99 protein-coding genes, 2 tRNA genes, 6 pseudogenes and 2 riboswitches (2 of these 109 cut by a window edge) are annotated in these 115,343 nt (G+C 59.4%); of the genes and pseudogenes, 35 read left to right on the forward strand and 72 right to left on the reverse strand.

Annotated features, from left to right (window positions below; genetic code table 11):
- From A0U92_RS14040 to A0U92_RS14055, 3 genes are all read left to right on the forward strand, one after another.
- A protein-coding gene (locus A0U92_RS14040) for a glycoside hydrolase family 1 protein (RefSeq protein ID WP_077813735.1) crosses the window boundary here: on the forward strand, positions 1-1,166 show its 3' portion. Its footprint begins 151 nt before the window's first position; only the last 1,166 of its 1,317 coding nucleotides appear in the window; its start codon lies off the left edge, out of view; its stop codon occupies positions 1,164-1,166.
- A 438-nt stretch (positions 1,167-1,604) separates the two neighbouring features.
- The gene (locus A0U92_RS14050) at positions 1,605-4,016 is read left to right on the forward strand and encodes a TonB-dependent receptor (protein WP_187668777.1); all 2,412 of its coding nucleotides are present in this window, start codon (positions 1,605-1,607) and stop codon (positions 4,014-4,016) included.
- Between the two features lie 78 nt (positions 4,017-4,094).
- The gene (locus A0U92_RS14055) at positions 4,095-5,096 is read left to right on the forward strand and encodes an MBL fold metallo-hydrolase (protein ID WP_077813738.1); all 1,002 of its coding nucleotides are present in this window, start codon (positions 4,095-4,097) and stop codon (positions 5,094-5,096) included.
- Between the two features lie 144 nt (positions 5,097-5,240).
- Here A0U92_RS14055 and A0U92_RS14060 read toward each other — a convergent pair.
- A pseudogene (locus A0U92_RS14060) lies at positions 5,241-5,503 on the reverse strand (IS5/IS1182 family transposase); the annotation flags it as partial.
- Between the two features lie 206 nt (positions 5,504-5,709).
- Positions 5,710-6,096, reverse strand: a complete 387-nt coding sequence (locus A0U92_RS14065) for a hypothetical protein (RefSeq protein WP_077813739.1) — start codon at positions 6,094-6,096, stop codon at positions 5,710-5,712.
- 120 nt (positions 6,097-6,216) lie between these two features.
- Here A0U92_RS14065 and A0U92_RS14070 point away from each other — a divergent pair, with 120 nt between their 5' ends.
- From A0U92_RS14070 to A0U92_RS14080, 3 genes are read left to right on the forward strand one after another with little or no spacing between them, the layout of a single operon-like run.
- Positions 6,217-7,770 carry a recombinase family protein gene (locus A0U92_RS14070; protein WP_236748158.1) on the forward strand — a complete coding sequence of 518 codons (1,554 nt, stop codon included), beginning with the start codon at positions 6,217-6,219 and terminating at the stop codon, positions 7,768-7,770.
- Complete coding sequence (locus A0U92_RS14075) at positions 7,770-8,645, forward strand: plasmid partitioning protein RepB C-terminal domain-containing protein (RefSeq protein ID WP_077813741.1); 876 nt, start codon at positions 7,770-7,772, stop codon at positions 8,643-8,645. Before A0U92_RS14070 ends, A0U92_RS14075 begins: the two co-directional genes overlap by 1 nt.
- The gene (locus tag A0U92_RS14080; protein ID WP_236748159.1) at positions 8,642-9,526 is read left to right on the forward strand and encodes a plasmid partitioning protein RepB C-terminal domain-containing protein; all 885 of its coding nucleotides are present in this window, start codon (positions 8,642-8,644) and stop codon (positions 9,524-9,526) included. Before A0U92_RS14075 ends, A0U92_RS14080 begins: the two co-directional genes overlap by 4 nt.
- Positions 9,527-9,867: 341 nt before the next feature.
- On the opposite strand, the gene A0U92_RS14085 is transcribed toward A0U92_RS14080, so the two are convergent.
- The 6 genes and pseudogenes from A0U92_RS14085 to A0U92_RS14115 form a co-directional block, all read right to left on the reverse strand.
- Positions 9,868-11,175 carry a c-type cytochrome gene (locus A0U92_RS14085; protein ID WP_077813742.1) on the reverse strand — a complete coding sequence of 436 codons (1,308 nt, stop codon included), beginning with the start codon at positions 11,173-11,175 and terminating at the stop codon, positions 9,868-9,870.
- On the reverse strand, positions 11,172-12,950 hold the full coding sequence (locus A0U92_RS14090) for a GMC family oxidoreductase (RefSeq protein ID WP_077813743.1): 1,779 nt from the start codon (positions 12,948-12,950) through the stop codon (positions 11,172-11,174). Before A0U92_RS14090 ends, A0U92_RS14085 begins: the two co-directional genes overlap by 4 nt.
- 64 nt (positions 12,951-13,014) lie before the next feature.
- Positions 13,015-13,698 (reverse strand): gluconate 2-dehydrogenase subunit 3 family protein, encoded by a 684-nt coding sequence (locus A0U92_RS14095; protein ID WP_077813744.1) that lies wholly within the window; start codon positions 13,696-13,698, stop codon positions 13,015-13,017.
- A gap of 165 nt (positions 13,699-13,863) precedes the next feature.
- A pseudogene (locus tag A0U92_RS18360) lies at positions 13,864-14,460 on the reverse strand (alkaline phosphatase family protein).
- A 191-nt stretch (positions 14,461-14,651) separates the two neighbouring features.
- Positions 14,652-16,697 carry a phosphatidylglycerol lysyltransferase domain-containing protein gene (locus A0U92_RS14110; protein ID WP_408736126.1) on the reverse strand — a complete coding sequence of 682 codons (2,046 nt, stop codon included), beginning with the start codon at positions 16,695-16,697 and terminating at the stop codon, positions 14,652-14,654.
- 73 nt (positions 16,698-16,770) lie between these two features.
- Entirely contained in the window at positions 16,771-18,426 is a 1,656-nt protein-coding gene (locus A0U92_RS14115; protein ID WP_077813747.1) for a lysine--tRNA ligase, read from the reverse strand.
- A 142-nt stretch (positions 18,427-18,568) separates the two neighbouring features.
- Here A0U92_RS14115 and A0U92_RS14120 point away from each other — a divergent pair, with 142 nt between their 5' ends.
- The 5 genes from A0U92_RS14120 to bfr all read left to right on the forward strand — a co-directional run bounded on the left by A0U92_RS14120 (position 18,569) and on the right by bfr (position 25,252).
- Entirely contained in the window at positions 18,569-20,122 is a 1,554-nt protein-coding gene (locus A0U92_RS14120) for a DegQ family serine endoprotease (protein WP_077814483.1), read from the forward strand.
- Between the two features lie 153 nt (positions 20,123-20,275).
- Positions 20,276-20,638: a winged helix-turn-helix domain-containing protein gene (locus A0U92_RS14125; protein ID WP_187668962.1), complete on the forward strand. Its 363-nt coding sequence runs from the start codon at positions 20,276-20,278 to the stop codon at positions 20,636-20,638.
- Positions 20,639-20,711: 73 nt separating this feature from the next.
- Positions 20,712-22,268, forward strand: coding sequence for an OpgD/OpgG family glucan biosynthesis protein (locus tag A0U92_RS14130; protein WP_077813749.1), 1,557 nt, complete (start codon positions 20,712-20,714; stop codon positions 22,266-22,268).
- The gene (gene mdoH, locus A0U92_RS14135) at positions 22,265-24,409 is read left to right on the forward strand and encodes a glucans biosynthesis glucosyltransferase MdoH (protein ID WP_077813750.1); all 2,145 of its coding nucleotides are present in this window, start codon (positions 22,265-22,267) and stop codon (positions 24,407-24,409) included. The genes A0U92_RS14130 and mdoH overlap by 4 nt, the downstream gene beginning before the upstream one ends.
- Before the next feature lie 357 nt (positions 24,410-24,766).
- Positions 24,767-25,252: a bacterioferritin gene (bfr, locus tag A0U92_RS14140; protein ID WP_077813751.1), complete on the forward strand. Its 486-nt coding sequence runs from the start codon at positions 24,767-24,769 to the stop codon at positions 25,250-25,252.
- Between the two features lie 115 nt (positions 25,253-25,367).
- Here bfr and A0U92_RS14145 read toward each other — a convergent pair whose 3' ends face one another.
- The 3 genes from A0U92_RS14145 to A0U92_RS14155 form a co-directional block, all read right to left on the reverse strand.
- Positions 25,368-26,003, reverse strand: a complete 636-nt coding sequence (locus A0U92_RS14145) for a hypothetical protein (protein ID WP_077813752.1) — start codon at positions 26,001-26,003, stop codon at positions 25,368-25,370.
- 451 nt (positions 26,004-26,454) lie between these two features.
- Positions 26,455-28,626 carry a ComEC/Rec2 family competence protein gene (locus A0U92_RS14150; protein ID WP_077813753.1) on the reverse strand — a complete coding sequence of 724 codons (2,172 nt, stop codon included), beginning with the start codon at positions 28,624-28,626 and terminating at the stop codon, positions 26,455-26,457.
- Between the two features lie 136 nt (positions 28,627-28,762).
- A complete protein-coding gene (locus A0U92_RS14155) occupies positions 28,763-29,197 on the reverse strand; it encodes a hypothetical protein (RefSeq protein ID WP_236748160.1) in 435 nt (144 codons plus the stop codon).
- Positions 29,198-29,361: 164 nt separating this feature from the next.
- Here A0U92_RS14155 and radA point away from each other — a divergent pair, with 164 nt between their 5' ends.
- Positions 29,362-30,759 carry a DNA repair protein RadA gene (radA, locus tag A0U92_RS14160; RefSeq protein WP_077813755.1) on the forward strand — a complete coding sequence of 466 codons (1,398 nt, stop codon included), beginning with the start codon at positions 29,362-29,364 and terminating at the stop codon, positions 30,757-30,759.
- Positions 30,760-31,125: 366 nt separating this feature from the next.
- Here the strand turns inward: radA and A0U92_RS14165 are convergent, their stop codons facing one another.
- The 10 genes and pseudogenes from A0U92_RS14165 to A0U92_RS14210 form a co-directional block, all read right to left on the reverse strand.
- The gene (locus A0U92_RS14165) at positions 31,126-31,947 is read right to left on the reverse strand and encodes an OmpA family protein (protein ID WP_077813756.1); all 822 of its coding nucleotides are present in this window, start codon (positions 31,945-31,947) and stop codon (positions 31,126-31,128) included.
- Between the two features lie 111 nt (positions 31,948-32,058).
- Positions 32,059-32,886 (reverse strand): inositol monophosphatase family protein, encoded by an 828-nt coding sequence (locus A0U92_RS14170; RefSeq protein ID WP_187668963.1) that lies wholly within the window; start codon positions 32,884-32,886, stop codon positions 32,059-32,061.
- 95 nt (positions 32,887-32,981) lie between these two features.
- A complete protein-coding gene (efp, locus tag A0U92_RS14175) occupies positions 32,982-33,548 on the reverse strand; it encodes an elongation factor P (RefSeq protein ID WP_077813758.1) in 567 nt (188 codons plus the stop codon).
- A gap of 209 nt (positions 33,549-33,757) precedes the next feature.
- Positions 33,758-33,831 (reverse strand) — tRNA-Pro (locus A0U92_RS14180).
- A gap of 356 nt (positions 33,832-34,187) precedes the next feature.
- Positions 34,188-34,413, reverse strand: a pseudogene (locus tag A0U92_RS18710) (MerR family transcriptional regulator); the annotation flags it as partial.
- 56 nt (positions 34,414-34,469) lie between these two features.
- Positions 34,470-34,763: an integration host factor subunit alpha gene (locus A0U92_RS14190; protein ID WP_077813760.1), complete on the reverse strand. Its 294-nt coding sequence runs from the start codon at positions 34,761-34,763 to the stop codon at positions 34,470-34,472.
- A gap of 93 nt (positions 34,764-34,856) precedes the next feature.
- Positions 34,857-35,822 (reverse strand): beta-ketoacyl-ACP synthase III, encoded by a 966-nt coding sequence (locus A0U92_RS14195; RefSeq protein WP_187668779.1) that lies wholly within the window; start codon positions 35,820-35,822, stop codon positions 34,857-34,859.
- Positions 35,823-35,935: 113 nt separating this feature from the next.
- Complete coding sequence (gene plsX / locus A0U92_RS14200; RefSeq protein ID WP_077813762.1) at positions 35,936-37,036, reverse strand: phosphate acyltransferase PlsX; 1,101 nt, start codon at positions 37,034-37,036, stop codon at positions 35,936-35,938.
- Positions 37,037-37,114: 78 nt separating this feature from the next.
- On the reverse strand, positions 37,115-37,318 hold the full coding sequence (rpmF, locus tag A0U92_RS14205; RefSeq protein WP_077813763.1) for a 50S ribosomal protein L32: 204 nt from the start codon (positions 37,316-37,318) through the stop codon (positions 37,115-37,117).
- 152 nt (positions 37,319-37,470) lie between these two features.
- Positions 37,471-38,046: a YceD family protein gene (locus A0U92_RS14210; RefSeq protein WP_077813764.1), complete on the reverse strand. Its 576-nt coding sequence runs from the start codon at positions 38,044-38,046 to the stop codon at positions 37,471-37,473.
- A 213-nt stretch (positions 38,047-38,259) separates the two neighbouring features.
- Between A0U92_RS14210 and A0U92_RS14215 the strand changes: the two genes are divergently transcribed.
- A complete protein-coding gene (locus A0U92_RS14215; RefSeq protein WP_077814484.1) occupies positions 38,260-38,787 on the forward strand; it encodes an outer membrane protein assembly factor BamE in 528 nt (175 codons plus the stop codon).
- A 69-nt stretch (positions 38,788-38,856) separates the two neighbouring features.
- Here the strand turns inward: A0U92_RS14215 and A0U92_RS14220 are convergent, their stop codons facing one another.
- Genes A0U92_RS14220 through def form a run of 5 tightly spaced genes read right to left on the reverse strand, consistent with a single transcriptional unit; the run spans position 38,857 to position 42,742 of the window.
- On the reverse strand, positions 38,857-40,221 hold the full coding sequence (locus A0U92_RS14220; protein WP_077813765.1) for an ATP-binding protein: 1,365 nt from the start codon (positions 40,219-40,221) through the stop codon (positions 38,857-38,859).
- Between the two features lie 8 nt (positions 40,222-40,229).
- Complete coding sequence (locus A0U92_RS14225) at positions 40,230-40,940, reverse strand: response regulator (RefSeq protein WP_077814485.1); 711 nt, start codon at positions 40,938-40,940, stop codon at positions 40,230-40,232.
- Positions 40,941-40,974: 34 nt separating this feature from the next.
- Positions 40,975-41,532 (reverse strand): MarR family transcriptional regulator, encoded by a 558-nt coding sequence (locus tag A0U92_RS14230; RefSeq protein ID WP_077813766.1) that lies wholly within the window; start codon positions 41,530-41,532, stop codon positions 40,975-40,977.
- A complete protein-coding gene (locus tag A0U92_RS14235) occupies positions 41,529-42,191 on the reverse strand; it encodes a ubiquinone biosynthesis protein COQ9 (protein WP_077813767.1) in 663 nt (220 codons plus the stop codon). The genes A0U92_RS14230 and A0U92_RS14235 overlap by 4 nt, the downstream gene beginning before the upstream one ends.
- The gene (gene def, locus A0U92_RS14240; RefSeq protein WP_077813768.1) at positions 42,188-42,742 is read right to left on the reverse strand and encodes a peptide deformylase; all 555 of its coding nucleotides are present in this window, start codon (positions 42,740-42,742) and stop codon (positions 42,188-42,190) included. Before def ends, A0U92_RS14235 begins: the two co-directional genes overlap by 4 nt.
- A gap of 234 nt (positions 42,743-42,976) precedes the next feature.
- Between def and rpsU the strand changes: the two genes are divergently transcribed.
- The 3 genes from rpsU to trxA all read left to right on the forward strand — a co-directional run bounded on the left by rpsU (position 42,977) and on the right by trxA (position 44,265).
- Positions 42,977-43,180 (forward strand): 30S ribosomal protein S21, encoded by a 204-nt coding sequence (gene rpsU, locus A0U92_RS14245; protein ID WP_010666215.1) that lies wholly within the window; start codon positions 42,977-42,979, stop codon positions 43,178-43,180.
- 190 nt (positions 43,181-43,370) lie between these two features.
- Positions 43,371-43,571 (forward strand): hypothetical protein, encoded by a 201-nt coding sequence (locus A0U92_RS14250; RefSeq protein WP_077813769.1) that lies wholly within the window; start codon positions 43,371-43,373, stop codon positions 43,569-43,571.
- 367 nt (positions 43,572-43,938) lie between these two features.
- On the forward strand, positions 43,939-44,265 hold the full coding sequence (gene trxA / locus A0U92_RS14255; protein ID WP_077813770.1) for a thioredoxin TrxA: 327 nt from the start codon (positions 43,939-43,941) through the stop codon (positions 44,263-44,265).
- A gap of 258 nt (positions 44,266-44,523) precedes the next feature.
- Here trxA and A0U92_RS14260 read toward each other — a convergent pair whose 3' ends face one another.
- The 7 genes from A0U92_RS14260 to A0U92_RS14290 form a co-directional block, all read right to left on the reverse strand.
- Positions 44,524-45,900, reverse strand: coding sequence for a glycosyltransferase family 4 protein (locus tag A0U92_RS14260; protein ID WP_077813771.1), 1,377 nt, complete (start codon positions 45,898-45,900; stop codon positions 44,524-44,526).
- A 165-nt stretch (positions 45,901-46,065) separates the two neighbouring features.
- The gene (locus tag A0U92_RS14265; protein ID WP_077813772.1) at positions 46,066-47,223 is read right to left on the reverse strand and encodes a hypothetical protein; all 1,158 of its coding nucleotides are present in this window, start codon (positions 47,221-47,223) and stop codon (positions 46,066-46,068) included.
- 110 nt (positions 47,224-47,333) lie between these two features.
- A complete protein-coding gene (locus tag A0U92_RS14270; RefSeq protein WP_077813773.1) occupies positions 47,334-50,564 on the reverse strand; it encodes a glycosyltransferase in 3,231 nt (1,076 codons plus the stop codon).
- Positions 50,565-50,570: 6 nt separating this feature from the next.
- A complete protein-coding gene (locus A0U92_RS14275) occupies positions 50,571-52,388 on the reverse strand; it encodes a tetratricopeptide repeat protein (RefSeq protein ID WP_077813774.1) in 1,818 nt (605 codons plus the stop codon).
- A 150-nt stretch (positions 52,389-52,538) separates the two neighbouring features.
- Positions 52,539-53,993: an HlyD family type I secretion periplasmic adaptor subunit gene (locus tag A0U92_RS14280; RefSeq protein WP_077813775.1), complete on the reverse strand. Its 1,455-nt coding sequence runs from the start codon at positions 53,991-53,993 to the stop codon at positions 52,539-52,541.
- A 3-nt stretch (positions 53,994-53,996) separates the two neighbouring features.
- Positions 53,997-56,159, reverse strand: coding sequence for a peptidase domain-containing ABC transporter (locus tag A0U92_RS14285; RefSeq protein WP_187668964.1), 2,163 nt, complete (start codon positions 56,157-56,159; stop codon positions 53,997-53,999).
- 288 nt (positions 56,160-56,447) lie between these two features.
- Positions 56,448-56,996, reverse strand: coding sequence for a hypothetical protein (locus tag A0U92_RS14290; protein WP_236748161.1), 549 nt, complete (start codon positions 56,994-56,996; stop codon positions 56,448-56,450).
- Positions 56,997-57,119: 123 nt separating this feature from the next.
- On the opposite strand from A0U92_RS14290, the gene metH reads away from it, so the two are divergent.
- Together metH and A0U92_RS14300 are read left to right on the forward strand one after the other, a co-directional pair.
- A complete protein-coding gene (gene metH / locus A0U92_RS14295; protein ID WP_077813777.1) occupies positions 57,120-60,635 on the forward strand; it encodes a methionine synthase in 3,516 nt (1,171 codons plus the stop codon).
- A gap of 307 nt (positions 60,636-60,942) precedes the next feature.
- Positions 60,943-63,174: a multicopper oxidase family protein gene (locus A0U92_RS14300; RefSeq protein WP_236748162.1), complete on the forward strand. Its 2,232-nt coding sequence runs from the start codon at positions 60,943-60,945 to the stop codon at positions 63,172-63,174.
- Between the two features lie 245 nt (positions 63,175-63,419).
- Here A0U92_RS14300 and A0U92_RS14305 read toward each other — a convergent pair whose 3' ends face one another.
- The 5 genes from A0U92_RS14305 to A0U92_RS14325 form a co-directional block, all read right to left on the reverse strand.
- Complete coding sequence (locus A0U92_RS14305) at positions 63,420-64,955, reverse strand: amino acid permease (RefSeq protein WP_077813779.1); 1,536 nt, start codon at positions 64,953-64,955, stop codon at positions 63,420-63,422.
- Between the two features lie 99 nt (positions 64,956-65,054).
- Positions 65,055-66,494, reverse strand: a complete 1,440-nt coding sequence (locus A0U92_RS14310; protein ID WP_077813780.1) for an FGGY family carbohydrate kinase — start codon at positions 66,492-66,494, stop codon at positions 65,055-65,057.
- Entirely contained in the window at positions 66,491-67,699 is a 1,209-nt protein-coding gene (locus tag A0U92_RS14315) for an NAD(P)/FAD-dependent oxidoreductase (protein WP_236748163.1), read from the reverse strand. The genes A0U92_RS14310 and A0U92_RS14315 overlap by 4 nt, the downstream gene beginning before the upstream one ends.
- A complete protein-coding gene (locus A0U92_RS14320; protein WP_077813781.1) occupies positions 67,683-69,107 on the reverse strand; it encodes an NAD(P)/FAD-dependent oxidoreductase in 1,425 nt (474 codons plus the stop codon). The genes A0U92_RS14315 and A0U92_RS14320 overlap by 17 nt, the downstream gene beginning before the upstream one ends.
- A 314-nt stretch (positions 69,108-69,421) precedes the next feature.
- Positions 69,422-70,246, reverse strand: a complete 825-nt coding sequence (locus A0U92_RS14325) for a DsbA family protein (protein ID WP_236748164.1) — start codon at positions 70,244-70,246, stop codon at positions 69,422-69,424.
- 548 nt (positions 70,247-70,794) lie between these two features.
- Here A0U92_RS14325 and A0U92_RS14330 point away from each other — a divergent pair.
- Positions 70,795-72,135 (forward strand): MFS transporter, encoded by a 1,341-nt coding sequence (locus tag A0U92_RS14330; protein ID WP_077813782.1) that lies wholly within the window; start codon positions 70,795-70,797, stop codon positions 72,133-72,135.
- A 161-nt stretch (positions 72,136-72,296) separates the two neighbouring features.
- Here A0U92_RS14330 and A0U92_RS14335 read toward each other — a convergent pair whose 3' ends face one another.
- Complete coding sequence (locus tag A0U92_RS14335) at positions 72,297-74,603, reverse strand: phosphocholine-specific phospholipase C (RefSeq protein ID WP_236748165.1); 2,307 nt, start codon at positions 74,601-74,603, stop codon at positions 72,297-72,299.
- Between A0U92_RS14335 and A0U92_RS18460 the strand changes: the two genes are divergently transcribed.
- Positions 74,602-74,733 carry a hypothetical protein gene (locus A0U92_RS18460; protein ID WP_257788153.1) on the forward strand — a complete coding sequence of 44 codons (132 nt, stop codon included), beginning with the start codon at positions 74,602-74,604 and terminating at the stop codon, positions 74,731-74,733. The two genes, A0U92_RS14335 and A0U92_RS18460, sit on opposite strands and share 2 nt — an antisense overlap.
- A gap of 449 nt (positions 74,734-75,182) precedes the next feature.
- On the opposite strand, the gene A0U92_RS18365 is transcribed toward A0U92_RS18460, so the two are convergent.
- From A0U92_RS18365 to A0U92_RS14350, 3 genes are all read right to left on the reverse strand, one after another.
- Positions 75,183-75,350 carry a hypothetical protein gene (locus A0U92_RS18365; protein WP_236748166.1) on the reverse strand — a complete coding sequence of 56 codons (168 nt, stop codon included), beginning with the start codon at positions 75,348-75,350 and terminating at the stop codon, positions 75,183-75,185.
- 72 nt (positions 75,351-75,422) lie between these two features.
- Positions 75,423-75,836: a fluoride efflux transporter CrcB gene (crcB, locus tag A0U92_RS14345; protein ID WP_077813784.1), complete on the reverse strand. Its 414-nt coding sequence runs from the start codon at positions 75,834-75,836 to the stop codon at positions 75,423-75,425.
- A gap of 33 nt (positions 75,837-75,869) precedes the next feature.
- Positions 75,870-76,688, reverse strand: a complete 819-nt coding sequence (locus A0U92_RS14350) for a universal stress protein (protein ID WP_077813785.1) — start codon at positions 76,686-76,688, stop codon at positions 75,870-75,872.
- A 196-nt stretch (positions 76,689-76,884) separates the two neighbouring features.
- Positions 76,885-76,962, reverse strand: a riboswitch (Fluoride riboswitch).
- Between the two features lie 128 nt (positions 76,963-77,090).
- Positions 77,091-77,297: riboswitch (cobalamin riboswitch) on the forward strand.
- Between the two features lie 104 nt (positions 77,298-77,401).
- On the opposite strand from A0U92_RS14350, the gene A0U92_RS14355 reads away from it, so the two are divergent.
- Both A0U92_RS14355 and A0U92_RS14360 read left to right on the forward strand, forming a co-directional pair.
- On the forward strand, positions 77,402-77,932 hold the full coding sequence (locus tag A0U92_RS14355) for a TonB-dependent receptor domain-containing protein (protein ID WP_236748167.1): 531 nt from the start codon (positions 77,402-77,404) through the stop codon (positions 77,930-77,932).
- Positions 77,922-78,971 carry a HoxN/HupN/NixA family nickel/cobalt transporter gene (locus A0U92_RS14360; RefSeq protein WP_077813786.1) on the forward strand — a complete coding sequence of 350 codons (1,050 nt, stop codon included), beginning with the start codon at positions 77,922-77,924 and terminating at the stop codon, positions 78,969-78,971. The genes A0U92_RS14355 and A0U92_RS14360 overlap by 11 nt, the downstream gene beginning before the upstream one ends.
- 304 nt (positions 78,972-79,275) lie before the next feature.
- On the opposite strand, the gene rho is transcribed toward A0U92_RS14360, so the two are convergent.
- From rho to rfbB, 8 genes are all read right to left on the reverse strand, one after another.
- Positions 79,276-80,571: a transcription termination factor Rho gene (rho, locus tag A0U92_RS14365; protein ID WP_077813787.1), complete on the reverse strand. Its 1,296-nt coding sequence runs from the start codon at positions 80,569-80,571 to the stop codon at positions 79,276-79,278.
- Between the two features lie 181 nt (positions 80,572-80,752).
- On the reverse strand, positions 80,753-81,313 hold the full coding sequence (locus tag A0U92_RS14370) for a hypothetical protein (protein WP_077813788.1): 561 nt from the start codon (positions 81,311-81,313) through the stop codon (positions 80,753-80,755).
- Between the two features lie 17 nt (positions 81,314-81,330).
- Positions 81,331-82,308 carry a magnesium transporter CorA family protein gene (locus A0U92_RS14375; protein WP_077813789.1) on the reverse strand — a complete coding sequence of 326 codons (978 nt, stop codon included), beginning with the start codon at positions 82,306-82,308 and terminating at the stop codon, positions 81,331-81,333.
- Positions 82,309-82,472: 164 nt separating this feature from the next.
- Complete coding sequence (locus A0U92_RS14380; protein WP_077813790.1) at positions 82,473-83,468, reverse strand: glycosyltransferase; 996 nt, start codon at positions 83,466-83,468, stop codon at positions 82,473-82,475.
- A gap of 30 nt (positions 83,469-83,498) precedes the next feature.
- Positions 83,499-84,404 carry a dTDP-4-dehydrorhamnose reductase gene (rfbD, locus tag A0U92_RS14385; protein WP_077813791.1) on the reverse strand — a complete coding sequence of 302 codons (906 nt, stop codon included), beginning with the start codon at positions 84,402-84,404 and terminating at the stop codon, positions 83,499-83,501.
- Positions 84,401-84,961: a dTDP-4-dehydrorhamnose 3,5-epimerase gene (gene rfbC / locus A0U92_RS14390; RefSeq protein ID WP_077813792.1), complete on the reverse strand. Its 561-nt coding sequence runs from the start codon at positions 84,959-84,961 to the stop codon at positions 84,401-84,403. Before rfbC ends, rfbD begins: the two co-directional genes overlap by 4 nt.
- A gap of 113 nt (positions 84,962-85,074) precedes the next feature.
- Positions 85,075-85,953: a glucose-1-phosphate thymidylyltransferase RfbA gene (gene rfbA / locus A0U92_RS14395; protein WP_187668965.1), complete on the reverse strand. Its 879-nt coding sequence runs from the start codon at positions 85,951-85,953 to the stop codon at positions 85,075-85,077.
- Positions 85,954-86,004: 51 nt separating this feature from the next.
- Positions 86,005-87,063 carry a dTDP-glucose 4,6-dehydratase gene (gene rfbB / locus A0U92_RS14400; protein WP_077813794.1) on the reverse strand — a complete coding sequence of 353 codons (1,059 nt, stop codon included), beginning with the start codon at positions 87,061-87,063 and terminating at the stop codon, positions 86,005-86,007.
- Between the two features lie 179 nt (positions 87,064-87,242).
- On the opposite strand from rfbB, the gene A0U92_RS14405 reads away from it, so the two are divergent.
- From A0U92_RS14405 to A0U92_RS14415, 3 genes are all read left to right on the forward strand, one after another.
- Complete coding sequence (locus tag A0U92_RS14405) at positions 87,243-89,420, forward strand: hypothetical protein (RefSeq protein WP_077813795.1); 2,178 nt, start codon at positions 87,243-87,245, stop codon at positions 89,418-89,420.
- Positions 89,417-90,118, forward strand: a complete 702-nt coding sequence (locus A0U92_RS14410) for a histidine phosphatase family protein (protein WP_077813796.1) — start codon at positions 89,417-89,419, stop codon at positions 90,116-90,118. The genes A0U92_RS14405 and A0U92_RS14410 overlap by 4 nt, the downstream gene beginning before the upstream one ends.
- 120 nt (positions 90,119-90,238) lie before the next feature.
- Positions 90,239-90,313 (forward strand) — tRNA-Gly (locus A0U92_RS14415).
- 241 nt (positions 90,314-90,554) lie between these two features.
- On the opposite strand, the gene A0U92_RS14420 is transcribed toward A0U92_RS14415, so the two are convergent.
- Both A0U92_RS14420 and A0U92_RS14425 read right to left on the reverse strand, forming a co-directional pair.
- On the reverse strand, positions 90,555-91,187 hold the full coding sequence (locus A0U92_RS14420; protein WP_010516374.1) for a glutathione S-transferase family protein: 633 nt from the start codon (positions 91,185-91,187) through the stop codon (positions 90,555-90,557).
- On the reverse strand, positions 91,184-91,753 hold the full coding sequence (locus A0U92_RS14425; protein ID WP_010516376.1) for a hypothetical protein: 570 nt from the start codon (positions 91,751-91,753) through the stop codon (positions 91,184-91,186). Before A0U92_RS14425 ends, A0U92_RS14420 begins: the two co-directional genes overlap by 4 nt.
- Before the next feature lie 214 nt (positions 91,754-91,967).
- Here A0U92_RS14425 and A0U92_RS14430 point away from each other — a divergent pair, with 214 nt between their 5' ends.
- Positions 91,968-92,894 carry a LysR family transcriptional regulator gene (locus A0U92_RS14430; RefSeq protein ID WP_010516378.1) on the forward strand — a complete coding sequence of 309 codons (927 nt, stop codon included), beginning with the start codon at positions 91,968-91,970 and terminating at the stop codon, positions 92,892-92,894.
- Here the strand turns inward: A0U92_RS14430 and A0U92_RS14435 are convergent.
- The 12 genes and pseudogenes from A0U92_RS14435 to A0U92_RS14490 form a co-directional block, all read right to left on the reverse strand.
- Positions 92,857-93,117 (reverse strand): DUF2274 domain-containing protein, encoded by a 261-nt coding sequence (locus tag A0U92_RS14435; protein WP_010516380.1) that lies wholly within the window; start codon positions 93,115-93,117, stop codon positions 92,857-92,859. The genes A0U92_RS14430 and A0U92_RS14435 overlap by 38 nt on opposite strands.
- On the reverse strand, positions 93,114-94,316 hold the full coding sequence (locus A0U92_RS14440) for a TraB/TrbI/VirB10 family type IV secretion system protein (RefSeq protein ID WP_010516382.1): 1,203 nt from the start codon (positions 94,314-94,316) through the stop codon (positions 93,114-93,116). The genes A0U92_RS14435 and A0U92_RS14440 overlap by 4 nt, the downstream gene beginning before the upstream one ends.
- The gene (trbG, locus tag A0U92_RS14445; protein WP_077813797.1) at positions 94,313-95,314 is read right to left on the reverse strand and encodes a P-type conjugative transfer protein TrbG; all 1,002 of its coding nucleotides are present in this window, start codon (positions 95,312-95,314) and stop codon (positions 94,313-94,315) included. Before trbG ends, A0U92_RS14440 begins: the two co-directional genes overlap by 4 nt.
- Positions 95,311-95,994, reverse strand: coding sequence for a conjugal transfer protein TrbF (gene trbF / locus A0U92_RS14450; protein ID WP_010516386.1), 684 nt, complete (start codon positions 95,992-95,994; stop codon positions 95,311-95,313). The genes trbG and trbF overlap by 4 nt, the downstream gene beginning before the upstream one ends.
- Positions 95,994-97,418: a P-type conjugative transfer protein TrbL gene (gene trbL / locus A0U92_RS14455; RefSeq protein WP_077813798.1), complete on the reverse strand. Its 1,425-nt coding sequence runs from the start codon at positions 97,416-97,418 to the stop codon at positions 95,994-95,996. The genes trbF and trbL overlap by 1 nt, the downstream gene beginning before the upstream one ends.
- A 3-nt stretch (positions 97,419-97,421) precedes the next feature.
- Positions 97,422-98,129, reverse strand: a complete 708-nt coding sequence (gene trbJ, locus A0U92_RS14460) for a P-type conjugative transfer protein TrbJ (RefSeq protein WP_077814490.1) — start codon at positions 98,127-98,129, stop codon at positions 97,422-97,424.
- A gap of 23 nt (positions 98,130-98,152) precedes the next feature.
- Positions 98,153-99,568: pseudogene (locus A0U92_RS14465) on the reverse strand (TraG/VirB4 family ATPase); the annotation flags it as partial.
- 56 nt (positions 99,569-99,624) lie between these two features.
- A pseudogene (locus A0U92_RS18370) lies at positions 99,625-99,879 on the reverse strand (DNA methyltransferase); the annotation flags it as partial.
- Between the two features lie 99 nt (positions 99,880-99,978).
- Positions 99,979-100,242: a DNA -binding domain-containing protein gene (locus A0U92_RS14475; RefSeq protein ID WP_010518332.1), complete on the reverse strand. Its 264-nt coding sequence runs from the start codon at positions 100,240-100,242 to the stop codon at positions 99,979-99,981.
- A 130-nt stretch (positions 100,243-100,372) separates the two neighbouring features.
- A complete protein-coding gene (locus A0U92_RS14480; RefSeq protein ID WP_018308128.1) occupies positions 100,373-100,657 on the reverse strand; it encodes a helix-turn-helix domain-containing protein in 285 nt (94 codons plus the stop codon).
- Positions 100,658-100,837: 180 nt separating this feature from the next.
- Positions 100,838-100,990, reverse strand: coding sequence for a hypothetical protein (locus A0U92_RS17840; RefSeq protein ID WP_010518334.1), 153 nt, complete (start codon positions 100,988-100,990; stop codon positions 100,838-100,840).
- Positions 100,991-101,330: 340 nt separating this feature from the next.
- On the reverse strand, positions 101,331-101,657 hold the full coding sequence (locus A0U92_RS14490; protein ID WP_018308129.1) for a DUF736 domain-containing protein: 327 nt from the start codon (positions 101,655-101,657) through the stop codon (positions 101,331-101,333).
- Here A0U92_RS14490 and A0U92_RS14495 point away from each other — a divergent pair.
- Positions 101,656-101,886, forward strand: a complete 231-nt coding sequence (locus A0U92_RS14495; RefSeq protein ID WP_010517748.1) for a hypothetical protein — start codon at positions 101,656-101,658, stop codon at positions 101,884-101,886. The two genes, A0U92_RS14490 and A0U92_RS14495, sit on opposite strands and share 2 nt — an antisense overlap.
- A 1-nt stretch (position 101,887) precedes the next feature.
- Here A0U92_RS14495 and A0U92_RS18040 read toward each other — a convergent pair whose 3' ends face one another.
- From A0U92_RS18040 to A0U92_RS17845, 3 genes are all read right to left on the reverse strand, one after another.
- Positions 101,888-102,079, reverse strand: coding sequence for a hypothetical protein (locus A0U92_RS18040; protein ID WP_173574328.1), 192 nt, complete (start codon positions 102,077-102,079; stop codon positions 101,888-101,890).
- Between the two features lie 174 nt (positions 102,080-102,253).
- Positions 102,254-102,694: a hypothetical protein gene (locus A0U92_RS14505; protein ID WP_010517753.1), complete on the reverse strand. Its 441-nt coding sequence runs from the start codon at positions 102,692-102,694 to the stop codon at positions 102,254-102,256.
- A 116-nt stretch (positions 102,695-102,810) separates the two neighbouring features.
- Positions 102,811-102,963: a hypothetical protein gene (locus tag A0U92_RS17845; protein WP_010668868.1), complete on the reverse strand. Its 153-nt coding sequence runs from the start codon at positions 102,961-102,963 to the stop codon at positions 102,811-102,813.
- On the opposite strand from A0U92_RS17845, the gene A0U92_RS14510 reads away from it, so the two are divergent.
- The gene (locus tag A0U92_RS14510; protein ID WP_010517758.1) at positions 102,962-103,348 is read left to right on the forward strand and encodes a type II toxin-antitoxin system RelE/ParE family toxin; all 387 of its coding nucleotides are present in this window, start codon (positions 102,962-102,964) and stop codon (positions 103,346-103,348) included. The genes A0U92_RS17845 and A0U92_RS14510 overlap by 2 nt on opposite strands.
- Positions 103,326-103,655 carry a helix-turn-helix domain-containing protein gene (locus A0U92_RS14515; protein ID WP_018308131.1) on the forward strand — a complete coding sequence of 110 codons (330 nt, stop codon included), beginning with the start codon at positions 103,326-103,328 and terminating at the stop codon, positions 103,653-103,655. The genes A0U92_RS14510 and A0U92_RS14515 overlap by 23 nt, the downstream gene beginning before the upstream one ends.
- A gap of 30 nt (positions 103,656-103,685) precedes the next feature.
- Here A0U92_RS14515 and A0U92_RS14520 read toward each other — a convergent pair whose 3' ends face one another.
- From A0U92_RS14520 to A0U92_RS14540, 4 genes and pseudogenes are all read right to left on the reverse strand, one after another.
- The gene (locus A0U92_RS14520; RefSeq protein ID WP_010517762.1) at positions 103,686-104,615 is read right to left on the reverse strand and encodes a DUF2493 domain-containing protein; all 930 of its coding nucleotides are present in this window, start codon (positions 104,613-104,615) and stop codon (positions 103,686-103,688) included.
- A gap of 383 nt (positions 104,616-104,998) precedes the next feature.
- A pseudogene (locus A0U92_RS14530) lies at positions 104,999-105,721 on the reverse strand (DUF7146 domain-containing protein); the annotation flags it as partial.
- Positions 105,708-106,148, reverse strand: coding sequence for a hypothetical protein (locus A0U92_RS14535; RefSeq protein WP_010517766.1), 441 nt, complete (start codon positions 106,146-106,148; stop codon positions 105,708-105,710). The pseudogene A0U92_RS14530 and the gene A0U92_RS14535, both read right to left, overlap by 14 nt.
- A gap of 83 nt (positions 106,149-106,231) precedes the next feature.
- Positions 106,232-107,434 (reverse strand): hypothetical protein, encoded by a 1,203-nt coding sequence (locus A0U92_RS14540; RefSeq protein WP_029604267.1) that lies wholly within the window; start codon positions 107,432-107,434, stop codon positions 106,232-106,234.
- Between the two features lie 299 nt (positions 107,435-107,733).
- Between A0U92_RS14540 and A0U92_RS14545 the strand changes: the two genes are divergently transcribed.
- Positions 107,734-108,645 (forward strand): tyrosine-type recombinase/integrase, encoded by a 912-nt coding sequence (locus A0U92_RS14545; protein WP_077813801.1) that lies wholly within the window; start codon positions 107,734-107,736, stop codon positions 108,643-108,645.
- Between the two features lie 19 nt (positions 108,646-108,664).
- Complete coding sequence (locus tag A0U92_RS14550; protein WP_077813802.1) at positions 108,665-109,855, forward strand: IS91 family transposase; 1,191 nt, start codon at positions 108,665-108,667, stop codon at positions 109,853-109,855.
- A gap of 490 nt (positions 109,856-110,345) precedes the next feature.
- Here the strand turns inward: A0U92_RS14550 and A0U92_RS14555 are convergent, their stop codons facing one another.
- Positions 110,346-110,744, reverse strand: a complete 399-nt coding sequence (locus A0U92_RS14555) for a MerR family transcriptional regulator (RefSeq protein ID WP_003618791.1) — start codon at positions 110,742-110,744, stop codon at positions 110,346-110,348.
- 73 nt (positions 110,745-110,817) lie between these two features.
- On the opposite strand from A0U92_RS14555, the gene A0U92_RS14560 reads away from it, so the two are divergent.
- The 4 genes in view from A0U92_RS14560 to A0U92_RS14575 are tightly spaced (each overlapping or abutting the next) and all read left to right on the forward strand, a layout consistent with a single transcriptional unit that may run on beyond the window.
- Complete coding sequence (locus tag A0U92_RS14560; protein ID WP_010516881.1) at positions 110,818-111,468, forward strand: cation efflux transmembrane domain-containing protein; 651 nt, start codon at positions 110,818-110,820, stop codon at positions 111,466-111,468.
- Positions 111,461-112,903 (forward strand): TolC family protein, encoded by a 1,443-nt coding sequence (locus A0U92_RS14565; RefSeq protein ID WP_019088956.1) that lies wholly within the window; start codon positions 111,461-111,463, stop codon positions 112,901-112,903. The genes A0U92_RS14560 and A0U92_RS14565 overlap by 8 nt, the downstream gene beginning before the upstream one ends.
- A complete protein-coding gene (locus A0U92_RS14570; protein WP_011251445.1) occupies positions 112,900-113,934 on the forward strand; it encodes an efflux RND transporter periplasmic adaptor subunit in 1,035 nt (344 codons plus the stop codon). Before A0U92_RS14565 ends, A0U92_RS14570 begins: the two co-directional genes overlap by 4 nt.
- Positions 113,934-115,343 carry the start of an efflux RND transporter permease subunit gene (locus A0U92_RS14575; RefSeq protein ID WP_062247650.1) on the forward strand. The gene runs 1,725 nt beyond the window's last position, so only the first 1,410 of its 3,135 coding nucleotides appear in the window; its start codon is at positions 113,934-113,936; the stop codon falls past the right edge of the window. Before A0U92_RS14570 ends, A0U92_RS14575 begins: the two co-directional genes overlap by 1 nt.

Below are 115,343 nucleotides of genomic sequence, written 5' to 3' on the forward strand. Positions count from 1 at the left end.
ACAGCACCAATGCCGATATCTGGCTCCTTGAACGAATGGCGGGAACTGTTTTTAAAGAGCGGAGTGGCCGGGCTGATGATTTTTATACCCGTTATCATCAGGATATCGTCCTTCTGGCCTCACTTGGCCTGAACTCTTTCCGGTTCTCAGTGGAGTGGTCGCGCATTGAGCCTGAACCAGGCGTTATCTCTCATGAAGCCATCGCACATTACAGGGATATGCTGCGGGTGTGTCATGAGCATAATCTGATTCCCTGTGTTACATACAGTCACTTTGCCTGCCCCCTCTGGTTTTCTGCCCGCGGTGGATGGGAAGCTCCGGATGCAGCAGATCATTTTTTACGTTATTGCGAGCTTGCCTCACGGTCCTTCGGAGATCTGATCGGTACGGCTGCTGTTTTTAATGAGCCTGATCTGCACAAGCTCATTCTTCATGGTAGCCCTTTGAGTGATCGGAAGAAGGAGATCATGCTCGCACAGGCGGCAAAATCCTGTCATTCCCCGGTATTTGGCTATTATCTTTCGGGAGATGCGCAGTGCATAGAGGCGGCGATGATCAGCGCATATCTGCGGGCATATGATGTGATCAAAAGTGGTCCCGGTCTGTATCCTTTAGGCCTGACGCTTGCGATGACTGATGATCAGGCTGTTGGCGATCCGCTCATGCGCGACCGGAAACGCACTGAAATTTATGACGCGTGGCTGCATGCCTGTCGAGAAAAGGGGGATTTTATCGGTGTGCAGGTTTATACGCGTAGCCTGACGGGACCGAATGGTACTGTAGCGCCCCCTGCTGACTCACGCTTTACGACCATGGGATGGGAATTCTATCCGGAATGCGTCGAGGGTGCATGCCGGTATGCCGCGTCCGTTTCGCAGCGCCCTGTCATTGTGACAGAAAATGGCATTGCAACGGATGATGACACTGAAAGGCAGGATTATATTCGACGTGCAGTAGAGTCGCTTAACCGCGCGATCGCGGACGGAATCGACATCCGTGGTTACTATCATTGGTCATTTCTGGATAGTTTCGAATGGGCATCTGGGTATAAACCGCGGATGGGGCTGGTCGCGGTCAACAGGGAGACGGAAGAGCGGACAGCAAAACAATCTGCATTTCTGCTTGGCAATATGCGTCCAGACAGGTTTGTATCCTGGAAACTTTGATGCGATATAACGCAATCTCAGTAAATATCATTTAAAATCGTTTTTCTCTGCCTCCCTGAATTTTCAGAAGAATATTTTTTATTCTGAAATATATTTTTGATTACGTATTATGTGTTTTTCCATCGCTTTTTGAACACAAAACAAAAACAGTCATTGAGCTGTATGCCGGGACTGACTTTCGAAAACAGATGGTATTTCTTTGTCAGGATAAGATCTTTGTCGTTTTTGAGGTTTTCCTGACTGGAGGATTTGTAACAATATCGTCGGAAAATACGTCGAGGATACGACATTTCGTTGACAGAACGTTTTATTCAAATCTATCCTGTTATGGACATATGATCCATATGTGAACAACAGGTACTTCACATCATATTTGACGAGGCGATGATGACATTCCGCACACTGCCACGCCGCTCCCTGTTATCCCTGACAACAGGAGTGTCTCTCATCCTGGCCGGTGCCTGCTTCGCCAGACCAGTCATGGGGCATGCTGCATCAGCAGGAAAGCACCGCACAACAAAAGCTGTTTCCAAACCCGGCTCTCAGGCGAGCGCAGCAGTTCGGCCTGCTGCACATCCACGGAAAACGTCCATGGAAGCACGGGGGGAGGAACAGATTGTCGTGAAATCAAATGTGCACCGTACACCGAGTGGCGTTACTGGCCGGGATGTTGGAGGAGGTCTGATGAAAAAGCAGACTTCAACCGTTGCGGTCAGTACGGTTACGCGCGATTTTATTGCAGCTCAATCACCCGCTTCATCATCCTATGAACTGTTGCGGATGGTTCCAGGTACGAATGTTGCAATGTCAGATCCCTACAACATGCAGTCAGGGAATTTCATTGTTCGTGGATTGAATGGTGATGAAATTGGCTTTCTGATGGAAGGCGCACCGCTCAATAATGTGGGAACCTATGTGACGCTTCCATCCCAGTATCCGGATGGTGACAATATCGATTCTGAAACTCTTCAGCCTACAACGGTTGATCTGACAGCTCCCATGATTGGTGCGGCTGGTGGTCTTACAAGTATGACGCTTCGTACGCCCTCCGATAAATTCGGTGGTCAGGTCAGCGCAACATTTGGTTCATATAACACGTACAGGCAATCGGTTCGTATTGATAGCGGTCTGATCGGTAATTCTGGTGTAAAATTCTACGTCGGATACTCACATCTCCTTGGTGATAACTGGAGAGGTCCGTCATCACCATACCACAGAGACCATATTGATTTTAAATTACAGAAAGACTGGGGTAAAATAGGAACATCAAAGCTTGTTGTTTCCTATACCGATTATCAGCTTGACATGCTGACCACTCCAACGCTGGCACAATACAGAGCTGACGGAAAAAATTATAATTATAGCAATAAATTTACTGGAACTAATCCTTCATATTATAAACTCCATGGAGAAGAGGCTGGAACAATTATCGTCAGTGCTCCAACCAATCTGAATTTGTTGAACAATTCTCTCAAAATTGATATCACGCCATACCTTTATCATTCGTGGGGCGGATTTGCTTACGGAAGCGTATTGCCCAATTCAGGAAATGCGTTCTATGGCAACACCCCCGTCTCACTGGATATGTCCGGTGTTCCCTCTCATGGCGCTTCAACGGTGGTCAATGTCCCGACAGTTTTCGATATTGAACATCCAGGCATCAACACTGTTGTCTCATGGAGGAAAGGGATCAACACTTTAAAAGCAGGTTACTGGTTTGACTATACGCGGCAGACCTATGAAACGACGTACGGTGGTGTGAGCGCTTCTGGAGCGCCGCTTTCGCTTCTGGGAAGTTACAGCACCAATGCTCGACTGAAGAATGGCACTGAATATAAGTCTACTGACTGGCTGACCACGACCTATACTCATGGCCTTTACCTTGGCGATGAAATCAGGGCTTTTAATGACAGGTTGCTAGCAGAAGCTGGTGTTAAACTTGTGTGGATCCATCGCCCGGGAGAAAATTACCTTCCAGGTCCGCAATCTGATGTCGGTCAGAATGCATTTCAGGTTACGCCTCAGGTTGGATTCCGTTATCAGTTCACGCCCGAACATCAGATATTTCTCAGCGGAAACACGGCTTTTCGTATGCCTACAGCGAATTCCATGTTCAACAGCTACAACGGTGCGACAGGTAACCTGCTGATCGCTGGTAACAATCAGCAGAAAAACGAGTTTTCCATATCAGAAGAAATTGGCTATCGTTATACAGGAAAAGAGCTCATGGCGACTGTCTCTTTCTTTAACTATAATTTCACAAATAGACAGATTTCTACGGCTGCGATCATCAATGGCGGTTCCGTGAATACCTTTATCAATGCCGGTGGCGAAACTGGTCGTGGCGTTGATGTCGAGATCGGAACCCGTCCCTGGCATCATTTCCGTCCATATCTGTCAGGAGAATATCTCCGTGTAACGACAGACAACAATCTGCAGGTAGGCAATGACTATCTGCCAACAGCCGGAAAAATTGCGGTCCGGGCCCCGAAATGGAGTGCGTCATTGGGTCTGAATTATGATGACGGATCTCTATTTGGTAACGTCAATCTGAAATATATTGATAGTCAGTATTCAACATTCATGGATGATCAGTCTCTGCCTGCCCATACCAATGTCGATCTTGCTGTCGGATATCGTTTCCGCTCTTTTTCTCATTTGAAGCAGCCTGAGCTTCGCCTGAACATTCAGAATCTGGCCGGTTCCACTTATCTTAGCGGTAGTAACTCGGTAACTGGTGCAGCCCATGCCACGCGCGGTATTCATGGCACCATGATCGCCGGTTCTGATCCAACTTATTATCTCGGAGCAGGTCGAGCATTTATTGGTACATTTACCGTAGGATTCTGAATTTCATCTAGAATTTCAAGGCTTTTAAGACAATTTGTGGCTACGCCTGATCTGCGATAGAGAACAGGAATCTATGAAATGAGATGGCAAAAAAAGCTTCTATTCTGCACCGCTCTTGCGTTGGGTCTTTTCCCGGTTAGGGGTGAAGGTCATTGCCTTCCACCTCTTGACCCGATGGAGCCAACAATTGTCACGCTCGGCACTGGAGGTGGACCTATCGCCAGAAGTGAGCGTGCAGAAACATCGACAGCGATTTTAGTCGATCATCGTACCTATCTTGTTGATGCCGGAGCAGGGACATTACTGCGACTGGCGGCGGCGCATATTCCACTGTCATCCATCGCAGGGATTTTTATTACGCATTATCATATCGACCATACAGGCGATTTGCCGGCTCTGATCGGCACGCGATGGGTGAATCGTATTTATGCTCCACTCCCCATTGTTGGTCCCCCGGGCGTAGAAGATATTACCTCCGGAATCTGCCGTTTTCTTGAGCCGACCAGACAGGCGCGTACAGGTAAAATCGATGCAGCGCCAACGCCTTGCAGTACGCTCGTTCCTGTGACACTGAAGGGACCACTAAGAGAATTTGATGGAAAAGATTTTCGATTAACAGCAGTGTTGAACACACATTATCATGGAGAGACTGCTCGGGCAGCAGAATCGCTTTCATTTCGTTTTGAGTTTCCTCATAAAACGCTTTATTTTACCGGCGATACAGGCCCATCTTCAGCTATCATCAGTCATGCCAACGGATCAGATACTCTTATCTCTGAGGTAATTGATGAAGAGAAAATGAGAATTTATCTGAAAGCTCATTATCCCAATATGAATTCTTCTGAAATGAAAGCGCTGCTGGTTCATATGACTTCAGAGCACCTGACCCCTTTACAGGTTGGCGAACTCGCAAAACAGACGCACGTAAATTCTGTTATTCTGACTCATATTGTACCTGGACTTGATGCTGAGACTGATGATAGCCAATATACGTCTGGAGTAAAAAGTCAATTTACTGGCCCAGTTTATTTATCCCATGATCTTATGTGTTTTGGGTCAGGCTCTGATCATAAAATATGATTTGTATATCAACAACATGTCGTTAGGGCGAATCGACATTCAGTATCCCGATAATCTGATCCTGCGAGAAACGTACTTTCTTCATCATCTGTCTCCAGTGGACAGACCTTACTTCAAGTCGAGGGCATTTCAGGGGCAAGGTCACAGTCCATAGCGCCGATCAATGCCCACATGGTTCTTGTAGCCGAACGCGGGCACAGCAAAATCAACCCGTTTTGTCCCGTTTTTGCTTTGGAATATTTGATCGTCCAGCGTGCCTCTCGATCTTTCTGCGCAGGTGTTTTCGGTTTGTCCTTCCAGTCCTGAGGGAGCTCACCCGCCTTCAGAATGGCCTTTTCTGCATCCGTGTTGCGCTGTCTGGAGGCAGCAGCGACCGTGGTATCAATGATCTCCCCACTCATGGCCATTGTAAATTGCCCATGGCGGTGATGGCCGAAAGCGTATCTGCCTCGCGTTCGTCAATGCAATCACTGGAATGTTGCGAGGGCAATAACAGAGCAGGAATTTTCATCCGGAACGGAGAAGAAATCAGGCTGATCTCTCAGATAGAAGATCAGCTTGATCATGACCGGTAACACAGAAACATCCCAAACAACGGAATGACAGGACACCCTCAGTCAGGTGGAAGGTGTTTCAGAGCTGCTGTTATCGCGCTCCGAAGTTCCTTCAGGCTTTTCTTTTCCGATACGGCACATTGAAGATCCTCACGTTCAGAGAGTTTCAATACGGCCATCGTGATTTCATCGGAATGCCGCATCAGGACGACAAGACTTGATCCGTTTGGCCCGTTCTTCGCGCTCAACCAGTTCCCGACCGTTCGCATATTGGCGCCCGTTAACCGGGCAATGTGTTTCACATGCGCCGGTGTGCTCCCGAAGTCACGCCTGAGCGCGTCTGCAATGACGGTCGCGAACGTAGCTTCGGTATCGGCGGATGGGTCGACAGGAAATTTATTTCCGTCCTTCGCGTGAATTTTTCGGTCTTTGTTTGAAAACGACATTCCGCTCTTCCTTGAAGTAGAAAGGAGAGTGTCGGGGCAGGACGGATGCAGGCCGAATGCGACTGGATCGTGGATCAAAATTTGAGCGGACGGAATTCCGTCCGAAGCGTAGAGCCGGGGATGACAGTGGAAGCATCTGGAGGAATACCCCCGGTACGCGCCGCCCAATATGTGCGGATGTCAACGGATCATCAGAAATACTCGACGGAGAATCAGGCCGAGATCATCGCCGCCTATGCCGCACGCCGAAATTTTCAGATCGTAAGGAATTACGCTGATGAAGGGCGAAGCGGTCTCAATATCGCCGGACGCGACGCGCTCCGGCGTCTGATCGGGGATGTGCAAAGCGGAGCCGCCGATTTCGAGGCCGTTCTCGTGTACGATATCAGTCGCTGGGGACGTTTTCAGGACGCCGACGAGAGCGCCTATTACGAGTTCATCTGCCGCGAGCGCGGCATTAATGTCCATTATTGCGCAGAGCAATTCGACAATGACGGAAGCCTCCCGTCGAACGTCATGAAAAGCATCAAGCGCGTGATGGCCGGCGAATATAGCCGTGAGTTGTCCAGCAAGGTCTTCACGGGGCAATGCCGCCTGATAACGCTCGGCTATCGTCAGGGCGGCCCCGCCGGTTATGGATTGCGCCGTTTCCTCGTGAACGAGAACAATGAGCGAAAGGCCGCTCTCGCGCGTGGAGAGCATAAAAGCCTCCAGACTGACCGTGTCATCCTCGTCCCCGGTCCCCAAGAGGAGATCGAGACAGTGTGCCGGATCTATCGGCTGTTCGTCCTGGAGCGCCGATCAGAGCGGGAGATCGTCACCATCCTGAACAGCGAAGGACGGATGACCGATCTGGGAAAACCCTGGACGCATGCGATTGTCCGTCAGATTTTGACGAACGAAAAATATATTGGAAACAATGTCTACAATCGCATTTCCTTCAAGCTCAAGAAGAAGCGCGTGGTCAACGACGCCGATATGTGGGTCCGTGGCGACGGTGTCTTCGAGGCGGTCGTCGATCCCGCGTTATTCGAGGCAGCGCAGACAGTTTTCGCCGAACGGGCGCACCGTTTCTCTAACGACGAATTGCTCCGGATGCTGTCCGATCTCCTGTCCTTGCGGGGAACCCTCTCGGGCATGATCATCGACGAGGTCGAGGATATGCCCTCTTCGGCCGCCTATCGACACCGCTTCGGCAGTCTGCTGCGCGCCTATGCGCTGATCGGCTTTCAGCCAGCCCGCGACTATCGGTATATCGAGACGAACCGCCAGCTTCGACTGATGCATCCTGAGGTCGTCGCCAGCACCGTCGCGGGTATCGAGACTATCGGCGGGAGCGTCACTGTCGACCCGCGTAACGATCTGCTTTTGGTCAATCAGGAGGTAACCCTGGCGCTGGTCATTGTCCGGTGCCAGACGACCACCGCAGGGTCTCTTCGCTGGAAAGTCCGCCTGGACGCAAGCCTTCGTCCTGATGTGACGGTCGTGGTCCGGCTCAACCCGGACAACAAAACCGTGAAAGATTATTACCTTCTGCCGTGGCTGGATGTCGGCGGCAGACCACGGCTGGGAATGGCCGAGAAGAACGGGATCGATCTGGATTCCTATCGAACGGACGATCTGTCCCCTCTTTTTCACATGCTGCGTCGTCATACGCTGGAAGGCCCGCTTTGATGTCCGAGATCGTCATGATTCCCATTGCCTCGATCGAGGTTCTGAATCCGCGCGCCCGAAACCGGAAGATCTTCGACGAACTGGTGGAGAACATCCGCAGGGTCGGTCTCAAGCGACCGGTTACAGTCCGGCGATCAGCGGACGGGACGCGCTACGAGCTGATCTGCGGACAGGGCCGGATGGAGGCGTTGCTGAAGCTCGATCAGACGGAGATACCGGCTATGATCATCGAAGCCACGCGCGACGAATGTTTCGTGATGAGTCTCGTCGAGAATCTGGCCCGGCGGAACCTTACGTCGCTCGAGCTGATCCGTGAGGTCGGCTCCCTTCGCGAGCGGGGATACAGCAACGCCGAAATTGCCGAGAAGATCGGTTTCAGCACCGAGTATGTCTATTCGATCAACGCTCTTTTGGAAAAGGGCGAGGAGAGATTGCTTGATGCCGTTGAGCGCGGGATCGTCCCTCATACGATTGCAGCGGAGATCGCCCGCGCGACGGATGCCGAGGTCCAGAAAGCGCTCACCGAGGCCTATGAAGCCGGTGAACTTCCCGGCGACCAGATCCTGGCCATCCGCCGGATCGTGGATGACCGGAATGCTCTGGGCAAAGGGATAAGGTCAATCCGAGTGGGCAGCAAAAGGACACAGCCGACGACTGCGGCCGCACTCGTGCGGGCCTATCAGAAGGAAGTCGAGCGACAGAAGATGCTGGTGAAGAAGGCGCATCTCACACAAGGTCGCCTCACGTTCATCGTTGGTGCGATGGGCAAACTGCTCGCCGAGGATCATTTCGTCCAGCTACTCCGGGCCGAAGGGCTCGCAACCCTGCCACAGCCGATTGCCGCGCGTCTTGGCGTTGAAGGGGCTCAGCCATGAGCAAACCGATCCGCATTTCTTTCGAGCGCAAGGTGTATGAACTACCCCTCGGCGCGATCCTTCCGCTCCGGCCGATGACGAAGCGGATTATCGCGCTCAAGCGTTATGAACGAATCGCGACCTCCATCGGTGTCGTAGGCATCATCGAGCCGCTTGCCGTTGCCAAGGCGGATCGGGAAGGACGGCATCTGCTTCTCGACGGGCATCTGCGACTCCATGCGTTGCAGGAACAGCGCGTGGAAAGCGCGCCCTGCATCATCTCGGATGACGATGAAGCCTTCACTTACAACAAGCGGGTCAATCGTCTGGCGACAGTACAGGAACATTACATGATTTCCCGGGCAATCGATCGGGGAGTGCCCCCAGCCATGATTGCCGTCGCCCTCGGGATCGAGGAGAAAATGGTGATGCGTCGGCGCAGCCTGCTTGACAGTATCGCCCCCGGTGCGGTGGAGATTCTCAAGGATCGGCCGGTTAACATGCAGGTGTTCGATATCCTCCGTAAGATGAAGCCATATAAGCAGGTCGAGACGGCTGAATTGATGGTCGCGATGAACAATCTCACCGCCGCCTATGCAAGGGCAATCCTGGCGGCGACAAGGCAAACCGATCTTGTGAAACCCGACCGGCCCAAAGCTGCGACCGGCATAACACCGGATCAGATGGCCAGAATGGAACGCGAGATGGAAAATCTCGTCAAGGATTACCGCGCGATTGAGGCGACGTTCGGCGACGATGTCCTCCAGCTTGTCCTCGCGGGCCGTTATCTTGAGCGGCTGATGGAGAATACAAAAATCATCAGCTATCTTGAGGCGCGCTATCCGGAAATTATAAGTGAACTCCGAATCATTGTGTCTGCAACATCGCTTGATGCAGGCTGATTTGTTTGGAATACCTGAAGAAACCTTCAATTATTTTCATATCAAATCATGAAACCAAACATGTAATAAACAAGATTCTCAAACATGCAGCCGTTGCAGCAGAAGCCGTTCATCAGCTTAAATCAAAGATCCTATCGTCAACGTGCTACAAAGCTGACCATTACCTGAAAAGCGTAGTTTGGATCACGTCCATTTTTGGGAAATGCCAATTACGCCCGTCACAGAAAAATGCAGGCGCAATCCCGTATATCGCTTTCGAAACATTTGTATAATTTACAAATACAGACAAAACGGCCTTTCAAAATCAGGTCCTGCCGCCTGTTTACAGAGCGAATTCCCCCTCAATTAAGCGGCATCCCCTCCCCATCCGCTCCCTTTCCTTTCGGCGCCGACTTCCGCACATCCCCCACCTCCACCGCCGATGCACCGTTCCCCCACGCGCCCCGAATAAAGCTCAGCACATCCGCCATCTGCTGCCCGGACAGCACATGCGCAAAAGACGGCATCACGAATGCCGAAGGGGCGTTACGTGTGGCAGGAACAGTCGCCCCCTTGAAGAGCAGCGTGATCAGAGCGTCTGGCTGCTCGTCCATCACCACCGGATTTCCGGCAAGTGGCGGGAAAACGGAGGGATAGCCGCGTCCATCATCACGATGACAGGCCGCGCAGTGATCGACATAGACCCGCGCCCCGCGAGCGCTGACATCCCCGCTCCGCAGCGCGGTTTCCGTAGCCGCGTCATATTTCCATACTGGATCAGGTGTTTTCCGTGCCGGTAACGAGCGCAGATAACGGGCGATCGCGTGCAGATCATCGTCGGTCAGATACTGCGTGCCATGCTCGACGGCGTCCGCCATCCCTCCGAAAGCCGATCCTTCCGAAGCTCGGGCATCACGCAGGAACGCGACGATGTCGTCCTCCGACCATCGCCCCAGACCGGTCCGGTTTTCCTGACGCAGCGAGGGCGGATGCCAGCCATCCACCGAACCACCGCCCGACAGATAGAGATCGCCATCCGCTGCGGTGAGCGCCTTTTCCTGCAAAGTCAGGGCTCGCGGCGTATGACACGCGCCGCAATGTCCCGCCCCCTCCACAAGATAGGCGCCACGCGCCAGAACCGGGTCAGGGAAGGAGCGCTGTGTCGCCCTCCGCGCGCTCTGTGGCGAAGGTGCGAACATCCCGCGCCACAGGGTCAGCGGCCAGCGCATGGACAGCGGCCAGACAATCGTGCTGGCGGGCGGCGTCGTGGCCACCGGCTTCACGCCATAGCGAAAATAGACGAACAGAGCATGGACATCCGCATCCGTCATGCGTGCGTAAGACGGAAACGGCATGGCCGGATACATCGACGCCCCATCCTTCCGTACGCCTTCGCGGACCGCACGAGCGAACTGCTCTTCCGTGTCGCCCCCGACGCCATGATCCGGATCAGGCGTGATGTTGGGGCTGTAGATACGGCCCATCGGCAGGTCGAATGGCACGCCACCCGCAAACGGAGCCTGCCCTCTGACGGAATGGCAGGCCGCGCAGTCCGCCGCACGGGCGACATATTCGCCCTGCCGGATCAGGTCTTCAGACGGCGTAGCGGCACGGGCTGACGCAACGAGTGGAAAGACAGCCAGACAGAACGCGAAACGAAAGCCTCTCATACCGGCACCAGCGGACCGGGAGATTTCAGATAGGTCGTGCGGATATGGTGCGCCGACCAGTAGGCAAGCGCCGCGACCATCCCGGTCGGATTGTAGCCCATCCCTTGAGGGAAGGCGTTGGAGCCGATGACGAACACGTTCGGCACGTCCCAGCTCTGGAGATAGCGGTTGATCGCGCTGGTGTGGGGATCGTCGCCCATCACCGCGCCGCCGCCCAGATGGGTCGTCTGATAGATCCGCGTGTCGAACGACTTGCCGGGTTCCAGCATGCCGAGTTCGTACTTGGTGGCTCCGAGCGCCTTCATGATCGGCTCGATCTGGCTGACCACATAGCGGTTCATGCGGATATCGTTGTCCTGCCAGTCGAACGTCATACGCAGCAGCGGCTGGCCGTAGGTGTTCTTCCACGTCGGGTCGAGATCGAGAAACACATCGCGATAGGCCATGTTGCTGCCATGCGCGTCGATCGCCATCGCATGCCTGTAGGTCTCGACCAGCGCCTTCTTGTAGCCCGAACCCCAGCGCGGCGCGTCCTTGCCGCCACCGATTGTGGACGCGGCAATCGCTTTGACGCCCGCCTGATTGACCCAGACCGGCGAGCCGCCGACAAAGCCATGCGGCCCGTGATCAAAATTCATGCTGTTGAAATTGTCGATGGCGACCCCTCCGCCGCCCGTGCCGATGAACTGATTGGTGAATGTGTTCTCCGGCAGCCAGGCGCGGGACGTGGTGATGGTCTGGTAGACAAAATTCCGCCCGACCACGCCTTCGTTCTTCTGCGCGTCATAGGGTTTGCCGATGCCAGACAGCAGCATCAGATGCACATTGTGAAACTGGAAAGCCCCAAGCACGACAAGGTCCGCCGTGATTGAGACCTCCTTGTCCGAATCGAGATCGAGATACGTCACCCCCGTCGCCCGTGTCTTCGTGCTGTCGAGATCAACCCGCATGACATGCGCCCGCGTGATCAGCGTGAAATTCGGATCTTTCCGCAGAACGGGAAGAATATTCACGTTCGGCGAGGCCTTGGAATACATGTAGCAGTCATAGCCGCTGCAATAACCGCAGAAATTGCACGGCCCCATCTGCGCGCCATATGGATTGGTATATTGCCGCGACGCATTGGCGGCTGGCAGCGAGTAGGGATGATACCCTGCCTCACCAGCCGCCTTGCGGAAAAGGTTGGCCGTATAAACGTCTTTCAACGGTGGCAGGGGGAAATCGTCGGAGCGTGAGGGTGCGAACACGTTGCCGTTGCCGACGATCTTGCCGTTGATCTTGTAGGCCTCACCGGACGTGCCGAAGACTTTTTCTGCTTTATCGAAAAACGGCTCCAGTTCGTCATAAGTGACGCCATAATCCTGAAGATTCATCCCTTCCGGAATGAATTTCTGACCATAGCGGGCAATAACACTGCTGCGCAGCGCAAGATCGTCGGGAGCGGCGCGGAAATGCACGCCTGACCAGTGCAGCCCCGCGCCACCCACACCCTCACCCGGTAGAAACGCCGCAAGCTGGCGGTAAGGTAAAGCAGTCTGCCCGATCCTGTTGCGGATGGTGACGGTCGTGCGTGACAGATCCTGAAACAGCCGATGACGGATTGCGCCGCGCAACTCGTCGATAGAGTCCGGATACGCGCCCTCCACCGCTGTCGCGCGATCCGGGCCGCGTTCCAGCATGATGACCTTCAGTCCCGCTTCCGTCAGTTCCTTGGCCAGAATCGATCCGGCCCATCCCGCACCAACCACAATGGCATCGGCATTCATCGTGCTCATTGTGTCACGGGCTCCGTTTTGTCTGGCGGGGAATGGTCAGGGGAAGAAACACGGAAGACACGGATCAGGCTGTCTCGCCGCTGATCGACACGCTGCCCAGCGGATAGGCCGGGCCATACTGGTCCACCCAGTCCATGAAATCAGCACGTGCGCCGGGAAAACCGAGCATCACCCAGCCTCCCAGATGACGGTTGCCGCCATGGATCGGGTCGGAAAACGCACCTTCCAGCGTGTTGGTGCGAAGCTGTTCGAAGAAAATACCCGCCGTCAGGGTGTCGCCCAGCATGATCGGCAGCTTCTCGAACGCGCTCAGCATCTCGATCTGGCTGGGATGATCCAGATCCGCAAAGACGTGACCATGATGGTCGCGGCAATAACGGTCCGCGCCCGCAATCCCGATCCGGTAGATCTCGCGTGGCGCGTAGGGAAGCTGATAGCCGAGATTGGCCGGTCCCTGCTGGAAAGGTTCACTCATGAACCACAGGCTACCACGGCCGTAAGGAGTCTCCATCTGGCGGTCGATGAAACCCACGACGCCAAGGGCTTTGGCTCCCGGTCCGGTCGCGTCTTCCGGAAAGAGCTGCTCGGTCGCGGCCTCCAGAAAGCGCCATTCATCAGGCGTGAAATAACGCGGCGTGTAGGCTTGATCCGCCTCCGCCGCGATGGCCCGCCGCCAGTCAGCGAATTCGTCCGCCGTCCAGAAAGCGGCCGTTCCGGCAAGCGCCATGAGAAAATGTCGCCGCGTCATACCCGGCGGAACCGACAGTCTCCTAGATGTTTCGTTCTGAACACTCATGATGCCGCACAGTGTCACATCCCTGACACAGGCTGTAAACCATCAGGACGTTCAGGGCGACATCACAGCCTGATCCGACCCACATCATCATGAAGCCGCAACGAGAGCGCGGACAGATCAAAAATCGACGTCGCCGCAGCATCCGCTCCACATATACAGCCGGTTCGGATGTGTCATTTCCAGAGCGGAACAGTGGTAGGCATCACAGATGGTGAACGCATCCGCCAGCGTGAAATGAAAGGGGATATCCTCTCATACATAGCGCGATATCGTCGCAGAGATTTTTTCAGAAATCCCCTTGTCCCATAGACCATTATTCCAGCCCAGCTGCATGCTGTTCCTGCCATCCGGGAGGCCAGTGAGAAACTTGTTTCCCGACACGGAAAAATCGGGATGGAACGGCATGACAAAACCACCAGTCCCATCCGGCTGCTCCAGAACGGTTCTGGTCGGGGAAATTTTCGCGGCACGCGGGTCACTATATCCACGTACATCCTGCAACGTGCCGTAATAATGATCAAACGACCGATTTTCCTGCATCAGGAAAATAACGTGTTCGATATCTTTGATGGATCGATGGGTCATGTAAGCCGGAATCGCAACCGCCTTGGGAATACTTGCAGGAAGGCTTCCCGCCAGAACCATTTTCATAAGATTTCTTCGACTGGCGTCATCTGGTGGAATATTTCTCTCAGCCATTTCTGACATGTCCATTCCGTCAGACCATGGCTTTCCTGTCGAAAGATTTCGGAATACTCCTGAATATTTCTATTAATATTCTGTGGCCATACTGGCTCAAGGCGGCCAAGCCACTTTTTCCATGCAAAAGCGGAAACACGGACAGAGATGCAAACCGCCGCACGTCCGCTGCCAGAGCAGAATGCGGGGCAATCACGGAACTGGTGTCAACGGACGGAAGAACCGCCCGCCCGGCGCCCGGTCAGAAGCGCCCTGACCAGCCCGATCTGCTCGGAAGGACAACTGACATACAGGCCCGGCATACCATCAAGTGGCCAGCTCACCAGCCCGATATCATCGTAAATGGGCAGGAAAACTTCACCGGTGCCCCAGAAGACGGGCTGATGGCCTTCCTGCAACGCCAGATCGCGCAGACGCCAGATCGCGGACGGAGCATCGGCGTCCTCACCAGCGGGATCACCCAGTCCGATCACGAAATTGCCGCGCCTGCGAAACGGAATAGCCGCTGTCCCGGCCTCCCCTACCACCATGCCGTGTACCACAGCGACAGGAACCGCTGCGATGGCGTGGTCCAGACTGTAATACCAGTCAGCGTCCTTTTCGTTCCAGGACCGCACGATCACACGCCCCGGACGCGCCAGACTGGCGATGACCAGCAGGGCGAGCGCCCCTGCCACCGTCACGATCCAGCGGGCATGGCTGCCGTCCGGCACAAAAAGCCGCCACCAGCTGTCGGTCGCCTCACGGTGCGTGCCGATCAGCAGCGCGCAGCCGATCAGCAGGATCAGCGACAGGATCGTGGTGAAGGACAGCGGTTCACTCAGCAGACGCGCATGACGGTAGTAGCAGCGCCGGAAAGGTGCGACGAGAAATGCCGAAAAGCCGAGCACAACCGAGACCACAGGCGCGTTGCCGCGCATGAACGTTACCGCTGCGGCCAGCACCAGAACGAAAAGAGTGGCCCCCCATGCCAGCGTCACACGCTGTGACAGCCCCACCGCCAGTGCGATCAGGGACGCCCCCGCCAGTGTCAGGGCATAGCCGCCGACCTGCCGGGAGACGAACATGATGATCTTCGGACCCGCAAAATGATGCACCGGGTTGATGACCGGCAGGATCATCAGCAGGACACCACACAGCGCCACTGTACCCGTGGCGACGGCTACAGAGAAATCGGCCTCGCTCTCCCGCACAACCTGACTGGGACGCCGCGGTTTTGCAGGAGAATCGCTGTTTTCCCGATATTTCTTGCGCGCCAGCGCGGCGTCGCCGCGCAGAAACAGCTCGTGCGCCGCGAACATGCCCCCCGCGAGAAACAGCGGGATGATGTAGTAGAACAGCCGGAAGACGAGAATGACGCCAATGATGTTCGGCTTGGACATATAGGGCCCGAGCGCCAGCAGCATGGCGCTGTCGAACACGCCGAGACCGCCCGGCACGCTGGCCACCAGCCCTGCCGTGTAGGAAGCGATGTAGATGGCCAGAAAGGATGTATAGTCGATCGTGTCCGGTGGCAGCAGCACCCACGCGATACCGGCGGTCGCCGCCATGTCCGCCGCCGCCACGACCGTCTGGGCGATGGCCATCGGCGCGGACGGCAGGTCGATCTCCTTGCCCCGGCACGTCACCTTGCGCCATTTCAGACCGGCAAAGATATAGGCGAGAACGCCGAGCCAGCACAGCACACCGATCCCTGCCGTCACCGGCGCGGGAACACGGCCACCCAGACCGGGCACGGCGCCCGGCTCCAGCAGCAGCACGCTGCCGATCAGAACACCCGCGCCCAGCAGATAGGTGACCGAACAGAATGCGATGATATGGGCGATCGCGAACGGCGGCAGTCCCCAGTTGCGATAGAGCCGGAAGCGCACCGCCGCGCCGGAGACAGCCGAAAACCCCAGATTGTGGGACAGAACGTAGGAACAGAAGGCGGCAAAGGCGGTCCGGAGGAAAGACACGTCCCTGTGCCCGACCTGAATGACGGCCAACCGGTCGTAGAAGGACAGAATGAAATAGGACAGAAAGGTGCAGGCTACACCCGCCATCAGCGCATGGTGCGAAATACCGCCCAACGCCATCCTGATATCAGCCATGCTCAGCGACTGCACTTCCTTGCGGACCACCAGAATGGCGGCGACCATCAGAAGCAGACCGAGCAGGTGCGGCAGATGTTTCAGCCAGCGCTTCCAGCCTTTCGGCTTGTCCCGGAGCGACTGCGTGCTCTGAGCCAGAGCCTCCACACGGGAGACCATGGCTTCTTCCTGTTCCGGAGAGAGATGAGGCGGCTTTTCTCCGGGGGTACGGGTCAGTGGCATGGCGATGCCCTCAGGCTTCCGCGCTCCGCACCAGCGCCGCCTCGATCAACGCGATGGTGCCCCGGACACCGTAAAGTGCTATGAACCCCCCAAAACGCGGGCCTTCACTCTGCCCCAGCAGAACCTCGTAGAGACAGGTGAACCAGCTTCTCAGCGGCTCGAATTCATGACGCTTGCCGATCTCGAACACCAGATTCTGCAACACATCGGCGGAAACCTCTTCGCCCTCATAAATCTTGAGGGCTTCCGCCAGATCGGCAAGCGCCGCGTGTTCCTGCTCACTGGGCAGGCGGTAGCTCTTCGAAGGCCGGACAAAATCGGCGTAGAACACGATGGCGCGCTCAACCAGCGTGGCCAGCATCGGATGCGTCTCGGGAGAGACGTTCGCGTCATAGCGCCTGATAAAACCCCACATCACGTCCGGCGTCTCGGCGTTGGCGACACTGGCGAGATTCAGCAGCATGGCAAAGGACAGCGGGCTACCCGCATGATCCGGAATGTGACCGGCATGCAGGAACCAGGCAGGGTTGGCATAGAGCGCCAGACGATCAGCGTCCTGCGCCTCGCTCGCCGGACCTTCGGCAACGCTTTTCTGCAGGGTGGAAGCTTTCTCCACATGGGAGAGATATTCATCGGCCGCCTTGGGGATCACGTCGAAAAACAGACGCTTCGCCCTCTGCGGCTGGTTGAACATATACTGACCAAGGCTCTCGGGCGGCGCGTAACGCAGCCACTCCTCAACCGACAGGCCGTTGCCCTTCGACTTGGAAATCTTCTGACCGTGTTCGTCGAGAAACAGCTCGTAGGTCAGGCCGGCAGGAGCCGCAGCTCCCAGAACGCGGCAGATACGACCGGACAGACGCACGCTGTCGATCAGATCCTTGCCTGACATTTCATAATCGACGCCGAGCGCGTACCAGCGCATGGCCCAGTCGGCCTTCCACTGCATCTTGGCCGCGCCGCCGGTCACGAGCGTTTCGAAGCGCTCGCCATTCTCGTCGGTCCAGAAGACGGTGCCTGCCGCCGGATCGACCCTGTCGATATGGACCTGCATGACATTGCCGGTCTTCGGGTGGATGGGCAGGACCGGTGAATAGGTCGCGCGGCGTTCCTCGCCCAGCGTCGGCAGGATCACGGCGCAGACCTCGTCATGCACTTCCAGCATCCGCTTCAGCGCAGCGTCGAAGCGGCCGGACGTGTAGTATTCGGTCGAGGAAGCGAACTCGTAATCGAACCCGAATCCGTCCAGAAAGGATCGTAGGCGGGCATTGTTGTGGGCCGCGAAGGAGTCGTGCGTGCCGAACGGGTCCGGCACACGGGTCAGCGGCTTGCCGATGAACTCCGCCAGCATCTCGCGGTTCGGCACATTGTCCGGAACCTTGCGGAGCGCGTCCATGTCATCGGAAAACGCAAGCAGACGAGAAGGCTTTCCCGTCAGCGCCGTATAGGCCTGACGCACCCAGCTTGTGCGGGCCACTTCGCCGAACGTGCCGATATGCGGCAGACCGGAGGGACCATAGCCCGTCTCGAACAGCGCCGGACGGTCACCGCCTCTGGCCGTGACATGGTCGGCGATTTTCTGCGCCTCCTGAAAGGGCCAGGCTTTGGGAACGGCCCCGTTCGGCAGGAGGGAATGGCCAGCAGGATTTACGTTTTGGTCAGACATGGGCGGGAAGCTATGAAGAGAGCGGCTTCCGGTCAATTCAAATCACGCAGGCGCGACCCACAGTGACACTGTCACATTGTCTCACCCTGCGTTATGAAAGGGGCATATTTCGTTTTTTTACCAAATGAAGAACGCACCTTTCATGCCTTTTTCCGGTCCTGCCCGCCCCCTTCTGCTCTCTTTCGCCCTGTCGGTCTCAGCCTGCTCGGCAGCCCTGTGCTCATCAGGCATGCCCGCCTATGCAGACTCCGCGCCGGCACCCATGCCGCAAGTGACCACCGACGCCCACGGCGTACCGGGCAGCTTCGCCGACCTCGCGGACCGCCTGCTCCCTGCCGTGGTCAACGTCTCGACCACCCAGACCATGAAGGGCGATTCGGACGACGAGGACGAAGAAGGCGAGGAAGGCCCGCAGATTCCCGAATTTCCGCGAGGCTCGCCGTTCGAGAAGTTTTTCCACGACTTCATGAATCGCCAGAACACGCCCAACGGGCCGCCGCGCAAGATGCAGGCGCTCGGTTCCGGCTTCATCATCGACCCGTCAGGCTATGTGGTGACGAACAACCACGTCATCCGCAAGGCCGACCGCGTCACCGTCACGCTACAGGACAACACCGTCCTGCCCGCGAAGGTAATCGGTCATGACGACCGCACCGACCTCGCGCTGCTGAAGGTCGCGTCGCCCCATCCGCTGCCCTTCGTGTCGTTCGGCGACAGCGACACCGCCCGCGTCGGCAACTGGGTGCTGGCCATCGGCAATCCGTTCGGCCTGTCCGGCACGGTGACGGCGGGCATCGTCTCCTCGCGCGGCCGCAATATCGAGCAGGGGCCGTATGACAATTTCATCCAGACCGACGCTCCCATCAACAAGGGCAATTCCGGCGGCCCGCTCTTTGACATGCACGGCGCGGTCATCGGCGTGAACACGGCCATCTATTCTCCTTCCGGCGGCTCGGTCGGGATCGGCTTCTCCATCCCGTCCAACGAGGCGCGCGGCATCATCGAGCAGCTTCGCAGGACCGGCCACGTCTCGCGCGGCTGGATCGGCGTGCGGATTCAGGATGTCACGCAGGAAATCGCCGACGGTCTCGGCCTGAAACCGGCGCGTGGCGCTCTTATCGCGGGTGTGGACGCCCAGGGACCGGCGGCGAAGGCGAAGCTTGAGACAGGCGACGTCATTCAGGCCCTGAACGGCAAACCGATTGAAGGTCATGCCCTGCCCCGCCTGATTGCCGATCTTCCCGTCAATTCCCAGGCCACGCTCTCCGTCTGGCGTCATGGCAAGATGCAGGATCTCTCCGTGGCCATCGGCGCGCTCCCCGAGCCGAAAGAAGCCGCCCATCCGGATCACCCTGAGAAACCCGGAAACCATTCATCGGACAAATCCGTCGATTTCAGTGGGTTTGGTCTGAAAATCTCCGGCCTGACGGATACGAACCGCAAGAAATATCACCTTGCGGATGATCAGAAAGGCGTGGTGATCACTGGCGTCACGGAAGGAGGCGCTGCGGCTGAACGGGGCCTCAAAGAAGGTGACGTCATCACCGAAGTGCAGCAGGTTGCGGTAAATTCGGTGGCCGATCTACGCAAGGGGATCGATACGGCTCAGAAGGAACAGCGCCATTCCGTTCTTCTGCTGGTGCATGACATGGACGGGCTGCGCTGGGTGCCCTTCCCGCTGGACGGTGCACACTGAGCCGGTGAAAGCTGGCTGTCGTCAGGTGGGGAATATGTCGTTTCTCGTCTGCCGCCCTTCCGGTCAGGATGTTTGGTGCGTATGATCCGACATCTTTCATGCGCCCGGCGTTATCCATCCGGCAATTTCTGTCAACGCGACTGAGGATTTCACATTGTGACTGAACTACGCCTGACGCTGAGGGTGGATGTGGATGGTCATCCCGCACTCGGACACGGCAAGATCCGTCTTCTGGAACATCTGGAAGAAACCGGTTCGATTTCAGCCGCCGGACGGGCGATGGGCATGTCCTATCGCCGGGCATGGCTGCTGATCGACGCTCTGAACAAGCAGTTCACCGCCCCGCTGGTCGCCACCAAGCCGGGCGGGGGCGGGGGCGCCCATCTCACTGAGGCAGGACAGACCGTCGTCCGCTGCTATCGCGCAGCGGAAAAAGAGGCGGCCAACGGGGCAAAAGCGCCTCTGGAAGAGCTTGCAGCTCTGGTCTGTCGCCCTCAAAAAGCCTCACCTTCGTGACAATCGAAACAGACTGGTACAATAGCTGGCAGACCATACAGTTCTGTCTCTAAAAACCGGGAGAACAAGAAGCGTGTCATCCTCCGTCTTCCGCCGCGACCTGCTTCGTGCAGGCAGTGGTGTCGCATTGGCCGCCCTGACGACAGACTTCCTCCGCAAACCGGCCCATGCCGCTGATGCTCCTCCTGCACCAGCCGCTCCCACACCGTTCGACAACAGCACTGTTACACAGATCGCCCGTCAACTTGCGTCCAGGTCTTACAGCGCGCCGGAACAGTCTCTCCCGAAGCCTCTGACGAACCTGACCTTCGATCAGTTCCGTTCCATCGAGTTCCAGCCCGACCAGGCGCTCTGGCACAACGAGAATCTGGCCTTCGACGTCGAATTCTTTCCGCGCGGCTTCCTCTATCCGCAGCGCATCGAGATGCATGAAGTCGTGGATGGAAAATCCGCGCCTGTCCCCTACAGCCCCGACATGTTCCGCTACGGCGATCCGATGCTGCGGGTGACCGACAATCTCGGCTTCGCCGGGCTGCGCCTGCGCTACGCCATCAACACGCCCGGCGTGATGGAAGAATGCGCGGTGTTCCTCGGGGCCTCCTATTTCCGGGCCGTCGCGAAAGGTCAGAATTATGGCCTCTCCGCGCGCGGTTTCGCGGACGGCACAGGCGACCCCAAAGGCGAGGAATTCGCCCTTTTCCGCGCCTTCTGGCTTGAAAAGCCGCAGTCCGGCGTGGACTCTGTCGTCATCCACGCGCTGCTGGACAGCCCGTCAGTGACCGGCGCCTTCCGCTTCACCATCCGCCCCGGCGAGACCACCATCTTCGATGTGCAGTCCACCTTCTTCCCACGCGTGAAGATCGAGCAGTCCGGCGTCGCCGCCCTCACCGGCATGTTCTATTTCGACACCAATGACCGCACCCATGTCGATGACTGGCGTCCCGCCGCGCACGACAGCGAGGCGCTGCAGATCTGGACCGGTTCCGACCAGCAACTCTACCGGCCGCTGCGCAATCCGCTGGATCTCCAGTTCTCGGCCTTCAGCGACATCTCCCCACGCGGTTTCGGTCTGATGCAGCGCCGCCGCTCCTTCCACGACTTCGAGGATCTCGCTCTCAATTACGAGAAGCGTCCGTCCCTGTGGATCGAACCGATCGGCGACTGGGGCGCCGGGTTTGTCGATCTGGTCGAGATTCCCACCCCCAACGAGGTCAACGACAACATCGTCTCCTTCTGGCGGCCAAAAGAGCCGATGCTGGCCGGGCATGAATATGCCTATACCTATCGCATGTACTGGGGCTGGGACGAGCCGTTTCCGACCGAGCTTGCCCGGATCGGCGCCACGCGGGTCGGCGCTGTGACCGACCACAAGGAAGCCCGGTTCTTCGCCATCGACTTCACCGGCGGTCCGGTCGCCAACACCAGGCCTGATGCGAAATTCCATCTTATTCCGCACACATCCGCGGGAACGATCAAGAATGTGGTTGTCGAACCCAACCCGAATATCAACGGCTGGCGCACCACGTTCGAATTCTATCCCGGCGATGCAAAGCTCGCTGAAATGAATGTCGTTCTCGCCAATGATCAGGGACCTGTCTCAGAACAGTGGGTGTACCGTTGGACGCCATGACCGACGCACCCGGCGTTGTCGCCGCCGTCAGGTTCCATGCGCTTCCTCCCGAAGCGCCCCTGTCGATGGAGACGCAGGACCTCCATGCGGCGCCCGACCTGCATGGCCGCGAGCGCGTCTCTCCGACCGAGCCTCCGCTGGTCTCGCTCCGACGGCTGGCCGTTATCGGGTCAGCCCTCGCCCTGACGGCCTATGGCGCCTATCAGACCCATCTCGTGCTCGACGCCAACGGCTTTTCCGTGCTTGGCGTCATCATGGAGGTGCTGTTCGTCCTGCTCTTCACATGGATTGCACTGGCCTTCACCTCCTCGGTCGCGGGCTTCTGGTCCCTCCTGACAAAAGGTGGCCTTGGTCTCGGCATTCATGCGGATGGACCGCTGCCGGCGCTGAACACCCGCGTTGCGCTGCTGATGCCGACCTACAATGAAGATCCGCACCGCGTGATGGCTGGCCTCCGCGCCATTTACGCCAGCTTGCAGGAAACGGGCCGGGAGGATGCGTTCGACATCTTCATCCTCTCCGACACCACCAACCCGGATGTGTGGGTGACCGAAGAAGCCGCCTTCCTCGCCCTGCGCCGGGACACGGGCGATGACAGACACATCTTCTACCGCCGCCGCGCCAAGAACATCGAGCGCAAGGCGGGCAATGTTGGCGAGTGGGTGCGTCGCTTCGGCGGGGCCTATCCGCTGATGGTCACATTGGACGCGGACTCCGTCATGGACGGGCGCACACTGGTCCAGATCGCCGCCGCGATGGAGCGCAATCCGCAGGTCGGCCTGATCCAGACCCTGCCGATCATCGCCGGAGGCACAACCCTGTTCGCCCGGATGCAGCAGTTCGCCGGACGGGTTTATGGCCCGCTGATCGCGCATGGCATCGCCTGGTGGCACGGCGCGGCCAGTAACTACTGGGGCCACAACGCCGTCATCCGCACGGCGGCCTTCGCGGAGCAGGCCGGTCTGCCGCATCTGCCGGGCCGCAAGCCGTTCGGTGGTCACATCCTCAGCCATGACTTCGTGGAAGCCGCCCTCATGCGGCGCGGTGGCTGGGCCATTCACATGGTCCCCGCCCTTCTCGGTTCTTATGAAGAAAGCCCGCCGTCACTTACTGACGTGGCGATCCGCGATCGTCGCTGGTGTCAGGGCAACCTCCAGCACTACAAGGTCATCCCGACAAAAGGACTGCACTGGCTGAGCCGGATGCATATGATGATCGGCATTGGGGCCTATGTAACGTCCCCGCTGTGGCTGATCTTCCTGCTTGTCGGTATCCTGATCTCGCTTCAGGCGCACTTTGTCCGTCCGGAATATTTCGGCGACACCAAGACGCTGTATCCGCACTGGCCGCAGGTCGATCCGGTGCGCGCGAAATACGTGTTCATCGCCACGATGGCCATTCTGCTGGCGCCCAAGCTGTTCGCCTACATCGCCCTGTTCTTTAACAGAACCACGTTGAAGGGCTGCGGCGGCGCGATCCGCACGGCGCTCTCCATTCTGGTGGAGACGCTGATCGGCGGCCTGATCGCCCCGATCGCCATGCTGATCCAGACAGGCGGCGTGATATCCATTCTCAGCGGACAGGATTCCGGCTGGAACGCGCAGCGTCGTGACGATGGCGGTGTGCCGTTCAGTGTCATTGTCGCAGGTTACTGGCGCTATACCGTGTTCGGCCTGATTCTCGGCACGGCGGCATGGGCGGTCTCCATCTCCCTGTTCCTCTGGATGACACCGGTACTTCTGGGTCTGGTCCTTTCCATCCCGCTCGCGGCCCTCACCGCCAGCCGTGATGTCGGACAGGCCCTGCGCCGGCTGGGACTCCTTCTGGTTCCGGAAGAAACCCAGACGCCGGACGTGCTGCTGAAGGCGGCGGCCGCCATGCAACTCCCCGCCCTCGACTGTCCAGAGAGCGCCATGGCGGCGCTGTGTTCCGATCCGGCCCTGCTGGCGGCGCATCGGGCCATGCTGCCTCCGTCCCGCAAGGCGGGCGATCCGATTGACGCTGAGCGACTTGTCGGGTTGCTGAAACTGCAGGAAGCGCGCTCACTGGCCGAGGCGGAAACGACGCTTACCTCCAGGGAAAAAGCAGCGGCTCTGGGCGACGCCACCGGTCTGGACCGGCTGATGACGCTGCCTCGCTGAAGAGGTTCCTCTAAAGGGGTAACTCTGCTGCCTGTCCATTCCCAGTCGGGCACCCACAGGCGGCAGGCTCCCGTGGACAATCATCCACGATTCATGACCGACCGGAGCATCGGCATTTCTCAACAAACAGATTTCTGAAAACACATATTCATAAAACGAGTGAAAGAGTCGGCTTTCACTTGCAGCCACCACATTGAAATCATGGACATTTCCGCCAGAATCAGACTGAAATCTCAGATGAGAATGCAATTCATTTCTTGTATCACATTGAAAAATAAAGGATTTTTCTTGCAAATCGACAAAACTCAGGTGTAAAGCCATCTTCATATCCAACAACACCACAGACATGAGGCACCCATGGCCATCAAAGACCCGAAGGTTATCGAACACCTGAACATCCAGCTCACCAACGAGCTGACCGCCATCAACCAGTATTTCCTGCACGCCCGCACGCTGAACCACTGGGGCGTCACCCTGCTGGGCAAGAAGGAATATGAAGAGTCCATCGAGGAAATGCGCCACGCCGACTGGCTGATCGAGCGCATCCTGTATCTTGGCGGCCTGCCGAACGTGCAGCGTTACAACACCATCCTCATCGGCCAGAGCGTCAAGGAAATCCTTGAATGCGACCTGAAGCTTGAAGAGAAGGCTCTTGATGATCTGCGCGAAGGCATCGCTTACTGCGAGAGCGTCCGCGACTACGTCTCCCGTGACCTGCTGCTGAAAATCCTCGATAACGAGGAAGAGCATGAAGACTTCATCGATCGCCAGTTCGATCTGATCAAGCAGGTTGGCATCGAGAACTACATCCAGCTCAACTCGGCCCCCGCCAACGAGGGCTGAGAGCAGCTCTCAGAACCTTATCCGGCCTTGCCTCATCCGTTATTATCCAGCGGTGACGCGACCGGACAGCATTATGACAGGCCGGGAAGAGCTTTCTTCCCGGCCTGTCGTTTTTTCAGACACCCGCCGGAAGGTCGTGCCTGCGCTCCATGACCGGCCAGAGCACCTGCCCAGCCGTCATGTCATTGTTCCGCCAGCGGGAGAGCGTCACCAGAGACGCGGCCGCCACCGGTCTGCCTGCTTCCGCGACAGGATGCGATGACCGCACAGGCTGGGGTTTTCCGGGTTGCGCCTGTCCGTCACACGTCACGTCATCCCTTACACAGGCCCTGCTCAGCAGCCAGAATCCCGCCGACGCCAGACATGCGCCAAGCTGCACCATCGCCGTGGCGAAGGATGTCACGACATGATGCTGGGGAAACACCCTTTTCAGGACAGCCTTCATGCCGCGCTCATCCCCTTTCTGGGCGAGGGCAGCGGCATCAAGCAGATTCATTTCCGTCAGACTGACCGAACCGCACTCCCTCATGCGCACGTCCAGCGGATTCATGCCAAAACCCGAGCACCGATCCAGGGCCTGTCGGAATGCAGAACCCAGCGCCTCCAGATCCTGCCGGAAGAACATGTCACCCCATCCCCCCGTTCCAAGGCGGCAGCATGGACGTCCGGGGCCTGCGAGATACCTCAGCATCCATACAGCTACCCGTTCGTCACCGGAAAGTTCAGTCAGAGTATCGGAAGTCGCGTTCATGGCACCTTCGGACCCGGGAGGTCCGCCTCCTGTCTTGCTGAATCCTTCTTAATTGAGAACCATTCTTAATTGCAACTAAAAACCGCGCGGTTTCCTTTAAAATCTGCATGCGCACGCCCGGCCAGACATCCTGAAAAGCCAGCGGACCTCAACAGAAATTTCTTTTTTCAGAAAAAATCATGCCGAAACAGCGTCATAGAACCTCATCCCAATAGAGGAGAGCCTCGTAAAGCCGGACGTTTGCAAGGACGCTTACCGTGACTTTCCCTCAAACCCCACAAAGCGGTGAAGTCCTTTTGACACCAACCTGTTGAAATAAACGGGTGGAAGGATCTGTGATCCCTTCCGGATGCAAGGCAGAACTCCGCGCCTTCTCCGCTATGTAAAAAAACCTGACCGCCCAAAACAACGTTCCGGCCTTTCATCGTGACGGTCGCCAGACAAAGAACAGCTAACGGTCGTCTTCTCTGGCCAGAGGCAGATTCGGCGCCCCATGCCGTCCGGGCCGCATGACCCAGAGCCGGTCTCCACTCCATTGCCGGTCAGAGAGGGTTTGCACGCCCGAATCCGTCAGCCGGACCGCCACCGCCCCTTCCCGCCACACTGCGAACCGGTCAATGGTCGGCACGTCGCGGCAGGATGATCGCGCCGGGGAAACCGTCACGAACAGATCCATTCCCTGACAGACCTCCCGAGGCAGAAGGGTCTGACCATCCGTCGTGTCTTCCACGCGAAGCAGGACAGAATGTTTCCCGCGCTGGAGAACGCAGACGCCTGCCGCTCCGTCCTCGCCACAGGTGAGATCGCCGCTCGCCGTCTCGCCGTGCATCGGCAGGCTGACAACCGGTCGCGCGAACGCCTGCTCCAGCGCCCGCCGCTCGAACCAGGCGTCACGGGACTGGCCGCTCACCAGCAACTGTTTTCCCTCCCTCACCGCCACAAGGCCCCCATCCGGCGTGATGACCACATCAGGTAAGGAATGAAAAAAAGGCGTCATGAACCCGATAAGCATCGGAACAGTTCCAATGAGTCGCCACTTCCGGCTCCACAGACACAGCCAGCAGAGTCCGAACAGAAACAGCGCCAGCCCCCAGCCGGGTGTCATCGGCACAGCGATCCGTGCGGCAGGCCACCGGGCGACAGTGCTTGCGAGCCAGATGATGCCGTCCACTCCCCACCCCATGACATCCAGCGCCGGGTGTTCGAGGTGCAACGGCATCAGCAGAACGGCGAGGAGTCCCGCAGGCATCACCCATAGCGCCGTCATCGGCACGGCAATCAGATTGGCCACGACAAAGAACGGCTGGATCTCGCCAAAATGCGCCATGGAGACCGGCAGGGTCGCTGTCCCCGCCAGCAGACTGGTCAGGGCGAGCGTCGTGACATGCACGAGAAAGCGGCGGCCCACCGTTCCCTCGCCATGCAGCCGCCGAAGTGGAGCCCGCAGCACTTCGTAGCCCGCGATCAGCGCCATCACCGCCGCGAAGGACATCTGAAACGGAACGCCCAGAATGACGGCGGGACCGGTCAGAAGAAGAACGGCGGCGGCGACCGCCAGCCCGCGCATGGAAGCGGCATTGCGTCCCGTGACGAGCGCCAGCACGACCAGACAGGCCATGATCAGACTGCGCATGGCGGGCAGATGCATCCCCGTCATCACCACATAGATGACGCCGCCGAACAGACCGCAGACAACCGCAATTTCCTTGCATGGCCAGCGGAGAGCCGTCCATTCAATGAAAGCGAGACCGTATCGCACGGCGGTGACGACAAGTCCCATGACAATGCCCAGATGCAGCCCTGCGACGGCCAGCAGATGCGACAGGCCGGACACGGAGAACGCTTCCCGGTCTTTCGCGGCGATGGCCCCGGACAGACCGACCAGAAGCGTCGAAGCGATCGCACCGTCCGATCCGGGCAACACCACGGCGATACGGGCTGCTATTTTTTCACGCACACGCTCCAGAGTGGTCGCCGCTGAAACCTGACCACTCCCGTCGATCCGGGCTGCCACACCGAGCGCCCGCCCGGTGCCTGCTTCCTTCCCGAACCAGGCTTCGCGCTGTAAATCGCGTGCGCCCGGCATGACAGGGAAAGGCGGCGCTTCCAGCAGCGCCCTGATCCGCAGTTCATTTCCGGGGCCAAACAGCAGTGAATCGTCATCGCGCAGTCTGAGTCGCAGGGTCCGCTTCAGCGGAGACATGCCTTCATCGAGCCATGTCTCGAAACGCACACCGGACAGGGTGACCCGTCGGCCACCCGGCGTGCCCTCGTTACGGGCGGGCAGCATATCCACCGCCTGAACATGACCTGTGAGAATGACGGCGCGCCGCGGCAGTTCCGGCATGGGAGGGGCGCGATGGCTCTCGCTCCATGCCGCCAGAAAACCAAGGCTGACACACAGAATCGCACAACCGGACACGCGCCCGCCAAGACGATGCCAGCCGAATATGAGGAGAGGAGCAGAAAGAAAGCCCCCTCCCAGAGCCCACCAGACCACGGGCTCCGTCAGAGGCTGGAAATAGGCGAGAACGCCCAGCGCCATGAAAACTGGCAGCCAGAGCGGCAGTCTGTGGCGTTCCGTGAGAAGCAGCGTCTGAAAGCGGATCAGCACGCCCTTCACCGCCTCGTCACTCCTGAAACAAAAAAGCCCATGCTCTATGTGCAGGCTTTTACGCTGATCGCCAAGATGCGTCGCTCGGCAGAATTACCTGCTGGAGTAACCAGTTGTCAGCACGGGCAGAAACGTACGGACAGGATCAGGGTTTGATGCGACGGCCCTCGGACGCGCCGAAAAAGACGTAGTGCGCAAACAGATCCTCGGAATATCCCTCAAGGTCAGGGTTGGCAGCGAGGTAGGCCTTGCAATCAAATGCCGCGTTGGGTTTACGGCCTTCACGGAAGCCGTTCATCTGGTAATGTGTCGCAGGATCAATGCCTGCTTCAGCCACGTCGGGATATGTTTCCAGATACCACGTCGCATCGAAATACAGAGCTTCCGGAACGGGGGAAGTCCTGGTTCTCTCAACCGGAGCCGGAGTCTGGGTCTGGGCTTCAACTTCCGAGAGCAGATCTTCCTTGCTGGCGCGGGGTTTTTTCGATGCTGCCGTTCTGCTCGAAGATGTCGCTGACTTTGCTGCCGAGGGACGTGTCCTGTCTGCTTTTGCTGCCTTCATCACACTGGCTCGTGCCACGAATTTCTCTCCTTGGTTCACCGACGCCTGCAAATCGGCATAATTGATTCAGGAATCTACCAACCTGGTCAGGAATGACAATGCAACAGAGCAAGAGAATTACGTTAAAATTAGGACTCTAACAATTTCTGAGTTTCCATCTTCATTTCGGAGTCTGACTTTCATTGGCCAAAACGCCCCTCCATCGTTTCGTCTGCCAATCCTGCGGCGCCGTGTACCCTAAATGGTCCGGCAAATGCGAAGCCTGCAACGAATGGAACACCATCGTTGAAGAAACGATCGAACCGACCGCCTCCCGCGCCAGTAAATCCCGGCGACGCCTGACATTCGCCGGTCTGGAGGGCAGCGCCGAACCTCCGGCCCGGATCGGCACCAGCATTGCCGAACTGGATCGCGTGCTTGGCGGCGGGCTTGTGCCTGCTTCGGTCGTGCTTGTCGGTGGTGATCCCGGCATCGGGAAATCGACGCTGCTGCTTCAGACGGCCTGTCGCCTCGCTGCTACAGGCCAGAAAGTGGTCTATATTTCAGGCGAAGAAGCCGTCGAGCAGATCAGGATGCGGGCCAGACGGCTCGAACTGAACGCTCCGACACTGGAGCTGGCCGCCTCCATCAACGTGTCCGACATTACAGCAACCCTTGAGACCGACACGCCGCCCGGCCTTGTCATCATCGATTCGATCCAGACCATGTGGCTCGACACGATCGAGAGCGCGCCGGGTTCTGTCGCACAGGTCCGTGCCTGCGCTTTCGAATTGATCCGTCTTGCGAAAAAGCGCGGCTTTGCCCTCATCCTCGTCGGGCATGTGACAAAGGAGGGCGGGCTGGCCGGTCCGCGCGTGATGGAGCACATGGTCGATGCCGTAATGTATTTCGAAGGCGACCGGGGACATCAGTTCCGTATTCTGCGCGCCGCAAAAAACCGTTTTGGCGCCACCGACGAAATCGGCGTTTTCGCCATGACCGACCGTGGACTTGTGGAAGTCCCCAATCCTTCCGCGCTTTTTCTGGCCGAGCGACAGGGCAATATCGCGGGGTCCGCCGTGTTCGCGGGTCTTGAAGGCACGCGTCCGGTCCTGCTGGAAGTTCAGGCGCTTCTGTCCACCAAAGCGGGCGACGGCAGTGCGCGCCGCGCTGTAGTCGGCTGGGATTCCGGACGACTTTCCATGTTGCTGGCCGTTCTGGAAGCCCGCTGCGGTCTCAAGCTGTCGAGTATGGATGTTTATCTGAATTTTGCCGGTGGCCTGCGCGTCACTGAGCCCGCCGCCGATCTGGCTGCGGCCGCCGCCATCATCTCCGCCGCGACAGGCCAGCCCACCAGCGCAGGTTCGGTGTTTTTTGGGGAAATCGGCCTTTCGGGTGAAATCCGGCAGGTGCCGCAGGCCGATCTGCGGCTGCGTGAAGCCCAGAAACTTGGCTTCACCACAGCCGTATCGCCAAGGCGTGTGGCGCGGGGAGCCGCCCGCACGAAACCGCCCGCCGGTCTGGAACTCCAGGAACTCGGCCATCTTTCCAGTCTGGTCGCGATGATGGGCGGCAGTGGCGCGGCGACACCGAAGGACTGAGACCAAACCGGACAAGAAACGACTGTTCTGGATGTTTTCGACCTCCAGAGGCGCACCTCTGGAGACCGCTTTCCGTTAATGAATCGGATCACGGGAAAGCCGGGGCAAGGAGCCCGTGACGCCGTTACCGGGCAGGGATCGCCCCGGTTCTGCAAAGATCAGTTCACGGCGCAGGCAATATTATATCCTGCTTTTTTCAGCACTGGACGAAGACACAGCGCCCCTTTTCTTCTGATTGGCGCACCTCATCCTCTGTCGTGCATGACTGAAAGAAATCAGGACAGAAGGGACTCTGCGCCTCTTTGTGCGACGGGGACAAAGTCCCACGACACCGAGATCCTGCCCTCGACCCTGCTTGCAAAAGCCTTATTTTTCGGGTGGAGCCTCGTCTGAACGACGGATGTCAGCCCGGTCTGCCGGTGTCTCGATCCCGGTCTTGTCCGGCAGGCCGATCACACGAATATAAATCCGCGTTGACGGAATTCCGGCGTTCATCAGGACCGCCCGGATAGTCAGTCCGCGACTCAGCGACATGCGGCGCGGGCGCGACAGATCGTTGGGCACGCCGCTGGCCGTAATATCGACCAGCGCCCTGACGTCAGGATGCTCTTTCAGCATATTGGCGAACGCCAGTATGCCATTTTTCGTTTCCTGATTGAGCTGCGCCGAATCCGCACCAAACGTCACCCGCAACCCACCACTGATCGGCAGCACATCACCCTTGGCGTCTTTTGACGGCTGAGGATCGGGCGGAATCGGAAAAGGATGCAGCTCGACCGGGATGATGACGGGTGTCAGGACAGGAGCTGGCGGGGGGGCTGCGGGAATGGTCGCTGCCGGAGGCGGTTTCGAGGGTCTGGCCACAGAAGGCGCTCCGGGAGCAGGCCCGGTCGTTGTGGTGCTGGAAGACGCACTTTTCGCTTCCGGTCTGGCTGACGCGGATCTTGCGGTCGTCGGGGTGGCCACCGCCTGTTTACGGGTCGTTTTTTTTGCCTGAACCGCCTCGGTTTTCGGCGTGTCCGCTACTGGCGTCCCAAGCGCTCCCAGCGCCGAGGTGTCCGTGGTGATTTGCGCCCATGCTGTATCTGCTGCACCAGCCGCCACCAGTCCCACCACAGCAAGCATGCCGGTCACCGCCAGCAGGTGACGACCATCGGGCTTATGAAAACGCTTTTTCAAACCGCTCATGCAAAAAAGCCTCGGGACAAAGTGGACCGGATGATCCTGCGGAAAACACTCATGCCCCAGCACCACGGGAACAGCCTTCGAGGATCAGCCCGAAAAGTGGCGAACTGAAGATCAGGCGGCAGTCAGGCTTTCCGCCACGATCTCGCGCAACTTGCCGTGCATGTGGCTATTGCCAGCAACGATCAGCACGTCATCCGGCAGGTCATTGAGATCATTTCCATCCGGGTCGGTGCAATGTCCACCTGCCTCACGCACGATCAGGGCGCCGGCAGCACAGTCCCACGGCTTGATGCCGAATTCCCAGTATCCTTCGTAACGGCCTGCCGCGACCCACGCCAGATCCAGAGCAGCGGCGCCGAAACGACGGATGCCGGCAACTTGTGGCATGAGCACACCCATCACGCGAGCGAAAGGCAGGCGGCGTTTCGGAGACACCTTGGCAAACGGAATGCCGGTGGCGAACAGGGATTCCAGCATGTCACGACGCGCCGACACGCGGATACGCCGGTCGTTCAGATAAGCGCCTACGCCTTTTTCCGCCCAGAACATCTCGCCTGCCGCGGGATTATAGACAAGCGCCGCGACAAGTTCGATGGACCCGTCGGGCAGACGCCGCTGGAGACCGATGGAAATCGCCCAGTGCGGAATGCCGTGCAGGAAGTTGGTGGTGCCATCCAGAGGGTCCACTACCCAGCGCCAGGTCCAGTTATCCCCGCCCGACTCGCCACTCTCTTCCATCAGGAAGGCATAGCCCGGTCGAGCCCGCTCCAGCTCTTCCTTCAGGGTTCGTTCGGCGCGCATGTCAGCCTGCGACACGAAGTCACCCGGCCCCTTGATGCTGACCTGAAGCTGCTCGACCTCGTTGAAGTCACGCAGGAGACGCTTCGATGCTTTGTCAGCTGCTGCCTGCATCACGGTCATTACGGGGGAAAGACGCATCGCCACGACATTTGATCCTGTAGAAAAGCGGAAATGGGGAATCACCGGATGCGGGATAACGTCATCCGGTGATGCTCAGTGTCGGACGGAATCCCTCAGGACTTCGCACGCTCCACATAGCTGGCGTCATCAGTACGGACCACGATGCGCTCACCCGCTTCGATGAACGGAGGCACCATGGTCTTCACGCCGTTGGACAGCTTCGCAGGCTTGTAGGACGAACTCGCCGTCTGGCCTTTCACAACCGGGTCAGCCTCGACAATTTCCAGCGTCACGTGCGGCGGCAGCGTCACGGCAACCGGATCGCCTTCGACAAGGTTCACGTTCAGAACCATATTGTCCTGAAGGAATGGCGCCTGATCGCCCAGCAGTTCGAGCGGGATCATGAACTGCTCGAACGTCTCCGGATCCATGAGAACCAGGGTCTCACCATCCATATAGGAATAATTGTATTCCTTGTCCTCGGTGATCAGACGTTCGACCGTGTCGGCTGTACGCCAGCGCTCGTTGGTCTTGTTGCCGGTCTTCAGGTCGCGCATTTCCACCTGAATGAACGCGCCGCCCTTGCCTGGCGTGATGATCTGCTGCTTGAGAACCGTCCAGCGACGGCCGTCATGCTCAATGACCTGGCCCGCGCGGATCAGGTTTGCCTGCTGTTTCATAACTTATCCCTGAAGAAGGAAACACTGGGGATCAAAGGCGGGCTTCTACCCCCCGGACGGCGGAAGAGCAAGATCAGAGCGTCACAGCATGAGGAGGAGGAAAGGTTCACCCTTGCCACACTCATACCCCACGGCCTTTGCAGATCGCGGAATATCATCAGATTTTATGAAAATGATGCTTACTGACGTTTTACCTTTTCAGGTAAATATCGGGCAGGCGGGATTCGAACCCACGACCCCCAGTCCCCCAGACTGATGCGCTACCAGGCTGCGCTACTGCCCGTCAGTAATGAACGGCCACTCTCTAGCAGGCTTGCCGACCCTCCACAAGAGAGGTTCGGCGGCATCCGCTCAATTGACCTGTTCTGACCCGTCAGTCGGCTGTCAGACTGGCCTTTACCTCAGCCAGCCGATGCAGGATATCCTCAAGACTTCTGCGCATCCGATCATGCTCGCCTTCCAGCCGCTCATCGCGCACAGTCACCGTGACAATCTGCGGTTCAGGCTGCACGACAGCGGAAGGCGTCTGCCACCCTTCGTCCCGCTTAAGGGAAACTTCAGGTTCTGAAACAGCAGAATCCGTTGAAGCGTCAGCGACTTTACCGCTGACTTCCTCCTCCAGCCCCTCCGGTCCCTTTTCACGGAGAACGCGCTGCACACCCTTGATCGTGTAACCCTTGACGTAGAGCAGCGTCGCGATACGACGGAGCAGATCGACATCTTCCGGTCGGTAATAGCGACGACCACCCCCACGTTTCAGAGGATGAACCTGTTCAAACCGCGTTTCCCAGAATCGCAGCACATGCTGGGGCACCTTCAGTTCATCAGCGACTTCGCTGATGGTACGAAAGGCGAGAGGCCCCTTGCGTCCGCGAATCTCGTCGTCAGTGTCCGGTGTTGTATCCGAAGTCCCGTCGGTGCTCATTCAGACTCACCGTTGACCGCGCCCCGCAGAATATGGCTGGGCCGGAAGGAAATCACTGACCGGAGGAGAATTGGAATCTCGACTCCGGTCTTGGGATTTCTGCCGCTGCGCTGTCCTTTCCGGCGCACCATGAAGGTGCCGAAGCCGCTGATCTTCACCGACTCCCCGGACTCAAGCGCCACCGCCATTGTTTCAAGGACGGCTTCCAGCAACGCCACGGACTCACTCCGGGACAGGCCGACTTCCGTATAGATGTGTTCCGCCAGACTGGCGCGCGTTACCGTGCTCATACCCGCAAGGTAACATGCTGATGCAGCCCGTCAATTACGTCTTGCAGGAGAAAAGCCGCCCACCAGATAAATCATCCGATCGAACACGCAGCCTCAGATCCGCACCAACGCCGACCCCCAGGTCAGTCCGCCACCCAGCGCTTCCATGAGCACCAGATCACCCCGTTTTATCCGTCCGTCACGCATGGCTTCATCCAGCGCCAACGGGATGGAGGCTGCCGAAGTATTCGCGTGACGGTCAGCCGTGACCACCACCTTTTCCATCGGCATCTGCAATTTGCGGGCCACACCTTCAATAATCCGGATATTCGCCTGATGCGGCACCAGCCAGGACACGTCCGACGCTGCAAGACCCGCAGTTTCAAGCGCCTCATCAACAGAAGACGCCAGTTTCGCCACCGCATGACGAAAGACTTCTCTTCCATTCATGCGGAGGTGGCCCGTATGGTCTGGCCGCCCGATAGCGCCGTCAATGTAGAGAAGATCTCCGGTCGAGCCATCCGCGTGCAGATGCGTGGAGAGAACTCCACGTTCGCCGGGATCCTCACTGGCCTGCAGCACAACAGCTCCCGCACCATCACCGAACAGCACGGCCGTACCCCGGTCCGACCAGTCGAGGATACGGGAATAAACCTCACTGCCGATGACGACGACGCATTTCGCATTGCGCGCACGGATGAAGGCATCCGCCATGGACAGCGCATAGATGAAGCCACTGCAGGCTGCGGCGACATCGAAGCCGAATCCGTTCGTCACGCCGAGATCGCCGAGCACGCGCACGGCTGTCGCCGGAAAGACCTGATCGGGTGTTGATGTCGCCACAATGACGGCGTCCACATCAACCGGATCAATACCGGCAAAATCCAGTGCTCGCTGGGCGGCACGGGACGCCATGTAGACAGCGTTCTCGCTGCCGCTGACGATATGCCGCTGACCGATGCCTGTGCGCCCGCGAATCCACTCATCCGACGTATCGAGACGCTCTGAGAGCTCGTCATTGGTAACAATTTTCTCAGGGAGATAGCTGCCAACACCAACCAGCATGGAACGTATCGTCATCCGGCACACCTTAAGGACGAGGGGGTCATGTACAACCCTCGTCCGCTGTCTTCAGTTCACAGAAACCACGTCAAAACTACCGACAGGCACGGGGCAGATCACCCGAGCCTGAATCATGCCGCAGGCTGGCGCTCCACATCGGTGAGGGACCGATTCGTCGTCAGAGAGGGCATGTTCCCCAGACGGGTCCGAATCCCGTCGTTGAAATGATGCGTGACCATGTCCATCGCCACGTCGACGGCGGACGCGAAACCTTCAGCATCCGTGCCGCCATGTGATTTCACGACAACACCATTGAGTCCCACAAAGACCGCACCGTTATACCGGCGCGGATCAAGCCAGTCCTTCATACGTTCCAGAGCAGGACGCACCAGAAGGTAGGCCAGACGCCCGGCAAGGCTGCTGGTGAACACCTGCCTGAACAGACCGGACGCCATTTTCATGGCGCCTTCGCCTGTCTTCAGCGCCACGTTCCCCGTAAAGCCGTCCGTCACGACAATATCCGTCGTGCCCGCCGTGATGTCATGTCCCTCGATAAAGCCGTGAAACTGTCCGGCCAGCGGACTGTCTCTCAGCACATCGGCGGCCTGACGCAGCTTCTCGTCACCCTTGAGCTCCTCCGCGCCGACATTCAGCAAGCCGATCGTAGGAGCCGGAAGACCAAGCACAGCCTTGGCGAAGGCTTCACCCATGACCGCGAACTCAACCAGATTACGCCAGTCACACGCCACGTTGGCCCCCAGATCCAGCATGACGACATCGCCTTTCATGCTGGGACTGATAGCCGCCATGGCAGGGCGCGAAATGCCTGGGAGAGTTTTTATGACGATCTTGGCAAGCGCCAGCATCGCGCCGCTGTTTCCAGCCGACACGACACCTGCCGCTTCTCCACCAGCGACCGCATTCATGACCATGCGCATGGACGAATCCTTCAGCCGCAGTGCAGCCGTGGGTTTCATCTCCATACTCACAGCGGAAGGCGCATGCCTGAGCGTACAGATGGCGGCGGCTTTAGGATGCCGGGCAAGAAGCGGTCTCAGACGTTTTTCGTCACCGACAAGCAGCACCCGGGCTCCCGGATGCCGATCCGCTGCGACAGCCAGTCCTGCAACGACCATCTCAGGTCCGCCATCGCCACCCATCGCATCGACGGCGAGGGAAAACGGTTCCGGACTCTGGGCAGTCTCTGCGGCGGAGCGCTCCACCTCACTCATGAATGCGATCCGGCATTCATGAGTGAAGCGTGCCTGGCTTGATCAGGAATACCGCTTGTCAAGTTACCAACACCGCAATCAGGCGCGAACTGCAACTTTCAGAGCCTTGCCGGCCGCAATCACTTCACGACCGTCATAATGGCCACAGTGGCTGCAGACGTGGTGCGGGCGCTTCAGCTCACCGCAGTTTCCGCACTCGGCATGGGCTTCGACACTCAGAGCCTGATGGCTGCGACGCATACCACGGCGGGAAGGAGACGTTTTTCTTTTAGGTACAGCCATGGGTGCAAGCCCCTCCGAAATGATGGTATCCCGGAACCGCCGGAAAACGGAACCTGAGACATAACTACAATTGAGCGCGGGGCTCTACCAGACCAGCACCGGTTCCGCAAGGACTGATCGAAAACTGACAGGTCCGCACAGGATGCAGACGTTCACGAACCGTCGCGTTTAAGCCTGGAAAGAGCGGCGAAAGGATTGGGGCGTTCCTCGGCCTCGTCTTCCTCGGCCTGCCGGGAAACCTCATCCTCGGTCAGAACAGCCGCAGGCCGCGTCACGCCGGGACGACGCGGATACGGATCAAGGATGAGAGAGAGCTGCTCGACCGCGGCTTCCCCGAGATCAATCACGTCACCATCATAAGGAATATCGTCGATTTCATCCAGCTCGCTGTTCTCATCGAAGGATCCGTCATGCTCGGAAGCCGGGACGAATCGAATGACGAAGCGCTCGGCGATCACATCCTCGAACACCTCCAGCGTCAGCACGCAGAGCTGGCTGAGCCGGACCGTCATCGATCCCGTCGCCAGCACCGTATGTCCTGTCTGAGGATGGAGTTCATACCGACATGTCAGGCTCGCCACATTTGGCAAACCAAGCCGTTCCGCAATGCGGACACATTCGGTCGCGGTCGCGGTCACCGAGATTTCACGGGGAGAGTCGACGGACGCACCCCGCAATGTTCGCACAAGAACGGGACGGGAAAATTCGGAAACTCCGGAATCAGTCACTCTATACAGTCCTTTCCCGACACAAAGCCCGATGATAGCGCCATCAGTGTGACAGAAAACACTCTATCGGACATCCGCTCCTTGTGCTTTAACAATAACAATATTTACTGGGTCCATTCGCGGAGAGAACAGACTACCGTCATGTCAAAACGCCAGCCTTTCTCCCGGACTGAATCACGGCCGGCCACAGGCAGCCGCAGCAGACAGGCCTTTATGGCGCTGGGGCTGACGACAGGCCTCTTTCTTCTCTCCGGCTGTTCGGTGTTCGAAAACTCACCCATGCCGCGTGGTTCGCTTATCGAGGCTGACGATTACAATCAGCTCAAGCCGGGTGTGAGCAATCGCGCTGACGCCCTTGATCTGCTCGGATCACCAACCTCCAAGGCGACCTTCGACGACAATACCTGGATTTATGTGTCGATGATGACGGCGCCGACCCCGGCGAACTTTCCGCACATCACAAAGCAGCAGGTCGTTGTCCTGAACTTCGATCAGGCCGGAACGCTCCGCTCGCTCAGAACGCTCGGCCCCAAGGACGCCAAACATCCGGGCATGGTTGGTGACAAGACACCGACACCGGGCACCAAAATCAACATCCTTCAGGAAATCATCGGCAATGTCGGGCGTTACAACCCGATGCAGGGCATGATGAACAACAGCTCCTTCGGCGGCGGCAGTGGCGGAATGGGCATGAGCAACAACGGTCCGGGCCATGGCGGAGCGGGCAACAGTCTGCCCTGATCTTTCCGGGAGAGCAGGGCGCTCTCCCACGCCACCTCCCATCTGCTGACCGGTTACCGGTCAATCAGGTCATCGAGGCAGGGTGATGCACACATTCAGGCCGCCGCGGGCGCTCTGCCCGAGCCTGATTTCTCCACCATGCGCATGCACGATATCGCGCACGATTGTCAGTCCAAGACCAGTGCCGCCTTTCTTGCTGCTTGAAAACGCCCGAAAAACCTCTTCCCTGCGCTCCGGCGGAATACCCGGTCCATCATCATCCACCTCGATCATGATGCTGTGCCCTTCGTGACGCGCTGAAAGCCACAGGGCCGCATTAAGACGCCGGCCATTTTCCAGAAGATTGCCCAGCATGCGACGCATCGCATCCGGCCGCGCCTCAATGACCAGACCAGGCTCACAGGCCACCCCCATCACCCGGCCTCCGGCGCGCACGATGGCAGCCGCGACATCCTCCAGCAGCATGGCGACATCCAGATTCTCCGGAGCCTCGGCCCCCTCCCCACGCGCGAAGGAGAGATAACTCTCGATCAGTCGCTCCATTTCAGCGACATCGCCGATCATGTCATGCACGTCATCCCGGAGCAGTGCGGCATCCACCATGCCGGACTGGGGGAACATGGCAAAGGAAAGACGCAGGCGGGTCAGAGGCGTTCTCAGATCGTGAGACACGCCTGCAAGCACTGCGGTACGCTGTATGACGAATCGGGAAATACGTTCCTGCATGCGGTTGAAGGCCACAGCGGCCTTACGGACTTCGCGGGCTCCTTCCGGCCGGATCGGACCAACATCCCGTCCCAGACCGAACTGCTCGGCGGCCTTGGCCAGACGCCTTACGGCCCGCACCTGATTCTGCATGAACAGAGCCGCCACACTGAACAGCAGCAGTGAACTGCCCAATGCCCAGAGTACGAAAAGCCAGATCTGCCCGACATCGAGCCGCTTACGGGGAGCGTCAACCTTCAGCACGCCGTCAGGCAACTGGATCATGATGAAAACGTGGTGTTCGTCCGTCAGCCAGTCCACGAAAAACGGATAGGAAATGAAGGCCTGAAGCGTCCGGACAAGGTCTTCGTCCATCGGCCCGACAACGTGGGTCGAACCCAGTTTCGTCAGTTTCGCATTCTGATGCCATTCCACGGCAAGCTGCGTGCGTGACCGCACCTGCTTCGTCAGCCACGCCCGGTCGGCTCGTGTCTGATAGCGCTCCAGAAAATCCAGCGACAGACTGATTTCAGAGACCACACTTTCGGACATGCGACGGGACATCACGTGCAGATAATTGCCGTAAAACAGTTCCAGCGCGATTCCCTGCGTAACCAGCAGGGGAATCAGCACAATCAGCAGAGAGCGGCCGAGAAAGGAATTGGGCAGAACGCGCCGCACGGACCGGTCGAGGCGGCCCTCACCCCAGAATGTGCGCCAGCCACGCATGACTGCCGTCAGATTCCCGGTTTCAGCATGTAGCCCTTGCCACGAAGCGTGTGCACATAGCGCGGCTCACGTGGGTCTGCTTCGATACGACGACGCAGGCGCGTCACCTGCACATCGACAGCGCGTTCTCCGATTTCCGTCATATCCAGAGCGTTCGCGATCTCTTCGCGCGACAACACCTCGTTGGGGCGGCGGGAGAGAACCGCCAGCAGCGCCGCCTCGCCGCCGGTCAGATGCACAACACCGTCCGGGCCGGAAAGAATGCCCCGGCTGGGATCGAATTCGAGCGCCCCCAGCCTGACGATTCGCAGATTATCGGATGGCGGGGGGGGCGCGTGTTTACGCAAATGCGCTTTCAGACGGAGCAGCAGCTCACGCGGTTCGAACGGCTTGCCCAGATAGTCATCGGCCCCGGCTTCAAGTCCCGTGATCCGGTCTTCCGCCTCTCCTCGTGCCGTCAGAAGCAGGATGGGAATATCCAGCCCCTGTCCGCGCAGGGATCTGGTCAGTTCCAGACCGTCCTCGCCCGGCATGGTGACATCCAGCACCAGAGCATCCGGCAGCATGAAACCCAGCGCCTGACGCGCCTCGGCCGCGGACGAGGCGCCGGTGACCCGGAAACCGTTTTCCTTAAGGTAACGCTGAAGAAGCCGTCTCAGACGGGCGTCATCATCCACCACCAGCACGTGAGTGGTGCTGTTTTCGTCTTCAGAGGCCATAAGGACATCGTCCCTGCCGGCTTTCTGCGTCGCCTCACTGGCCATCACGTCGCCCTCCCCTCACTGAGTCCCTGGCCTGTCTTTCCCGCCGCGCGAGAAAGGTGCGACTGCCCTCGGACAGCATTCCCTGCAGAACCTGCCGGAAACCCTGCACGGCGTTACCTCCCGCTTCCCGATAGGCCGCCACCATACGTTCGCGCTGCACAGCGAAAAGCTGCGCTTCGATTTCAGCCCCTTCATCGGTCAGGAACAGAAAGCGCTGCCGACGGTCCTGTCGTCCCTGCTCAATCCTGACGAGGGCGCGCTCCTGCAACTCGTTCAGTGTCCGTGCCAGGCTCTGTTTCGTGACACACAGAACACTCTGCAACTCCCCCACAGTCAGCCCCGGCTGGAATGCCAGCATCTGCAGGGCCCTGTGCTGCGCCACGCCAAGGCCGAACTGCGTCAGAACCGGTGAAGCCGCCTGCCCCATATCGAGCGAGACCAGCAACATCAGCTCCTGAGCGAGCCTGATCTGCTGCTCCCGGAGGAACAGAACGCCGTCTCCTGCGACAGTTTCTCCCCCGGTCCGGGCTTCAACGAATCGTTTCACGCTGCCCTGAGCCCCCCTGGCCGGAACATACGCTGCTTCAGCTCACCCAGACGCCGTGTCCGGGCCAGGCCCGAGTCCAGAATCCGCTCCACCCTGCCATGATCAGCACCACCCAGCCAGGCCAGAAAGGTTGGGACGTAAATACCGGTGAGGCTGATCCGTTTGGTCGCCCACGTCACGCCGCCCGACACGTCTTCCGATGCGTCCCAGATGGCATTCACGGTCCGCGACAGAATACGTGGCGCTATTGTCCCCGCGCAGGGCGACAGCAGCACCGTCGCGGCGCGGCGCTCCGCAGTACGGTAGGGCTCCAGAATATCCAGCCGTTCCAGAACAGCCCTGCGGACTTTCTGGCTGAGGCGCGGACACTCGCCCTCATCGATGGCCAGCAGAACACGCTCGGTCATCTCACGATCGACCAGATCAGCCCAGGCCTCAAGAATTTCGGTGCGTCCACCGGGAAACAGAAGATCGGCGTCCGGCCCCGCCACGTCCTTCAGCGCTGCCAGCGTCCATCCTTTTTCTCCGGCCACCCCAGCCAGCGCTTTCAACGCCTGATCCCGTTCCCCGGAATGCTCAACGGACGGCGGCGTCATTCCCTGAAGCAGCCCGTAGCCCGCGCCCGCCGCAAACTGAAGAATCCTGTCCCTGCCACTCATTGTTCACTGCGTCCCAAAATGGTGTCCGGCGTCAGAAACCGGCTCACTTCCGTATCAAAGCCCATCAGACCAAGATCTGTCATCCGCATCGGGTAAAGAACGCCATCCAGATGATCCGCTTCGTGCTGGATCACGTTTGCGTGGAATCCCTCGGCGATTCCGGAAACCGGAGATCCTGTCCGGTCGAGTCCCTGATATCGAACCCGCGCATGGCGAGGAACCCAGCCACGCAATCCCGGAATGGACAGGCAGCCTTCCATCCGCAGACGCACTTCATCATCGACAGGCTCCAGAATCGGATTAATCAACACCTGCACGCCCTCAGGCGCCTGCTCTCCCTCTTCCAGACGGGAGGTCGGCACATAATAGACAAAAATTCTTTCTGAAACATGCACTTGTGGAGCGGCAAGACCCACTCCACCAGCGTCGTGCATCGTGTCGATCATATCGTCAATCAGGGTCTGGATGGCCGGATCAGCAACGTTTTCCACAATCCCGGCAGTCTTCAGAAGGACCGGATGCCCCATGCGGGCGATCTTTAGTAATGTCATGCTCACCTTGCTCTCCGACGGCCTGACAGGATACGCCGCATTCCGACGTGACAGAAACGCCCATTCTTTCCCAAGCCATGATCCACGGATTCGATTGTCTTTTCCTGCGGGCGTGTGTTAAGGACGCGGCCAACTCAGATACGAGGCTCCACACAGGAGTCCCGTACACCCTATAGAAACTTGTGAACCGGGCATGATCGAGGTCAGCAGGTTCTTTCAGGAGACGACCAGCCAGTGCAGGTTCTCGTTCGTGACAACAATGTCGACCAGGCTCTCAAGGCCCTCAAGAAAAAGATGCAGCGCGAAGGGCTTTTCCGCGAGATGAAGCTTCGTCGCCACTATGAGAAGCCTTCCGAGCGTCGCGCTCGTGAAGCAGCAGAAGCTGTCCGACGCGCCCGCAAGATGGAGCGCAAGCGTATCGAGCGTGAAGGCTTCTAATCCAGCCCCGCTTTACGCCAAAAAACCGGCCTCCTCAGGGACGCCGGTTTTTTTATGCCTGGAAAAGTTTCTCCACATCTTCTCATGAAGATATACGCGCCGCATTTCCCTGCCTGACAGACAGTTTTCATCATGCGTTCACGACTCTCGTCTTGAATGCGGTCAACCGCGCATCAAGACGAGATACCCGATGGCAGACCTGAGTGATGATGATGAAAAGCTTCTCCAGCAGGAAGCTGGCCTCACTCCGGAAACCATCCGGACAATAGCGGCTCTCGGTTTTACTCTGACACGCACTGCTTCGCTTTTAAGCTACATAAAGGAGCTGACTGAGGAGGCCGAGCACCGCAGCTCTCCGGCACGCAATCCCGGAGAGACTCCCGGAGGCTGAACCGGCATCTCAGGTTTCCCTGCTCGCCCATTGCGCCTTACTCAGAGTGAGACGGACCGCTCTCCGATCACCTTACATGCTGCGTTCAGACCATGCTTCCCCGTGTGACCAGCCCGGAAAAACCGCTTTTCAGGCCGGCATATATCCTGCAAAAACCAGACAGTTCTGCCCTTCGCCCCTCTGTTTTCAAACCGGATCAGCATCAGGCGGACTGCGTCCTTTTGTGGGGCTCAGACCCAGACACCCTGAAACGGACATGCCAACGGCGGATGCATCTGCAAAACTCTTCATGCCTCGGAGAGAAGGGGCTTGACCTGAGGCCAACTCACCCCAACTGTTCAGGCACACCTACACAAGGACGACGCACATGAGCGAAAACACCGTCGCAGTCAGCGACACCACTTTCGAGACTGATGTACTGAAGGCCTCCGGTCCTGTTCTGGTCGATTTCTGGGCAGAGTGGTGCGGTCCCTGCAAGATGATTGCGCCGGCGCTGGATGAAATCGGTGCGGAGTTCAAAGGCCAGCTAAAGGTGGCAAAGGTCAATATCGACGACAACCCCCTCACACCGAACACATTCGGCGTTCGAGGCATTCCGACCCTCATCCTGTTCAAGGATGGCAAGCCGGTGGAAACAAAAGTTGGTGCGCTTCCCAAGAGCCAGCTGAAAGATTGGGTAAAAGGACTGGTCTGACCTTTTACAGGCCGGAGAGTGCTCTCTCCGGCTTTATCCGCCTTTCACGTGGTTTTCTTCTCTCTGCTTTGACGCCAGAGCGGCATCAAAGGGACAGTGTCCCTTTGTAAAGCCCAGGACAAAACCCCCTGAAACATATCCAAAGAACACGGGCCGTTCGGGCAGACTATTCAAGCCTACCCGACTCCTCTTACTGATAGAAAAGAATCTACAGTTACAAACAAAGCCGCACACCCGACAAACATAATACGCATGAAATCAGGTGGGCAGTAATGTCCCTGAACGGGATTTCGCGGACACAGGCGTTTTCGGAACAGCTTTGGACGGACTGGATTTTTTGGAAGCCGCAGCACTCTGGGCAACAGGTTTACGTGGACTGCGTTTGCGAGGCTGTGGCGCAACATCGGCAGAGGGTGACAGCCCGCTGACCTGTTCAATCAGATCCTCGTAACGCGTGAGGTAATCATTGAGGCAAAGGGTTGCTTCAGCCTGAGTCCGCGCAGCTTCCCGCAACATTTGAGCCTGTTTGCGATTGTCCAGAAGAGTCAGGACCGCATCGGCTATTTTCCTGGCCTCAAGGAACGGCGCAAGCAGACCGGTGCTCCCGTCTTCGATGAACTCATTCACCGGCTCCGTGGCGCTTCCGACAATCGCACAGCCCATCGCCATGGCTTCCCGCAGAGACCATGAGGCTACGAACGGGTAGGTCAGATAGACATGCGCGTCAGAGCGTTTCAGAAGAGCGCGAAATTCGTCGTAGGTTACTTTACCGACAAAATGAACGCGATCGAGATCAAGCTGCCCCTGCAACTCGGCAAGCATGTACTGCCGCCAGGTCGTATGGGCCAGACGGGCTCCGTAACTGACGCCATCCCCACCGACCAGAACAACACGGGCCTTTGGACATTCCTTCAGAATCCGGGGCAATGAACGCATGAAGACATGGAAACCACGATAGGGCTCAAGATCACGGGCGACATAGGTAATCAGACGATCCTTGGGTGAAATCGTCACATCCTTGATGTGCAGCGTGTGTCGGGCAGCTTTTGGATCAGGGCTGCACAGGTCGAGATCGACGCCTTCGCGCAGCACGGAGATCTTGTCGAGCGCCCAGGATGGATATGTGCTGCGCTGAAACAGCGTCGGCGTCTGGCCCCAGCCGGGATTATTCAGCGCGACCAGATTGATGGCGTTCTTGGCCCGGATGCGGGGCAGCATATCGGGCATTGTCGGAAATTCAGGATCGAATCCGACATCGAATCCATCTGAATGATAGAAAAATTCGAAATACCCGAGAATCGGAGAAGCTGGGAAAATATCATGAAGATTGAGAAGCTCACCCCAACCATGATGGCCGATGATGATATCGGGAGTGAAACCGAGGCCTTTGAGTGTTGAAGCAGCCTGCGCAACAGCATCAGCCCGGCTCAGAGCCAGAGCGAACTCGCGGGCCCCGGGGTGGGTCGCATCCGGCGGGGATACCGGCTTCCGATAAATAACCCGACGCACACCAGAAATGACGTTGTCATTATTCTCGCTGATGAAGACGACCTCATGCGTGCCGGACCGGATCAAATGGCGGACAATATGCAGGAACTGTCCGGGAAAATTCTGGTGAACAAAAAGAAATTTCAAGACCGGTATCCATTTGCAAGATGTGTCGGCGATCCGTTCCTGATATTGGCCGACGTTACTGGGCGTTGGCAGCAGAAGACCCTGAAATCGAGGCAGGCCTCATACCGGAAACAGGATTACAGCAATGTGAGGAACAGAAAACCTGCTCCTCACACCCAGAAGATGTCAGCGGCGACCCGGCTTACGCAGCGTTGACGCTTTTGCTGGTTTTGCCGGAGCTTTCACTGCCTTTGCCTGTGACGCCCGGGCCTGTGATACCCCGGAAGTCTTCACCGGTGCGGCAGTCGCCCGGGCCGCAACCTTGACCGCTGGCTTCGCGACAGGCGGCTTCGACGCCCTGGTCGCCGATCGACCGGGCTTTACGGGCTTGCGCGCCGGGACGAAGTCATTCTCTTCCTCAAGAAGGGCGAGGTCTTCCTCCAGCACATCTTCCAGTTCCTCTGCTTCGCGCAGAACTGCGGCGGCTGCCGGATCACGCGGGATGATCGTGACGCGGAAAGCCTCCAGAGGAGCCAGACTTTCGGCTTCGGCCGTATCGTCCTCGCCGACGGGACCAATTTTCGTACCATCCGTGAAGGATGCCTCAAGCTCGCAGAGATACTCTTCCGCAGCAGCGCCCTTCAGTCTCACCCGCAGGCCAAGAATAGGCAGCGCCATGCCACGGCTGCCACAATACTTGCTGCCTTCCGTCCAGGGGGAGAGCCATCCCTTGCCGAGGACGGCCTGATATTCGATGTCTTCCGCTGTAATCAGCCTGTTCGGAGCGATGCCGAATCCTTCGATCCATGAGCGGCTGCCCGGTTTCCCCATCCATTCGCCCAGCATGGACACGACATCGCCTCGGCGCTGGATGTGCGCGGCGACTTCGAACTGCTGGCCGGGAGCCGCAGCGGTTTCAGCGGGTGCGGCAGAAGGAATGCCGACAGCCGCACCCTGAGGCGCAGCCGAGCCGTAACCCGCGGCGACAGGCGCGGACAGGGCGTCACTGAGACGAACAACCTGAAGGCGCGGCGCCTCATGCGGGCTACCGGCTTCCTGATAAACGGTCACCAGAACCTGCGCCGGACCCTGCGTGACGCGGATCAGGGCGGCATTGTTCTGACCGCCGAGCCAGCCTGTATCGTCAAAAGTCGAAATCGTGACAGCGCCATTCACGAGAGGCGGCTGAGTGAGACGGACGCCGGGAAGGCCGCGCGGGCTGGGCGGCTCCTGTGACGGCACATGAAAAACGCAGAATAATCCCTGATCGAGTGTCATCAGGTGTCCTGACACCTTCAGGTCGATGACACGATTCTGATTCTGGGACTGGCCACTCTGTGACATAAATTCGTTCCGTAGGTTGTTCTGAATAAGGTTTCAGGTATTCCGGGGACATTCTGCCAACCAAAGCAGGCAGACAAGGCGGCAATTGAGCTGTTCTTGAATATAACTTTTCACGATAGCCTTTCGCCAGAGTGCTGACACAGAGATATCAATATCACGTTAAGCTGCATCGCCGATATACCAAGCGGCAGGATGTGGCCTCTTCCTGTTGTCCGTATCCGGTCAGCAACAGCCCCAAGATCGAAAGCCGCCGCATTCACGCCCGCCTGCCATGTCACGCCCAGCGCGAAACACCATGTTTCAGGCCATACTGACGGAATAAGTCCATAATCCGGCTGCTGGGCCCGAATCAGCGCAATCGCCTCTTCTTCGCGATAGAATCCTGTGACATGCACATGGCCGGTCTCCATGAGCGACGCGTCGTCGGGTGTATGGCCGACGATGACATATTCTATGGGCCGCCCCTGCTCCCTGGCCTCGCGTGCCGCCGCCAGCAGAACGTCATACCCCTTTTCCTTGCCGATCGCCCCGACCACGCACACCCGGAACCGGCCGGGTGTGCGGGGCAAACCCGCCAGAGGCGCACGGGAAGATGACGGAAAAAGCTGGCTGTACCGCGCCAGCGTCAGATCAGGACGATCATCTTCCAGAGGCATGACAACCGGCCTGAGAGCCGGAAAGTGACGTCGCATCCGCTGCGCCGCATCATCGGAGGGCACGATCACGGAACGTGCGGCCTCCAGCTCCCGCGCCGATCGCGCCACATAATCAGCGACCGGCATGTCGTCATCCACACTCCGGCCCAGCGTCGTCACGCAGTCCTCGCAGAGGGCCACATCCGGTTCGCCACAGTAACGACGGGTTCTCCCCACGAGGGAGATGCGGGGGCAGAACCAGATGTAATCATGCACATACACATCATACGGAACACCAAGGACGGAGGCGATTTCCCGCATGGCCATGTGGTGGCCACTGGCGTGATGCCATTCGATATGATCGACCGGATCCGCCGTCAGCAGACGAAGCAGCCGCGGCCATTCCGTCGGCAGTCTGAAGCGCAGATTCGGAAAGGAAGCTGAAAGAAGATCTTCTTCGCCCCCACTCCCCTCAATCCGGCAACCGCCTTTGACCGGACGGATCAGCACGGGGCGACTCCCCGCCCCCTTCAGCGCCCCGGCCCGCTGGCGCACCACCCGTTCGACGCCGCCGCCATAATCATGCGTCACCATCAGGACCACAGGAGGCGTCTCACCGGAAGCCGTTTCACGGGATTGCAGACGGCCCGCCCGACGCCAGCGGAGAAGGTCGATCCGTCGCCGCGCCTCAAACAGCGGGTCGGCGCTCACATGCGCTGCGATCAGTGCGTCATAGCCGGGGTACAGCCTGTTGAGCAGGGCGAGGTTACGTCGCAGCAGGCCGTTACGCGTGGTCCCGAACGAGACCGAACCCACATGCGCAACATACGCTCCGGGAGCGGCGACATTGCGCCATCCGGTCCGATGGGCACGGAGGCAGAAATCGTTTTCCTCGCCATATCCCTGTGCAAACAGTTCAGCGCGCAGCAGGCCGGTCTGCTCAAGGCAATCGTTGCGGATATAGAGGCAGAAGCCGTGCCCCGTCGGAATATCGATGGCCACGCCCTTGTTGGCGGACCGGGCCAGTTTCATCAGGATGGCCGTCTGGTCCGGCGTGGGGGCGGGATTTGCCTCGACCACATTCGGATAGGACATAATGGTCGCATCGTTCGACAGCGGCGTGACTGTGCCGATATCCGGCGCGCTCCAGGCGACAGTGTGCAGTTCATCCAGCCAGTCACCGGCGACAAGGGTGTCACTGTTCAGCAGCACGACATCCCGGGCGCGGGTCTGACCGGACAGGGCGGCCTCCAGACCGATATTGGCTGTCGCGACAAAGCCGCGATTGACCGGATTTTCCTTCAGGGCGACTCGAGAATCCTTTGCGAAACTCCGCAGAAGCGCTCCCATGTCCGGCTCCGGCGACGCATCGTTGATGACAAGGAGCCGGGGACTGTCACGGGACGCGGCGGGGAGCGACGCCAGCACGCTTTCAAGACAGGCCCTTGTACGTGACACATCCCGATAAACCGGAATGACAATCAGCACGGCCGCACCGGAGCGGCTGGAGCTCCGGGCTTTCATCGCGGACGGTGTTGTCACTCCAACGCCTGCCTGTTGCACTTTACGGGCTGTTGAAGCTCGTTTTTTTTCTCTGGCGGAAGGACCTCCCCGACCCGGTTCAAGCGGGCTGCCCGTCAGGTCCCGGCCTGTTTCATCGACAATCCGGATGAGACCAGCGGGGAGGTCTCCACCTGACAGAGTAATCTGCCGAAAGCGGGACAGCGGGATGTCTGAGCTGGCTTCCGATGAAAACGCTTCCGCCCTGAAGGTCGTGATCTCCCGGTCGGTGGCAGGATCAAGAACACACAGGAATGGCGCCCGGTCCGGATTGGCGGGGTGCCAGACCCAGCCGGTCACCCCTTCCGGAGACGATTCGACCACCCCTTCCGCCCGCATGACGGCCGCAGGATGAAGCGGGCTTCCCGGCAAGGGGGAGCCATCCCACAGGACCTCCAGACGAGTCGTGTTCAGGAACTCATCCGGACTGTCCGGATGCAGACGGCCCGCTTCATCCTGCCGGACGGAACAGACATGTCCGTCAGCAATGACCGTCAGACGCCCTGAAACCGGCGCGAGCCGTTTTTTACGACGGGACGGGCGGCTCCCGCCGGCATTCTCCGCTGAAAGCAGGCGGCTTATACCTGCCCCCACTCTGACGGCGTCCTGACCATCCAGACCACACCAGCCGGGACAGCCCGCCGCCGCCGTGATCCGGTCCGCAAGAAGCGCCATCTCCTCCGTGCAGACGTGACCGGAAAGAGCCCGCCCCAGCGCGTTGACTGCTTCTCCTGTCCCGCCCTGCCTGAGATGGGCGGCGGCGAGCATGCACCAGAGCCGGGCCACATCATGTCGCGCCGTCAGGGTTTCAAGCAGAGCAATCGACCCGGCGCCATAGCCGCAGGCCTGCCGGGCCATGGCGAGGAGAAGCATGACGTTGGGGCTGTCGGGCGCCATCCGGTGGGCGCGTTCCAGCCATCCGAGCGCGCCAGCGCTGTCGCCTGCCTTCCAGCAGGACTCGCCTCTATCGAATGAACTCTGGGCCTGCCCAGACGCCCATTTTTCCCAGTTTTCGCGGTCTTCCGGCGTTATGAGGCCGGCCACTCCCGACTCTGTGGCGTCTGCGATCTCTGCACTCAGGGCCTCCGCCGCAGCCGTGCGGGAGGAAGAGCGGGAGCGACCTCCAGCCGTTGAACGCCTGACCAACAGCCCCTAACCAACGGCCGAATGAGAATCGGCTGGTGAGGGGGCAGCTTCTTTCGTTCCCGCTGCGTCATCGGATTTCTGTTTCCGCGGCGGGATTTTCAGTTGCGCCAGTTCCGCGCTGGCCTGCGTTACCCCTGCGGCTTCCGCCTTGCGATACCAGCGAAGCCCTTCTTCCATATCGGACGTTCCATTCAGACCGCGCGTCAGATAGCGTCCCATCATCAACTGCGCGCCGACATGGCCACGTTCAGCCGCCTGCCTGAACCATTCAAAGGCCTGTTCCCGGTCTTCGGGGATGTCGTGTCCACCTCCGAACATGGCGCCCAGCGCAAACATGCTGTTGGTGTTGCCCTGTTTTGCGGCACGTTCAAACATGAGAAGCGCTTCCTCATGATCCGGGGGGCCACCTTCTCCCACGACGAGCATCTGCGCGTAATGATGTTCGGCTTCCGTCATCCCTTCGACGGCGGCCTTGCGAATCCATTCACGCCCTTCTTCGGGATTGGCGGGAACGCCACGTCCGTCGATCAGCATCCGGCCGTACCAGTATTGCGCGTTGATGACGCCGTCGGCAGCCTTGCGCATCCAGTGCGCCGCCTGCTCCTCATCCCGCTCCGCCCCGACTCCCTCGGCGAGACAGACGCCGAAATTGAAGGCGGCGATCAGATCACCGGAATGGGCGGCTTTTTCATACAGGGACCGTGTCGCAAGCCTGTCCTCGGCAGTGCCGCCACCCATCAGAAGCAGATTGCCCAGATCGGCGGAGCTGGCGGCATCTCCTTTTTCTGAAGCATAGCGGAACCATTTCGCCGCTTCGTCCTCGTCGCGGGTGACGCCTGCTCCCGTGAGATACAGCATGCCGAGGGCACGGGCCGATGCGCCGTGCCCTCCCTCTGCGGCCCGCCTGTACCAGATTGCTGCTTCGAGATAATTGGGCGGCAGGTCCCCGCCGCGCGCATGGATGTCGCCCAGCAGGGCGGAGGCTTCCAGATCTCCGCCAAGCGCGGCCTTGCGCAGCCACGTCTCGCCTTTCGAGAGATCCTTTTCGATACCGCGCCCTTCAAGAAGGGCGAGTCCGTACCGTGCCTGGGCTGAGCGCACATTATGGGCGGCAGCCTTGCCGTAGCACTCGGTAGCGGCAGCAGCGTCCTGAGGAGCGCCAGCGCCGCGTTCATAGGCGATGCCCATGAGGTAGAGAGCCGAGCCGACATTGGCGTCGGCCGCGATCCTGAGATGACTGATCGCCTCGGCGAGTTCCTCATCGGACTGGGCCGAGTGCAGTCCCGCCAGACCGAGCCCCAGATGTCCCTGCGGACTTCCGCCGTTGGCCGCCCGCTGATACCAGACGAGAGACTGTTCCGGATCACGAAGCTCTTCCGGCCCCGCGCCCAGCACGTAGCCATAAAGAGCTTCAGCATCCGGATTTTTGGCGTCAGCCGCGCGTTTCGCCCAATAGGCCGCTCTGTGAAAATTGGGCTGGCCTGTAACATTCTGCGCGACATCCGTCAGCGCAAAGGAGTCGCTTTCAACAGCTTCCGGCAGACCCACCAGATACAGCGTCGCCAGCACGAACTGGGCTTCGATCCACTCGGCTTCCGCCGCCCTGCGCAGCCAGCGGCCGCCTTCCACCAGATCACGCGGAATGCCAATGCCATCGAGGTAGAGGCGGGCGAGGCGAAACTGCGCCTCCGGCATGCCAGTCTGGGCGGCCGCACTGATTTCGGCGAAGCCCCCCGCGAAGTCTTCGGCTTCAATAAGCTGGAGGCCATACTGAAGCCGCTTCTCGGGAGAGCGGCGGGTAAACAGACGTGAAAGCAGACTCAAGAGCTGTCCTCCCGGGTATGGCAGAATACCGCTGGGTGATCATCATGTACGACAGTCCGCGTGGACTATCAGATAATGCCGCTCCGCATAAACAGGCTCCGATCGTGAGCGGTCAGACGACCGGAGCAGGAAAATCAGGTTCGGGAGACGTTATGGCTCCCTCATGCCGTCGGTGACCAGAGGCATGATGCTGTTGAGCAGGAACTGCATCACTGTGCGCTTGCCCACCTGAATATCAGCCGTCACAGGCATGCCCGGATGGGGATGGAAGAAAGGCGGCACCCCATGCAGAGTATAGCGATCCACGCGGAGCCGCACACGGTAATAGGCCTGCTGGGCGGCGCTTGGATCCGAGGAGCGTGAAGAGGAACCGCCACCTCCGCCACTCGCGCCGCCCCCGCTCTGCGCGCTGAAGGAGTCCGCGCTGATCTCACGAACCGTCGCGTCCGCACCACCATACTGGGCGAAGGGGAAAGTGGCGAATTTCAGCAGGGCCTTGTCACCCAGCTGCACGAAGCCTGCCTCTGAACCATTGAGGTGCGCCTCAACTTCCAGGCCACTGCCGACCGGCACCAGCGTAAGAAGCTCGTTGCCGGTGGTGATGACCGATCCGATCGACAGCTTGGCGATCGTCAGGACGATGGAGTCCTCGCCGGAAACCAGTGTCGTCATGCTCTTGCGGAGACGGGCCTTGCGGAAGTTGCTGTCCGCTTCCGAAAGGTGACGCTGCGCTTCACTGAGATCGTGGTAGATCTGGGCTTTCCAAGTCTCGATGTAGTTCTCTCGCTCAGCGGCCAGCGCGCGGATCTTGCTGCGGGCGCTGGCGGCCTGCTGCTGCGCACCGATCTGGGAGCGTTCGTTTTCCATCAGTTCGCTCTGCGCGCCCAGCGTGGAGAGACGGCTGCCGACCTGATCCTGTTGCAGACGCAGACGCATGACGTGAACGTCACGGGCGACCTTGGCTTTTGCACCGAACATCGCGGCGTTGGCCAAGTAACCCTGCAGGTCGCTGGTCTGTGAAGCGATCTGTTCCTGATAGTTGTTCACCTTGGCGTCGAACTCAGCCTTGCGACGCAGGAAAGTCGCGGCTTCCTGCGTCGTCGCGGGGTTGTTCGGGTCAGGCACATAATCGCGGCCCTCCGCCTCGGCGCTCAGACGATCCACTTCAGCGGAATAACTCTGGCTGAGGGACTGCATATTCTCGATGTCGGCATCGCTGATGGTCGGATCGAGATGCGCAAGAACCTGGCCTTTATGGACAAAATCCCCCTCGTGAACATCGATACTCCGGATGATCGACGTTTCGAGCGGCTGGACCACCAGGGTCTGCTGGGTCGAGACGATCTTGCCCGGCGTCGTAACGACGCGATTGAGCGGAAATACGCTCATGACGATCACACTGGAGAGCGTCAGACCGCCAATCAGCCAGGTGATGTACTGGGCCGCGGCCGTCGGAGGCATGTTGACCAGCGCGGCGCTCGGCGAATGGAATTCCAGAAGCGCCGGAGGCAGGTCATTGGGAGCAAAAGGGTCGGTCGCTTCAGGAAGGAAATCCTGAGACTGGTTTTCCTCACCGGAGGCGGGGACAACGTCCTGTTTGGTCATCGTTCACTCTCCTTCTGCGATCAGCGGGGCATCGGCGGCGGTGTTGCCTGGACCGGACCGTCCTTCCGTATGACGGTTCTGCTGCATCCAGAGGGTCCGGTAGATCGCGCAGCGCTCCAGAAGAATTTCATGCGGAGCCACATCAACCACCCGACCACGATCCATCACAAGGATCATGTCACAATTTACCAGAGAAGACAGACGATGGGAGACGATCACCATCGTGCGGCCCTTGCCGATTCGTTCCAGGTTGGCGTTGACGAGCGCCTCGCTTTCCGGATCGAGCGCGGAGGTGGCTTCGTCGAGAATCATCAGCTTCGGGTCTGAGATCACGGCACGCGCAATGGCGAGACGCTGGCGCTGGCCACCCGAAATGTTGGTCGAGCCTTCTTCGATCCAGGTATCGTATCCGGCGGGCATGCGTTCGATGAATTCCTCGGCGCCCGCAAGACGGGCCGCACGCACAACGTCATCAATGGTGAGGCCCGGACGTCCTGCCGAAATGTTGTCGCGGATCGTGCCACGGAACAGGAAGTTGTCCTGAAGCACCACGCCGAACGAGCGGCGCAGATGGTTGAGGTTGATTTCGCGCAGATCGACGCCGTCGAGTTTCAGGTAACCGGTATAGGACCGGCTGACACCCTGCAGAAGACGCGTGATGGTCGATTTACCTGAACCCGAACGGCCCACCAGACCCAGCATCGTTCCGGCCGGAACCTCAAAGCTGACTTCGTTCAGGGCCTTTGCGGTCGATCCCGGATAGACGAAGTTCACATCAATGAAGGACAGGGCGCCCTTGATGCGCGGACGCATGCCGGTCGTCAGGGCCTTGGTTTCTGTCGGCTGGTTGAGCACCGTGCCGGCTTCCGCGAGCGAGGCCGTGACCTCGTTCAGATCATCGAGCAGCTTGGCGAGGTTGGTCAGCGGAGAGGCCACCCGGCCGCCGAGCATCATGAAAGCGACGAGCGCACCGGCGCCCACGGACGCAGCGTCCGTCAGCACAAGGTAAGCGCCGACAAGGATCACGCCGCGGTTGATGAACATTTCAAGCGGCATGCTCAGGGTAGCCGGCCAGTTGGACATCCGCCCGACATCCAGTTTGGCCTGCACCACTTCCGCCGTGCAGTCGTCCCACTCTTCCTTGCGGGACGTTTCGAGCGCCAGCGTCTTGATGGTCCGGATACCGGCGACGGTTTCGTACATCACGCCCGAGCGCCTCATCTCGGCCTTGATCAGCTTGCCGATCTGACGCCCGACAGGCCCCATGAAGACCACGACCAGAAGACCGATGAGACCAGAAGCCGCCACGGTCATCCAGGCGAGCGTGGAGCTCAGATAGAAGAGGAACGGCAGAATGACGACCAGCGTGAACATGTCGAGAAAGGTCGACATGAGACGGCCCGTCATGAAGTCGCGGACCTTGTAGATGGCCATGACACGGCCAATGACGTTACCGGCCTGCTCCCGCTCGAAGAATTCGAGGGGCAGCGCCAGCAGACGGTTGAACAGGTGCAGCGAGATACGGGTGTCGATACGGGTCGTCAGCACGAGAGTCAGCTCACGCCGTCCATAGGAGAGCAGGATTTCGTAGAATGACAGGACCAGCACGATGGCGGTGATCGAAACCAGCGTCGCCATGGAGCGGTTGTTCACCACCCGGTCGATGACCTGCATGACGATCAGCGGCGGGAAGATCTGCAGGATACTGAGCGTCATCGAGGCGATGGCGATATCACGGAGCGACTTCTTCTCACGCAGCACCATCTTGGCGAGCCACGCCGCGTTGATCGGCGCGTCCGCTTCCGACTGGTCCTTTCGGCGCTTCACCAGGAGAACGTCACCGGTCCAGACCTGATTGAGGCGCATTTCATCGACCGGAACCGGGGAAGCGCCCTCGCCGGCCATGGGATCGCGGAGCCAGACGACGCCACGGGCGGCGTCCGCATTGATCATCAGGGCCGCGGACCCGTCACGGAACAGCAGAACGATCGGCGGCGAGTTGCTCATCTTGACGAGGTAACGCCACTTGATGTGCATCCCCTTCGCCACGGCGCCCTGATCGTTCAGCCAGCGGACAAGCGTTGCCGGAGAAGGACTGCTTTCACCCGGCTCTCCGGCGAAATCACGTATGTCCAGTTCAAGACCGTGGAAGCGGGCTGCGGCGATGGTAGCTTGCAACCGGATAATGGAAGGCGCCGGTCTGTCGGTCTGGGGATTGGGAGTGCCGTTCGCGTTATCGACTGAAGCCACAGATCGTCCTCTATAAAACGTGCCCGCGTTTCACTGCGGTAGGAAACGCTGAACGGCCTCTACCACACAAAATGCGTGACCGCTGCCCTCGATATGCCGTGCGGATCATTTCCTGTCTTCCGGAAATGCCGTTTCCGGAAATTAAATCACATTGTTCCACAAAGTCATTGAGGCCGTGTTACCGCATGAAAGAATGATTTTTAGTTACCGTTCCATTTCAGGACTGAGCAGATTCTCCAGAAGAGAGCTGGCCTTCAGTCCTTCTGTTACGGTGCCCTGCTGATCCGCAGAGACAACGAGAGCAATGTGGCGAAAGAATGCACACTGTCCCCGCGCCCGCTCCTGAACGAGAGAAAGCAGGCGGCTGACCAATGCCGGCCTGCCCACGCAGCAGGCGCACGCGCTGTCATGGCGCAGGGACTGACCTGCTTCAGCGGCGTTGCGCATAAAAGATATATTTTTGGGAGACCGGCCTGAAAAGACACGATTTTCAGGCGCAGGTCGCTCAACCTGCATCCAGCCTTCCTCCGAAAGCGCCTCGCCGGTCATGTCGAGCAGAAAAGCCGTGCGACGACATTTTTCTGTCCACAACCCCGACGCTTCAGGAGTGGTGACGGTCAGGGGAATCAAGGCATGCCAGTCTGTAACAGGGAAGAAAACACAGCAGGTTCCAGCGTAAAATATTCCGCTCCCTATTTCAAACACCGCCCGCGCGGTGATCTTGACGAAAACCGGCCCCGACTTTTCAGACAAATGAAACCTGACCATCGGGAGCAGGCTGTCGCTTCTCTGGACAGGACAGCCCCCCTCTGGAATAACCGCCGTCCTTTCCCGTATCATGCGGGTTGCTTTCTCCGAATATCCGGTAGTCCATAAATGACCTCCTCAAGCTCCTCCCGTCCCCCGCTGCTCGAAGCCCTGCAGGAACAGGTGTTGCTGTGTGATGGCGGCATGGGATCACGCGTGCAGGCGCTCGATCTCGAGACCGAGCGGGATTACTGGGGACAGGAGAACTGCACCGAGATTCTCAACCTCTCCCGTCCGGAACTGGTGCGTGAAATCCATCGCGGCTATTTCGAGGCTGGCGCGGATATGGTCGAGACCAACAGCTTCGGCGGCTCGCCGATCACGCTGGCGGAATTCGACCTTCAGGACCGTGCGAGAGAGATCAACCGTATCGCCGCCACACTGGCACGCGAGGCCGCCGACCAGTTCGATGACGGTCGTCACCGTTACGTACTCGGCTCCATCGGCCCGGGCACCAAGCTGCCTTCCCTCGGCAATATCGACTACGACACGCTGGAAGCCGGTCTGGCCGAGCAGGGACGCGGGCTGATCGACGGTGGCGTCGACGCTTTCCTGATCGAGACCTGTCAGGACACGCTCCAGATCAAGGCGGCCGTCAACGGCATGAAGATCGCCCGCGCCGAGATGGGCGTGAACACGCCGATCTTCGTGCAGGTCACGGTCGAGACCACCGGCACGCTGCTGGTCGGTCCGGACATCGCCGCAGCCGCGACGGTGGTGGAGAGCCTCGATGTGGACCTCATCGGCCTGAACTGCGCCACAGGCCCGCAGGAAATGGCCGAGCATGTGCGCTGGCTGGCCGAGAACTGGCCGCGCCTGATTTCCGTGCTGCCGAACGCCGGTCTGCCGGAACTGGTCAACGGCCAGACGCACTATCCGCTCAGCCCGGAAGAAATGGCGTTATGGATGGAACGCTTCATCATTGAGGACGGTCTGAACATGATCGGCGGCTGCTGTGGCACGTCCACGCCGCATATCGCGGCCCTCGACGCCATGCTGCGGAGCCGTGCACCGTCCGGCAAGCATCGTCCGGCGCCGACGAAGCGCAACCCGACATGGGTGCCGTCCGTCGCCAGCCTCTACAGCCAGACGCCGCTGCGGCAGGAAAACGCCTATTTCTCCATCGGCGAACGCTGCAACGCCAACGGTTCCAAGAAATGGCGTGAACTTCAGGAAGCCCATGACTGGGACGGCTGCGTCGCTGTCGGGCGTGAGCAGGTTGTCGAAGGTTCCAACTCGCTGGATGTCTGCACAGCCTTTGTCGGGCGTGACGAGAAAGCGGAGATGGACGAGGTCATCCGCCGTTTCACTTCCTCGGTGAATGCCCCGCTGGTGATCGACTCCACGGAAACGCCGGTCATCGAATCGGCGCTGAAGCTGCATGGCGGCAAGCCGATCATCAACTCGATCAATTTCGAGGACGGCGAGGCGATCGCCCACGACCGCATGAAACTGGCCCGCAAGTTCGGCGCGGCGGTTGTGGCGCTGACCATCGACGAGGTCGGCATGGCGAAGACTGCGGAGGACAAGCTCCGCATCGCATCGCGTCTGGTGGAATTCGCCTGCGACCAGTATGGCCTGCCGCAGTCGGACCTGCTGATCGACCCGCTGACCTTCACCATTGCGACCGGCGTGGAGGATGACCGCAAGCTCGGACAGTGGACGCTCGAAGGCATCCGCATGATCCGGGAGAAATTCCCGGACATCCAGATCATCCTCGGTCTGTCGAACATTTCCTTCGGTCTGAACCCGGCGGCGCGCGCCGTGCTGAACTCGGTGTTCCTCGATCACGCCGTGAAGGCGGGCATGACGGGCGCGATCGTGCATGTATCGAAAATCCGTCCGCTGCACCTGATCCCCGCCGAGGAAGTAAAGGTCGCGGAAGACCTGATCTTCGACCGTCGCGGCGAAGATTATGATCCGCTCCAGAAGTTTCTCGCCCTGTTCGAGGGGCGGAAAGCGGCTGATGTCGCCAAGAAGGCGAAAGCCGAGACCGCGCCGGAGCGCCTGAAAGACCGCATTGTCGATGGTGACCGCAAGGGGCTTGAGGCCGACCTTGAGGAAGCCATGCAGGAGATGCCGCCGCTCGACATCATCAACAACGTGCTGCTCGACGGCATGAAGGTGGTGGGTGAACTGTTCGGTTCCGGCAAGATGCAGCTTCCGTTCGTGCTTCAGTCCGCCGAGACGATGAAGGCGGCCGTCGCATGGCTTGAGCCACACATGGAGCGCGCCGAGGGACAGGCGCGCGGCACCATCGTACTGGCGACCGTGAAGGGCGACGTGCACGATATCGGCAAGAATCTGGTCGATATCATCCTGACCAACAACGGCTATCGGGTGGTCAATCTCGGCATCAAGGTGCCGGTGGCCGACATGATCGAATCCGCCCGCGCCGAGAAGGCCGACGCCATCGGCATGTCCGGCCTGCTGGTGAAGTCCACGGTCATCATGCGCGAGAATCTTCAGGAGATCGACCGGCAGGGACTTGAGCTTCCGGTCATTCTCGGAGGGGCCGCTCTGACCCGCAACTATGTCGAGGACGACTGCGCCGCCGCCTATGGCACGCATGGCCGTGTGGCCTATGCCCGTGATGCGTTTGACGGTCTCTCGCTGATGGACGTGGTGGCGCAGGGCAAGTTCGACGATTACGCCGCCGCCATCGCCAAGCGTCGTGAAGGCAAGACGAAGCGCTCCACCCCTCGCACACCGGAAGTCGCCGAGGAGCGCGGTTTCGGACCGGTGGATGTGGCTGCCACGCAGGCACGCCGTCATCGGATCACGAAGGACGAGCCGGTCATCACGCCGCCGTTCTGGGGGCCGCGTGTGGTGGAGGCCGAGACCAACGCCGTGCTGCCGTTCCTTAATGAGCGTTCGCTCTATCAGTTCCAGTGGGGCTTCAAGAAGCAGGGCCGCACGCTGGAGGATTTCCTCGGCTGGGCGCGTCAGGAACTGCGTCCGGTGCTGCGCCGGATGCTGACGCTGTGCGAGGCGGAGAATATTCTCAGGCCGCGCGCCGCTTACGGTTACTGGAAGGCCGCCGGACAGGGCAACGATCTGATCCTGTTCGCTGAAGACGGGCAGACCGAGGTGGCCCGCTTCACCATGCCGCGCCAGCCGCGTGAGGACGGTGAGTGCATCGCCGATTTCGTGCGTGACGTGGATGACGCCGAGCGGGACGTGATCGGGTTGCAGGTGGTGACGGTCGGGCAGAAAGCCTCCGACATGGCCCGCGAGTGGTTTGAGGAAAACCGTTATCAGGACTACCTCTATCTGCACGGCTTGTCGGTGGAAGTGGCCGAGGCGATGGCGGAATACACGCACAAGCGCATCCGCGCCGAACTCGGTTTCTCCGGCGAGGACGCGCGCGACATGGACAAGCTCCTGTCGCAGGGTTATCGCGGCTCGCGCTATTCGTTCGGCTATCCCGCCTGCCCGCGTCTGGAAGATCAGGAACCGATCCTGAAGCTGCTGGATGCGGAGAAGATCGGTGTATCCCTGTCGGACGGCTATCAGCTGCACCCTGAGCAGTCGACTTCGGCGCTGGTGGTGCTGAATCCGCGAGCAAAATACTTCACGGTGTAAGTATTCCGTCCGGTTTATCGGAAGGCTGCCTATAAATGGCCTTCCGATGACTGAATATTAGAAAATTTTGAGTGTCGTTTTTTTTAAAGACACTGTTCTGTAAAGCTTTTTGGAAAAAGCTTTACCAAAAACTTTCCTATAATTATCAGGATATTTCACGCAGGACCTTTTAACAAGCGACCATGCGGAACAGTCGTGTCATCAGAACATCATCGAACTGTCACTCTGCGCCATAAACGATGGATTTAAACCCGGATCCGGAAATCACCTTTAATCATCAAGGTGGTGAATTGGCTGTGGGTTTCTCATGTCGTTGCATAAATTCTGCTGGATGGAGGCACTGGCCAGTTCCATCCTGTTCTGCTTTTCCTCTGCGTCCGCTCACGCGCAGATCATGTTTCCGGAAGCAAAAGACCGGGATTTTCCGACCTTCAACCACGCTTTCAGGGAACCATCCCATCCCGGTTTCTGGTCGTCGCATCTGCGGGAAGCGCAATCCACCTGCGGAGCCGATACTGTCAGACGTTCCGGCAAGACGGTCACGGCCGATCTGACACTGGCCTATTCACACAATCACATCTGGAATCCACAGGAAAACGCAAACGACCCGGTGCGGCTGCGTTCCTATAACGGCTGCCTCGCCGCACCGACAATCGTGGTCTCGCCCGGCGATGAACTGCGGATCAACCTTCAGAACAGCCTTCCTGTCGATCCTGCTTCGGACTGCCCGAAGACGCTGAACACACCATCCTGTTTCAACAGGCAGAATCTGCATCTTCACGGCATGCACGTCTCGCCGGAAGGTCATGGCGACAACGTCATGCACACCGTGATGCCCGCTGGCGGCGCATGGGATTATCGCTACGCGATCCCGGCGACACATGCCGCCGGGACATTCTGGTATCACGCGCATGAACATGGCGCGACATCCATCGGCGTGGCGAGTGGTGAAGAAGGCGCGCTGATCGTTCGCGGACGCCGTCGCTATGCCGACCGCGCCCGAAACGACGGCGTGGTGGATATCGATACGGTTCTCCATGACCGCTACGGAATGCCGGTCGCCGAGCGTATCATGCTGTTTGAGCAGATCCCCTATGGCTGTTTCAGCGATGCCTCACACAGGACACTGCTTCAGGACAGCACGACAGGAACCTGGACCTGCCCGAAAGGGGCCGAAGGCGGTGTAGAGAATTTCCGCAGTCAGTTCATCAGCAGTCGTACAAATGCTGACGGCACGCGCCATGACGCATGGATGCTCTCCGGACGCTACACCCTTGTGAATGGAGAAACGCAGCCCGTCCTGCATGTCAGGGTCGGTGAGGTAGAGCGATGGCGCATGATCGCTGGTGGCGGGCATGACACGCTCAATGTCCAGATCGTGAAAGCCCGTTTTGGAGACGGTGAAAAACGCCTGCGACTGCCTCTCTACGCCCGGCACTCCAGCGCAGAAATGACCTGCGACGGAGAAGCCGTGGAACAGTACGAAATTGCTGCGGATGGACTGACCCGACAGAATATCTCCCGCAAGGACATCAATTATCTCTACCCCGGCCAGCGCAGCGACGCGCTTGTCACCTTCCGTCAACCGGGCCTGTATTGTGTCATTGATCAGGGCGGCGACACGCTGAACACGATCATCCCGCTCAGATCACGTCCTCAGGGCAAATCTCCTTCCGTGATTGCCGTCGTGTCTGTGGATGATGACAATACCGCACATTCCGGACGACAGAGCGGGACGACGCAGATACGCCGCCTGCTGCAGGAAGGATCAGAAGGCCTGCCAGCCTTTGTGAAAGCCCGGCTCGCCGGTTTCGATCTTTCCGATTTCGCGTATTTCCCGGAAGGCATGCAGCCGGGACAGGATCTTTCCGATCTGTCCGTCACGCATCGTCCGACAGCCTTCTTTGCCGCCCTGACAATGCCACTGGCCTCGGGCGCAGTCCTGCCACCGGGGCAGGCCATGCCTGATACAGGCATCAACGGCATGATCGGGCTGATCCAGAATGAACTGGTGACAGTCGGCGGCGCCAGCGCCCTCCCGTTCAGCATGGACCCGACTCACATTTACCATGTACATCTTGGAGACGTGGATGAATGGCGGATCGGCACACGCACCATGGGCGCCGGCACCACAACGGGGCAGCATGTCTTCCATATCCACGTCAATCCGGTGGAGATCATGGATATCATTGACGACAGCACGGGTGAGTCGATCTTCATGCCGGGCGGCCGCTGCAAACTGCAATATCGACTGCAGGAGGCAGGCAGCACGGACGACAGCACCTACAGTCCCGAATTCTGTGACCAGTATCACGTGTTCCGGGATTCCCTGTTCGTCAAACCGGGTTTCGAGACGGTCGTGCGGACCCGCTATGAGGATTTCCCGGGTGACGCCATGCTGCACTGCCACATTCTCGATCACGAGGATCAGGGCATGATGACCTATGTGTCCATCGACAGCGATCAGACAAGGCAGATGAGCGCCATGTCTGCGGCCGGGATGTCGACCATGGAGCATGAACATTCCGGAGAGATGTGAGGGCGCGCCGGGCTGCGGGGGCCGAAGTGAACATTGCCCCCGCAAGTTACTTTATTTCCAGCCAGCTCTGATTGGCGGTTTTCAGATCAGCGTCCGTTCATTCGTGTCAAAAGAACGCTTCATCAGAGTCTGCCCACCAGGCAGAGCGTCATCCGATCAGACGGCAGCGACCGACCGGATGACCCTGACCTTCTGTTCGCGGGCCTCGTCACTCCGTCAAAGAAAATTTCTTTGACGGGGCAGCTTCAGCTCTTTGCGCTCAATTCTTGAGCAATTTCTTCCTCAAGCATGCTCTCCGTCGCTATCGGCGCCAGACCACCCAGAGGCGGCCCCTTGAAGCGCTTCTTCTCGACGAGGAACCAGCCGGCCAGCAGCACGACAACAATGCCCACCACGTAGCTGATCAGAATGTCGTTGGGCGGCTGGATACCGATCCAGACCAGCATCAGCGAGCCCAGAACCGTGATGACCGCGAACGGTGTGGACAGCGCGCCCAGACGGAACGGCCCTGTCATCACATCGCGCTTGCGCTGCGCCAGAACACCCGCGCCGATCGGCATGGCGTAAGAGACATACAGGAAGATGGCGCAACCGGCCGCGAGCGCCGCGAAGGCGGACGAGTAGAGCGTCACGGCGCAGGACAGGAACGCCACCAGCCAGATGGCCGGAACCGGCGTGCGGTAGGTGGGGCTGACATAGCGCCACAGCCTGGAGCCCGGCAGTCCGCCGTCACGACCGAAGGCGAACACCATGCGTGAAGTGGAGGTCATGCCCGCCAGCGCGCACAGATAGTTGGCGACAACAATCATCACATACATCAGGCTGCGCAGCCAGCCCGGCACGGGAAGCTGGGCGAGCAGGTTGAAGAACACGTCGCCTCCCTGCGAAGCAGACGCCGTCGGGTCCGGCATGGCGAGAATGAAGGAGCACACCATGACAAAGCCGAACAGGCCCGAGATCATGACGGCGTTGATCATACCGCGCGGCACGACGTTGCGCGCGTCAATCGTCTCTTCCGCCACATGCGCCGAAGCATCAAAACCGGTGATGGTGTAGGCCGGGAGAATCAGGGACAGGCAGAACGCATAAAGCAGGCTGTCGGAATGGGGGAAAACACCTCCACCCGGCGCGCCTGTGTTGTTCACGATTGAGACCAGCCGTTCCCAGTGGAAACCCGGAGCGCAGTACAGCATCATGACCGTCAGCAGGATCGCCGCGAACAGGATCAGATAACCGGAAAAATCCGTCAGCACCTTTGTGATCCTGATGCCGACATGGTTGAACAGCGCCTGCGAGGAGGCGATCAGGGCAACGCCCACGATCTGGTGGCCATATCCCCAGCCCGATATGTCCACATCGAAAATCTTGCCGAGAATGAGCTGTACGAACAGCGTGTAGGCGCCCACGTTGACGGAAGCGAGCACGAACAGCAGACCCAGCAGATTCACCCATGCCGTCGCCCAGCCCCAGCCACGTCCACCCAGAATGGACGACCAGTGATACAGGCCGCCCGCAGTCGGATAGGCCGACGCAATCTGTCCCATGGAGCAGGCCACGATGGTGGCGAAGAGAGTTCCGACAATCCAGCCGACTGCGACGCCAAATCCTCCCAGAGACGAGAAACCAAGCTGGAACGAGGTGATGCCGCCCGCAAGAATACAGATGATGGAAAAGGAGATGGCGAAGTTGGAGAAGCCTTTCATGCTTCGCGAAAGTTCCTGCGCGTAACCCATGGAGGCGAGTACGCCCGCGTCCTCGTCACTATGGTGGTTGGTCTCCATCGAGAGATCCTCTGCTGTTCATGTCCCGGCGTATCGGCCGTCTTCGGGGCATGATGACCCTGATGCGTTCATTATCATGACGATATTGCAATGATGCAATCAGCTTTTTGCACACCGCTCGATCGACTGCCGCGTCACCTGATCAAACGCGGCCTGCCAGAGGATTTCCGCTCCGGTTGGCCGGGGCTCAACCACCCGCCAGCCCTCTGCATCCGCCGTTTCCGGTTGATCGCCTTCGCCATCAAGCCAGAACCGCCCCAGCCCTGCCGCCGTCATATCAATCTGCTCTGGCACATGCACCGTTGCCCCGAGGCAGTTCGCCAGAAACTGGATGAACCAGCGATTGTTCACCAGACCACCATCAACAGAAATGCGTGTGGCGGTCTGTCCCGTCGCCGAAGCGAATGTTCTCACAAGCTGCACCGAACGAAAGGCAATCCCTTCCAGCACAGCCCGCGCCATGTCGGCCGGACGCGTATCCAGCCCAAGCCCGACCCAGCTCCCCCGTGCGTCCCTTTGCCACCATGGGCAGCCCAGTCCCTGCAACGCCGGCAGAAAGAACACACCCTTTTCCGCCGCCTGCGCGGCTTCGAGCGTTGCTTCATCCGCGCAGGAGAAGTCCGGCCCGAGACTTTCCACCCAGTTGACCGCTGCCCCCGCCGTCAGGATGCCGCCTTCCAGCGCATAGACGGCAGGCTGCCCCGCAGGCTGCCATGCCACAGTGGGAAGCACGCCGCCCTCACCGCCTTCACATGATCTCTCGCCTCCCAGCGCCAGAGCGAAAGCACCTGTGCCGAATGTGATCTTCACATCACCGGGATGCTGGAGCCCATGGCCATACAGCGCGGCCTGCTGATCGACAGCGCTCACACGGACCGGCACGTTCCGGTCACGCAGCAGCCCGAAATCACCGACAGTCGGCCGGATGGACGGCAGGCAGTCCATGGGAACGTCAAATAGACGGCAGAGCGTCTCATCCCACTCACACGTCCGCAGATTCATCAGTGAAGTGCGTGAAGCCGTGGAGACGTCGGTGGCGAAGACACCGCACAGGCGATCAAGGAAGAAAGCGTCACTGGTGCCGAAACGCAGCCGTCCCTGCTCCCGCAGGAGGCGGGCCTGCGGCACGTGGTCCAGATACCAGCGCAGCCGGGAAGCCGAGAAATAGCAGTCCAGCGGCAGACCGGATCGCGCCCTGATCTCGGGCTCCAGCCCCTCTTCCTTCATGCGCGCCACGACAGCGGCGGTGCGCGTGTCCTGCCACACGATGGCGGGACCAACGGGCACGCCGGTCTCGGCATCCCACGCCACGACGGTCTCGCCCTGATTGGCCAGCGCGAGCGCATCAATCGGACCGGCCTCGGCGATCAGTTCCTCGATGTGACGCAGGATCTCTTCCGCATCATGCTCGACCAGTCCCGGCGCAGGCAGGAACTGCTGATGCGAGCGTCGTCCCACCAGTTCCATCCGTCCGTCGCTCCAGACCCGGTAAGCCTTGGTGCCGGTCGTCCCCTGATCAATGGCGAGGCAGCTTTTCATTGCTCCACCTCCAGCCGGAGTGCGGACACGCCCGACAGCGCGGCGGCGGGAACAGCCAGTTCCACCCGCCGCTCAGGCAGGACGTTTACACGTCGATGCGCCACCGTGCGGCCGCGCTCATCCGACAGACGAAGCACGCCCCGCTGCGGTGTTTCCATCCGCGCATGCAGGACGATCCTGCCCCGTGGCGCGGCATGGAGACGCTGTGGCCAGACGCTGGCCACTCCCTGTCCACAGGTCACCGGCACGGCGGAACCGGGGTCTGGAAGCCTCCCCTCCAGCGCCCGCAGGATCATCCGTGCGGCGGCGCGTCCTTCCAGCGCCGCCTGTCCGGAATGTTCCACTGCCCGCAACACATTGCCCGCTGCGAAGACCCGCGGATCCTGTGTGCGAAAAGTCGAATCAATCGCCGGACCGCGCGTGCCACCATCCAGCGCAAGACCGGAAGTGCGGGCCAGAATGGCATCCGGCACGAATTGTCCTGTGAACACCACACCATCGCAGGCCAGTGTCCGCCGCTCTCCGTCCTGCTCGATTTCCACGCCCTCGACCCTGTCGCCTCCAAGGATCGAAACGAGCTGCGTGTTCAGCAGGATGGGCGTGCCGTACACCATCGACGCCAGCACCTCGGCCGGACGCTGTGCCGTGATGCGTGCGTTTTGCTCGATCATGGCGACAGGTTTCACCCGTCCATGCCGCGCCGTCATCAGGGCGGAAAACGACACCAGTTCACTGCCGATGATGACCGGTTTCCGGAAAGGACGCAGACCCTTCATCACCATTTCCTGAAACGCGCCGGTTGTGGTCACACCCCAGGGCCGTGTGCCGGAGACAAGCCTTGGTCCACGCGGGGTCTCCCGCGTGCCGGTCGCCAGCAGAATGGCGCGGGCCTGCCATGTTTCAGGCCCGCGTTCCGTGGACACATGCACGACACCGCCAGACTCAATCCCCGTTACGGTCGTATCGGTCAGGATCGGCACACCTGCCGCCTCCGTCAGTGCGCGGGCGTAGCGCGGTCCCCTCCACACCCGACCGAAATCCAGCATGCCAAACCCCGGATGGCCGCAATAACGCGGCAGGCCGCCCGGCTCACCCGTACGCTCCAGCACGGCAATTTTCTCGACGCCCGCATGCTTCAGGACACGGGCCGCACTGAGCCCGGCAGGCCCCGCGCCGACGATCAGCACGTCATACATCGCGCCCATCTCCCCTCTGGTTCTCCCCGATCGGCGTGACCAGTCCCGGCAGATGCGCCTTCGCGAGTTCCATGACCCGGCGTGTACAGTAAAAACCCTGACAGCGGCCCATCATGCAGCGTGTGCGGCGTCGCAGGCCGCCCAGCGTGCCTGTCGGAAGCACCTCGTCCTTCAGCGCGGTTTCGATCTCTTTCTCCGTGACACGCTCACAGTGACAGGCGATCGGCCCGCGCTCCGGCTGCATCCATGGACGCGGCAGTTCATCGACCAGATTGGGCATCTGCGGCAGAGCCACATTCTCCAGTGGCGCAGGGTCCGCGAAACGGTCGCGATACAGCGTCACGACATGCTCGGCGATTCCCAGCGCGCCGGTCAGGCCGGTCGAACGGATGCCACCCACGGTGATCCAGCCTTCGGTTTTCAGCGCTTCGATCTGATAGTCACTGAACTGCGTGGCGGGGCGCAGGCCCGCATAGGTCGTGGTGACATCATGCTCGCGCAGGGCGGGGATAATCCGGAAAGCGGCTTTGCGCAGCGCTTCAAGATTATCGTGATCGACTGTCGGAAATTCGCGTTCCTCCTGCGGCTCGGCGGTCGGGCCGACAAGGACATTGCCGAACACCGTGCGCGTGACCACCACGCCTTTCGTCAGCGCCGTCGGCACCGGCAGGATGATCGTGCGGAACAGATCATGAGCCGTCTTGTCGAAGACCACGAACTGGCCCTTGCGGGGCGTGATCCGGAACGGCGAAGGTCGCGCAATGGCTTCGACCAGATCGCCATAATTCCCGGCGCAGTTGATGACCGTCCGGGTCTGCATGGCTGGTCTGCCCGCGATATCCAGATGCCAGACGCCTTCCCGCCTTACGCCGCGCTCAACCCGTGCCTGCCGTATCAGCGTGCCACCATTGAGGATCGCCTGTCGCGCATAGGCCATGGGCGCGGACCATGGATCGATCAGGTGCTCGCCCTCGACCAGCACTGCGCCGCGCACATCGCCTGCCAGCGCGGGCTCACGCTCCCTCGTTTCACGCGCATCCAGACGCCTGACCGTCACGCCGTTGCGCGCCGCCTTTTCGATGATTTTCGGAAACTGCGCGAGATCGTCCTCTGTCCACGCCACAACCATGGCGCCGGTTTCCACCACGGACAGGTTCATGTCGACGCAGAGTTCGCGATACAGGGCGTAACCACGCTGCACACAGGATGCTTCCAGCGTGTCCGGCGTGGCGTCAAAACCGGTGTGGAGAATGGCGCTGTTGGCCTTACTCGCGCCTTCCAGCAGATCGCCACTCTTTTCCAGCAACACGGTGCGCGCGCCAGCCAGCACGCAGGCGCGGAAGACAGCGCAGCCGACGACCCCTCCGCCGATGATCGCTATGTCATAAAGGCTGTCACCAGCCACTGTCTCCGTCATCCACCTGTCCAGAAAAGCTCTGCGATCATCATGCCCGGATTATGTTTTCCCACCGCAACAAGATCAAGGTTGACGGGGCATTGGCCGCAACGCGCGCGCCTGATCAGACAGACGCCGCAAGACAAAAAGAATTTTCAGACAGAGGGGCAGACAGAGCAGGAGGCCGGGCGACCTCGCTTTGCAGCCGCGCTCTCAGATGCTTGTGGCGTTTATCGCCGCTGATCGGTCGGCGTCATCCCGTTTTGGGGAAGGCCGTTGCCGGCGCAGGGAACGCCCCGAGAGACGGGACCGGAGCGCAATCCGGTCCCCACGGATCATTTGGTTTTCCGCGCTGCCGCAATGGCGGCCTTCAGGTCGGCTTCAGACGCCGCGCCCGGAATGACGGTCTTCTCACCGATGATAAAGGTCGGCGTGCCATCGACGCCAACCTTGCGAGCCAGTTCGAGATTTTCATTGAGCAGACTGGTGACGTCAGCCCCCTTCATGTCCTTCTCAAGCGTCGCCACATCGAGGCCCACGGATCTGGCGATGGAGCGGATACGGTCGATGGAGGGCGGCTGGCTGTCCAGCATCAGGGCATGCTGGAACCTGAGATAGGCATTCTGGCGGGCCGCAGCCAGCAGCGCCTGCGCTTCAAGCTGACTGTTCGGTCCCAGTACCGGAATCACCTTCTCGACAAAACGGAGGTTCGGATCTTCAGCCACCAGTCGGTCGATCACCGGCAGCACCTTGCGGCAGTAAGGGCAGCGCGGATCGTAGAACTCAACGACCGTCACGGAACCCTGCGGGTTGCCCAGTACGACGTCGGTGGTGGTCGCGCTGAACTTGCCGGCGTTTTCATGCACGGCCTTCAGGCTGGCGGCCTGCTGCGCCGCTTCACCCTGAGCGCGCATGGCGGCGACGGCGTCGGCGAGAATGGAGGGGTCCTGTTTCAGGGCCTCGCGCACGATATCGACGATCTCTTTGCGCTGGGTCGGGGAGAAGCCACTATCCGCACGGGCGGACAGGCTGCTGAACAGGGAGGTGGAGGCCAGCACGGCAAGCAGTGCGGTACGGACCCGGAAGCGTTGGTTGCATATCATGGTGCTGAGTGTAGCGGAGAGATAAAGCGGTGTGAACGGCTGCTCTCGGATGTGCATTACGGCAATGTCCGGAGAACGAACGAATTCTCTCTGATTGAATCTACGTTGTGTAAATCGAAGTTTTTCCGATTCGATCTGGAATGTTTTCTCATATTTAAAAGTTTGTATATATAAAAACAATTTTTCATAATATAATTTTTTATTAATCAGATTCGTTCAGAAAAACCATGATCTTTCCGGGATTATTTTTATGGAAAACCTCATGGCATTCAGAGTTTAAATACAGTAAAAATAAAACATGAAATTAAATAGTAATTTTTTATATTGTTTTTAGATTTCAAAACACACTTATAAAAACATATCGAATTAAAGTAGAAAATACAATCTATATTTGTAAAAAATAAATTGAAAATGACTCTGCGTTTCTTTATGATAAGCGCATTGATCGTTCATTGTACTTGCAGGGAATGTCTCTGATCCGTACGTAACACAAGCCGTGACGCCATATCCATGGCGCCATCCATCACACACGCCTGCACCCGGAGTTTCCATCCAACTGTGCCGTGTCGCTTGGTGAATTGAAAACTTCATAAGGAGAAAGCGTCTTGTCAGGGACAACCCCTCAGACATCTACGGAAAAGCGTGGCATCGTCGCGCGTCTTGGTATCCCCCAGCCCCTGCTGTTCGGTTTCATCGGCCTGCTGCTTTTCATGGTCGGTGACGGCGTGGAGGCCGGATATCTCGATACCTACATGCTTCACCACGGCCATACCCAGGGCGACGTGAACCTCATGTTCACCACCTATGGCGTGACCGTCATGATTTCGGCATGGCTTGCAGGCCCCCTTTCCGATCTGTACGGACCGCGCCGCACCATGTGGGCCGGACTTGTCATGTGGGCCGCCCTCGAAGTCGGTTTTCTGTCGCTGGGTCTCGGACCTGACAACCTGACCATGACGCTGCTGTTCTACACGCTGCGCGGCTTCGCCTACCCGCTGTTCGCCTATGGTTTTCTGGTGTGGATCGCCGCCGCGACCCCGGCCCGCATGCTTGGCTCCGCCGCTGGCTGGTTCTGGTTCTCCTTCTCGGCCGGCCTCCCCACGCTCGGCTCGCAGTTCGCGCGTTACACCATCCCCTATATCGGTGAACTGGCGACTTTCTGGTGCTCGCTGGGCCTTGTCATTCTGGGTGGCCTGGTGGCTCTCCTGTTCGTCCGCGAACCGACGGGCTCCAGGTCTCTCCTGCCTGCCGGAGCCGACAAGAAAAAAGCCTTCTTCGGCTCGATCAGCATCACATGGCGCGAACCCAAGACGCTCGCTGCCGGTGTCATCCGCACGGTCAACACCTCGTCCGAATATGCGTTTCTTGCGATCATGCCGGCCTTCTTTGTCGACGTGCTGCATTTCTCGCAGGCCCAGTGGCTCGATCTGCTGTCACTGATCTTTCTGGGCAACATCCTGTTCAACCTTGCTGCGGGCATGCTGGCCGACAAGCTCGGACATCGCTTTGTCGTGGCAGTTGGCGGATGCATCGGCTGCTGCATCACCATTCCGCTCTTCTATTATGTGCCGCTCTGGTTCCCCGGCAACTTCCCGCTCGCGGCTCTGGCAGGCTTCATCTATGGCGGCACCGTCGCAGCCTTCGTGCCGATGTCCGGCCTGATGCCCCTGATCTGCCCGAAGGAAAAGGCAGCCGCCCTGTCCATCCTCGGCCTTGGCGCGGGCGCCAGCACCTGGGTCGGTCCGGCTGTTGTCGGGATCTGTGAATCCTGGTTCGGCATGAGTCTTGAAGGCGTGATCTGGAGCTTCTCCGGCCTGTATCTGGCCGCGGGCATACTGACGCTCTGTCTCCGCGTTTCGCCGGAAGCGCGCCGTCATACAGAGATGCTGGAAAAGAAGCAGAGTCTCCGTGATCGCGAAGCCTATGCGATGGAACACGCCATCTGATGAGATGGTGTCAGTAGAGCTGATGGGTGGTGATGATGGCCGTCAGTCAGCTCTGAAATGGAAAACGGCGTCGCCCCCACGGGATCGATGCCGTTTTTTTTTACAATAATCCGGGACCCCTGCCGGACGAAGCGGATGCTCCATCCTGCAGGGTGCTGTCATCAGAAACTGTGGTGGCCCATCATGGGATCTTCTTCCCGGAAACCAGGCCACATGTCCTCATGATGATGAGGTGGCTGCGGACGATGGCCTGTTGCGTGACCGCCTCCCATAGCCGGATCAGAAATGGAATCCTCGCCGGTTTCGATACGCCCTGCAAAGCGTCGCCTGAAGGATGCGGACGCGCTGCATGTCACTGTGAAATCGTACCAGTTGCCGTTTTCCTCGACCGGCCAACGAAGCTCGGCTCTGCCACCCGGTGCGACGCGAACACCATTTGGCCCGTCGACTGCATAGGCTTCCGATGTCGCCATGAAAGAGCAGGGGTGACGGCCGTGGTTGTGCAGATGCACAAGGATTTCCGCTCTGCCACGCGTTTTGTAGGAAATCTCGATCTCGGGGTGGCTGCCGTTGCTCAGTTCCGTGATGTTGCCCGTGAATTCACGGTGATAGCCGTTGGGACCGAGCACCCAGAGATTATAGCTGCCCCTGTCGTCCGCTGTCGGTGTCCAGACACCTCTGATGTCCTTCTGGGCCTCCACCACATAACGGCGCGGCACGAGATCAAGATGGTTGCGGTCATAGACGTGGAAAACAGCGCCTGCGCCATCACAGCTTGTATTGGTGAAGTGAAGCGTGACCGTGCCTTCGCTCACATCGACATGAGATGAGATATGCAGTTCGTAAGGAAGCGCGCGAGAAGGACGGGCGCCTGTCGCCTGCTTCGGCAGCGTGGAGGCGGTCGTCGCGGCAGGAACGGCAATCGCTGCTTCCGCCTTCTGGGCAACGGCAAGACTGTCCGCGTCATCCTTGGTGCTGCGGCCGGACAATGTCGGGATCGCCCGTCTGTTCGGATTTACGAAGTCAAAGCATGAAGTCAGATCCCCACAGATTGCACGACGATAGTCGCTGATCTGTGGCTCCGTCACACCGAAACGCTGTTCAAGGAACATCAGTGTCGAGGTATGATCGAAGACCTGGGAATTGACAAAACCACCACGGCTCCATGGCGAGATCGCCCACAGGGCGACACGCGGACCGGGTCCATAAGGACGACCGTCTATCGCAGGCTGACTGGACGTGGCCGGCGTGAAGTTGTGGTATTCCACCGCCATGGCGTCATCGCTGAGCGTGCTGCCACCGGCGAGCGTACCGTCAGCGTTATGGGAAGGTGCTGATGGAGGCGGAAGATGGTCAAAAAAGCCGTCATTCTCATCATAGTTCACGAGCAGAACGGTCTTGCTCCAGACTTCCGGATTGGACGTGAGGGCGTCGAGCACTTCCTGAATGTACCAGCCACCCTGTGTCGGGCTGGAGGGAGAAGGATGTTCGCTATAGGCGGATGGCGGAATGATCCATGAGACTTCCGGTAACGTGCCGCTCTGAATATCCTCACGGAATGTCTCAAGGAAACCGTAAGGCATCGTGTTGCCAAAGCCCTTGGCGAGCGGGCTGAGCGCATCGTCAATGCTGGAATCGTAGAACGGACCCGCCGCCGTCACATCCTGCGTGATATCTTCCGCACCGACATACAGAGGCCGTCTCTCGGCGGGCATTTTTTCGATGGCGGCACGCCAGTGACGGAAACCCATCATCTCGTTGCAGCCGAAATTGTCGATCAGGCTCTGGTAAACTTTCCAGCTGACACCGGCTGACTCCAGACGGTCCGCATAGGTGGTCCAGGTCCATCCCGTCGTCGACGCGCCGATATCGTTTCCGCCGTTGAACTGATTGTTCAGACCCGCCACTTCGACGCGGCTGCCATCAATGGGACTGATGCCGTTCGGACCGTTGGTGCCCGTCCAGTAGAACAGACGATTGGCGATTGTCCCCGTGTGCATACCGCAATGATAGGAATCACAGATCGTGAAGGCATCTGCCAGCGCACGATGGAACGGTACTTCCGATGTCTCGTAATAGCCCATCGAGAGCGGCGTCTTGGCCGTCGGCCAGGAGCTCATGCGTCCGTTATCCCAGGCGGCCTGTGCGTCCGACCATGTGTGCGGCGTGCCGCCTGCACGGAGAGCGTTGCCCTTTGTCTCATCGAGATGATACGGAATCAGTGTGCTTGTGACACTGCTTTTCGTATAGTTCTGATAGAAGATGTTGGCGCCGTTGGGCGTAGGAATAGGGAAGCGGTCACCGTATCCACGCACGCCCCTGAACGTCCCGAAGTAACTGTCGAAGGACCGGTTTTCCAGCATCAGCATCACGACGTGTTTCACGTCCATGATGGTTCCCGTGGCGTTGTGCGCATCGATGGCGAGCGCGCGGCGAATGGCCGGCGGGAAGGTGGAAAGGGTTGCCATGGCAGCAGCTGAGCCGAGCGAAGATCGCAGGAAATTCCGCTTTGATATGTTGATCGTCATGATGGAAGAGGAGCCTCGAATCCGGGTAAAGCATCACTGCCTGTTGAGTCGCCAGGAACTGTTGAAATGAATCATTCAAAATAGTGCAAAAAAATGTAAATATATACATCCTGCCTGAATGATCATTTCATCAAGTCATCCCGGACGCTTCTTAGAAACTCTTTTCGGCAATACTCAACCTATTTTTAATGACGTTTTAAGGTCAACCGTCGACAGTTCAATCAAACCAGAGTTTTATTTTATGGACAGGTTTCATCGTGACACTCCTTTGCCGACAACGACGTTATCAGGCCCATCAGACAGGGATTTTTAGCGGCTTCTGTCATGAAGCGGACAAACGGGGCAGGGCTCCCTCTCTGCGCTGTCATCAAAGCCCATCGACCATTCAGAAAACTGTCGTGTGAAGAATGATTTTTTTGATCGTGAGATTTATGTGACAAACATGCCATCCGAGATGGCATGAGAGAACAGCCAGTCCGACCACGCCAAGTTCCGGCACTGTCGCTCCCTTCTGTCCGGTCAGCAGCAGGCGATCGGGATTTCGGACATTTTCAGGATGCGGATCAGCCGGGCCCTGTCCATCCGGTCTGCAAGTTCGCCACCCAGACCGGCGGGGAAAGCGGCGGGGAGAACGAACACCCCCGCCGCGAACGCCACGATCCATGACGCACCGCCAGCGATGGCCACAGAACCAGTGCGGTCAGGGCGTTACGCAGAAATATATCGCAGGGCGCAGAGGAAAACTGGCTGATCAGGCACTCATCCCACAGCGGAATGAACCTGATTAAGAGCCTGTGCAGCAAAATACCCTGCCGCAACAGACATCATGCAGAGCGCGACGGACAATCCGATATTCAGAAGGGCACGTTCAGGAGTTCCATTGCGGAGCAGATCAAGTGTCTGAAGGCTGAAGGAGGAGAACGTCGTATAGCCTCCGCAGATACCCACCATGAACACCAGACGGGCGGTATCGGAGACCTGTAGACGCCCGCCACCCGCCGTCAGCCCGGCGAAGAAAGCAATGGCGAAAGAACCGGTCACATTGATCAGAATAGTTCCCCAGGGAAGCGACTGGCTCCAGCGCGCCATCGCGAGGCCGATCCAGTATCGCAGAAGGGTTCCTGCGGCCCCGCCCAGCGCAATAAGGATCGTCGGTAGTAGGGTTGTGGGCATATCCTGTTCTGTCTCCGGTCCGGGAACTCTGTTTCAGTGGTGCGTCAGAATGGGAAGAGTATCGTGCGCAAGGATATCCTGCGTCACGCCACCGAAAAGCCATTCGAGAAAATGCGAGTGGGTGTAAGCCCCCATGATCAGAAGATCGCCTCCGGCTGAAAGGGCGCGTTTTCTGATCTCCTCTCCGGCAATGGAGGAGGAAATTATGAAACGATCAACGGAAACTTCGATATTTTCAGAACGCAGAACCTGAACGATTTCCGGTGTCTGCTCTTCATTCTCCCGTGTTTCGCCAATAATGAATGTGACGCGGGAAGCCCGTTCCAGCAGTGGGCGCGCCTGAAGGATGAGTTGATCCAGACTGGATGACGGATGCCATGCAATCACCGGGTGAACCGCCACAGTCTGCCTGTGCTGAAGCGGGGTGATGAGCACTGTCGCCTGAGCATCATATAACGCTCCATCAAAAGCCTGTCTGATATAATCAGGATCATCGGCAAGTGGACGGCCCAGGACTGTCAGATCAGCCTGCGCGGCCTGATCAGCGACAAGCTTTCGGGGGACACCGGAGACCTCACTCCACTCAATGACTCCCGATGGATGTGAAGAGGCAAGCCACTGTTCAAAAATCTTGTGCAAGGCAAAAGATCGAGCCATTCCCTCGCTCTCAAATCGTGTCCTTTCATCGACAGTGGGAAGACCTTCATCCGGTGACTGGAATCTTGGATCGACAGCAGCACGTGGATGAAGAATCCTGACATCAGAATCAGGGATTTTTTTCAAAAGAAGACGTGTTGTTTCCAGCGTGAAAAGCGCTGTCTCAGGGCGATCAAGAATGACGAGAATGCGCATGGCCACTTTCCCTGTGACTTAAGAATGCTGTCCGGAAATCCGGCTATTTTCTTGGCGTGGCCGCAAGGATGCCTGCATGATTTCTCGCAAGGCCACAGGATAATGCACACCCCGTCGAAGCAGATTTTGTGCATGACGGTTTCTGGAAAAAAGATGACTCATGATTCTGGACAGACCCCTCCCTCGGCGCTTCTTTAGCGAGGTAGGAATCATCAGCTCCGTTGAGCGGTTTGACCTTCGGAAAGGTCAGGCAGAATCCATTGCCTTCTGCTGCCAGTGTGCAAGCGTGACAGCCTTTCGTCAAGCAACCTGACAGGAAAATCGACACTCACTGGCAGGCATCAGGGCCAACATCCGGAATGCCGACGCGTATCCAGCATTGACATGATGAGGTCATTGCAGTTCTGGTACATTCTGTATGGTTCTTCATTCTGTTTTTGCAGGAAGAAGCTAAGAGGGAAGTCCGGTATAATGCCGGCGCTGCCCCCGCAACTGTAAATGGCGAGTTGCCAATCGCCTGTATGTCACTGGAAACCGTTTATTTCCGGGAAGACTGATTGGCCGCGATGACCCATGAGCCAGGAGACCTGCCATGCATGTTTCAACCACCGGCGGGGTGCCCGGGGCGGCTGTGTCGGGCATTGCGGTTCCCCGTCTGGAGAACTGTGTGCGAACGCTTCTGCCCTGTTCCTGTCATACCGAACAGGCATCAGATGGCTTTACTGTTTCCGGACAGGCACAACGAACGTGACGGCGACCTTCGTCCGCAACGATTGGCTTTGCATCAACACTATCCAGCGCTCCCCCTTTGCTTCTCTTTTCTGGTTGGAAGGCCGTCTACCGATCTGTCTTTTGCGAAGGCGCGCTATCAGGCTAGAAATCTGGCCAGCTACGGCATTGACGGACACCATGTGACAAACGCGCCCAGCTTTGTCTGGTCCTTTGGTATCATTGCTGATCATGGGCCATGGTATGGCGGCCTGCAGGTCCGCTGGCCTGGCGGTTATCCACTGGTTGAAGACAACAGTCTGCGATCGAAGGGCTATCAGGAGGTCAATCTGAACATCAGTTACCGCTTCACGAAGACTCTCAAACTGGAAGCCAGCGTCTTCAATGCCCATGCCTACGCCGCGCAATACGCCTATGATTACCGCCTGAGACCGGCCTCGGCGGCGCAGTCCGGAGCAACCGGCCATCCCATTAAGCCGATCTCGGCGCGATCTGCGGTGCAGTATGGCGTCTGATCTCGCGCAAGGGCACAAGCCCGCTCTCCGTCTCCGGATCATCGTGCTGGGAATCTGTCTGCTTCTTGCCAATCTGGGAATCTGGATATGGGCACTGGTGCTTTTCAGACACTCCCCCGTTCTGCTGGGCAATGCCCTCATTGCCTACGGGTTCGGACTCAGACACGCCGTGGATGCGGACCATATCGCCGCCATCGATAACGTGACCCGCCAGCTCATACAGGCGGGCAAACGCCCCCTGACGCTGGGTCTATGGTTTGCGATGGGACATTCGACAATTGTCATGATTGCGACATTCAGCACGATCATGCTGTCACACACCCTGCAGGATCGCCTCGATGCGTGGCGAGATATAGGAGGTGTGATCAGCACGGTTGTTTCGGCAACCTTCCTGTTCGTTCTGGCCCTGATCAATCTTCTGGTTCTGCTCTCAACCTGGAAGACCTACCGAAACGCCAAAAAGCACCCTGAGGAAAAGCCTGACAGCATCGAGAAACTTCTGGAGCAGAAAGGCGTGCTGGCGCGGTTTCTCAGACCGCTATTCAAGCTGGTTTCCAAAAGCTGGCATATGTTTTTTCTCGGATTCCTCTTCGGCCTGGGCTTCGACACGGCAACAGAGGTGTCCCTGCTGGGCCTGTCGGCATCCGAAGCCAGCCATGGTATCGCCCTTGCATCCATTATGGTTTTTCCAGCGCTTTTTGCGGCGGGAATGTCTCTCATTGACACGGCGGACGGGGTGCTGATGACGGGCGCTTACCAGTGGGCTTTTGTCGATCCCCTGCGCAAACTCCGTTACAATATCGCCATCACTCTGGTTTCCGTGCTCGTCGCGCTCATCATCGGCAGCATCGAGACGCTCAACCTTATTGCTGACCAGTTCAACATACAGGGAAAGCTCTGGAACATGATGGCGTCGTTGGGAGAGAGCTTCAATACACTTGGCTTTATTGTGATCGCGCTCTTCGCTCTGGCATGGGCGGGTTCCGCCATCATCTATCGTTACGGGAAGTATAAAAATACTGCTGGAAGATCGGAGTAAAGGTTCGGGTGCTCTTTCAATGAGTGACACCCGAGGTTGTCGCAATTCGTTAAATAAAGCGTTTCTCTGCCTGGCAAATACGCTTTCAGGGCTTTGCCCCGCATCCCACAAAGGGACACAGTCCCTTTGATCCCGACCTGTTGAAGCAGGCAGACAAAGCGGCTGTCGTCTTTTCCGAAAGCAGGGCGAAGCCCTCCCCTGCTTTCAGTGTGTGAAACATCCAGACCATAAAAAAACACCGCCCCGGAGAGGCGGTGTTTCAAATGTCGGCACGTCTCAGACGCTGAAACGATGACCTGAAAAATCAGTTATTCATCGCTTCAAAGAAGTCATTGTTCGACTTGCTGTATTTCAGCTTGTCGAGCAGGAACTCCATGGCGTCCATCGTGCCCATCGGCGCGAGGATACGACGCAGCACCCACATCTTGGAGAGCGTGGCGCGATCGACCAGCATCTCTTCCTTACGCGTGCCGCTCTTGGTGATGTCGATGGCCGGGAAGACACGCTTGTCGGCCAGCTTCCGGTCAAGGATGAGTTCGGAGTTACCCGTGCCCTTGAACTCTTCGAAGATGACTTCATCCATACGCGACCCGGTATCGATCAGCGCGGTCGCGATGATCGTCAGCGAGCCGCCTTCCTCGATGTTACGGGCCGCACCGAAGAAACGCTTCGGACGCTGGAGCGCGTTGGCGTCCACACCACCGGTCAGCACCTTGCCCGATGAAGGAACGACGGTGTTGTAGGCGCGGGCCAGACGGGTGATCGAGTCGAGCAGGATGACCACGTCGCGCTTGTGTTCGACGAGGCGCTTGGCCTTCTCCAGCACCATCTCCGTGACCTGCACGTGACGCTGTGCGGGCTCATCGAAGGTGGACGCCACGACTTCGCCACGCACGGAGCGGGCCATGTCGGTGACTTCTTCCGGACGTTCGTCGATCAGCAGAACGATCAGGAAGACTTCCGGATGGTTGGCGGAGATCGAACTGGCGATGCTCTGGAGCATCACGGTCTTGCCGGTGCGTGGCGGAGCGACGATCAGCGCGCGCTGGCCCATGCCGATCGGCGCGACAAGGTCGATGACGCGGGAGGTGAAGTCGCGCTGCGTACCCTTTTTGCCCTTGGTCGGAGGAGGCTCGACTTCGCCCTGACCCTCGACTTCCATCTGCAGACGGCGCTCAGGATAGAGCGGCGTGAGATTGTCGAAGTTGATGCGATGGCGGACTGCTTCGGGCGGCTCGAAGTTGATCGTGTTGACCTTCAGCAGCGAGAAGTAACGCTCACCGTCGCGCGGGGCGCGGATCTGGCCTTCCACCGTGTCGCCCGTGCGCAGGCCGAAGCGGCGCACCTGAAGGGGAGAAATATAGATGTCATCGGGGCCGGGGAGGTAGTTGGCCTCCGGGGAACGGAGATAGCCAAAACCGTCCGGCAGGATTTCCAGTGTTCCTTCGCCGTAAATCGCCTGGTCATTATCGGCCAGCGTCTTGAGAATGGCGAAAAGAAGCTCCTGCTTGCGAAGAGAGGAAGCATTCTCCACACCGAGTTCTTCGGCATAGGAAAGAAGATCGGCCGGAGATTTGGCCTTGAGTTCAACGAGATGCATTCAGTGCGCCTTGATGTGGCAGGCAGGATACCGGGAGGGTCAGGGTTTTCGCAGGCTTACGACCGTCTGGTGAAGCCCCGGAATATCACGACATGTGCCGTGTCCGATGGCGAAATCCTGATTTTAAGGAACGCATTGGCAAAAAACCCGCCAATGGTGTTTGTCGAGTAGACACGTGTTTTTATTCTGTCAAGTGATTTATCGCACGGATCGTCAGTTCTGATGGCGGACTGTACGGAGCAGGCGTCAGAGCTGCCCTGAAACCCGTTTTTGTTAACCAATACTGTCCCGTAGAGACGTCAGGCGAAATTGCATTCAGCAGTTGTGCATTCAGGGAGGCAGGTGTCAGGCGCGTTCTGATACTCCCTGACACCGTCTCCAGCCCGCATGACCCGTTGAAAATCATGACACGATCCGGAAAAACAACCCTGAAAGAGCAGGAGGCGCTGCGCTCAGGCGTGGCAGGTGAGAGAATGCCATGAAGTGCGCCGACCCTGACCGGGCGCAGGGACGCGTCAAGCTGGGCGAACTCACCTGTGAAGGACCGGGTGTCCGTATAATGAAACCCGACCAGAAGACGCATCGGCTCCGTGCCGGAAAGACCCCCGTACTGCTGCGGTTCCGTCGTCATCCGGTTGAGAAAGCCTGTCGTCTCTTGCGGCTTTTCCGCGCCCCCCGCCAATGCGGGCGCGCTGGCAAGGATGCAGAAAACAAGAGCCGGGAGAGTGAAAGATCTCAGCATATCGAGGTATCTCCGACCTATCTGTTGTCTGTCTTGAGCCAGCCGATCCGCCAGAACCACAGAAGCGGCAGAATAACCGAAACAACCATGGCGCACAGGGAATACCAGTATCCATAGGCCCAGCTTAATTCGGGAATATCCTTGAAGTTCATGCCGTATATACCGGCAATCAGTGTCGGCGCGACGCCGATGAAGCTGACCACAGTCAGGATCTTCATGCCGTCATTCTGTTCTATGCTGATAAAGCCCAGGGCCGCATCGAGCAGAAACTGAATCTTGTTGGAAAGCTGGGAGACAAAGTCCGTCAGGGACGTGACATCGCGACTGACTGTGGCGAGCCTTGCGGCAAGACCGTTCGGCAGCGTGTGCTTGCGGTTCTCGCTGATGAAAATCGAAATCCGGTCAAGCCCAAGCAGACTGTCCCGGATCAGCGAACTGAAATCTTCCGCATGCCCCACCCGTCGCAGAATGGTGCGCTGCCAGGATGCGAGTCTCGTGCTGCCTTTGGGATCGTATCCTGCGAATACGTCCCTCGAGAGCTGATTCAGATTGAGCCCCACATGCTCAAGAACATCCGCCAGACGGTCCACAATACATTCGAGAATCATGACCAGACTGTCGTCGCTGCTGAAACTGGCCTTCGATTCCGCGACCTGGCGCGCCGCGTTGTCGAAGGAGGCGTAGTCCGAAAAACGGACCGTTACGAGCCAGTTGGGCGTCAGCACAAAACCGATCGGGGAAGAGTAAAGATCTGTCTCCGTGCGCCGCACCAGCGGTAGCGACATGTAAACAGCGTCATCATCGGTATGAAGTCTGGAAGAACTTTCAATCTCTTCCAGATCGCTGCGCTGTGGAATGACCTTGCCGGTCAGATGAGCGGCCAGATCGCGCTCCGTGTCCGTTGGATCAACCAGATCGAGCCAGACAGCGCCAGCGGCGTCCTTCTCCGTCCCGACCGCGCAGGCAGGTTGGCCGTTCCTGTGAGCCAGAAACATGAAAACGCTCCTACGGTTAACCCAGTTGTGTGCGTTCTCGCAAAAAGCAGCGTCGGGAGCAAACGCCCGAACCACAGGGAAAGCGGATGCCGGACGCCATCGCCTCTACAGAAGCAATAGAAAAACGCGGAAACCCGACACTCCAGCAGAGGCTGTTAGCGCCGCTATCCACAGACAAACCAGAGGCGGAACAACACGCTTTCCGCGAAACCAACCCGTGTCAGTTGGGGAAAACGACGCAAAAGAAATAACCGGTGAAGGAAATTTCCCTTCAGTCCTTGCCGAATGACGACAAGAGAATCACCTGTTTCAGGCGTGAGGATGAAGCTGCGGGCAAGCAGCCAGTCGAGATTGGAACGAAAGATCGCCATGAAGGCTTTCGGCCCCCTGCGGAGAGCCGCCCTGCCACGCTTCAGCCAGGATGGCGCGGCGCCAATGGCGTTGGCGTTGTGCTGACGATAGAGCAGGGCCGGACGATTATCCGTGCAGACTACTCCTCCCGCCGTCACAACCGTCAGATAAACCCACCAGTCATGCAGGATAAGCGGAGGCGGAGGCTGCGTCGCCATGAGCAGATCAAAGGCTTTCCCGTTGAATACGACCGTGCATCCGGTGGCGATGTTCTGCGTCAGGGCTGAAAGGCGGCCGGAAGGCGCGGTCAGGAAAGGGGAGAGACCAATGGGTTGCAGAATATTGTTCGTGAGGATCTGCCGGGCACAATACAGGGCCGGCGTTCCTGCCGGGATATCTCCGAGAGCTACGACTGCGCGCCGCAGCTTGTCCGGGAGCCAGAGGTCATCCTGGTCCGCGAAGGCGACCATGGTGCCGGGCTGCACATGTTCCAGAAGACGACGGTAGGATTCGGCAATACCCAGGCAGGCCGATGTTTCAGCGTCAACTTCCTGACAGCGTCCTGCGCCGCGATGAGCCGCGAAAGCGCGGACAATGGAGCGGGAAGCATCGGATGATCCATCATCCCGCCAGACCAGTGTCCAGTTGCTGTAATTCTGCGCCAGAAAAGAATCGAGCTGTGTGTTCAGATAGGCTTCGCCATTGTGAACCGACAGCAGGATTGTCACTCCGGACGCAGCGTTTCTCGCTCTTGAAGAAACAAGTCGGGGAACACGGGCCGGAGATGAGGCATCGTCGTCAGAAATCATGAAGATGCGCTCATCACCCGGCGATGCCCGTCAGCCGGCCTTGTCGGAAAACAGCGTGTCGACCGTGCGCGTAACGCTCTGACGCCAGTCCGGCATCTTTACGCCGAACACGCTGTTCAGCTTGCTGTTATCCATGCGGGAATCAGCCGGACGCTTGGCCGGTGTCGGCCAGTCTTCCGTACGGATGGCTGAAACTTCCGGCATCTTCTGACCGTGACGTGCTGCGTTTTCAAGTGCCGCGACAGCCAGTTCATGCCATGTCGCTTCACCCGTACCACAGGCGTGGTAGATGCCGGCATACCCGTCTTTCCAGCCATCACGCTCGATAAGCGCGATGATGGAGAGGATCGCCTCAGCCAGATCGTCCGAACTGGTCGGATTGCCGCGCTGGTCGCCCACCACCTTCAGGACCGGATTCTTCGCGCCGGCATTGATCATCGTGCGGACGAAGTTCTTGCCGTGCGCGGAGTAAACCCATGAGGTGCGCAGGATGATGGCCTTCGGATCAGCCGCCAGAACCTTCTGCTCGCCCTCGGCCTTCGTGCGTCCATAGACAGTGTCCGGAGAAACCGGATCGCTCTCCAGATAAGGAGCCCCTTTGTCACCGGAAAACACGTAGTCCGTGGACACATGAAGGAAGGGGATGTTGCGGCTGGCGCACGCCGCAGCCAGCAGTGCCGGTCCCGTGCAGTTGGCGGCATCCGCACCGGCGACTTCCGTCTCGGCGAGGTCAACAGCCGTCCATGCCGCGGCGTTCACCACGGCGGCTGGCCTGTGCGCGTCAAGCACGGCTTCGATGGTTTCCGGCTTTGCGAAATCGAACTCGGGACGCCCGACGCGATCAATGCGCGGGCCGCCAAGATTGGCCAGAGAGGTGGCGAGCTGTCCGTTACCGCCCGTGACGAGGATCGGACCTTTGCTGGAGGTATCGGTCATTTGTATTCGAACCACCCTTTGGCTGCGGAAAATTCCGGCGCTTCCAGATCCTTGTCGGACAGCACGGCTTCTTCCGGCTTGATCGGCCAGTCGATCGCCAGTTCCCTGCTGTTCCAGATCACCGCACGCTCGGACGCCTTGTCATACAGGCCTGTGCATTTGTACTGCACCTCTGCGTTTTCCGTCAGAGTGCAGAAACCATGCAGGAAGCCGGGCGGAATCCAGAGCTGTGACCAGTTCTCTTCGGACAATTCGGCAGCAACCCATTTGCCGTAGGTCGGGGAGCCTGTGCGGGCGTCGATGGCGACATCCCAGATCGCGCCCTTGGTGCAGCGCACGAGCTTGCCCTGTGCGTGCGGGTCGAGCTGGCAGTGCAGGCCACGCACGACGCCTTTCTGGCGCGACAGGCTCTGATTGTCCTGCACGAAGGGAAGCGTGATTCCGGCCTCCTTCATGCGGTCAACATTGTAGGTTTCGGAGAAGAACCCGCGATTGTCAGAGAATCGCGGCGGTGTGACGAGAATGACGTCGGGAATAGCCAGGCGCTCGACCTTCATAGACTCTACTCCATAAAAAACGGGCCATGACGACCCCTCTGAAACAAGCAAGGCACCGCAGCGGTGAACCTTCCCCCCCTGTCCGTCTGCCGGGCAAGGGGGAAGCAGGAGTTTCAGCCCTGCTGGCCGTGGTCAGCCAGTTCTTTCAGCACACGACCAAGTTCGGTCTTGCCCATTTTCGCCGCGTGATCCCGAAGCTGGTCCGCAGTGATGTACCCCATGCGGAAGGCCACCTCTCCCGGCGAGCCGACAAGCATGCCCTGACGCGCCTGAATCGTGTGGACGAACTGACCGGCCTGCATGAGGCTCTCGGGAAGTCCGGCGTCCAGCCACGCGCAGCCGCGCCCCAGACGATCGACCTGCAAGGTGCCTTCCTCAAGGTAGAAACGGTTGAGGTCGGTGATTTCCAGTTCGCCACGCGGGGACGGCTTCACCTTGCGGGCAAAGTCATACACACGGTCATCGTAGAAATAGAGGCCGGTGATGGCCCAGTTCGAAGCGGGCTCGGCGGGTTTCTCTTCAACCGTGAGAGCCTTGCCGGTCTCATCAAAGCTGACCACACCATAGCGTTCCGGGTCACGGACCTGATAGGCGAACACGGTCGCGCCCTTCTCGATCTTTCCAGCCTTCTGGAGCAGCGCGGACAGATGATCGGCGAAGATCAGGTTGTCACCAAGCACCAGGGCGCATGGGCTGCCTTTCAGCCACTCACCCGCGATCAGGAAAGCCTGCGCGATGCCGTCAGGTGTCGGCTGCTCACGATATTCGAAGCGGACACCGAACTGTGAGCCGTCGCCGAGCAGACGCTTGAACTGCGGCAGATCGGCAGGCGTGGAGATGATCATGATGTCCCGGATGCCGGCGAGCATGAGCGTCGTCAGCGGGTAGTAGATCATCGGCTTGTCGTAGACCGGCAGCAACTGCTTGCTGGCGGCGAGTGTCATCGGATACAGGCGCGTGCCTGAACCTCCGGCCAACAGAATACCCTTCATGTTGGTCTCGACTGGTGGTGCTTTAGTCATGATTATGCGCTTCCGGAGGGTTTATTTCTTGGCCTGACCGAGACGTTCGCCAGTATAGCGACGTGAACGGATGGATTCCCACCAGTCACGATTATCGAGATACCACTGGATGGTCCGACGGATACCTGACTCGAAGTTGTGCCTGGCTTTCCAGCCCAGTTCGGTCTCCGCATGGGTCGCATCGATTTCGTATTTGAAATCATGTCCGGGACGGTCGGTGACGAAACGGATAAGACGCTCGCGCGGACCAGCCGGATCAGGCAGAAGTTCGTCCAGAACCGAGCAGATCGTCTTCACGACCTCAAGGTTCGTGCGCGGCTGGCGGGCGCCGATGGCGTAGGTCTCGCCCGGCTTGCCGACTTCAACCGCCTTGACCAGCGCTTCCGCGTGATCTTCCACGAACAGCCAGTCACGAACGTTCTCGCCCTTGCCGTAGACCGGCAGTTCCTTGCCTTCGATGGCGTTGATGGTGACCAGCGGGATCAGTTTTTCCGGGAAATGCCAGATGCCGTAATTATTGGTCGTGTTGGTCACGAAGGTCGGCAGGCCATAGGTATGATACCAGGCGCGGACCAGATGATCGGAAGAGGCTTTCGAAGCGGAATACGGGCTGCGTGGATCGTAGGGCGTGGTCTCGGTGAACGGAGGATCGTCCAGCTCCAGCGCGCCAAAGACTTCGTCAGTGGAGATGTGGTGGAACCGGAACGCCTTGCGGGCAGCTTCGTCCAGTGTCTGCCAGTAGGTGCGGGTGGCTTCAAGCAGCGTATAGGTTCCGACCACGTTGGTCTGGATGAACACGCCGGGACCATCGATGGAGCGATCCACGTGGCTTTCAGCAGCCAGATGCATGACAGCGTCGGGACGGAACTCCTCGAACAGCTTCGCCAGCGCCGGGCCATCCGTGATGTTGACCTGTGCGAACTGGTAACGATCTGACGACGCGACGGCCGCCACCGTTTCCGGTGACGCGGCGTAAGTCATGCAGTCCACATTGAGCACCGAGTGTTCGGTAGCGCCGATAATATGGCGCACAACAGCGGATCCGATAAATCCACATCCGCCAGTGAGAAGAATACGCATCAAATCATCCCGTTTCGAGTGCCTTCCATAAGGGCACTACAGCCTATAGCGAAGGCTGGCCGGTACCGCCAGCACGTCACGTCACGCATCTGTTACAACAGGCGACACACCTGAGTATCGAATTAACCATACTTATGGCACTCTTGATGTTCATTTAACGGCAACAGGATGCTCTCATATTGGCACAGTCGTCCGCCCTCGCAGTTTTTCACTTCCTGAAACGGCCTGATCTTCGTTGTGTGGCGGAAGAAACACGTGCCGCGATTGTGGCGGGACGTTGCGCTTCCACCTTCGATATCAGCGGAAATACACCGGACAGGATGCGGCTTGTCTTCCCGGACAGAACCCTTCAGGCCGGACCGGCCTGGACCATCCGGCATGGTCTGGAACTGTCACTTCTGCTTGAGGGACTCCTGACCCAGGAGACCGGCCAGCCCTCTCTGCCGCTTCTGCTGAGGGCCAGTTTTGCCGCCGCTCGAACCGCGGCACTGTTCGAAGCGCTCGATGAAGGGTCTGGGCAGGGTCTGCCCTCGCCTGAAGGGCTCCTCCTCATGAAAGGCGACGAGCCGCCACCATCATCTGTTCTCATGCGGATATGGAAAACGCTGGAAACCCATCTCCCTGCCGGGATGAAAAGCGCCACGACACCATCCCTCCCGTTATTTGAGGCTGTTTTCTCGTGGCTGACAAAAGTATGGGCGCTCATCGGACCGCTGGAAGTCCTGATGGCGTCCGGAGGCGATGCGCGACTCCAGCTTGATCCCCGTAGCGGCCTCAACCATTACGGCTGCTCGCACCGGCCTCGCCCCTGGGCTGCGACTTTTGCCTCGTCCACGGCTTCTTCCGTTTCAGAGCGCGGCTTTGCGGCGGCGGAGCGAGTCCGGATTCAGTTGCAAAGGGCCCTGCTATACGACTGTAGCCATTCAACGCTTCTTGAAACGGCACGTAACGTGCGTAACAGGCTGGCTCGATATTATGGCCTGCCCGACGGCGAGCGTGTCATTCTCGCGCCATCTGGAACCGACTGCGAACTGGCGGCGCTCGCGATCGCGGAAATGAATCCGGCACACAAGCCGGTCACCAACATCCTCATCGCTCCTGAAGAAACCGGCCGGGGCGTTCCGCTGGCCGCCGCAGGCTGCCACTTCGCCACAGACACGGCGCATAGTCCGCATGTTCCTCGCGGCAACTGCATCGAAGGCTTCGGCTCCATCGCCGCGGATGCGGTTGAGGAAGTCCGGCTGCGGAATCCGGACGGAAGCGAAGTGGACGAAGCCATTCTGACAGAAGAGTGCCGGACTCATGTGGAGCGGGCGACCCGGGCAGGTCGTCATGTGCTCCTGCACCAGCTGGACCTCTCCAAAACCGGCCTTCTGGCTCCCAATGAGACGGCACTGGAGGCTTTTTCCAAAAAGTTCGGGCAGGATTGCGATATCGTGGTCGATGCCTGTCAGGCGCGCCTGATGCCCTCCCGCATCGGCGGGTGGGTCCAGGCCGGACGCGCCGTCATGGTCACGGGATCAAAATTCTTCACGGGACCGCCTTTCTGCGGGGCCCTTCTCCTGCCCGAGGCCTGGCGGTCACGACTTGATCACGGTGTTTTACCCGCCGGCCTGAAAGCCTACGCAGGCTGCGGTGAGTGGCCTGAGTGCGCAGCCACCCATAATCTGTCAGAGGCTGTGAATCACGGCCTCATTCTACGCTGGACCGCGGCTCTGGCTGAAATGGAAGCGCTCGCTTCCGTTCCACCGCTGGAGACACGCTGGCGTCTTGAGCGTTTTCTGTCGGGCGTCAGGGAGGCCATGGCGCAATGCCCGGACATTCTGCTGCTGGACACGCCGACGCCTGTGCGGGCTGTCCTGCCGGAGTCCTGGGATGACATGACCACCATCCTCAGCTTTCTGGTTCGCGCTCCGGACAGCAACGACACCGACGCCTTCATCCCGCTTGAGCTTGAGAAAACCCGTCTCCTCTATCACTGGCTGAACGCTGACCTCAGACCGGTTTTCCGTCCCGATGAACCGGAGCGCGAAAGCGTCGTAGCCGGCCTGCTCTGTCATATTGGCCAGCCTGTTGCGATGCCCAGCAAGGCTCTGAAGGGAGATATGGCTGGCGCCCTGAGAATTTCAGCCGGGGCCCGGCTGGTCTCCGGTGAGCCGATTCACGCAGAGTTGAGCACGGAAGTGCGTCTGGCGCGTGAAATTGCCGACGCCCGCCTGATTCTCGCAAAAATTTCCCTGATTTGTCATCACTGGGAACGCATTGCGCGGTATGACCCGCTACCGACTTACGCGCCCGCCACCCTGTCCGTTCCAGCTCCGGAGCGCAGCCTGTCACAACAGAATGGAGAGAAATGATGGCTTCAGCCGTCCCGGCCGCGTGCCCTGAAGAGCAGAAAAATCAGGGAAACTTCCTTGATGCGCCCCGGCTTGAAAGAGGTGTCACCCGTTTCTGGCTGATCCGGCACGCTCTCGTGGAACAGAATGCGCGCGCCATGATGTATGGCACGATGGATGTGCCCCTCTGTCCGGACAGCCTTGTTGCGCAGCAGCCCATGTATGAGGCCCTGGCCCGGCGTCTGCCTTCTGATGCATCGTGGTTCATCACTCCCCTCTCCCGCACCCGTCGCACGGCGGAAGCCATTCAGAATGCGGGATATGGCGAGAGGAGCGTGACTGTCGAGCCGGGTTTTCTGGAGCAGGAACTGGGGGAATGGCAGGGCCTGCCGCACGCCGAGTTCCCGAAGCGGCTTGAGCGTGCGCCCCATTACTTCTGGCCCCTTTCGGGCGAGGAACGACCGCCGGGCGGAGAAAGCATGGTCGATGTCTGCCAGCGTGTCGGCCATACGCTGAGCACGCTGGCGGTCCGTCATGCGAAACGGGATATGGTCGTCGTGAGCCATGGCGGCGCCATCAGGGCCGCGCTGGCGCATGCGCTCAGGATTGACGCTGACACCGCCCTGCATTTCTCGATCCAGAATCTTTCGCTCACGATTCTTGAATGCCATGACGGAGTCTGGCGGGTCGTGACCGCAAACGAACTGCCGGGGATCTGACCGGTTTTTATTGCTCTACCGCCACCGACGTTTCACTGAAGAAAAAATTACGCGGAATCTGCACTGAAGGGCTTGCACAGCGTGGAAGCCTGCTTTAAATCACCGCTCATCGCAGACGAAGCGGGCGTAGCTCAGGGGTAGAGCACAACCTTGCCAAGGTTGGGGTCGTGGGTTCGAATCCCATCGCCCGCTCCAGATTTTCCAAGGAAAATCAGGCGGTTAAAGACGTTCCTTCGGGACCGTTTTTTGTTTACAGTGTGCCGTAGCACAGGAATGTAAGCATTTTGTAAGCAGCCCGGAGCAAATCGGGGGTGGCTACGGCGTAGCGTGCCGAATCCCGTGGCACACATCGTCAGGATGTTCGGGCGGGTGATGTTCATAAGTAGAACAGCGCTCTTGAACGAGATGCCGGCTAACAAGAGTATGGCAAAGGCCGTCATGCCTGTGCTCCTGGCCGTTTCGCGATGCTCGTGACCCATGCATGCAGGGCGGAGGCCTCGTCTGGCAATGCCAGCTTCAGTCGGCTACGGGCGAAATCCAGCGTGACGAACGCGGTGATGTCAGCGATCGAGAAGGCATTGCCCGCGACATAGGGTACATCGCGCAGCCGGGTGTCCAGATCGGCCATGAAATCGGCCAGCCTCTGACGGCCGCGCGCGGTAAGCTCGGGGATTTGCGCATAGCCGTGTGGTCCGACCAGTGCGCGGCCCGACAGTCCCGGCAGGCTGTTCCGTACGGCTTCCATCGCGGCAAGATAGCCGTCGATCTCCATGCGCCGGTCCCACATGCCGATGATGGCGCGTTGTTCTCGCGTCGCGCCCATCAGAGGGGGATCGGGATGCAACTCCTCCAGATAACGGCAGATGACGGGCACCTCGCTGATCGCGGTGCCGTCGTCCAGTTCCAGGACGGGAACGGTGCAGGAGGGGTTAAGGAGGCGGAACGTGGGCGCGAACTGCTCGTGCTTCGCCAGATCAACTGTAACGATAGGAATCGTCAGCCCTTTCTCGGCGATGAAGAAGCGCACACGCCGTGGATTGGGGGCGGTGGGGTAGTCGTAAAGCTTCATGGCAATGCTGCGCGCGGGTGATGAGAGGGCGGAGACTCCGACTGTTCCCGGATGGTCGCGAGCATGCGGCGGCGGATCAGGCCGCTGACCGGGCGGATCAGATACCAATAGGGCGTGAAGCGACGCCTGGCCCGGTCCATGGCGCAAAACACGCGGGTTTCCGTCACCAGCAACTGGGTACCGTGTGGTCCCGGCTGGATGGAGAAGCCCAGAGCGAGCTTGCAGACGTCATCATGGCAAGGGGTGAGAAAAGCGTCCGTTGTGGGAATGTCGCACAATCCGTAATCCGCCCGCCAGAACGCGCCGACGAGGCCGTAGACCAGGGCGGCATCGCCTCGCCGTTCCAGCAGCGTGAAGTCGGTGAGGTCCAGATTCCGTTGCCGCGCATGGCCTAACAGCCGGGCGGGCATTTCGCGCAGGCGGATGGCGGCACGAACCAGCGGATCGTCCTGATTCCGCCATGCAGCCACCGCGTTCATGATGCGACTGGCCGGGGCGGAGATATCGACACTGTGTCGCTCGCTGAAATCGAAGCGCGGGATGAATTCGTCCAATAGGTTCATCATGCTTCCATTTCTCTTCGGCGAGGTGGTACATTAGCGCACTATGCCACAAGAGCATTTTGCACCGCAGCGCGGATATTGCGATGGCTTCATGGCGAAGGCAGAGAGTAACGTCATAATATATCGTGAACGAATTATTGTTGCAGACTTGAAAGCACAATGACTGGATTTTGGCAGGTCATGCCGAAGGTCTTCAAAAAATCGGGATAGACAGAAAATGTCGGTTCGGCGACCACCTCTCGATCTGCGGGAATTGCTGTTCGTGCGTGTCATCGCGAGGGAGGGAAGTATCCATGGAGCCGCACGGGCGCTGGGAGGCAAACAATCTGCCGTAAGCCGGTCCTTGCGGTTACTGGAAGAGCGACTTGGCGTCTCCCTTTTTCGACGCACGTCGAGCGGTGCCCGGCTCACCCCGGCGGGAGTTGCCTTTCTGCGAGAGGCTGAGAAGTTGCTCGATGGAACAGTCGGACTGTACGAGCGCACGCGGCGTTGGAGCCGGGGCGAGACCGGCGTCATCTCCGTGGGCGTCCAGGGCAGCATCCCACCCGGCCGGATCTCGGCGATACTGGAGTCGTACAGCCTTGCGCAACCCGGTATCTCCTTCACTTATCGGGATAATGCGAAAAAAGAACTGTTCCAGGCCCTGGAACAGGAGGAGATCGACCTCGCGATAATGACGCTGCCCCTGCCCGGCAGCATGGTGGCCACCGTCCCGCTCTGGAGCGATCGTGTCGTTGCGATCATGTCGGCCGAACATCCGATCGCACAGGTCGGAACCGCGTCATGGGCTGAGTTGCATGATGGAATCTTTCTGATCGGCAAGGATGATACCGGCGAGGAACTGCTCGCGCTCTTGATGCGCAAGATGCGGCAGGCGGGATTCGTGCCGGTGACACGTCAGGAGGCGGTCAGAAGCCTGCGGGTCGTCGCATTGGCAGCGAATGGCAGCGGCATCGCTCTGTTGCCGGATGCCTGGCTGGGTTTTCTGCCCGCTGCCATCCGGGAGCGGATCGCGGTAGTGGAAGTCATCGACGGGGACGGATTTTCCCACTTCGCCTATGGCGCGGCTTGGCATCGTGAGCGCTGCCCACCGGCCGCGAGGACAGTCATCCGTTTTCTGGAGCAGCAGGCGACTGCGTTTTAACGGGTGCCCGCCGTGGCTCCTGCCGGAGCTTTCGGAACGCGCGGTCGGAGGTGATAAAGCCACGGATCATGTGCGGTACGAGACGGGCCGGATCGACGGACTGGCCGTTCTGGCTGACCAGGGCAGCATAAGCGACGAGATCGCGATGCAGGTCCGCAGGCAGGTCCACGGTGACACGGACCGGCTTCTCGTCGGGAATTTCGGTGATGCGCAGCTTCGTCATGGAGCCGGTTCCTTTGGGTGCCAGGGTTTCAGGACAAGGTCGCGATTCAGGATAAGCGTGAACGGCAGGCCCGGGCGGTCTGTCAGCGTCGGCTGAATATTCAGGCTGCGATCAATCAGCCGGTTGCCGACCATAGAAAACCCGTTGCTCGCGCCGGAGCGGATGGCCTGCATCAGGTTGTTCTCGTTCCATGACGTCCCGGCCTCGGAGCCCACGCTGAGGAGGGTCGTGACGAGGGCCGCCTTGAACAGTTGCCCCCAATGATTGTTCACCTCATCGGACAGGCCAGACTGGCCGATGGCGTCGCCACCGGGCAGCTTTTCCAGGACGAGGCTTTCGCCATTCGGATAGATCAGCCGCGTCCAGATGATCTGGGTGCGCTGCTGCCCGAAGGAAATGCCGCTGTTATAGGCTCCGAACAGGGTGCTACCCTGCGGGACGAGCAAGAACCGGCCTGTCGGACTGTCATAGACGTTCTGGGTCACATGCCCCACGATCTGGCCGGGCAGATCGGAACTGATCTTCGTGTTCAGCGCGCCGGCAATGACGGTCCCGGCCTGGAGCATATAGGGCGAGGCGGGAGATACGATCCGGTCCGGGCTGACCGTCGCGCGATCCGGCTGACCTGCCAGAAAGGCGCGATTGCCGGTCTGCTGGTCGGGGCCGGTCGGTGATGCCTGTGCTCCGGGAGCGGTGGCCATGACCGGAATCGTCTGCGCAGCCTGGCCCTCCCGCGCCTCGATCTGCGCGAAGAGCCTGCTGGTGCGTGCCGCCTCGATCTCCTGATCGCCACGCCGGTCTCCCATGCCGGAAACCGGTCCCGCGCGACCGTTCCGCTGTGCATCGAGGATCGGCTTGCCGAGATCGCCGGGCAAAGGCGGCCCGAGTTTCGGGGTGGCGGTATAGTCATTGGGGAGTGCGGCCAGCCCGTCGGCCGAGGGGCGGGTGTCGGTGTCCTGTGCCCCCTGGAGCGGCCCCTTCTGCGCACCATTTTGCAGCGCGTAGCCCAGCGCAAGACCGATCGCGAGCATCCCCGCACCACCCAGCGTCCAGATGACGGGGCGCGAGAGCCGGACCACCGGCGGACGCTGCGCGCGCAGCCGCAGATCGGGAGAGGGCGGCGGGGATGATGGTCCTGTTCCGCTTCCGCTTGTGGTGGCTCCCGTATTCCCTTCCGGGCGCTCTTCCGCGCCGCTCATGACTTCCTGCCATCCGTGCGCACGATCCGTACCCGCTGCTCGGAATGCCTGTCGCCCAGCCGCAATTCGGCGGCGGCAAACAGGCAATCGACGATCATCCAGTTCTGCCGGACGCGGTAGTTCACCAATTCCGGCCCGCCATCGGCCCCCAACACGAACAGCGGCGGCAGTTCGCCCTGCCCGATACCGGACGGAAACGCGATATAGACCTTGTGGCCATCGTCAAACGCCCGGCTGGGCAGCCAGGGCGGCGTGCCACCTTTCACCGGCTGAATAGCGTAACGGAAATTCAGCGCATTCAGATCCAGCCCCGCATCCACCGGGGCTGCATCATCGGCGTCGCTGTCCTGCCGATGCAGGGCAATCAGGTCGTCCTCGGGATAATCCCAGGACACCGACGCCATATAGGTCGTGGGTGTCGCCCGCAGTTCGGCAAGGTAGCTCCTCCGGTCGGTATTGACGATCAGATTGGTGATGAGATCCGGTCGCGTCGGCTTGACCAGGATATGCACGCGCCTGGTCGTGCCCGCGCCACTGGTGGTATCGCCGACGATCCAGCGCACGGTATCACCCACCGCGACCGGGCCGGTACCCACCAGTTTTTCACCCGGCTGGAGCATAACGTCGGTGATCTCGCCGGGCGAAGCATAGACCTGATAGAGCGCTCCCGCGCTGTAGGGGTAAACCTGCACCGCGTTCACGTAACCGGCCCGCGTCGGCTGGATGCGAGCGGCAAGATTGGCCTGGGTCACGCGCACGGTAGGGTCAGCCGCCTCGGGCACGACATGGGTACGCCGTAAGGGCGGAAGCGGCTTGAGCTGGCCCGGCAGCGGGAGTGGCTGTGGCACCTCCGCCACCCGCACAGGCTTCGGCGGATCAGGCAGGAGCGTGGCCTGGGCCGCGTCGTCATATCGTATGACGGGTGGATGGTACTGTTGCGCGCAACCCGCCAGGGGCAGGGTTAGCAACGGCAAAGCACGAAGAGCGCGACGGATCATTGCCCGAGTTCCTTCGACCAGTTGATGGCAGAGACGTAGATTCCAAGCGGGTTTTTCCGAAGATGATCAGCGTCGCGCGGCGTGCGCAGAACAACCGACACGATGGCGGTCCAGCGTTCGGTGCCGGTGAACGCGCCGTCACGGTAATGGCGCTCGGTCCAGGCGACGCGGAAGCTGGCGGGCGAGGCCCGGATTACCGAAGCGATGTCCAGCTCGACCTGCTCGTGCCCGATCCGCGAAAACGGATCATTCAGGCGGGCATAATCGTTCAGCGCCACGGCACCAGAAACGCTGGTGAAATTATAGGCGCGCAGCCAGTTATGCCGGACCACGACGGCATCGGATGACAGGGAGCGCACGTCGTGGACGAACTGTGCCAGATACCAGGCAATCTGCGGATCAGCGGGCATGTAGCCGGACGTCGCCGGCGCCACGACCTGCGCCTGACCGAGCGTGTCGACCTGCACGACCCACGGCGTGATGGTGCCGCGCGCGGACTGCCAGACCAGCCCGGCCCCGAGACCTGCGGACAGGAACAGGGAACCGAACGCCATCAACCGCCAGTTGCGGGCCTGCACACGGGCCGAGCCGATGCGCTCATCCCAGATCTGTGCGGCTTTCTGGTAGGGCGTGACGGGCTCGGGCGTGGTCCCGTAGCGTGTTGTGGAGCGACGGAACATCATTCTTTCTCCGAGAGATCGATGGACGTGGACCCGCCCCCGCCATCGGCGGAGCGGATGATATGGGCGGCCTCGGCAGCATGGGTGGCGGCGTTGCGGCGCTTCATCTTTCGCGCCCAGCGGGGCGGCTTGCCGTCGGAGCCGTCGCCGCCATCGGGGCCGCCGCCAGGGTTACCGCTACCGGCAGGCCCGGTACCGGGATCACCTCCGCCGCCGGACGGGCCTGAAGATCCACCGTCACCCGATGGCCTATCGCCTTCTCCGCCGGCGCCCATCGCACCGGCGGCCCAGCGTCCGCCAGCAGAGTAGCTTTCCTTCAACGAGGATGTTGCCGCGCCGACCTTGTTCTTCACGGCGTTCATCGCAGCACCACCAGCGGCGCGACCGACATTGCCAGCCGCCGACGCCATGCCCGCCGCGCCGGTCTGTCCGGCTGCTCCCATGGAGTAGGCTGTCGTGGCGGCACCTGCGACGGCAGCCCCGCCGCGCGCTGCCGCGGCCGTCGCACCAAGCGCGGCAGCGCCCCCAGACGCCAGGGCAGCGGGCGCGGCAACAGCCGCAGCACCCATCGCGCCCACCGCCATTGCGGTTCCGGCCGCTGCCCCGGCACCAAGCTGCGGGGCACCGGAGATCAGCCCATTGGCGAGAGAGCCGCCGAAAATGGCGAGACCCACGATGCAGAGCGACGCCAGAACAACGGACAGCGCCTGGCCGATGGTGGGCGCACTATCACCGTAGGACGTCGTGAACTGCCTGAACAGCACGGAGGCGATGGCGGAAATGACCGCCAGCACCATGATCTTCACACCGGACGATACGACATTGCCCAGCGCCTTCTCGGCCAGGAAAGCGGTGCGATTGAACAGGGCGAACGGGATCAGCACGAAACCGGCTAGGCTGGTCAGCTTGAACTCGACGATCGCCACGAAGAGTTGCACCGCGAGAATGAAGAAGGCCGCCAGCACGATGAACCAGCACAGGACCAGGACGAGGATCTGCACGATGCTGGCCAGCGCACCGAACGAAAACGCCAGTTTACTCGCCGCATCCAGAAGCGGTTGCGCGGCATCGAGCCCGGTCGCCGCCAGTCGGCCGGGGTGCATGAAGTCCGCAATTGCCAGCGTGCCGCCGCCGGCCTTGAGACCGAGGGCCGCGAAACTGTTGAAAACGATCCCCGACAGGCCGCTGAAATGGTCGATGATGAAGGCAAAGAAGCCGATATACAGCGTCTTCTTCACGAGACGCTGGACGATGTCCTCGTCGGCCGCCCACGCCCAGAACAGCCCCGCCAGCACGATGTCCAGCACCGAGAGCGAACCCGCGAGCGACACCACGCTTCCCCGGACCAGACCGAAACCGCTGTCGATCGTGGTCTCGAAGGTATTCAGGAAGCCGTCGATGATGCCGACATTGTCGCTCGCCATTGCTCAATATCCAGAACTTGGGATGGCGACGGCCTGGGGAACATAGGCGTCATACTGCGAGAAATGCTGATATTGGGCTTCCGCACCGGCCTCGTTCGCCGCCTGTCGCGCCCGTTCGAGGTCCGCGGCCCGGCCATTAGCCGCGAGTTCGGCCTGGATGTCGGAAAGCTGGCGAGACTGAAGCGCGAGAAGCTGGTTTCCCGCCTGTGCGGCCTGTAGCGCCCCGGCCGAACTCTGGCTCGCCGAGACCAGTTGCGTCATGGCCGAGCTGTCGCTCGGGATATTTCCTACCACCCGCGCCTGAAGCTTCAGGGCATCCTCGAACCCACCCACGGAATTCTGCCACCGCGTCTGCGCCTGACTGAACAGGGCGCTGTCTGACATGCCTGACGATAACGATGTGTATGACTGCTGGTACTGCTGCTCAACGGACTGGACGCTGTATGCGATATTCTGCGCCTGCGCGAGCAACGCCGTCGTCTGGGAAATCGTCGATTGCAGCGTCGACAGTGTCGAAAGCGGGAGGCTCGCCAGATTGCGACCCTGATTGACCAGCATCTGCGCCTGATTGGCCAGTGACGTGATCTGGTTGTCGATCTGCTGGAGCGTGCGCGCCGCGATCAGCACGTTCTCGACATGGTTCGCGCCATCATACACCGCCCATTGGGCATGGGCGGATTGAGAAGCAGAAACCGTAAAAGCAACGACCATAACGGCAGGAATCAGACGATATCTCACGGCACCTCCCCTTCCCGCAGAAGATCAGCCGCCCACATGACATCACGCGCCTCGAACCAGGCGGGCAGGAACCCAACCCGCCCGTGCTCCGCCAGCACCCGATCGATCAGCCTGTGGTCGTCCTTGCCGGAGGCCGCGCACAGCGCCAGGGCGACAGGGCCGAGCCCCAGTTCGAACAGCCGGTTCCCCCGCTGGGTCTGGCAGTAATATTCCCGCTTGGATGCCGCGCGGGCGATGATGGCGATCTGCCGGTCATTCAGCCCGAAGTCGCGATAGATGGCCGCGATCTGTGGCTCGATCGCCCGTTCGTTGGGCAGGAAGATCCGGGTCGGGCAGCTTTCCACCACGGCAGGCGCAATGCGGGAATTGGCGATATCGGACAGCGACTGGGTGGCGAAAATCACCGATGCGTTCTTCTTGCGCAGCGTCTTTAGCCACTCTCGGAGCTGGCCGGCAAAGTCCCCGTCATCCAGCACCAGCCAGCCTTCGTCGATGACCAGCAGCGTCGGCCTCCCGTCCAGTCGCCCTTCGATGCGGTGGAACAGGTACGACAGAACGAATGATGCCGCGCTGGAGCCGATCAGCCCTTCGGTCTCGAACACCACGACATCGGCGTCACCCAGACGTTCGGCGTCTGCATCGAGCAGGCGGCCATAAGGACCACCGAGGCAGTATGGGGCCAGAGCCTGCTTCAAAGCGTTGGATTGAAGCAGTGCTACCAGCCCGGACAATGTACGTTCCGGCACAGGCGACGATGCCAGGGAATTCAGCGCCGACCAGAGGTGAGACTTCACCTCGGGGGTCAGCGTTACCCCTTCACCGACAAGGATCTGCCCCAGCCATTCACTGGCCCATTTGCGCTCGTCGGGATCGTCAATCTGTGCCAGCGGCTGAAGGGAAACGGCGGAATGCCCATCGCCCTCGTCCGTCAGCCCGCCTCCAAGATCGTGCCAGTCCCCGTCCATCGCCATCGTCGCCGCACGCATGGACCCGCCGAAATCGAAGGCAAAAATCTGCGATCCCGCATAACGCCGGAACTGGAGCGCCATCAGCGCTAGCAGGACAGATTTGCCAGCTCCTGTCGGTCCTGCGATCAGCGTGTGGCCGACATCGCCGACATGGAGCGAGAAACGAAACGGTGTAGCGCCCGCCGTCCTGCCGTAGAAAAGAGGCGGGGCGTTGAAGTGGGTGTCGCGCTCCGGTCCAGCCCACACCGCTGACAGCGGAATCATATGCGCCAGGTTCAACGTCGAGACGGGTGGCTGGCGCACATTGGCATAGATATGGCCGGGAAGAGAGCCGAGCCATGCCTCCACGGCGTTGAGGCTTTCCGCCATGCAAGTGAAGTCGCGGCCCTGGATGATCTTTTCGACCAAACGGAGTTTTTCTGTAGCGATGGAAGCGGAACCATTCCCTCGCCGAGCGGCAGCACGGACGCGATACGGTCGCGCGCTTTCTGCGCCATGACAGGATCGATCTCGCAGCCGACATAGCGCCGACCGGCGAGCCGACAGGCGACGCCAGCAGCCCCCGAGCCGGCGAACCAGTCGCCCACCAGGCCACCCGGTGGGCAGCTCGTGCGGATCAGGATCTCCAGCAACGCCACCGGCTTCTCGGTCGGGTGGATGGCCCGGCCATGCGTATTACGGACCGGAATCACGGAGCGCATCAGGCGCGGGCCACCGTCCTCGCTGACGTAACGACCGGCATCGATCCGACCCATGTGGGGCGGCCGGTGTTTCCGTCGTACCGTGCGTGCCCGTGCGTCGGACGTGGTCGGAGAGTGCCGTGGGGGACCAGCGCGTGGGCCGGCGAAGCCCGGCTATTGCAGGCGCGGCTCCAGCAAATGCCGGTAGCCGGCTTTGGTCATCCAGCGCGCCCGTGCAAGATGGTTGTCGTAAACAGCCCTGGCGCGCACGGGTTCACAGACAGGATCGATTTTGAACAGCACCGCAACGACTTCGCGCCAGTCGGCACCTTCCTCGTCGGCGATCAGGAGGCGGAGATAAAGGTCGAGATGCTGCTCGTCATAGGCGTTCACACGCGCCGTCAGAGGCGGGTGATCCTGGAAGGATGGGTGGGTCATGACGATCCCTCGTGATAGCGCTGTTGGATCGGTTCGATAACAAATTCGTGGAATGACGACCGTTCGACGGTTCCGCGCTGACGCAAAAAACAACGCGGGGCCGAGTGGGAAGGCTGCGCGGCCAGGCCGATCAGGACGGCGCGCGTCTGCGACGGCCCGCATCCTGTCGCGTCTGTGGATCGGAAGTCTCGTGAAGAAACATGACACCACGCCCTTGCCCGGACTCGATGAACAGGATGCCCGCTGCTTCCAGCGCGCGGCGGACCTGGTCGATCGTGCCCTCATGGACACCAAGGCCACGCTCGGATTCAAGGCGCTTGAGCGCGGTCAATGCTACGAGGGCTTTTTCAGCGAGCCGTTCCTGTGTCCAGTTCAGGAGTGCCCGTGCCGCCCTTACCTGTCGGCCAGTGATCATCCATGATCACATCCGACATGCAGGGCATGCACACCAGAAATACGACTATAATAGTCGTATAATGGAGATTCAATATCGTTCTTTCAGTTGGATAGTGAGGAAACACCGGCGTCCTGCTTCTGATAGGACCGTCAGTGGGGTCCGCCGTCGGTACGGGCGACCAGACGAAAAGACCCCCGCTTACGCGGAGGCCTCCCCGTCGTGGCATTTTGCTGCGAATTGCGCGCATACCTGGTTCAGTTCACGCTCGATTTTGGCCCGCTCACGACGGCTGAGGTGAAAGCTGGTCAGTTCGGCGCGCAGCATCTGGATCTGGTCGTGTAGCGTGGTCATCGTCCTGCTCCTTTCGTTTTTCGAAGACAGGCCGTCGCCTCATGCGCGCGTGAATCGGGTCAAGGATCGCCGCAGGCGACCGCCCCAGCGGCGCGCGGGGGAGCCGATTTTGTCTGGTGTGCCCGTAGGGTGCGCCGGGCAAAATTGGGGGGACCGCGCGTCCTTGAGGCGGTTCACGCCGGGCATGGTACAATGGGAAGGCTGAGGGAAGCCCTGTTCCCCTTTCTTGCCCACACATTGGCAGATTGGGCGCGGCGCGACTGGTGCGCCCACCCGCCGGTTCGCGATCGGTCATGCGAAGGCCCCACCCGGACCGGCCGGGCGGGGGATCGCTGGCACCTCAGTCGCCGTTGCGGCGGCCGTTGGGGCGGGACCAGATCAGGCTGTAGCCCTCGCCGTCCTCGTCATCGAAGAGGTTGGCGAAGATCGGGGCGTTGAAGCTCGGATCGTCGAGCTTGAGGCTCAGATAGTCGCGCCCCTCGTTGGAGCGCCGGGACCAGGCCGCTCCGATCTCGACCCGGCCGACGAAGACGCGGTGGCTGGGGGCATTTTCGTTCAGGCGCGTGGTCTCGGGGGCGATGCGGACGTTGGGGGTCTGGAGCGAGAGGGTGACGATCTCGCCGTTATATCCGTTGCCGACTTTCTTGAAGGTGCCGATGGTAGCCATGATACTGCTCCGTGATCTCTGTTACCGAGCCCGCACCATTGCGGCCTCGATGGCGATCGGACAGACGGAGGCGAGCGGCGGCGCATCCCGTAGGGACCGAAGCGCAGCGGAGGACGGCGGGACGGAATTTTCTTGTTTCGCGAGGAATGACGGCGCAGCCGTCAGGGGAAGAAAATTATGGACCGCTGTTGCGCCATGGCCGATCGAGGCGCAGCCGACCTTCGGCTAGATCAGCCATCTTGAGAGGCGGCATGCGTGCGCGGCCCGACAGAGCACACATCACGGAGACTATGGCCACCCGCGCCCCACGCAAGTGTCGGCCAGGAAGGGGAAGGCATCGTCATGCCCTGCTTCCGACCCTGCACACGCCCCGTTCCGGGACTGCGTTTCGCACGGACACGCCCTGCCTTCCGGGATTCCACCGGCCGATGCTGACAGGAAGCGCTGGACGTCCACGCTCCAGGGAAAGAGCACCTTCAGCCAATATGCTGCAATCAGGGCCTCATCGATCGCTCCTGCCATACCCTCCTGACAGCGAGGCGGCCAGATGCGAAAGCCCCCGATCCTGTCCTGCCTCGCCGGTTGCCAGAGCGGTGTCAGACCCGCGCGATATTGCCGCCGGACGGTCCGGGTGGGGCCACGGTTGTAAAGCGGATGAAAGCGGTGACGCCCACCGCGATCGCGCCGATGATGGAGAAAAAGAGCTGCCACGCCGGAGACGGCATCAGCATCTGGGCGATCCCATGTGTCGTGCTGTAGCCCATGATAATGGCGGGCACCGTATAGAGCAGGACGATCAGCAGCTTGAGCCACATCCACGGCACCAAGGCGAAGGCGACCTGGCCAATAACGAAGGTTGCAGCGCCCGCGACGAAACCGACGATGATCCCGCCGACAACACCAGCACCCGCACCATACGCCCAGAACCCGGCCATCAGACCCATGGCGCAGGGCAGGGCGAAGACTGCCACGGTAAAGAACAACCAGCACAGGAAGCCAATGCCGGCGACGAGCAGGAAGGGAGCAAGGATGAACATGGCGGCGGTCTCCGTGCAACCGACAATGTCGGACGGTCGCGCCTGCCACCACCACCACGGCGCAACCCGCATTATAGCGCAGATGATACGGTGACCGGAACGAAAATCCGCGCGGCTTACGTCCCGCCGGTGACGATATCATCGAAATCTATCGCTGGTATGCGGACGTTGCGGTCAATCAGGTCGAGCGTTATTGCCTTCCCCCGTGATCCGGTGGCGTTGCGAAGAACCTTGCGATCCATAGCACCTGGTGCTACATAGGAGGTCATGACCAATGCCGAGCCATCCCAGCGGGCATTCAAGACCGCCTGGTTCGCCAGGGCGGCCCGGAAAGCTCGCATCAAAGACGATGAACTCTGCAAAGCGATCCGGGAGGTCATGAAGGGTCAGGCCGTCGATCTGGGTGGTGGTGTCTTCAAGAAGCGCCTGAACAAGAACCTGCATCGCAGCATTATTCTTGCGAAAGGCGGTCGATACTGGATCTACGCCTATCTGTTCGCGAAGAAGGACCGGGACAATATCGATAGCGATGAACTGGAAGACTTCCGGACCCTCGCCAAAGCCTATGCCGTGCTGACCGGGGAACAGGTCGAACGGCTTTTGAAGGATCGAGACCTGACGGAGATATGCCATGGCGATGAAGAGAAAAAATAGCTTCCGGAGCGACATTTCCGAGGCCATTCATTCCGGGGCGGTAATGCTGCACAAGGTCGGCGCGCTCGACAAGGCGACGATGCGTGATTTTGACACGCGCCATCTGGTGGTGCCCCCTGCGATCGAGCCGATCGAGATCAAGCGTCTCCGCGAGGCGAACAATGTCAGCCAGCCGGTCTTCGCGCGGTATCTGAACACGAGCGAAAGCACGGTCGAGAAGTGGGAGAGCGGCGCCAAACGGCCGAGCGGGATGGCGCTCAAGCTGTTGAGCGTCATTCAGAAGCACGGTCTTGAGGTTCTTGCCTGAGACGCTGGCTTGCGGGGAAGGAGAGAGCGCTCACGCGCCGCCTCCGAACCGCAGGACCGGGATACCGAGTCGCTTTGCCTTGTCGGCCAGATTTTCCTGGATGCCTGAACCGGGGAAGACGATGACGCCGATCGGCATAGTGTCGAGCAGCGCATCGTTACGACGGAAGGGCGCCGCCTTGGCATGCCTGGTCCAGTCCGGCTTGAAGGCGATCTGCACGATATCGCGGTGATCGGCCCAACGTGAGGCAATGAACTCAGCACCTTTGGGCGAGCCACCGTGGAGCAGCACCATGTCGGGATGCTTGGCCCGCACCTTATCCAGCCGGTCCCAGATCAGGATATGGTCGTCGAAGTCCAGGCCCCCGGTCACGACCACCTTGGGGCCGGGCGGGACCAGCAACTCGCCCTCGGCGCGGCGTCGGGCGTTGAGGAAATCGCGGCTGTCGATCATGGAGGCCGTCATGGTGCGACGTGACACCAGCGAGCCGGCCTTCGGACGCCACGCGCTCAGGGTCAGGCGCTCGAACTGCTCCTGCGCCTCGTCGCGGAAGATCTCGTAGGCGTTGCGGCGCTCGATCAGGGTCAGCCCTTCGGCGATCAGCCGCTCCAGTTCCACCGAGCGGATCTCGCTGCCATCCTGTTCCTGCTGGCTCCGTTTCTGCGCCTGCTCGTTGCGGTCAAGCTCACGCTCAACCTGGCCGACCATGCGGTGGAAGATGTTCACGGTGGACCAGAGCAATGCTTCGAGATCGGCTTCCAGCCGTGTGTCGGTCAGCGTCGCAGCGATGGCGTCGAAGATGTCGGCCACAGCACCCCCGATGCGCTGCGCTTCGGGTAGCGGTCTGGGGTCCGGCTCGTCCGCGAAGGGACGGTAGCCATACATCTGGAGTTCGGTCAGCACATGCGCGGTGGATGAAGCGGCGTGCGGCGGTTCGAAATCGTCGGTCATGCGGGTCATGAGGCTGTCCTCCCAGGTCTCCGGCTGCGCCCTTCGCGGCCTTTCCGGGGGCGGACAGCGGCAGACCAGGGACGGGCCGGAACCGCGCGCTGGCGCGCGGCCGCAGCACAGCGAAGGATGGCAGGGGGCCGGCTATTTTGCCTCGCGATGTAAAGCGCCCCCACAGGGCGCGACGGAAAATAGCCGGCTCACGCCATTGAAGGCCCGGCCCGGCTGACGCCCGCTCCCCACTTGAAAGGCCGGGGCGCGGACCTGCCGGACGGGAGGCAGGACAGGCCCGCCGACAGAAGACGGCCCCCCCACTCCTCTTTCCGGCCCGCTCAGGTATCGGCGGCCTCCAGAAAGCGTGCCACGTCCGCTGGCGCGAGTTGCGGATGCAGGATCTCGATGCCTTCCCCGGCGGCGAGCACGTCGGATGCCACCCCGAAGCGCACGGCATGACCGAGCAGCCCGCCCAAGGCACGGCGCGGATGGTCGACCGGTGCCTTGCCACGGCCGTCCGCCGCCAGCCAGGTGCGATGCACACCGGTCAGAGTGCCGTCGAGGTCGGTGACAGCGGCGATCATGGCGGGCCAGGTCTCGGTCAGACCGTCCTCGTCCGGGCGGTAAAAGCAACGCGGATGGAAGCGCAGGGCTTCGGTTCCGTGCAAAAGCGTAATGTCGCGTCTACGGAGATACGCGTCTACGGATGTGCCTATGATCGGCCCGGACATGGCCCAGAGCCGTCGTGCCGCTTCGGAAGAACTGGCGGAAGCACGCTCACGGGCAGGTCGGTCCTGTGACGGCGGCACTGGGTCAGGATGCGGCAGGCTGAGGAAGGCGCGTGCCTCGTCGGCCACGTCGCGGAAATCCACCAGGCCGAGGCTTTCGCGGATCACGTCGAGCAGGTCGCCATGCTCACCCGACTGAGCGTCCGTCCATTTTCCCGCCCTGCCGTTGGCGGTGTCGTGGAGCCGGACGAACAGCGACTGGCCGGGCGTATTGCGCACGTCACCGACCAGCCAGTAATTGCCGTGACGGCGACCGGCGGACAGATACTGCCGGCACACCGCCTCCGCGTTCTCCGCCAGCCGACGGGCGAGATCGCCTGCATCATGCAAGGTCATCGCCCTGCCCTCCTGTGTCGGGATTGCCTCCGTCCAGGGCGATCGCCAGCCAGCGATCGGTGGTCATCCATGAAATCGTTTTGCGCCTGCCAAGGTCAAGCAGATGCGCACCGCCGCTGAAGGCGCCTATCCGGGGACGTGAGGCCGTATTGGCCCACTGGAATCCCCATCGGCCCCGCAACCGGAATATTCGCGCACAGCGTAGCACGAATTCCACCACCTGATGCGGATCTCCGATCGTCTCATCGTGCATCCAGAGTTTCGTGCCGCCATATTCGGGCACGATCGATAGGACAAAACCGTCAGAGGGTGGATCTTCCGCCGCCAGTTCGTCCATGAACGCATTGTAGAGGTCGAGCGCCTTTGCGGCATTGTCCACTGTGCCCACATCGAGAACGCAGGAAAAATGCGTGAAGAAATCAGCCATCGGAAAAACTCCCGAAACGAAAAAGCCCGGCGCAGTGGCCGGGCTCGTAAAAACGTCTTTACGGAAAAGCGTGCAGTCGTCTTTCAGGACGCACGCTCCATCAGCCTGCGGGCCTTCTCCTCCAGATCCAGCCGCGTGTCCTGATTGGCCTTTGTCCGCGCCAGCGCCGTGATCCCCTGCACGAAATCGAACACGCTCTCCGGCTTGCGCCCTTCCTCATGCAGCACGGTTTCGATGATCTTCGTTGTCTCTGGCTTCGAGAACCCGCGACGACGCAGGAAACTTTCGCGGTCCTCGTCGGTTTTCGCCACCAGCGCCTTGCGCGAGGCCTGAATGCCCGAGACGAACGAGGCCGGGCTGGCTGTGGCGAAGTTCCGTAGCGCCGGTGTCGCCTGATGCACGAAGCGTGAGGCTGCAAACTTGCTATGCCGGATCGTGATCTGTTCGAAATTTTCGACGCCCCACAACATACGATTTTGACACACTCCGCGCAGGTAGAATGACGCAATGCCGAGGCTCTTGCTGCCGACTTCTGAATTCCATGCATAGAAACCCCGGAAATAGAGATCGGGCTCACCATTGGGCAGGCGTCCCGCCTCAATCGGGTGTGTATCGTCGACGAGAAACAGGAACACATCGCGATCCGATGCGTAGAGCGTCGTGGTTTCCTTCGTAATGTCCACATAGGGGTTATGGGTCATGGTGGCCCAGTCGATCACACCGGGCACCTTCCAGTTGGTATCGCCGGTGCCATCACCGGCGATCTTGCGCACCGCGCCCACCAGTTCATGGTCCCAGATACGACCGTAATCGGGACCAGTTAAAGCACGCAGTTCGACGCGCCCGTCCTCGGTTTCCAGCGTCTTGACCAGTTCGGCCCGGTGCGACAGCAACCCGTGCTGCAGGTTGATTGCCGCCAGCGGAGCCGGAAGATTGCGCAGGTACGACGAGGGGGCACCAACCAGGCTGCACATCTGGCCAAAGGACCAGTGTGTGGGAGCAATCGGGTCATTCTGCCCCGGCACGGTCAGGGTCAGGCGCTCGGCATTGTCGCGGCTCGCCTCCACTCGGATGGCGCGGCTTTCTACCGTGCGGGCCGTAGCCCGATCCGCACGCGCCAGCGTGGCGGCATGCAGCTCGGACAGCGAGAGATACCGCTCATCATCGGGGCGCGAGAACCATTCGGACGAGACGCGGGCACTACGCTTCCCGCGCGAAGGATCGATCCGGAAGCCGCCGGACGCCGCACCACGGAACGCAGGGGGCAGGATGGTGGTTGTAGTCATGGAAAACTCTCCTCTGATGCCGGTTATTCGGCACAGAAGGCGAAGCCACCCTCTTCCTCTGATCACCACTTCCCACGCGGGATCCCATCCAACCGCAGAAACACCTGGCCCCTCATTCCGGAACACGGCGTCCCCGTCACCTACCGGAAATCACGACTGCAATGGGGGGGAAGAACGAACCCGCTGCGCGGGATTGGTGCGATGTGGAGGTCTGTCACCACGGCGTGAGCGATCTGTTTTATTTGGAACTGTCCTGATCGGGCCAAGCACTCTGGCTTCTTCCCACCAGAAGGAGCCGGATGATGACAGAGTCCCTGTGCATTGCTGCAATCAGTCCCCTTCGCCAGCGCCTGCTTGATGACATGGCGGTGCGGCGGTTCTCCCGGGAGACGCAGCGCAATTACCTTCGCGATGTCGGCCGTTTCGCCACGTTTCTGGGCCGCTCACCCCACACGGCAACAGTCGAGGATGTGCGCCAGTTCCAGATTGCGCAGAACGCGGCTGGCATGCCGACACCGACCATGAATGCCATCGTGTCGGCGCTCCGGTTTTTCTTCACCCAGACGCTCGACCGCCCCGACCTTGCACGCAGGCTGGTCCGGGTAGCGCAGCCCCGCAACCTGCCCGTCGTGCTGAGCCGCGATGAAGTTGCCCGGTTGCTCAACGCGACCGTATGCCTCAAGCATCAGGCCGCCCTGTCGGTCGCCTATGGGGCAGGCCTGCGGGTGGCCGAGGTCGCCGCTCTCAAGATCAGCGATATCGACAGCGAGCGCATGCTGCTCAGGGTCGAACGGGGCAAAGGGGGACGATATCGCAACGCCATGCTTCCGGCAGACCTTCTGCCCCTGCTGCGGGAGTGGTGGAAGGCCGGACGCCAGCAGGGCGTGATGCATTCGGGTGGCTGGCTGTTTCCCGGGCAGGACACCATGAGGCCCATCAGCACACGGCAACTCCATCGTGTGGTTGTCGATGCGGCGCGGGCCGCTTCGATCACCAGACGTGTGGGGCCTCATACCCTGCGGCACAGCTTTGCCACGCACCTGCTTGAGGATGGTGTCGATGTCCGCGTAATCCAGGTTCTGCTGGGTCATTCCCGTCTGGAGACCACGGCCCTTTATACAAAAGTTGCGACACGGACCGTGCGGGCCGTCATCAGTCCGCTCGACAGACTGGGCATACTGGCGACAACGCAGGCGAGGCCCGACGGCTGATCCCCGGGCGGGGGCGGTCATGTCCGCCTCCCTCGAACTGGGGGACATCTTCCGGGCTGCCGGCCCTGCCTGGCGGTCAGCCCATGCCGGCCGTCTCCCCCTGCAGCAGCTCAAGGTCATGTCGGCGATCGAACACTGTCGCACGGCGGCCCTTGGTGGTCATGTCGCGGCCTGCGGGGACTGTGGACACTGGCGGATCGCCTATAACAGCTGTCGCAACCGTCATTGTCCGCGCTGTCAGGGGAACGCCGCGCGGACATGGCTGGCCGAGCGGGAGGCCGATCTGCTGCCGGTCGGGTATTTCCATGTCGTCTTCACCCTGCCTGCGCGGATCGCCGACATCGCGCTTCAAAACAAGGCCGTTCTCTACGCCCTGCTGTTCCAGGCCGCCTCGGAGACGATGATGACGATCGCCGCCGATCCCCGGCATCTGGGTGCCCGCATCGGCATCACCGCCGTGCTGCACAGCTGGGGGTCGGCGCTGACCCATCATCCCCATGTGCACATGATCGTGCCGGGCGGCGGCCTCTCGCCCGATGGCCAGCGCTGGATCTCGTCGCGCCCGGCCTTCCTCCTGCCCGTTCGCGTGCTGGGCAAGCTGTTTCGCCGTCTGTTCCTCACCCGGCTGCGCGCACTTTTCGATGCCGACCGGCTGGCCTTTCGGGGGCAGCTTGCCCCTCTGGCAGACCGCCGTGCCTTTATGCGGTATCTGGCCCCTGTGCGCAGCACGCGCTGGGTCGTCTACGCCAAACCGCCTTTTGCCGGCCCTAAAGCAGTGCTGGCCTACCTGTCGCGCTATACCCACCGTGTCGCCATCTCGAACCGCCGCCTCCTGGCGTTCAACGAAAACGGCGTGACGTTCCGCTACAAGGACTACCGGCGGGACACGGCCCATCAGCAGCAGGTCATGACACTCGCCACGGATGAGTTCATCCGCCGCTTCATGCTGCATGTCCTGCCACGGGGATTTCATCGCATCCGCCATTATGGCCTGCTGTCCAGCTCCAGCCGCAAGGCCAGCCTCGCCCGGGTGCGGGAACTGCTCAAGGTCATATCCACACCAGCGCCAGAAGTCCCGGAAGCCGAACCGGCCATGCCACCGCCGTGCCCATGCTGTGGTGGTCCGATGGTCGTCATCCAGATACTTCCCCGATGGTGCCAGCCCCGAGGGCCGCCACGGGCGACTGATCCGGCCGGGGGATCACCATGACAGCCCGCAGAGATTACAGCATGACCGATCCCGATATCGGAGTGGCATCGCTCCGACAAACCGTATCTCCTGTACGCATCACTGGAAAACCCGGAAAAATCGCTGCCTACACTGCCAGTTCTGTCATCGCGTCATGCAGATCCGGTCACAAAAACCCGTTCCAGTTCCACAAACGCACCTGTATGCTCTGGCTCAGCCTCTCCCCCGGGGCGGCGCCAATTGCAAATTCCCCATAACTGAGTCCCGGTGTCGCGGGTTCGGTCTTCCCAGACTTTCGTACGCCTCGCGGCGCCCGAAACCCTTCAGGGAAGCCGAATGTCTGCTTCAGAACTGGCCTGATCATAAACTGCCACCATGGGAGCACGTATAGTCCTTGAATTTTCCATGAGGATTTTTCAGATTCTGACACGTGAGGATGAGGCCGTATAACTATTTCGGGTAATCTTCCGTCAAATGCAGAATCGACTGGCTACGAAAAAAGTCAGGAGAACTAATTATCAAACGGAGAAAGTGCTTCAATAATTCGGCATTCTGAAATATTACCTCCCCCGCATGATTCTATCATCGTAGAAAGTTCATGGCGCAATGCGATGAGATCCGCAATTTTGCGCTCAATTTCTGCCATATGGTCACGAGCAATTCTATCAACTGTCTTACAATCCTGGGTTCCCTGATCCGTTAGGGATAATAGAGCTCTTACCTGGTCTAATGAAAAACCCAGATCCCGAGATCGACGAATAAAAGACAGTCTCGCGAGTGCCTCATCATCATAAGTGCGATAATTGCCATCGGTCCGCTGTGGCGGAGCCAGAAGACCGATCCGTTCGTAATAGCGGATCGTCTCGACTTTGGTATTCGTCGCCTTCCCCAAGGCACCAATCGATCGCATTCCCTGCCTCTTGACCCTGTAGTTGCTACAGGGAGCATACATTAAAACAGATGATTCGTCAGGGAGGCGCTGGATGGCAGGAGGATGCTGTGGTGGATGCACAGATACGCCGCTACCAATCAATAAATCATGGCGGAGAGCGCTCCTGATCGCGCTTTTTCTCAATGCCAGCATGTTTGCCGTTGAAGCTGGGGCTGGCGTGTCGGTTGGATCTGCATCCGTACAGGCGGACGCGATTGATTTCCTTGGCGACAGCGCCAACTACGCAATAAGCCTCAGTGTTGCCGGAATGGCATTGCGATGGCGAGCTGGCGCGGCCTTTCTGAAAGGCCTGACCCTGTTCATGGCTGGGCTATGGGTAATGGCCAATGCTGGGTGGATAGTAATGAACAGCAACCATCCGCCTCACCCAGACGCAATGGGCGGCATTGGTCTGCTTGCCCTCGCGGTCAATCTGGCCTGTGCCCTCATATTATGGACACACCGGAAAGGTGATGCCAACCGCCGTTCTGTATGGATCTGCTCTCGTAATGATGCGATCGGAAATGTTGCCGTTGTGCTGGCAGCTCTGGGCGTGTTTGGCACTCGTTCTGCGTGGCCGGATATTGCGGTAGCTGCCATCCTTGCGATGCTTGGTATTAGTGGAGGTGTGCAGATTATGCGACAATCGAGAGTAGAACTAACAGATAACAAATCAGATATATCACGACATATCAATGTATAAATCATATAATACTCTAGAATATATTAAGCAGGTAAGGAGACGCACACGCTATAATGCGGCATTCATTCTCCTGATTTTTCCCCTGCTCTGTGGCTGTACAAATAGTGATCACTCAAATATTTCGCCGGAATCAGATGTCCAGAAATTTTCCAGCCGTCAATTTACGGATGCCGGATTGCAAGAATTCATTACAAAAGTTCTCGGACCAAACGTATCGAGTCAGGAAAACGCATGGGGCATCACTCGCCTGACGCTTGCTACCTTGTATTTTCATCCCGATATCCTTGTAGCTAAAGCTGAACTGGAAACGGCTCGCGCTGGAATCAAGACAGCCGGTCAACTGCCCAATCCCAGTTTCACGGTGCTGGGTGGCCCATCGGCTCATTACGTCGGCTACGGCGCGTCAATACTGATCGAATTTTTCGGCAGGCGTTATCACCGTATCAAAGAAGCCAGATATCGGGCTGCCGTCGCGCAATGGGAAGTCATCAATACTGCATGGAAACTACGCAGCGACACGCGGTCTGCTCTTCTCGGCGTCTGGGCTGTATCCGGGCGCCTCAAGCTTGTGGAAGAGACTGCGGCAGCTAAACGCGAACTCTTTACCCTGGAACAGGCACGTTTTGATCAGGGGCGAGCATCCGCTCTCGAAATATCGCAGGTACGGACGGAAATGATCCATGCCGAGTTGTCTGTCAGTGATCTGCGGCGCGAGTATGCCGTCCGTAAGGCAGCTCTGGCAGGAGCAATCGGGGTTCCTGCCGAAGCACTTGATTCCATTGCTCTTGATACAAAAGCATTTGATGTCTGTCCCGACCTCATGGAATACCGCGATTCACAGGACATGAGATACCAAGCCGTAATGCAACGCGCGGATCTGCGGGAACTTCTTGCGTCTTATGACGCCGCCCGACAGGCTCTACGGGTCGAAGTTTCCCGACGCTATCCCGATGTCACCATCAGTCCCGCCTATAACTGGGATATTTCAAATCGCTTTGAGGTAAATCCCTCTCTGCAAATTCCGATTTTCAATCAGAACGAAGGCCCCATAGCTGAAGCTGTTGGGCAGGAGCATGAGGCGGCGGCTCGTCTCCGGCGTGCAGAGAACACGGTGTTTAAGTCCATCTCGCAGGCTACGGCCAATTACCGCGGCACGACATCAATTCTGCTACAGGCGGATGAACTTGCCAAAACCGTACGGGTAAGGCTGAACCAGATGCAGCACCGCCTTCAGTCAGGCGCAATCGACCGACCAACGATGGTTATGACTCATATAGAGCAGATTCAAGCAGAGACCGCTCTTCTTGAAGCAGAAATTCAGCAACGGCAAGCCATAGGTCAGATCGAAGATGGCATGCAGCAGCCCATTTTTGATCACACCAGTGCCGCGCAGGTTTCCGGCCTGCTTGAAAATAACCAAAGGAACTCACCATGAAAGCGAGGGCCTTCTGGCTGCCTCTTGTAGGTCTTTCTGTCTTCCTAGTTCTAAACGTGGCGGACATTGCTATTGCAGATGATGATGATCCACCAGTTTCGGTTCTTGGCGCAGAGGCGACCGTGACGGTCTCCCCGGAAGCAGTTACGAAGAGTGGCATCGCTTCTGCACGACCCAGCATCGTGCCTTGGAGAAAGTTGGTTCCCGCCTATGGTTACGTTCTGAACGCAACACAACTTATCACTCTTGTTAGTGATTATGCTGACATGAAAGCGCGGCTGGAGAGCATGCAGGCACAGCAGACGCTTGCCCGTGCGAAACTCGATCGTGACAAAGGACTGTATCGCGACCGGCAGAATATCTCTCAGGAACAATTCCAGGAGACAACAGCCAGATTTCAGTCCAACTCAGCTATGGTAAAAGCAGAACAGGTCCGGGTGAATAACGCACTTAATATTATCAGACAGCAATTTGGTTCGGTCATATCTGACGCTACCGAAAAAAATACAATTTTCATTACACAGTTACTTCAACAACAAGTGGTCTTGGTCAAGGTGACCCTTCCACCAGATACGGATCTACCAACCCCACCAAGTCAGGCGGATGTGACCGATTATGGAAACACGGGTGGACACGGGACAATGCTCCACTATTTGTCTCCTGTAACCATGACCGATCCTGCTATTCAGGGGCGTAGCTTTTTCTATTTTGCGTCGGCTGAAAGTCAGCTTGTCGCGGGCATGAATGTTTCCGTTCTCCTGCCTACCGAAGAGGAACGTCCCGGTATCCGGATACCTGCATCAGCTATTATCTGGCTGCAAGGTAAGTCGTGGATATACCGTGATAACGGACACGGAAAATTTACACGCCTACCCCTTACGACCGACGTGCCGGACCGAGAAGGTGGCTACCTGATCCAAGATACTCCAGGACAAATCACACACGAAACGCAAATCGTCGTAGAGGGTACGCAATTACTTCTGTCTGAAGAATTCCGAGCTCAGCTTGAATCAGGAGACGATGACGACTGATGACGGGACGTTCTTTCAGCCTTCAGGCAGCTATTATCGGGTTTTCGATCCGCTTCCGGGGCGTGGTTATCGCAACCGCATGTCTGTTGTTCTTCTATGGCCTGTATGGCTTGAGACATGCCAGCTATGATGTGTTTCCGGAATTCATTCCGCCACGGGTCACGATCCAGACCGAAGCCGCTGGTTTTACGCCGGAACAGGTCGAAACATTGGTTAGTCGCCCAATGGAAATTGCCCTGACCGGCCTCCCGGGTATTCAGCGCGTGCAATCGACTTCGATTCAGGGACTGTCAGTCGTCAACGTCCTGTTTGCGACATCGACCGATATTTATCGCGCCCGGCAACTGGTCGGGGAACAAATGAATGTTGTTGCACAGCAATTGCCAGCCGGTGTTCATGCTCCGACTATGACGCCACTGACCTCATCCGCCGGTCTGGTACTGGTGATTGGTCTGACGTCGGAACAACAGTCCCTCATGCAGTTGCGCACGCTTACTGACTGGTCATTAAGGCCGCGTCTGCTGGCGTTGCCTGGTGTGGCTGGAGTCAGTGTGTTTGGCGGGGAGCGTCGGTCACTCCAGATACAGGTACATCCAGACCAACTCATCTTGCATCATATCGGACTTGATGACGTCCTTGCGGCTGCCCAGGAAGCAACTGGCATACAGGGGGCCGGCTTTATTGATACCCCGAACCAAAGAGTCGTTCTTCAGTCTGACGGTCAGGCCCTGACGCCAGAAAGTCTGGCCCGCACTGTGATTGTCCGCTCTGATAATGGTGCTGTCACACTGGGCAGTATTGCCACTGTAACTGAAGCCCCTATTCCCGCCTTCGGCGCGGCCAGTATCGAGGGAAAGACAGGCATTGTGGTTAATATATGGGAACAGTACGGTGCCAATACGATGGCTGTGACCCGGGAAATCGAGGCGGCACTTACCGATTTCCGCCCGCAATTGCAGGGACAGGGGATTACATTGCATGCTGACCTGTTCCGACCCGCCAATTTCATTACGACCGCATTGGGGAATGCCACACGAGCATTGCTTCTGGGCGGTTTTCTGGTGGTTGCCGTAATCTTTCTTTTCCTTTTTGACCTGCGAACCGCTGCAATCTGTTGCGCCACCATACCTTTGGCTATTCTGATAGCCCTGTCGTTGCTGGAGACACTCGGGGTTACTTTGAATGCCATGACCCTGGGGGGGCTTGCTATCGCCATCGGCGAGGTCGTGGATGACGCCGTGATCGGGGTCGAAAATGTTACACGCCGATTGCGTGAAAACCGGCTTCTGGTCCAGCCCGCATCTACAGCGCGCGTCGTACTCGATGCATGCGTTGAAGTCCGCAGTGCAGTGGTTTACGCGACCTTTGCTGTCATTATCGTTTTCTTGCCTGTCATCGCCCTTCCCGGA

This window comes from Acetobacter aceti (assembly GCF_002005445.1).
In the GTDB taxonomy this organism is placed as follows: Bacteria; Pseudomonadota; Alphaproteobacteria; order Acetobacterales; family Acetobacteraceae; genus Acetobacter; species Acetobacter aceti_B.

Coding starts and splice junctions, on each gene's coding strand:
- A0U92_RS14055 (WP_077813738.1), top strand. CDS start 4,095: ATGAGATGGCAAAAAAAGCTTCTATTCTGCACCGCTCTTGCGTTGGGT.
- A0U92_RS14065 (WP_077813739.1), bottom strand. CDS start 6,096: ATGTCGTTTTCAAACAAAGACCGAAAAATTCACGCGAAGGACGGAAAT.
- A0U92_RS14070 (WP_236748158.1), top strand. CDS start 6,217: ATGACAGTGGAAGCATCTGGAGGAATACCCCCGGTACGCGCCGCCCAA.
- A0U92_RS14075 (WP_077813741.1), top strand. CDS start 7,770: ATGTCCGAGATCGTCATGATTCCCATTGCCTCGATCGAGGTTCTGAAT.
- A0U92_RS14080 (WP_236748159.1), top strand. CDS start 8,642: ATGAGCAAACCGATCCGCATTTCTTTCGAGCGCAAGGTGTATGAACTA.
- A0U92_RS14085 (WP_077813742.1), bottom strand. CDS start 11,175: ATGAGAGGCTTTCGTTTCGCGTTCTGTCTGGCTGTCTTTCCACTCGTT.
- A0U92_RS14090 (WP_077813743.1), bottom strand. CDS start 12,950: ATGAGCACGATGAATGCCGATGCCATTGTGGTTGGTGCGGGATGGGCC.
- A0U92_RS14095 (WP_077813744.1), bottom strand. CDS start 13,698: ATGACGCGGCGACATTTTCTCATGGCGCTTGCCGGAACGGCCGCTTTC.
- A0U92_RS14110 (WP_408736126.1), bottom strand. CDS start 16,697: ATGGTCTCCCGTGTGGAGGCTCTGGCTCAGAGCACGCAGTCGCTCCGG.
- A0U92_RS14115 (WP_077813747.1), bottom strand. CDS start 18,426: ATGTCTGACCAAAACGTAAATCCTGCTGGCCATTCCCTCCTGCCGAAC.
- A0U92_RS14120 (WP_077814483.1), top strand. CDS start 18,569: ATGCCTTTTTCCGGTCCTGCCCGCCCCCTTCTGCTCTCTTTCGCCCTG.
- mdoH (WP_077813750.1), top strand. CDS start 22,265: ATGACCGACGCACCCGGCGTTGTCGCCGCCGTCAGGTTCCATGCGCTT.
- bfr (WP_077813751.1), top strand. CDS start 24,767: ATGGCCATCAAAGACCCGAAGGTTATCGAACACCTGAACATCCAGCTC.
- A0U92_RS14145 (WP_077813752.1), bottom strand. CDS start 26,003: ATGAACGCGACTTCCGATACTCTGACTGAACTTTCCGGTGACGAACGG.
- A0U92_RS14165 (WP_077813756.1), bottom strand. CDS start 31,947: ATGAGCGGTTTGAAAAAGCGTTTTCATAAGCCCGATGGTCGTCACCTG.
- A0U92_RS14170 (WP_187668963.1), bottom strand. CDS start 32,886: ATGCGTCTTTCCCCCGTAATGACCGTGATGCAGGCAGCAGCTGACAAA.
- efp (WP_077813758.1), bottom strand. CDS start 33,548: ATGAAACAGCAGGCAAACCTGATCCGCGCGGGCCAGGTCATTGAGCAT.
- A0U92_RS14190 (WP_077813760.1), bottom strand. CDS start 34,763: ATGAGCACGGTAACGCGCGCCAGTCTGGCGGAACACATCTATACGGAA.
- A0U92_RS14195 (WP_187668779.1), bottom strand. CDS start 35,822: ATGACGATACGTTCCATGCTGGTTGGTGTTGGCAGCTATCTCCCTGAG.
- plsX (WP_077813762.1), bottom strand. CDS start 37,036: ATGAGTGAGGTGGAGCGCTCCGCCGCAGAGACTGCCCAGAGTCCGGAA.
- rpmF (WP_077813763.1), bottom strand. CDS start 37,318: ATGGCTGTACCTAAAAGAAAAACGTCTCCTTCCCGCCGTGGTATGCGT.
- A0U92_RS14215 (WP_077814484.1), top strand. CDS start 38,260: ATGGCGCTGGGGCTGACGACAGGCCTCTTTCTTCTCTCCGGCTGTTCG.
- A0U92_RS14220 (WP_077813765.1), bottom strand. CDS start 40,221: ATGCGTGGCTGGCGCACATTCTGGGGTGAGGGCCGCCTCGACCGGTCC.
- A0U92_RS14225 (WP_077814485.1), bottom strand. CDS start 40,940: ATGGCCTCTGAAGACGAAAACAGCACCACTCACGTGCTGGTGGTGGAT.
- A0U92_RS14235 (WP_077813767.1), bottom strand. CDS start 42,191: ATGAGTGGCAGGGACAGGATTCTTCAGTTTGCGGCGGGCGCGGGCTAC.
- def (WP_077813768.1), bottom strand. CDS start 42,742: ATGACATTACTAAAGATCGCCCGCATGGGGCATCCGGTCCTTCTGAAG.
- A0U92_RS14250 (WP_077813769.1), top strand. CDS start 43,371: ATGGCAGACCTGAGTGATGATGATGAAAAGCTTCTCCAGCAGGAAGCT.
- trxA (WP_077813770.1), top strand. CDS start 43,939: ATGAGCGAAAACACCGTCGCAGTCAGCGACACCACTTTCGAGACTGAT.
- A0U92_RS14265 (WP_077813772.1), bottom strand. CDS start 47,223: ATGTCACAGAGTGGCCAGTCCCAGAATCAGAATCGTGTCATCGACCTG.
- A0U92_RS14280 (WP_077813775.1), bottom strand. CDS start 53,993: ATGACCAAACAGGACGTTGTCCCCGCCTCCGGTGAGGAAAACCAGTCT.
- metH (WP_077813777.1), top strand. CDS start 57,120: ATGACCTCCTCAAGCTCCTCCCGTCCCCCGCTGCTCGAAGCCCTGCAG.
- A0U92_RS14300 (WP_236748162.1), top strand. CDS start 60,943: ATGTCGTTGCATAAATTCTGCTGGATGGAGGCACTGGCCAGTTCCATC.
- A0U92_RS14305 (WP_077813779.1), bottom strand. CDS start 64,955: ATGGAGACCAACCACCATAGTGACGAGGACGCGGGCGTACTCGCCTCC.
- A0U92_RS14310 (WP_077813780.1), bottom strand. CDS start 66,494: ATGAAAAGCTGCCTCGCCATTGATCAGGGGACGACCGGCACCAAGGCT.
- A0U92_RS14315 (WP_236748163.1), bottom strand. CDS start 67,699: ATGGGCGCGATGTATGACGTGCTGATCGTCGGCGCGGGGCCTGCCGGG.
- A0U92_RS14320 (WP_077813781.1), bottom strand. CDS start 69,107: ATGACGGAGACAGTGGCTGGTGACAGCCTTTATGACATAGCGATCATC.
- A0U92_RS14325 (WP_236748164.1), bottom strand. CDS start 70,246: ATGCACATCCGAGAGCAGCCGTTCACACCGCTTTATCTCTCCGCTACA.
- A0U92_RS18460 (WP_257788153.1), top strand. CDS start 74,602: ATGGCAGCAGCTGAGCCGAGCGAAGATCGCAGGAAATTCCGCTTTGAT.
- A0U92_RS14335 (WP_236748165.1), bottom strand. CDS start 74,603: ATGGCAACCCTTTCCACCTTCCCGCCGGCCATTCGCCGCGCGCTCGCC.
- crcB (WP_077813784.1), bottom strand. CDS start 75,836: ATGCCCACAACCCTACTACCGACGATCCTTATTGCGCTGGGCGGGGCC.
- A0U92_RS14350 (WP_077813785.1), bottom strand. CDS start 76,688: ATGCGCATTCTCGTCATTCTTGATCGCCCTGAGACAGCGCTTTTCACG.
- A0U92_RS14355 (WP_236748167.1), top strand. CDS start 77,402: ATGGCTTTACTGTTTCCGGACAGGCACAACGAACGTGACGGCGACCTT.
- A0U92_RS14360 (WP_077813786.1), top strand. CDS start 77,922: ATGGCGTCTGATCTCGCGCAAGGGCACAAGCCCGCTCTCCGTCTCCGG.
- rho (WP_077813787.1), bottom strand. CDS start 80,571: ATGCATCTCGTTGAACTCAAGGCCAAATCTCCGGCCGATCTTCTTTCC.
- A0U92_RS14370 (WP_077813788.1), bottom strand. CDS start 81,313: ATGCTGAGATCTTTCACTCTCCCGGCTCTTGTTTTCTGCATCCTTGCC.
- A0U92_RS14375 (WP_077813789.1), bottom strand. CDS start 82,308: ATGTTTCTGGCTCACAGGAACGGCCAACCTGCCTGCGCGGTCGGGACG.
- A0U92_RS14380 (WP_077813790.1), bottom strand. CDS start 83,468: ATGATTTCTGACGACGATGCCTCATCTCCGGCCCGTGTTCCCCGACTT.
- rfbD (WP_077813791.1), bottom strand. CDS start 84,404: ATGACCGATACCTCCAGCAAAGGTCCGATCCTCGTCACGGGCGGTAAC.
- rfbC (WP_077813792.1), bottom strand. CDS start 84,961: ATGAAGGTCGAGCGCCTGGCTATTCCCGACGTCATTCTCGTCACACCG.
- rfbA (WP_187668965.1), bottom strand. CDS start 85,953: ATGAAGGGTATTCTGTTGGCCGGAGGTTCAGGCACGCGCCTGTATCCG.
- rfbB (WP_077813794.1), bottom strand. CDS start 87,063: ATGCGTATTCTTCTCACTGGCGGATGTGGATTTATCGGATCCGCTGTT.
- A0U92_RS14410 (WP_077813796.1), top strand. CDS start 89,417: ATGATGGCTTCAGCCGTCCCGGCCGCGTGCCCTGAAGAGCAGAAAAAT.
- A0U92_RS14420 (WP_010516374.1), bottom strand. CDS start 91,187: ATGAAGCTTTACGACTACCCCACCGCCCCCAATCCACGGCGTGTGCGC.
- A0U92_RS14425 (WP_010516376.1), bottom strand. CDS start 91,753: ATGATGAACCTATTGGACGAATTCATCCCGCGCTTCGATTTCAGCGAG.
- A0U92_RS14430 (WP_010516378.1), top strand. CDS start 91,968: ATGTCGGTTCGGCGACCACCTCTCGATCTGCGGGAATTGCTGTTCGTG.
- A0U92_RS14435 (WP_010516380.1), bottom strand. CDS start 93,117: ATGACGAAGCTGCGCATCACCGAAATTCCCGACGAGAAGCCGGTCCGT.
- A0U92_RS14440 (WP_010516382.1), bottom strand. CDS start 94,316: ATGAGCGGCGCGGAAGAGCGCCCGGAAGGGAATACGGGAGCCACCACA.
- trbG (WP_077813797.1), bottom strand. CDS start 95,314: ATGATCCGTCGCGCTCTTCGTGCTTTGCCGTTGCTAACCCTGCCCCTG.
- trbF (WP_010516386.1), bottom strand. CDS start 95,994: ATGTTCCGTCGCTCCACAACACGCTACGGGACCACGCCCGAGCCCGTC.
- trbL (WP_077813798.1), bottom strand. CDS start 97,418: ATGGCGAGCGACAATGTCGGCATCATCGACGGCTTCCTGAATACCTTC.
- trbJ (WP_077814490.1), bottom strand. CDS start 98,129: ATGGTCGTTGCTTTTACGGTTTCTGCTTCTCAATCCGCCCATGCCCAA.
- A0U92_RS14475 (WP_010518332.1), bottom strand. CDS start 100,242: ATGACCCACCCATCCTTCCAGGATCACCCGCCTCTGACGGCGCGTGTG.
- A0U92_RS14480 (WP_018308128.1), bottom strand. CDS start 100,657: ATGATCACTGGCCGACAGGTAAGGGCGGCACGGGCACTCCTGAACTGG.
- A0U92_RS17840 (WP_010518334.1), bottom strand. CDS start 100,990: ATGACCACGCTACACGACCAGATCCAGATGCTGCGCGCCGAACTGACC.
- A0U92_RS14495 (WP_010517748.1), top strand. CDS start 101,656: ATGATACTGCTCCGTGATCTCTGTTACCGAGCCCGCACCATTGCGGCC.
- A0U92_RS14490 (WP_018308129.1), bottom strand. CDS start 101,657: ATGGCTACCATCGGCACCTTCAAGAAAGTCGGCAACGGATATAACGGC.
- A0U92_RS14505 (WP_010517753.1), bottom strand. CDS start 102,694: ATGTTCATCCTTGCTCCCTTCCTGCTCGTCGCCGGCATTGGCTTCCTG.
- A0U92_RS14510 (WP_010517758.1), top strand. CDS start 102,962: ATGACCAATGCCGAGCCATCCCAGCGGGCATTCAAGACCGCCTGGTTC.
- A0U92_RS17845 (WP_010668868.1), bottom strand. CDS start 102,963: ATGACCTCCTATGTAGCACCAGGTGCTATGGATCGCAAGGTTCTTCGC.
- A0U92_RS14515 (WP_018308131.1), top strand. CDS start 103,326: ATGGCGATGAAGAGAAAAAATAGCTTCCGGAGCGACATTTCCGAGGCC.
- A0U92_RS14520 (WP_010517762.1), bottom strand. CDS start 104,615: ATGACCCGCATGACCGACGATTTCGAACCGCCGCACGCCGCTTCATCC.
- A0U92_RS14535 (WP_010517766.1), bottom strand. CDS start 106,148: ATGGCTGATTTCTTCACGCATTTTTCCTGCGTTCTCGATGTGGGCACA.
- A0U92_RS14540 (WP_029604267.1), bottom strand. CDS start 107,434: ATGACTACAACCACCATCCTGCCCCCTGCGTTCCGTGGTGCGGCGTCC.
- A0U92_RS14545 (WP_077813801.1), top strand. CDS start 107,734: ATGATGACAGAGTCCCTGTGCATTGCTGCAATCAGTCCCCTTCGCCAG.
- A0U92_RS14550 (WP_077813802.1), top strand. CDS start 108,665: ATGTCCGCCTCCCTCGAACTGGGGGACATCTTCCGGGCTGCCGGCCCT.
- A0U92_RS14555 (WP_003618791.1), bottom strand. CDS start 110,744: ATGCGATCGATTGGTGCCTTGGGGAAGGCGACGAATACCAAAGTCGAG.
- A0U92_RS14560 (WP_010516881.1), top strand. CDS start 110,818: ATGGCAGGAGGATGCTGTGGTGGATGCACAGATACGCCGCTACCAATC.
- A0U92_RS14565 (WP_019088956.1), top strand. CDS start 111,461: ATGTATAAATCATATAATACTCTAGAATATATTAAGCAGGTAAGGAGA.
- A0U92_RS14570 (WP_011251445.1), top strand. CDS start 112,900: ATGAAAGCGAGGGCCTTCTGGCTGCCTCTTGTAGGTCTTTCTGTCTTC.